Origin of the sequence: Duganella sp. OV510 (assembly GCF_900100205.1) — a bacterium.
Classification (GTDB): Bacteria; Pseudomonadota; Gammaproteobacteria; order Burkholderiales; family Burkholderiaceae_D; genus Rugamonas.
The window spans coordinates 166227-279347 of sequence record NZ_FNEQ01000001.1 but is presented as its reverse complement, the minus strand read 5'-3'; the positions used below and the strand labels follow the sequence as shown (position 1 = coordinate 279347).

Sequence of the window (113121 nt, the reverse complement as noted above, 5' to 3'; positions counted from 1 at the left end):
GTCACACAGGCGGCGGGGCGCAGCGGTTACGCCTCGGAGGCCGCGTTCAGCCGCGCCTTCAAAAGCCATTTTGGCTATTCCCCCAGCACGGTGCGGACGCAAGGTTCTTGACCGTCATGTGCAATTGCACATATGATGAAACCGGGCCATGCGAATACCTGTGATGACAGCCACATTCGCCATCCAGGCTTCGTCGCCGCATCGCAGGCCAATGCCCGCACTGCGGCTTTTTCAAGCAGTATCTGTAAGGAGTAAACATGCAAGCTTTTCCAGCCATCGCACGCGTCAGCCAGGTGGATGCGGCAGACCGCGCCAGCGCCGTTGATTTCGTCAACCGGGTCAACTGGCTGTTTGAAACCTGGGATGTGGAGGGCATGATCGATGCGTTCACGCCAAACGCCGTGGCCTATCACTTCCACGGCACCATTAGCGGCCACGCCGAGATCCGCCACTTCTTCGAACACGATTATCCCTACCTGATACCTGGCGTGAGCCGGCATGCCACCAATCACATCGTCGATGTGGATGGCGATGGCGTGCAGGTGCGCTATCACAACCTGCTGGTGCGCCACGCGCTGCCGCAGGATGCGCCAGCGCTGGGAGCAGGGCAGGTGATGACCAGCTACGACGGCCTGCCGGCGATCTGGCTGTATTCGCCGATGCGCGACCGTCTGGTGCGCACGCCGGACGGATGGAAGATTGCCGAGCGCTACATCGGCGGCTCCACCACCAACGATGCATTGACCCCGGCCGATACCTCGGCCGCCACTTTTGAAGGACTGATGCCAGTCCTGCCTGTATGACCAACCAGGGAGAAGCGCATGAACCTCATCAAAATGACGTCCAATTTTGCGCCGCCGTTCGCCATGCAGTTCCAGGCGACGATGGCGCAACCTGATCCGGCGAATCCGCCAAGCTTGCGCGCGCTGTCGTTCAGAGAAATGATCAACGGCACGGTGGCCGATGTCGTGGATGCCAACCATGACATGCTGATTTCGAAGGAGGAATACGGCGCACAGATCGTCGCTGCCGGCGGTACGCAGGCACAATCGGATGCCTTGTACCAAACACTCGACCTCAATCGCGATGGTCAGGTGTCTTCATTCGAGCTGCGCGACAGCCTGAAGGACCCGACGGCGGGCACCAGCCACGCCGCGCTGGTGCAAGGCTTGCTGGACCAGATCCACGCGGGTCTATCGACCGCGCGGCCTGCGGGCACGGTGCTGGACGCGCAGGGGCAGGTGGCTGACGTGGCGGCGGTGATGCGCTACGTGTATGCCCACTCCTCCGGCAACGTCGACATCGCCTGAAAGGAAAGGAGTCCCTCGGGACTCCTTTTTTTGCTTACTGGCCGCTGCGGTGCTTCACGCTTGGACGTTCGGCCAGCTTGGCCTGCCAGGCTTTCAGCGCCGGGTATTCGTCGGTGACCGTGATGTTGAGGAAAGCGGCGTGCAACAGCGCGGCGTAGACGGTGATGTCGGCCATCGAGAACTGCTCGCCGGCCAGGTAGGGCGTCTTGGCCAGGATGCCGTCGAAATAACGCAGGCCATTCTTGAATTTCTCCAGTTGGCGTTCGCCCCATTCCTTGCGGCCCGCCCATTCCGGCGCTTTGTAGGGCTGCAGCGCGGCGCCCAGGCCCGGCGTGGCGTAGTGGAAGTAAATACCAATGCCATCGATCATCCAGTCATCGGCGCGTTTCTGCATCATGTGGATCATGGCTTTTTCGCGCGGCGTCTTGCCGGTCAGGACCGGGTTGCCATCCAGATTGTCCAGGTACTCGGTAATCGCCACGCATTCGGCGATATAAGCGCCGTCATCCAGTTCCAGCACCGGCACCACGCCGTTGGGATTCTTGGCCAGGAAAGCTGGTTGCTTGTGTTCAGCGGCCATCAGGTCTACCGGAACGAATTCAAACAGCTGGTCGATGCCTTTCTCGGCAAGGACAATGCGGATACGGGCTGGATTGGGGAAGCCTGGGGTGTCATAGATTTTCATGGTTTTCTTTCAGAATGTCTACCTCTCGGTAGATAGATTAGAATAGCCGTTAGAAAGACGATTCTGGAAATGTCTATCTATCGGTAGATAGATAATAATTCCGGAGCTTTTGTCGCGTCAAGTAGAATTTTTCAAGGATCAGGTATGGCAAGCGATAAAAAACAGGAAGTGATGATGGCGGCAAGACTGATGGTGCAAGCGCAAGGCTACAACGCGCTCAGCTTTCGCGATCTGGCCGAGGCGGTCGGCGTCAAGAGTTCCAGCATCCATTACTATTTTCCCACCAAGGGCGACCTGGGGGCGGCGCTGGCGCGTCAATACACCGAAGAGTTCCTGGAGTACCTGAATGGCCTGCTGGAACAGGGGCTGGACTGGCGCACCTGCGTGGACAGGTACGCCGACGTGTTCCGCGACACGCTGTTGCGTGAAAATCGCATGTGCATGGCTGGTGTGCTGGCAGCGGAACGGCCCAGCCTGGCGCCGGAAGTAAGGGTGGAAGTCGAGCGCTTCACGGAACAGATCGTTGGCTGGCTAGGCCGTGTCCTGGCGCTCGGCCACCCGAAAATGGATGCCGAAGCGCTGAAAGGGCGGGCGTTCGCGGTCTTCTCGGCGATTGAAGGCGCGCAGCTGGTAGCACGCGGCTGTGACGATGTGACAGTGTTCGACAAGACGCTGGCCGCGTATCGGACCGCCGGTCTGCTGCCGTAACGTATCGCGCTATCTGAGCTATGATAGGGGAGAGTTAACTTACGGAAAGTCCTCATGCTGAAAGTTTTTGCCTCCCTCTCGCTGCTGCTGGCCTTGGCCAGCGCCCAGGCCGCCGATTATCCTGCCCCGGTCGAGGGCGATTTCACGCTGAAGAATTTCCAGTTCGGCTCTGGCGAAAAGCTGGCCGAGCTGCGCATTCATTACCGCACGCTGGGCAAACCTGAGCGCGATGCGCAGGGTGTGGTGAAGAACGCCGTGCTGATCACGCACGGCACCGGCGGCACGGGCGCCCAGTTCCTGCGGCCGGAGTTTGCCGGCGAGCTGTTCGCAGCGGGCGGCGTACTTGACGCCAAGCGCTACTACATCATCCTGACCGATGGCATAGGCCACGGCCAGTCGAGCAAGCCTAGCGATGGCTTGCATGCGCGCTTCCCGCATTACGGCTACAACGATATGGTCGACGCTCAGTACCGTTTACTGACGGAGGGGCTGGGTGTGCGTCACCTGCGGCTGGTCATGGGCACGTCGATGGGCGGCATGCAGTCATGGGTCTGGGGTGAACGCTATCCGCGCTTCATGGATGCGCTGATGCCGCTGGCCAGCGTGCCGACGCAAATATCGGGCCGAAACCGCGTCTGGCGGCGGGTGGTCATCGACGCCATCCGTAACGATCCGGAGTGGAAGGGCGGCGAGTACAAGACTCAGCCGCAAAGCCTGCGCACCGGCGTGCAGATGCTATATCTGATGGGGAGCAACACCGTTCAGCGCCAGGTGCAGCTGCCGACCTTGGCCGCCGCCGACACCGCGCTGGACAGCTATGTGGATAGCGCCTTGAAGACCACCGACGCGACCGACCTGATGTACCAGCTGCAAGCCTCGCTGGACTACGATCCGGCGCCAGGGCTGGAAAAAATCGAGGCGCCGCTGTTGGCCGTCAACAGCGCCGATGATCTGATCAATCCTCCCGAGTTGAACCTGCTCGAAACCGGCATCAAGCGCGTCAAGCGCGGCAGCGCGGTGGTCCTGCCTTATACCGATGCGACCAAGGGGCACGGCAGCCATACGATCGCGGCGCTGTGGAAGCAATATCTTGAGCAGTTGTTGGCGCAAAGCGCCAAGTAAATCCATCGGCATCCGTGCGTTAGCGCACATAGCTAGCACGTTTCAATCTGGAAAGCCACTGGACTTTGTTGCTTTTTTGCGCTATACTTGACGTTAATTTACAACAGATATCGCAGTAATCTCTGCACCGGGCCTTGCGCCCAACCCTCTGCGCGTGGCTAAAAGTCCTGTGACCCAGCCTCTTTTAGCGCGCACATGACACCTCGGCATACCGGCACATGCTTGCCGGTTCCCCGTGTCTCCCCTGTTCCGTTGCTTGCGCGCGCTTCGCGTGCGCCGTGGTATCGCCGACGGTACAGGGTTCGCTGATTCCCATTGCCAGCCTCAGGCTCGCCGGGCGTCATTCCATTCGTCAAATCGAAGGAGAACCACAACGTGGCTAAACAAATCATCATCGACCATGTCTTTAAAGTATTCGGCGACCAGCCCGAAGAGGCGCTCGCGCTCGTCCGCCAGGGCGCCAGCAAGCAAGACATCCTGGCCAAGACCGAATGCACGATCGGTGTGTTCGACGCCACTTTTACCATTGAAGCAGGCGAGGTATTTGTCATCATGGGCCTGTCCGGTTCCGGCAAGTCGACCCTGGTGCGCATGCTGAACCGCCTGATCGAGCCGACTGACGGTCGCATCCTGATCGACGGCAACGATATCAACACGCTGCCCGACGCGCAGCTGCGCGCCTTGCGCCGCAAGGACATCAGCATGGTGTTCCAGTCGTTCGCGCTGCTGCCGCAAATTACCGTGCTCGACAACACGGCGTTCGGCATGGAACTGGCCGGCATGCCCAAGGCCGAGCGCCATGCGCTGGCGCTGCAAGCGCTGGAGCAGGTGGGCCTGGCGGGCTACGCCGGCAGCTATCCGGATGAACTGTCCGGCGGCATGCAGCAGCGGGTCGGCCTGGCCCGTGCGCTGGCGTGCGATCCATCGATCCTGCTGATGGATGAGGCGTTCTCGGCGCTGGACCCGATCATGCGCACCGAAATGCAATCGGAGATCCTGCGCCTGCAGCAGATCAAGCGCCGTACCATCGTCTTCATTTCGCACGATCTCGATGAAGCCATGCGCATCGGCGACCGCGTCGCCATCATGAAAGATGGCCACGTGGTGCAAGTCGGCACGCCGGAAGAGATCCTGCGCAAGCCCGCCAACGATTATGTGCGCAGCTTCGTGCGCGGCGTCGATGCGGCGGCGGTCTTCAAGGCCAGCGACATCGCCCGAAAGAGCCAGATCGTGGTATCGGAGTCGCCAAGTCGCGGTGCCCGCGCGGCGCTGTCGATGCTGGAAGATCAGGATCGCAGCTATGCCTACGTGGTCGATCCGAAACGCAAGTTCCTCGGCGTGGTCTCGGCCGATTCGCTGCGCTGCGCGCTCGACGGCCACACCGGCCCGTTGGGCCTGCCGCATGCCTTCCTGCCGGACGTGCAGTCGATCAGTGCCGATGAGCCGGTTGCCGGCCTGTTCGGCCAGGTGGCGCAACTGCCTTACGCCGTGCCGGTGGTGGCCAACGATGGCAGCTTCCACGGCGCCATCAGCCGTACCACGCTGCTGAAGTTCCTCGATCCGACGACGCCGCCGATTGCCGAACAACAAAAACAGAAAGGACACGCATGAATCCGAATTCCGTTACCGCAGTAGCACCGGTGGTTGAACAAGCGGCCCAGATCAATCCATGGCTGCCAACGCCGCCAACCGACACCGCCTGGCTGGACGCCGCCAAGCCGGCTGTCACGGCCGAGCACGCCAGCGGCTTGCAGCAGCTCTTTGATGGCGGCTTGCCGCTGGAGTCCTGGATCAACCAGGGCCTCGGCTGGGTGGTCGAGCATTGCCGCCCATTCTTTCAGGCGGTGCGCGCGCCGATCGACGCCACGCTGAATGGCGTCACCGATGTGCTGATGGCGGCGCCATCGCTGACGGTGATCGCCATCATCGGCCTGCTGGCATGGCAGTTCACCAGCCGCGCGCTGGCGATTGGTACAGTGCTGGCGCTGCTGGTCGTCTCGATGCTGGGCGTGTGGCCGGAAGCGATGACCACCTTGTCGCTGGTGCTGACTTCGCTGGCGTTCTGTCTGCTGATCGGTTTGCCGCTGGGGATTTTCCTGGCCAGCAGCGACCGTGCGCAAAACATCCTGCGCCCATTGCTGGACGCCATGCAGACCACGCCGGCCTTCGTGTACCTGGTGCCGGTGGTGATGCTGTTCGGTATCGGCAATGCGCCGGGCGTAATCGTTACCATCATCTTCGCGCTGCCGCCGCTGGTGCGCCTGACCAACCTCGGCATCCGCCAGGTGCGTCCCGACCTGATCGAGGCGGCGCGCGCTTACGGCGCTTCGCCGTGGCAGTTGCTGACCCGCGTGCAGTTCCCGCTGGCCATGCCATCGATTATGGCCGGTATCAACCAGTCGCTGATGCTGTCGCTGTCGATGGTGGTGATCGCCTCGATGATCGCGGTGGGCGGCCTGGGCCAGATGGTGTTGCGCGGCATTGGCCGCCTGGACATGGGCCTGGCCACCGTTGGCGGCCTCGGCATCGTGCTGCTGGCGATCACGCTAGACCGCCTGACGCAAGCGATGGGCCAGCCCCGTCGCGGCGTGCGCCACTGGTATCAGACCGGGCCGGTGGGCTTTGTGCTGCGCCTGGTGCGCGGCATGAGGGCGCGCGGCGACGCCGCTGCGTCAGCCAAGACCATCACCGCACAATAAGAAGAAAGGAACCGTATGGATCGCATCGAACAATTTAAAGCTACCTACAAGTCGCAACGCAAGTTGCATTGGATGTCAGCACTGGCGCTTGCCGTGCTTGCGCTGACCACCAGCGTGGCGATGGCGCAAACGCCTGACGCCGCGCTGCCCGGCAAGGGCATCAAGGTGCAAGCGCTGCAAAGCTCGCTGGCGGAGGAAACCTTCCAGACCATGCTGGTCGACCGCGCGCTGGAAAAGCTGGGCTACGAGCCGCAGCCGATCAAGGAAGTGGAGTATCCTACTGCCCACATCGCCATCGCTAATGGCGATGCGACTTTCCTGGCGGTCCACTGGGACCCGCTGCACAAGGATTACTATAACAACGCCGGCGGCGACGCCAAGCTGCTGCGCGTGGGCGAATACGCCGGCCCGGCCGCGCAAGGCTACCTGATCGACAAGGCGACGGCCGAGCGCTACAACATCACCAATATCGAGCAGTTGCGCGATCCCGGCCTGGCCAAGCTGTTCGACCACGATGGCGATGGCAAGGCCGACCTGACCGGCTGCACGCCGGGCTGGGGCTGCGAGGCGATGATCGAAAACCATATGGACGCCTACAAGCTGCGCGCGACGGTCAGGCACGTGCAGGGCAGCTATGCGGCGCTGATGGCCGATACCATCGGCCGCTACAAACGCGGGGAATCGGTTTTGTACTACACGTGGACGCCGTATTGGGTCAGCGGGGTGATGGTGCCGGGCAAAGATGTGGTGTGGCTGCAAGTGCCGTTCTCGTCCAATCCGGACCAGGCCAATACCCGCCTCAACGACGGCAGCGACTATGGCTTCGCCGTCAATACTACCCGTATCGTCGTCAACCGCGCCTGGGCTGAGAAAAATCCGGCAGCCGTGAAGCTGTTTGAAGTCATGCGCTTGCCGATTGCCGATATCAATGCGCAAAACGAGCGCATGCGCGACGGCGAAAACACCCAGGCGGATATCGTGCGCCATACGGACGGCTGGATCAAGTTCCACCAGCAGCTGTTTGACAGCTGGATCGCGCAGGCGCAGGCGGCCGCCAAGCTGCCTTAGTCTGGTGGCGCCCGGCAATCAATTTGTTGAGTAAATTCGTCGGCGCAAGCCATGGCAAGCGTTTAGCTAATATATTAGTGCGCAACCTGGATTAAATGGACGGCGCGATGAACCACAATTTACGATGCATAGTTGCCTTGCTGCTGGCCGTCGTTGGCGTGCAGGCGCAGGCTGGCGAGGTGTACAACTTCAATCCCGGCTGGCGTCTGGCGGTGGGTGATCCCGCCGGCGCCGCGCAGCCGGATTACAGCGATCAAAGCTGGCAAGCCGTTACGCTGCCGCGCGCATGGAATGAGGACGACGCCTTCGGCAAGGATATCGTCGACCATACAACCGGCATCGCCTGGTATCGCAAGCATTTCAAACTGCCGGCCAGCGCGCGCGGCAAGAAGGTATTTTTGGAATTCGAAGGCGCGCGGCAGGCGGCCGAGGTATTCGTCAATGGCAAGCGTTTGGGCTTGCACGAAGATGGCGTTACCGCCTTCGGCTATGACATCAGCGCAGCGCTGGCGGAAGGCGACAACGTGGTGGCGGTGCGGACCGACAATCGCTGGGAATACCGCGAGGCGGCCACCGGTCAGCGCTATCAGTGGTCCGACAAGAACTTCAACGCCAACTATGGCGGCCTGCCGAAGAACGTGCGCCTGCATGTGACGGACCGGCTGTATCAGACCCTGCCGCTGTTTTCCTCGCTGGGCACTACGGGCGTCTACGTGTACGCCCGCGATTTCGACATTGCCGGCCGTAGCGCCACGATCAGCGCTGAATCGCAGGTGCGCAACGAGCACGATGCCGCACGCACCTTCGGTTACGAGGTTACGCTGCGCGACGCCAGCAACAAGGAGGTGGCGCGTTTCGCCTCCGCGCCTCGCACCGTGCAGCCCGGCGAAACGGCGGTGGCAAGCGCCAGCGCCACGGTCAAGGGATTGAATTTCTGGAGCTGGGGATACGGTTATTTGTACCAGGTCGAGACCACGCTGAAGGTGGACGGCAAGGTGGTGGATCGCGTACAGACGCGCACCGGCTTCCGCAAGACCGCGTTTGGCGAGGGCATGGTCAAACTGAATGACCGCGTGCTCCAGATGAAAGGCTACGCGCAGCGCACCTCCAACGAGTGGCCTGCGGTGGGCATGTCGGTGCCTGCCTGGTTGAGCGACTACAGCAATGGCCTGGCGCTGGAAAGCAACGCCAACCTGATACGCTGGATGCATATCACGCCTTGGAAGCAGGACGTGGAGTCGCTGGACCGGCTGGGACTGATGCAAGCCATGCCGGCCGGCGATTCGGAAGCGGACGTCACCGGCCGGCGCTGGGAGCAGCGGCTGCAAGTGATGCGCGACGCCATCATCTACAACCGCAACAATCCCAGCGTCATATTTTACGAGAGCGGTAATCGCGGCATCAGCGAAGCGCATATGCGCGAGATGAAAGCGCTGCGCGACCAGTACGATCCGCATGGCGGGCGCGCATCCGGCAGCCGTGAAATGCTCAGCGCCGCCTTGCAGAAAGTCTCCGAATACGGCGGCGAGATGTTATATATTAACAAGAGCGCCAATATGCCGATGTGGGCGATGGAATATTCGCGCGATGAGGGCGCGCGCAAGTTCTGGGACGAATTCACGCCGCCTTACCACAAGGACGGCGACGGCCCGCTTTACAAAGGCCAGAAAGCCGCATCCTACAACCGCAACCAGGACAGCCACGCGATCGAGAACGTGCAGCGCTGGTATGACTACTGGCGGGAACGGCCAGGCACCGGCATGCGGGGGTCCTCCGGCGGCGTGAATATCATTTTCTCGGATAGCAATACCCATCATCGTGGCGCCGAAAACTACCGCCGCAGCGGCGAAGTGGATGCGATGCGCATTCCCAAGGATGGCTTCTACGCCCATCAGGTGATGTGGGATGGCTGGGTAGACATTGAGCGGCCGCGCCTGCACATCATCGGCCATTGGAATTACGCGCCCGGCGTGGTCAAGCCAGTGATGGTGGTTTCCAGCGCAGAACGGGTCGAGCTGTACCTGAACGGCAAGCTGCTTGGCAGCGGTAAGCAAAGTGCACGCTTCCTGTTCAGCTTCGAGCCGGTCGCCTGGCAGCCGGGCGAACTGAAGGCCATCGGCTATGATGCCGCCGGCAAGCAGGTATGCGAGCAGGTCCTCGTCAGCGCAGGCGCTCCGTCTGCGCTGAAACTGACTGCGACAACCGCGCCGCAGGGCCTGAAGGCGGATGGCGCCGACCTGGCGCTGGTGCAGGTGGAAGTGGTGGACGCACACGGCCGCCGCAATCCGGTGGCGCTGGACACGGTGACGTTCACGCTGGACGGACAGGCGGAGTGGCGTGGCGGCATCGCAGAGGGCCCGGGTAACTACGTGCTGGCGAAGGCGCTGCCGGTCGAGGGTGGCGTCAATCGCGTGCTGTTACGCAGTACCACGCAGGCCGGCAAGATCGTTTTGCGCGCCAGTGCACCTGGCTTGGCGCCGGCGGTGCTGACGCTCGACAGCAAGCCAGTCAAGGTGCAGCATGGCCTGGCACGTCAGCTACCTTCGGATGGCCTGCCGCTAAACCTGAAACGCGGCCCGACGCCATCGACGCCACCATTTACCGTATCGCGCGTGGCGGTTCCTGTTATTGGCGCCATGGCGGACAGCAATACGGAGGCCGCCGCCAATTCCTATGACGATGATGAAACCACGGTATGGAGCAGCAAGCCGGGGCAGGGCACGCCCGCTATCACCTACAAGCTTGCCGAGCCATCCACGCTGAACGAGGTCACGCTCAAGCTGTCCGGCTGGAAGGAGCGCCGCTATCCGTTGCGCATCAGCGTCGATGGTGAGCTGGTGTACAGCGGCTTCACGCCGGAGAGCCTGGGCTATGTCACGCTGCCGCTCAAATCGCATCGCGGCAGCAACGTCAAAGTGGAGCTGAATGGCGAGGCGGATGAAAGCAATGCCATCAAGCTGACCGAAGTGGCCAATCAGGCTATTACCGACACCGGCGCGAATCGCACACCGAAGGGCGTGCTGTCCATCGTCGAAATTGAGTTCTACCGGAAGCCATGATGCGGACCTTTGGCTTCGTCAATGCCGTCAAGATCATTCGCGAACCGGGTAGCGAGACGGTGCTGGACGCCTGGCGCGGCGCTGGCCAGCCGTTGGGCAACCATAGCTGCAGCCACTTAAGCCTGACGCGCGCGCCATCGTTTGAAGCGTGGCAGGAAGACGTCATTGCCGGCGAGCCTGTCGACCAGGGCATTGTCGCAATGAAGGCCAATTCGATGCAGGTATTTGCCGCGTCATTCCGCAAGTGCTGCTGACGCACCTGGGCGGCTGGAGTGCGGTGACGCTGCCGGATGTGATGGCCCGACTGGACGCTGCGGGCGCCCGCTACGTTACGCTGCAGCAGGCCCAGGCCGACCCAGCCTATGCCGAAACTGGCAGCAGCAGCCTGGTCGCACGCGCCCCAAAACAGCGCGGTATGACATTGGCGGTGCCAGAGCAGTCGTCCGAGCCGGCGCTGGACGTCAAGTCACTCTGCCGCTGAAGCTAGCGTTGCTGCGCTGTTGCCGGCGGCGGCGTCATGCCTTCGCCCAGGAAGAAGCCCGGATGCGGCGGCTGGTTATAGCCGGCATTCTGCGCCGCCACCTGCACCCGGTACTGCGTGTCGTGCATCAGCGTCGGCAGGCGATGGGTGGTCGGCGTGGTGGTACTGAATATCAGCAGCGCGTCGTTGCTGGCGCTGCGCCAGACCACTTCCTCGCGCCAGTCGCCAAACAGGTCGGCGGTCAGCACAGGCGTCGCTTTGGTGCCGTTGTTGGAGGCCGCGCCGTAGTCTGCGCCATCCAGCAGCAGCTTCAGTTGCTGCGTCTGCGGTTGCCATTTGGCGATGCGCGTGCCGTCCAGCGTTTCGCGCAGCAGGTCGCCATCCCACCACAAACCGAAATTGACGGCGCGCGGATGGACTGTCGAGATTTGCGTGCCATCCGACGCCATCAGGCCGCCAACGCTGGCCCAGCACTCATTGCCGGGATGCGCGGCGTCGATATCCATGCAGACGCCCCGGCCGACATCGCTGCCATTGCCGTCGACGCTCCACAATATACGGCCGGTGGCAGCGTCGTGCATTTCGATGCCATGACCTTTGTAGCAGGATGGGGTTTCGTGCACCATGAAGACCTGTAATCCCCGCTGGCCGGGTTGATGCTGGCCGACATGCAGCGCGTCGCCGTGGCACAAGCCGGTGCTGTACAGAAGGCGGCCATCGCTGCCGATGGTGGCTGCGCCGTAGATCAGGTCATCGCGGCCATCGCCATCGGCGTCGGCCACGGCCATCCAGTGCGCGCCCTGGCCGGCGGCGGCGCTGTTGCCAGGAGCGTCGCTGTCGAACAGCCAGCGCTGTGTCAGCTTGCCGCCGCGCCAGTCCCAGGCGCTCAGCACCGCGCGCGTGTAGTAGCCGCGCGTGAAGACGGCGCTGGGACGCGCGCCATCCAGATAGGCGACGCCGCCAAGAAAGCGGTCGACCCGGTTGCCGTACTTGTCGCCCCAGGCTGCCACCTCGCCGCGCGGCGGCGTGTAGCTGGTGGTGGCGAGGGCGGCGCCGGTTTTGCCGTCGAATACGCTGAGGAATTCCGGGCCGTCCAGCACGTAGCCATCCTTGTTGCGATAGTCGGCCGAGGCTTCGCCGATGATGCGGCCGGTGCCGTCGCGGGTGCCGTCGGCGGTTTTCATCATCACCTCGGCGGGGCCGTCGCCATCGAAATCGTAGGCCAGGTAGGTGGTGTAGTGCGCGCCGGCGCGGATATTGCGGCCCAGATCGATGCGCCATAACAGCGTGCCATCCAGCCGGTAGGCATCCAGCAGCGTCGGGCCGGTGTAGCCTTTGTGGGAATTGTCGTGGGCATTGCTGGGCTGCCATTTGACCAGCAGCTCGTAGCGGCCGTCGCCATCGAGGTCGGCGGCCGAGCCATCGTTGACGATGTAGTTGTAGCTTTCGCCATCGGGCGTGACGCCATCCGCCGGCTTTTGCAGCGGCACGCGCAAATAGGGCTGGGGCCAGGCTGGTACAGGCTGCCCGGCTTTGCCGCCTGCCGGCACCACCGTGTAGCTGGCATCGGCGCCGCCCTTGGCGTCCAGGTAGTTGGTCGCGTCCAGTGCTTGCGCGTTCAGCTTGACGCCGTCGCGGTACAGGTTGAAAGCCAGTGTGGCCGGTTCGTCGGCCAGAGCCCGCCAGCTGATGAAGTTGCCGCCATCGGTATGGATCGCCACCACACCGCGATCCAGCTTTTCAATTTGGCGGGGAGGGGCGGCGACGGCGACGGCGGTGGACAGGATCAGCAGGCCCAGCGCAAACGTGTGCGCTTGCCGCAACAGGGGAAAAATCTCGACGGAAGATGCCATGAATATGCGATACCTATGCGATACGGCGTGGTGTGAACTGTCGACGAGTATCGGGAATGCCAGGTATCGATGTCAACCGCCCGGCGCATTTAATCACGGATGTGATTTTGATGGCGGTTTAGCCATAATCAGCTATATTGGTGTATCTGTGTGGCAAAAAACCTGCGGCGTCTCCTATTATATGTCTTATATAAGAGTTGCTGGTGTATAATGGCGCTCAGTACAGGCGGTCGATCATTGCCTGCCCTGCAATCAACCCTGACGAGAACTCTCATGCTAGCTGCTTATCGCGCCCACGTTGCCGAACGTGCATCCCTTGGTATCCCTCCGCTGCCGCTGTCGGCCGCCCAGACTACCGATCTGGTGGAACTCCTGAAGAACCCGCCAGCCGGTGAAGAGCAATTCCTGGTCGACCTGATTACCAACCGCGTTCCTGCGGGCGTGGACGATGCCGCCAAGGTGAAAGCCGCTTTCCTGACCGCCGTGGCCAAGGGCGTTGAAGCCTCGCCGCTGGTGTCGCGCGAACTGGCAACCAAGCTGCTGGGCACGATGCTGGGCGGTTTCAACATCAAGCCGATGATCGATCTGCTGGCAGACGACGTGGTGGGCGATGTGGCCGCCGAAGGCCTGAAGAAAACCCTGCTGATGTTCGACTACTTCCACGACGTCAAGGAATTGGCCGACAAGGGCAATGCCCGCGCCAAGGGCGTACTGCAATCGTGGGCGGACGCCGAGTGGTTCACCTCGCGTCCTGAAGTGCCGCAAAGCCTGACCCTGACCGTATTCAAGGTCTCCGGCGAAACCAATACCGACGACCTGTCGCCGGCGCCTGACGCCACCACCCGCCCGGACATTCCGATGCACGCGCTGGCGATGCTGAAAAACCCGCGCCCAGGCATCAACCCTGAAGAGCCGGGCAAAGTCGGCCCGCTGAAGCAGCTGGAAGCACTGAAAGCCAAGGGCAACCTGGTCGCCTACGTTGGCGACGTGGTGGGCACCGGCTCGTCGCGTAAATCGGCCACCAACTCGGTGCTGTGGTTCACCGGCGAAGACATCCCATTCATCCCGAACAAGCGTTTCGGTGGCGTATGCCTGGGCACCAAGATTGCGCCGATCTTCTACAACACCATGGAAGATGCCGGCGCATTGCCGATCGAGCTGGATGTGACGCAAATGGAAATGGGCGACGTCATCGAACTGCGTCCATATGATGGCAAGGCACTGAAAAACGGCCAGGTCATCGCTGAATTCAAGGTCAAGTCCGACGTGTTGTTCGACGAAGTGCGCGCCGGTGGCCGTATTCCGCTGATCATCGGCCGAGGCCTGACCACCAAGGCGCGTGAGTCGCTGGGCCTGCCGGCATCGGACCTGTTCCGCCTGCCGCAGAATCCGGTCGATACCGGCAAAGGCTACTCGCTGGCGCAGAAGATGGTTGGCCGCGCATGCGGTCTGCCGGACGGCAAGGGCATCCGCCCAGGCACCTACTGCGAACCGAAGATGACCACCGTCGGCTCGCAAGACACCACCGGTCCGATGACCCGCGACGAGCTGAAAGACCTGGCTTGCCTGGGCTTCTCGGCTGACCTGGTGATGCAATCGTTCTGCCACACCGCTGCTTATCCAAAAGTGGTGGACGTGAAGATGCACCGCGAACTGCCAACCTTCATCGAAAACCGTGGCGGCGTGGCGCTGCGTCCTGGCGACGGCGTGATCCACTCGTGGCTGAACCGTCTGCTGATGCCGGACACCGTCGGCACCGGGGGCGACTCGCACACCCGTTTCCCGATCGGTATCTCGTTCCCGGCAGGTTCCGGCCTGGTGGCGTTTGCCGCCGCCACCGGCGTGATGCCGCTGGATATGCCTGAATCGGTGCTGGTGCGCTTCAAGGGCACGATGCAGCCAGGCGTGACCCTGCGTGATCTGGTCAACGCGATTCCCCTGTACGCGATCCAGCAAGGCATGTTGACCGTGGATAAAAAAGGCAAGAAGAACATCTTCTCCGGCCGCATCCTGGAAATCGAAGGCCTGCCAGACCTGAAGGTTGAGCAAGCATTCGAATTGTCCGACGCGTCGGCAGAGCGCTCGGCAGCCGGTTGCACCGTGCACCTGGATAAAGCGCCGATCATTGAGTACATGACCTCGAACATCACGCTGATGAAGTGGATGATCGCCAATGGCTACCTGGACAAGCGCACGCTGGAGCGCCGTATCAAGTCGATGGAAGCATGGCTGGCCGATCCACAATTGCTGTCGCCGGATGCCGATGCCGAATACGCTGCCGTCATTGAAATCGATCTGGCCGACATCCATGAGCCTATCGTCGCCTGCCCGAACGATCCGGACGATGTGAAGACCCTGGCCGACGTGGCTGGCGCGAAGATCGACGACGTGTTCGTCGGTTCGTGCATGACCAATATCGGTCACTTCCGCGCCGCGTCGAAAGTCCTGGAAGGCAAATCGGATATCCCGGTTCGCCTGTGGATCGCGCCGCCAACCAAGATGGATGCGCAACAGCTGACAGCCGAAGGCCACTACGGCACGCTGGGCCGCACCGGTGCCCGCATGGAAATGCCGGGCTGCTCGCTGTGCATGGGTAACCAGGCGCAGATCCGCAAGGGCGCGACCGTGATGTCGACCTCGACCCGTAACTTCCCGAACCGTCTGGGCCTGGAAACCAATGTGTACCTGGGTTCCGCAGAACTGGCGGCGGTGTGCTCGGCCCTGGGCCGCATCCCGACCAAGGAAGAGTACATGTCGCACATCGGCGTGATCGACAAAAACGCCGACGACATCTACCGCTACATGAACTTCGACCAGATCGAAGAGTTCCGTAGCGTAGCGGATACGGTGCAAGTGTAATCCTGTCCGGCAGAAGATGCCGGCCTTGGCCCCACCAGGTTGATCGCAGCCTGGTGGGGCTTTTTCTTGGCGCGGAGGTTCGCGCCCGCACAATCCGCGCCGGGCGAATGTGAGATAGTAGGGGATGGATACCAAAATAACTCCCCGTTCCGATGTGCGCCAGGCCTCGATCGTGCGACAGGGCCTTGAGTGGGCACGCACCTATGGCCAGCGTAGCGCCGCCGCTTATCTGCTCGTGCGTAACGTGCCACGCGCGGTGGTCGAGCGCATTTTCTCCACCGCCTGCCGCCGGGACGACCGCGCTTGATGAATCTGGCGCCGGATGACGACGCGCTGGTGGAAGCACGTCGCTTCAACCGCAAGCTGGCCTGGCTGCCGCGCTTCAAGATCAGCAACCGCGTTACACCTGCCCTGATTCAGGGACTGCTGCGCGTGTCACAGCTTGGTGCGCGCCTGAAGTCATCGATCCGCGTCGAGCAAGGCTTGGCGCACGCCGACGGCCTGCACGTTCCTGTGCGTATCTTGCGTGGCGCCCGCCCGCCGCGTGGCGTCGTTCTGGACTTTCACGGCGGCGGCTGGGTCATCGGCAACGCCCAAATGAACGATGAACTCAACACCGAACTGGTAACGGCGTGCGATGTAGTAGTCGTTTCGGTCGACTACCGGCTGGCCACCACCGCGCCGCTGGCCGACATCATGGACGATTGCCTGGCGGCCGCACGCTGGCTGCTGTCCGATGGCCTTCCCGAATATGCCGGTCTGCCGGTCTACGTGCTGGGCGAATCCGCCGGTGGCCACCTGGCAGCGGCAACGCTGCTGCGCCTGAAAGCCTGGCCGGAATTATTGCGACGCGTCGATGGCACGATTCTGTATTACGGTGTTTATGACCTGGCTGGCACACCCAGCGTGCGCGACGCCGGTCCCGATACGCTGGTGCTGCACGGTGCCAGCATGCTGGCTTCGCTGCGTCTGCTGACGCCTGACCTCAGCGATGAACAACGCCGCCAGCCACCGCTATCACCGCTATACGGCGACCTCGCCCGCATGCCCGCCGCCATCATGTTCGCCGGCGAGCGCGACCCGCTGCGAGATGACACCATGCTGCTTGCCGAACGCTGGCGCGGCGTCGCCGAAGTCGAATGCCATCTGCTGCCGGAAGCGGCGCATGGCTACATCCGCTTCCCGATCCGCATGGCGGCCGAAACGCGCAGCCGGGTGCACGCCTGGCTGCGGGAAAGATACGAAAGCGGAAGGTGACTTACATGGTCAGCACGATCTTGCCGACATTCAGGCCATCCTCCATACGCTGCTGGGCGACACCGGCTTCCGCCAACGGATAGACGCTGTCGATAACCGGCGTGAGGCCATCCTTGACGAAGTGCGTCAGCCAGCGTTCTTTGAAGCGGCGCGACATGGCGTGCTTGACTTCCTGTGGACGCGACTTCATCACCGTGCCGATGATCTGCAAGTGGCGGTACAGCAGCCGGTCCAGCGGGATCTTTGTGTCATCGATGCCGCCCATGATGCCAATCTGTACCAGGCGGCCGCCAAAGGTCAGTGAATTGACATTACGCTCGAAGTAGGGCGCGCCAATGAAGTCTAGGATCACATCAACGCCGCGATTGTCGGTCAGCCGCGCTACCACTTCGGCAAAGTCCTCGTCGACATAGTCGATGGCGTGGTTGGCGCCCAGACGATGTACCAGCGCGTGGGCCTCCTCCTGCGCGGTGGTGATGACGTTGGCGCCGACCGCGTGCGCCAGCTGCACCGCAGCACCGCCAACGCCACCGGCGCCGGCATGGATCAGCACCGTCTCGCCAGCTTGCAGCTTGCCAAGGTGGATCAACGCCTCGTGCGCCGTGACGAAGACTTCGGTAATGGCGGCCGCCTGAATGTAGTCCAGACCTGCCGGAATCGGCATCGCCATGCGATAGTCGATGCGCGACACCTCGGCGTAAGCACCGCCGCCAACGATGCCCATCACGCGGTCGCCGACCGCGAAGCCTTGCACGTTCTCGCCGACGGCGATGACGTCGCCAGCGATCTCCAGGCCCATGATGGTCGAGTCGCCGAAGTCCGGCCAGCCGTAGCCGCCTTTGCGGTGCGTCAGGTCGGCGCGGTTGACCCCGGCCGCGCGGGTGCGCACCAGCAGGTCGTCGGGGCGCAGCACCGGCTCCGCCACTTCGCCGATCTTGAGGACGCCGGCAGCGCCAAACTGGTCAAAAATGATTGCTTTCATGATGAAATTCCTTTAAGCGTCGTTGAGTGCCGCGTTGGCATAGGCGGAGGCGGTGATGGCGGCAGGGAAACCGGCATAGAACGCCAGGTGCGTGATGGCCGCACTGAGTTCGGTCTTGGTCAGCCCGTTCTCCAGGCCGCGGCGCAAATGTGCCGGCAGTTCGTTCGGATGGTTCATCGCTACCAGGCAGGCGATGGTAATCAGGCTGCGGTCGCGCGGCGACAGGTCGGGATCGGTCCATACCTGCGAGTACAGTGGATGCTCGACGAATTCGGTCAGTTTCGGCGTGAATGGGCGGGCGGCAGCGCGTGGGCTGGTGAAGTCGATGGCTTTCATGGAACTCTCCTTTAGATCTGGCTGATGAATTTGTTGGTCAGGTAGTGGGCGATGCCCTCGACGCCGCCTTCGGAGCCGTGGCCGCTTTCCTTCATGCCGCCGAATGGCAGTTCGGTGGCGATGATGCGGTACTGGTTGATGCCGATCATGCCGGCTTCCAGGCCATCGCCGACGTCCAGCGCGGTGCGGGCGTCGCGGGTGAACGCATACGCAGAAAGGGCGTAAGGCAGGCGGTTGGCCTCGGCCAGTCCATCTTCCAGCGTATGGAACGGGCGCAGCACGGCGATCGGGCCGAACGGTTCCTCGTGCATGATGCGGGCGCTCATCGGCACATCGGCCAGCACCGTGGGCTGGAAGAAGTAGCCGGGACCGGCCATGCGCTTGCCGCCCGCCAGCACGGTCGCGCCTTGCTCGACCGCGTCCGCCACCAGCGATTCCATTTTGGCCAGCTGGCGCGGATTGGCCAGCGGGCCGACTTGCGTACCGGGTTCCAGGCCATTGCCGATCACCAGTTGGTTGGTGGCGTCGACAAAGCGGGTGACGAAGCGCTGGTAGGCGTTGCGCTGGATCAGGAAGCGCGTCGACGAGATGCAGATCTGGCCGGTGCCGCGAAAGCGGTTGGCGGCGCCACCCACGGCTGCCGCCTCGATATCGGCATCCTCAAACACCAGCACCGGGCCATGGCCGCCCAGTTCCAGCGTGATCGGCTTGACACCGGCTGCGGCACGCTCCGACAGCAGCCGGCCGACCGGTATGGAGCCAGTAAAAGCCACTTTGCGTATCACCGGCGAGGCAATCAACTGCGCCGATACCATGTCCGGCACGCCAAAGACGATTTGCAGCACGCCTTTCGGCAGGCCCGCGTCATCCAGGCAGCGCGCCAGCGCCAGTGCTGTGGCCGGGCTTTCTTCACCGGGCTTGAGGATGACGCTGCAGCCGGCCGCCAACGCGGCGGACAGTTTGCGCGCCGGCGTAATGGCAGGGAAGTTCCAGGGCGTGAACGCGGCCACCGGGCCAATCGGCTGTTTCTTCACCAGTTGCTGCACACCCGGCCGATTGGCAGGGACTACGCGGCCGTCGATACGGCGCGCTTCCTCGGCAAACCATTCAAAGTATTCGGCGGCGCGCAGCACCTCGTCGCGGCTTTCGGCCAGTGGTTTGCCTTCTTCCAGCGTCATCAGCGTGGCGATATGTTCGGCGCGTTCGCGCATCAGTGTGGCGCCGTTGCGCAGGATGCGCGCCCGTTCGGCAGGCGCGGTGCGGCGCCAGATCGCGAAGCTGTCGCGCGCCGTGGCGAGGGCCAGGTCAAGGTCGGCGGCGGTGGCCAGCGGCAGGCGGCCCAGCGTGGCGCCGTCGGCTGGATTGACGACGGCTGCGGTGTCGCGTTCGCCCGCATCCAGCCAGTCGCCATTGATGAACAGGTACAGCGGGTCGTAGATATACTTAGGCATGATATTTCTCCTTGTCGGGGTTTGTTAGCATGTGAAACAGAATAAAACTGGAAGGCGTCGGTGATAAGACGGTCTTTCCCAACAACCGCTATGCAAGGAATGCACAGATGCAGTCAGAAAAATTTGCCGAGTTCCTGGGCGTGTTTGTCGATGTCGCGCGCGAGGGCAGCTTCTCCGGCGCCGGCCGGCGGCGCGGCCGCACACCGTCATCCATCGGACGCCAGATCGACACGCTGGAGACGCATCTGGAAACGCCGCTGTTCCTCCGCTCGACGCGTCTGCTGACGCTGACCGACGCTGGCGAGGCCTTGCTGGTGCGCGCCCGGCAGATCCTCGACTCGCTGGCTGACGCGCAGCAGGAGCTGGCATCCATGAAAGGCGCGGTGACCGGCATCCTGCGGGTGGCGTGCTTTCCCACTTTCGGCAAGCGCTACGTGCTGCCCGCGATGGGCGAGCTGGCGCGCCAGTATCCGGGTCTGCGGCTGGAACTGGACCTCACTGAACGGCTGGCCGATCCGGTGGTGGAACGGCTGGACCTGGTGATACGCATCGGCGACATGGCCGACAGCACCCTGATCGCCAGCCGCATTGCCACGCAAACCCGGGTGCTGTGCGCCAGCCCGGCGTATCTGTCGCAGGCTGGCAAGCCGGGCACCTTTGCCGATCTCGCCGCGCACCGGCTGATTGACAAGCTGCACGGCGCCGACCTGCTGTGCTGGAGCGACGTGCTGGGACACCCGGCGCGCGCCAGCAATTGCCAGCCCATCTTCGCCTGCGATGATTTCGAGGCCATGCGCCTGGCCGCGCAGGAGGGCATGGGCATTGCCTATCTGCCGGATTGGGTGGCGGGTCCCGACATCAAAGCCGGCCACCTGGTGCAGCTATTCCCGGACTGGTCGGCGCAGCCGCGCGCGCGCACCGGCATCCATGCCTTGCGCGCGCTACGCCAGCCGCCGGCGCGGGTGACGGTATTCCTGGATGCGTTGCGCGCCTTCATCGGCCATCCGGCAAGCTGGGCGCTGGACACTCCGGCGGATGCGCCGAACCGCGCACATATTTGATTGAATTGGCGGATTTCCAAATATCGGCCAGCGCGGTGATAGACTAGCCATCTATCTGTTTTCGATGTTATTCGATAATGATCATTTCTTCCGCCACCGACTTCCGCGAGGCCGCGCGCCGCAAGCTGCCGCCGTTCCTGTTTCACTACCTTGATGGCGGCGCCGGCGCGGAGCAAACCTTGCGCGCGAATGTAGACGACTTGCAGCAAGTCAGGCTGCGCCAGCGCGTGCTGCAAGGCTCGGAGCAGCTGGACCTGTCGGCGGAATGGTTTGGCCAGCGTCAGGAATTGCCGATAGCGCTGGCGCCGGTCGGACTGGCCGGCATGTATGCGCGCCGTGGCGAAGTGCAGGCGGCGCGGGCGGCCAGCAAGCGCGGGATTCCCTTCATCCAGTCGACCGTCTCGGTTTGTCCGCTGGCGGAGGTGGCGCAGGCGATCGAACAGCCAATCTGGTTTCAGCTGTATGTGCTGAAGGATCGCGGCTTCATGCGCGACGTATTGCAGCGCGCCGATGCGCTGGGCGCCACCACGCTGGTGTTCACCGTCGACATGCCGGTGCCGGGCGCGCGCTATCGCGATGCGCACAGTGGCATGAGCGGCCCATATGGCGCGCAGCGGCGCATCATGCAGGCGCTGACGCATCCACGCTGGGCCTGGGATGTCGGCTTGCTGGGCAGGCCGCACGATCTCGGCAACATCTCCGCCTATCGCGGCAGCCCGACCGAGCTGGAGGATTACATCGGCTGGCTGGGCGCCAACTTCGATCCGGCCATCGGCTGGAAGGATCTGCAGTGGATACGCGATGAGTGGAAGGGACCGATGATCATCAAGGGCATTCTTGAAGCAGATGATGCGCGCGATGCGCTGGCCTTCGGCGCTGACGGCATTGTCGTCTCGAATCACGGCGGCCGCCAGCTGGACGGCGCCTTGTCGACTGCCCGCGCGTTGCCGGCGATCGCCGAAGCGGTCAAGGACAAGATGACCATCTTCGCCGATGGTGGTGCACGCACCGGCACGGATATCTTCCGCTTGCTGGCCTTGGGTGCGGACGGCGTGCTGCTGGGCCGTGCCTTTATCTACGCGCTGGCGGTAGGCGGCCAGGCCGGCGTGGAAAAGCTGCTGGCCATCCTGGAAAAAGATATCCGGACCAATATGGTGCTGACCGGCGTGAAGTCGGTCAAGGAAATCGGTCCGCATCTGCTGGCCTAGCATCTGCTTGCCTTGGCACCAAATTTGCCACTATACTAAAAAGCTCATCGTCCATGAGCTTGCACATGCTTCTCGCAATCCAACAATCTGGCGCACTTGCCGTCACGCTGTCGCGTGTGCGCAAGGCCGTCGTTTGCGTGTGCATTGCGCTGTTCCTGTTTCAGCTTGGCGTCACTGCCGGCCACCGTCACGAGGCGACTGAATCCAAGGCGCATTGCGTGCTTTGCCATGCTGCCACGCCTGCGCTGGGTGATCTGCCTGCCGCCGGCGCCACGCTGCTGGCGATCTTCCTGGCGATTGCCTACGTTCTTGCGCGCCTGCCCGAGGGTGTACGCCGCGCCGCCCCGGCCTATCTGCGTCCGGCCAGCCAGGGGCCTCCTGCCTCCGTCCTGATCCTCCACTAAGCAACCTGTCTGTTCGGGCGCTGTGCGCCTGCGCGGCCGTGTATCCGTATATTCCGCCTGCCCGCTGAAGGGTGGCGGCTTTGCTTTCGTCCATATCATGTTAAAAAATTCACTCCCTTTCCGGCGTGATGCGCTGCCGCGCGCGCTCGCCCTGGCTTTCCTCGCCGCCAGCCCATTGACCCATGCTGAAACAACCACGCTGCCGCAGGTGCAGGTAACCGGCACCGCCGAACAGCCGTATGCGCCGGATAGCGCCGCTGTGGGCGGCAAGACGCCGGTACGGCTGCTGGACTTGCCGCAATCCGTTACGGTCTTTTCACAGGAACGCATCCAGGATCAGAACCTGATGACGCTTGGCGACTTGATGCAGCAGGCTCCTGGCATCACCGTCATGCCTTTCGATGGCGTGAATCCGGACTTCCGCTCGCGCGGCTATAGCCTGGAGATCGCCTACGATGGCGTCCCCACGAATAACCTGGGCAGCGGCACGCAGGAATATGACCTGGCCATCTTCGAGCGGGTCGAAATCCTGCGCGGGCCGTCGGGCGTGACGCAGGGTTCCGGCCAGCCGGGCGGCGTCATCAACTTCGTACGCAAGCGCGGCACACGCCAGTTCCAGCTGGCCGGCGCCGCCAATATCGGTAGCTGGGATAATCGCCGCGCCGAGATCGACATCGGCGGCCCGCTGAACAGCGCCGGTACGCTGCGTGCCCGCGCAGTGGCGACCTTGCAGGATCGCGGCTTCTTCTACGACGTCGGGCATGACCGAAAATGGCTGGGCTACCTGGCGCTGGACGCCGATATCGGACCTGATACCGTGGTGTCGCTGACCTTCTCCCGCCAGCAGGACCAGCTGCGTTCACCGTCGATGGGCCTGCCGGCCTATACCAACGACCGTTTCTGGGACACGGACCGCGAGACCCATGTCTATCCTGCCTGGAACCGCTTTTTCTGGCGCACCGACGAGGTGAGCGCCGAGTTGCGGCAGCAGCTCGCCGGTGGCTGGGAACTGCAGGCGCGTGCCTTGCAGCGCGAGGTCGACAAGTTCTATCGTGACGCCTATCCCAGCACCGGCGTGAATCCCGCCACCATGACGGCCACCTATGCGCGCCGCATGAGCGAACTGGATTTCAGCCGCCAGTCGGCCGACCTGTTTGCCAGCGGCCCTTTTACGCTATGGGGGCGCCGCCACTCCGCCACCATCGGCTACAACTATGACACGCGCCTGGCGGACACGCTGAACGTGACGTACACCGCAGTGCCCAATGTCCCGATCAACAATCCGGCGCTGGTGCCGGAGCCGGTGGGCGGTTTCAATCGCGGCAGCGGCACGCAGGTGACGCAAGGCGGCCTGTATGCACAGGCGCGGCTGTCGCTCAGCGATCCTTTGGCGCTGGTGCTGGGCGCGCGCAGTTCGAACTATCGCAGCGAAAGCCGCAGCATCGCACCATCGGCGCCGACGCCATTTAACACCAGCTCGCGCGAGCGCGGCGAGGTCACGCCATCAGCTTCGCTGATCTGGACCTATGCGCCGGAGCGCACGGCATACCTCAGCTATAGCGATATCTTCCTTCCACAGGGCCTGTTTGACGCGTCTGGCAAGATCATCGAGCCACGGGTCGGCTCGCAATTCGAGTTAGGCAGCAAGCTGCGCCTGGCCGGCGGCAAAATGAGCGCCTCGGCGGCGCTGTTCAGCATGCGCGACCGCAACCGCGCGCTGGCTACAGCGGTGCCCGAGGTCTATGCACCCGCCGGCGAGGTAAAGGTCTATGGCGCCGAGTTTGAACTGGGCGGCAATCCAGTGCCATCGCTGAACCTGACCGCAGGCTATACGTGGCTGAAGACCGAGTACGGGGCACATCCAAGCTTATCGGGCGAAATCTTCTCGACTTTCGAACCGCGCCACACATTGAAGCTGTACGCGCGTTATCAGCCGGCCTGGCTATCGAAAGCGTTTGTGGCCGCCGGCCTGAATGGCAGCAGCCGGGTCACAGGCAGCGGCACGCCCGGCGGACGCGAGCAGGGCGGCTATGCGGTCGCCAGTGCGCAAGCCGGTTACGCCTTGAATAACAAGCTAAGCCTGACGCTGTCGGTCAACAACCTGTTCGACCGCGTCTACCGTTCGCGCGTGGGCGGGTTGAATACCTACAATATCTATGGCGAGCCGCGCAATGTGCTGTTGACGCTGCGCGGAGCCTACTAGACGATGGCCACGCATACCTCGACCATGTTGCATATCGTGGTGCGCCAGCAATGGCGCATCATGGCGCGCGATGGACGGCTGCGCTGGCTGCTGCTGGCGCTGTTGCTGGTGTTTGCGGCATCGCTGACCGCAGCCGCCGGACGCGCCAATCTGACGCTCGCCCAGCAACAGCGTGACGCTGTCAGCGAGGCGGAAGTGTGGGCCGCCCAGGGCGAAGCCAATCCGCACGGCGCGGCGCATTTCGGCCGCTATGTCTACAAGCCCTGGCCGCCGCTGGCGGTGCTCGATCCGGGCCTGCTGAACCATCTGGGCAGTACGCTGCGGCTCGAAGGCCATGTGCAGAACACCGGCCGCTACAAGCCCACCGACCGTGGTTTTGCATTGAGCCGTTTCGATGGATTGAATCCGGCTGCCGTGTTGCAGACGCTGGTGCCGCTGTTGATCGTGTTTGCCGCCTTCACCACGTTTTCCGGTACACGCTCGCGCGCGCTGCTGGCGCAGGAGTTGGGCGCAGGCGCGTCGTCGCGGCTGCTTGCAGCCGGGCGGTTCGCCGCGTTCGCGATTGGTCTGGGTGGCCTGGCCCTGGCCACTGGCGTGCTGTGTGCCGTTTGGCTGGGAGCGCGCGGCGATTGGCCGCTGTTCGGTTCACTGCTGTTGATGCTGGGTGCCTGTTATGTGCACTGGCTGGTGTTTCTTGCGCTGGTGATGGCGATTTCGGCGCATGCCGAAAACGCGGGTGCTTCCTTGCTGCGTTCACTGGGCCTGTGGGCGGTGGTCGTGGTGCTGTTGCCGATGCTGGCGCCGCAACTGGCCGAGCAGCGCTATCCGACACCTGGCGCCACGGCTTTTCACAAGGCGGTCGAGCGTGAAATCATGGAGGGGCCGGATGGTCACGATACCCGTGATGTGCGCCTTGGCCGGCTGGAAGCGGAGACGCTCAAAGCCTATGGCGTACAGAAGATCGCCGATCTGCCGATCAATTTTGACGGATTGGTGTTCGAGCATGGCGAACAGCGTACCACCGGCATCTATACACGGCATTTCGCACAACTGTACGACGATCACGCCGCACAAGCGCGGTTCAGCCTCGCGGCCAGCGTGCTGTCGCCGATGCTGGCGCTGCGTCCGCTGTCGGCAGCGCTGGCGCAATCCGACCTGCCGGCGCACCGGCATTTCCTTGAGCAGGCGGAGCGCTACCGGTATGCCATGGTGCAGGCGCTCAACCGCGACATGAAACTGCACCGCAAAGGCAACGGCCTCTATACCGCCGATGTGAACGCAATCACTGCCGGCATCCAGTTTGCGCCGCAGTCCCTGGCCATGCGGGATGTCGCGCCGCGCATCGTGCAGCCGCTGTTGATATTGCTGGCGTGGCTGATCGCAGCATTGCTGCTGTTGTGGCGCAGCGCCAGCCAATTGGGAGGCAAGGCATGAAGTCCATATTCCTCATTACGCGCTTTGAACTGACACGATTGTTGCGGGCGCGCTGGCTGGCACCGCTGTGGCTGGGCTTTGCGCTGGTATGCGCGTATGCCGGATGGAACGGCACGCAATGGAGCGCACAACGTCTGGAAGCAGTTGAGGCCTTGCGGCTCAACGAGCAGAAGATCCATGCGGACCGCCGCCAGCAGATCGCCGAGAAGATCACGCCGGAAACCAAGGGCCGCTTTGGTGGCGCGCTCTACGCCACGGCGATGTTTTTCCAGGCCGCGCTGCCGCCAACCTCCATGTCAGCCCTGACCAATGGCGCTGCGGACGGCTATCCGCTGGCCGCGTCGATTGCGCCCTACATGGCCAGCCACACCATCTTTGACGAGCATCTGGCCGGCCTGGCAAATCCTGCGGTGCAGGCGGCCGGTCGGCTCGACCTGGCCTTTGTGCTGGTCTATCTGTTCCCGTTGCTGGTGCTATCCGTCAGCTATGGCATGTGGTCCAACGAAAGGGAAGCTGGAATGGCGGGTTGGCTACTGTCGCAACCGCAAGCGCCGTGGCACTACCTGGCGGCGAAAGCGGCGGCTTGCTGGCTGGCCACCGCATTGCCAATGATCTTGCTGGTGACCGCCACCTTGCTGCTGTGCGGCGCGCGCGACATGAGCGGCTTGTTGGCCTGCGCGCTATTGGCTGGCATGTACGGGCTGTTCTGGATAGGCGCCGCCATCTTTGTCACGCAACGTCTGCGTACCACAGCCCAGGCAGCGTTCGCGTGCCTGATGTGCTGGCTGGCACTGGTGGTGGTGGCGCCAGCGCTGGCCCTGACGCTGGTGGACCGCATCGCGCCGCCATCGGCATCGTCTGAACGTGTCAACGCGCTGCGTGCCGAGGCGATGCGGGCGAGGGCGGAGAATCGCGCCGAAGCGCAACGCATGCCGAAGATGGCGCGCAGCGTCGCGCCGAATATTCCGGATAGCCTGCGTCTTCGTGGCGTCGAGGTAGACCGGGCGGAGCGTGGCATCCAGGCGGTGTCGGCGCGCTATCGCAGCGAAGACCGGCGGCGCGAAACGTGGATGGAGCGCGCGCGTTTCCTGTCGCCGGCCATTGCCTTGCAAGATGGGCTGGAGCGGCTGTCCGGTAATGACGCCAGCCGCGCCTTGCAGTTCCAGCAACAGGCGCAGCGTTTTCAACTGACGCAGCGCGACCTGGTGCGCGTTTATCTCGCCGAGGACCGGCTGCTGACAGTCGCCGATTATGACCGGGGGCTGCCGCGCTTTGTCTTCCACGAGCAGCCTTGGGGGCAGCGCACCTGTGCACTGCTGACGGATGTATTGGCCATCTGCCTCGGACTGTTCGTCCTGGGTGCACTACTGTATTGGCGCTCGCGCGGGCGCCCATTGCTGACTGATTGAGGATTCCATGTTACAGACCATTTCACTTTCCAAGCAATATGGCAGCCATCAGGCGTTGGCGGGCCTTTCCGTGCAGATCGCACCCGGCGAGGTGTTCTGCATGCTGGGCGCGAATGGCGCCGGCAAGACCACCAGCATCAAGCTGATGCTCGGCCTGCTCACGCCCAGCGCCGGCCAGGTGCTGGTTCATGGTGTTGACGTGCATCGTGATCCGCTCGCGGCGCGGCGGCAGATGCTGTATCTGCCGGAGCAAATCGCGCTGTACGGCGAGATGAGCGGGCTGGAGAACCTCGACTACTTTGCCGGCCTGGCGGGTGTCGGGGATCGTCGTCCATCATTGCTGCTTGAATGGCTGCACGAGGCCGGCATTCCGGAAGATGCGGCGCACCGGCGCGCTGCCACGTACTCGAAAGGCATGCGGCAAAAGGTGGCGATTGCGTTGGCGATTGCACGCTCGGCCCGGGTGTTGCTGCTGGACGAGCCCACCTCCGGCCTGGACCCGCAAGCCAGCGCCGAATTCCATGCCTTGCTGCTGCGTCAGCGTGATGCCGGCGCCGCGATCTACATGGCGACGCATGACCTGTTCCGGGCGCGCGAGGTCGCCACCACGATCGGCCTGATGCGCGGCGGCCATCTGGTGCGCACACTGAAGGCCACCGACGTCAGCGCACTGGAGCTGGAGCGGCTGTATCTGGACGAGATGCGGGCGCCGCTGATGTAGAATCGCCGTTGGTAAAACAATAAACGGAGACAGCGTGGTCATTTCTATCCGGCAGAAATGCCGATTTGCCTTGTTCCTGGCCTTGGCGGTTGGCGGCCTGGCGCAGGCGCAGACGGTCGATCTTGCAGCACTGGCGCGCCAGGAGCAGGTGCTACAGTTCGACAGCTTCAACTCCGATACGGCGCTAGCGCTCGGCAACAAGGTGGTTGAACTGGCGCGCGCGGCGAACAAGAAGGTTGCGGTCAATGTCACGCGTGACGGGTTGTTGCTGTTTTACTTCGGCATGGAGGGTATGACCGCAGACCACGCCAACTGGATACGCCGCAAGAGCAACCTGGTCAACCGCACCGGCCACAGTTCGTTCTATACGCACAACGAGGTGAAGAACAGCGGCGGCAATTTTGAAGCGCTGCCGGGCCTGGACATGCGCGACTATGCCGCCCACGGAGGCTCGTTCCCGCTGATCCTGAAAGGCACTGGCCGTATCGGCACGATCACCGTGACCGGCTTGCCCGGCCCGGAAGATCATGCCATGGTCATCGCCGCGCTTAAAAGCTATTTGAAAATTGATGGCGAGCTGTAGGCGCTTATTCGAACACATGCTTCAGCGACTCTGCCTCCTGCAGCTTGTCGCTCCAAATCCATAGCCTATCCAGACTGGCTTTCTTCAGCTTGTTCTGGATGGTTTTCGGCAGCGGTCCAAAGCGTTTGGTTAACTGCCGTTCCAACATCTCCATTGCACCTTCTTTGCGGCCTTGTGTCCATCCTTTGTCCATAAATGACTGCTCTAGCGGGCTGATCCATTCCATTTTTCGCTCCTGCTCCAGCTTGAGGACGGCATGCCAATATCGCTGCTGATGAGCAGCTGGCAGAGCCATCATCCAGTTGATTACCTTGAAGATTTCAATTATGCGCTTCTTACGCCAGCGATGTTGGTACAGTCGTTTGGTAAGCTGCCACTTAGCAGCGTACAGTTGATCTGCATCATGTCCGGCTTGTTGCGTGCGTAAATGAGCGAGGGTAATCAGGGCGAAAGGATTGTGCGAGATCATCAACTCGTCAGTCCGGTTGGCGTAATCCAGCAGCTTTGCGGCGGAGAAGTAGAACATCGTCATCGTTCCCTTTATTTTGCGATGATAGGCGGTCGGGCGCCATCGTGGATCGTTATCCGCCAGCACGACCAGACTGGCGACCGGTCGTGCGTGCTGCCTGTCTATCCGGTAGTTGTAGTCGAAAACGCGCCGTGCGAAGGCGGCGTCGCGTCGGGTCTGGACTTCTATGTGAATGAGCATCCGCGCGTGGTCGCCGAGCACGCAGACCTCGGCCAAGAGGTCAGCAACCAGCCCGTCGGGTGGGCCGCCGACATTGAGGCCTGCCAGTTCCTTGTCGCGGAAGAGTGGGCGGTGAGACCAGTCGATCCCTGCGCCGAGTTCGGCAAAGAAGAAGGACATGAATTCCCGGAAGGCATATGTGAGCGCTGCTTTCCACGGGGAGTCATAACGGGCAGGAGGGGCGGGATCAGTCATCCGCCCAGTTTAGGAAGCCGCTTGCCTGTCTGCGTTGATTTAGTACAAATTACCAGTCGCGCCGTAGTCGCAGCGTGGCGTACGGCTGGGTACGGGTGATGTTGTGCTCGAAGAAGTCGACATTGCTGGCGAAGCGGTCGCCGCCGGCGTAGTGCAGGCGGTCGTAGGTGATGCTGCGGCTGGCCAGGTTGTTCAGTTCCAGCGTCAGCATCATGTTTGATGCGGGACGGTAGTTGACGTAGGCGCGTGCCCAGCCGCTGCCGCTGCTGGTATCGCGTTCTGCCGGCTGCCAGCTGTCATTGCTCCAGCCGTTATCCACCGAGAAGCCCCAGGCGGTGCGCTGCTGCGGCAAGTCCTGCGAAAATTCCACGCGCCACGACAGCGGTTGCTCGCCCGACAGGCGGCGCGTCGTCTGCGTGGTGGGATCGGTGACGCTCGACGAGCGCCAGGTGGTCGACAGCTTCAGCAAGCCTTGCGGCAGCGCCCAGTTATCGGTCGGCAGGTTCAGCATGCCGGTGACGGTGTCGGCGCTGGCATCGCCGATATTGCCGGCAGCATCGTAGGTGGCTGACGCGGTGCGGATCGGCATGCGGTCGATGGCGTCGCTGATATGCGCCTGGGTGTAGCTGAGGATGGCGGCGCCACGGTCCCAGAAACGGTATTCAAGCGCGCCTTCGCACAGCCAGGTCTTGGCCGGCACCAGGTCGGGATAGTCTGCGCGCAAGCTTTTGTCGTTCATGCCGAAATAGGCGGCGGCGTCACCAAAGTTCACTTGGCTGACTTCGCGCTCCAGGCGCAGGCGCAGTTGCAGCGCCGAGGTCGGCGACAGCGCCAGGCGCAAGCGCGGCTTGGGATAGACATAGGCTTTCGCGTCGTCCTGGCTGGCACTGGTGCTGAGGCTGGAATGGGAAATCCGGACGCCGGCTTCGGCGCTCAACGCGCTGTCGACCTGCCATGCCGACGACAGTTGACCTTCAAGCCGCGATTCCTGCACCCAGGCATTCAGGCCAGGCTGCACGGCGGCTTGTGCATTGGCCTGCCAGGTGTTGAAGCTGTCGTTGGCGTTGATGGCGCGCTCAAGACCGCCACGGAATACCACGCCGTCCAGCGCCTGCCAGGTCAGCTGGCCGGCAAAGACCTGCTCGCTGGCGGAGTTGACGGTGACGGAGTGCGAGGTGGCGCCGTTGGCGGCGTAGGCCGCATCACCGGTGAAGTCGGAGGTGCGATACAGGGCTTTCAGGTCCATGCTGGCGCCGGGCCACAGGTCGCGCGTGTAGGCCACGCCTTGTTCCAGCGTGCGACCGCTATTGTCGTTGCTGGCGAGCGCCAAAGTGTCGGCCTCTTGCCGCGATTGCGACTGGTAGGTCCACGGATTGTAGACGCCGTTCCAGCTGATTTCGCCGTCCAGCAGCTCCTGCGCGTAGTTGAACTTGACGGTCTTGTTTTCCGTCATGCCGGAACCCGCCATCAACAGTTCGGCCGGCTGGTCGCGGTCGGCATATTGTGTGTTGCGTTGTCCCAGGCCCTGGCCGGTGTCCGGCGAGCGGCGCCAGCCCAGCGTCAGGTTGATGCTTTTGTCGCCGCGCTTCAGGTTGTAGTTGCCGTCCAGCGCGGGTTGCAGTTCGCCGTCGTCCATCAGCACGCTGGAGGCAGTCAGCGAGGCGGATACCAGATCCATCGGCTTGAGCACGAAGTTGGCTACGGTGGCGTGGCCTTGCATGTCGATGCCGCCGGCGCCGCCGTTGATAACGTCGATGCGTTCGACTGCCGCAGCCGGAATACGGCCCAGCACATCGTTCAGCGAATCGGTCTTGGAAGTTGGGCGCTTGCCGTTGATGAGCACATTGCCGGCCGCGCCGCGCGACGGGTTGCCGCCGTCAAAGACGAAGCCCGGCAGACGCGTCGCCATGTCCATCGCGCTGCTAGCCTGGAACTGGCGGAAAAAGTCCGGCGCATACGATTGCGGCGCCGTCGCCTCCGCAGCGCCGGCGGTTCCGGCGGCCAGCGTGCAGGCCAGCAGAACTGCGTGGCGGAGGAGGGCGGCGTGTGTCATATCAATATTGTGCAATGAACACGGTTTAACCGCAACAGTAACTGGTGTGTGTTAGATTGATCTTTCCGTTTCACAACACTTGAGCAGCATGTTTAGACGATTAATCAACTTTTTGGCCCGTGTGCCAGAACAAGAAGTGGTCATTGAAGAACACTACGTGCCAGAAAACACCGTCGACCTGGCCGCGCTGGAGGCGTTTGCGCGGCTGGTGACGCGGCATCTCGGCCCGGACGAGAGCGAGCGGCTGACCCGGCGCGCACTGACGCATGCTGACGACATTCTCGCCGCCTTCGAAGGCGATCAGGACGATGACGACGGCCAGCGCGAGGATAGCTGGCTTGTCATTCAGATCGACTGGAAAGCGTATGACGAGATCCAGTGGCAGGCGGACTTGATGCTGGCAACGCGCGCCGTCGAGCAGCGCTGGGTGTGGGACATGCCGGAAGAAATGCATCAGCGCAGCGCAATGCATGCGCTGAAATCGCTGGCACGCTGGCTTGATGCGCGCGGCCTCGCCCTGCTGCATATCGATTCCGGCGGCGACGATTATCATGCGCTGATTGTTGCACAAGACGATGCCGCCGAAGCATTGCGCCTCGGCGTGGCGGCCGACATCGCCATACAGTCGCACGCGGATTTTTTAATCGCGCAGCAGGACTAGAAGTCCAGCGTGGCTGATAGCGCAACGGTGCGCGGCTGGCCCTGGTTGAGCCAGGCGCCGGAGCCGCTGGCCCAGTAATCCTTGCCGAACACGTTGTTGACGCTGGCGCGCAGCACCAGTGGACGGCCCCAGGCGGTGCTGGTGTAGCGCGCGCTGGCATCCCAGCGCGACCAGCCGGGAATGCGCCGCGCATTGTCCGGGTCGACCACTTGTGCACTGGTGGCGATCATGCGCGCGGTCAGCGTCAGGCCCGCGATGGCGGTCACGTCATACTCGCCGCCGAGGTTCAACTGGCGCCGCGCAACATTGGGCGCGAAGTTGCCGTCGTACAGGCCGCCGTCGGTATGCGTCAACCGCGCATCGGTGTAGACCACGCCGCCCAAGGCGCGCACGCCCGGCGCCGGCTCGCCGAAGAAAGTCAATTCCATGCCGCGATTACGCTGCTCGCCATCGACCTTGTAAGTGGCCGAGCCATCCGGGTTCGGGACCACCAGACCGCTCGGGCGCGCGATCTGGAACAGCGCCAGCGCGGTACTGAAGCGGCCCAGGTCGTACTTGGCGCCCAGTTCGTACTGCTTCGACTCTTTGGGAGCGAACACCTGGCCGGCGTTGGTGGTGCCGAGCGGCGCGGTATCGCCCTGGCTCAAGCCCTCGATGTAGTTGGCGTAGATAGACAGCCTGGGCTGCGGCTTGAACAGCACTGCCAGCATCGGCGTGGTGGCGCTCTGGTCGTAGGTGGTCGTGCCTTTGCCGGTGGCGGTGTCGTAGGTGATGTACTTGACCGTCTGGTGGCGCGCGCCAACCGTGACAGCGATGCGTTCATCGCTTGACGAGATCGTGTCGGCGATGGCGTAGGATGGCAATTCCATTTTGTCGGTCTTCGGCGGCGTCGCGCTGAAGCCAGCCAGCGATGGCGCGGCGACAAACGCAGGTTGATAGATATTGGTATTGAAGCTGCCGATGCCGTAGTAGTCTGCCGTATAGCCGTGGGTCCGCGTCAGCGACGAGGCGTTCAGGTTCAGCTGATGCTTCACGCCGCCGGTGTGAAAACTGCCGCGCACGCCGCCTTGCACGCTGCGATGGCGATAGTAGTCCGGCCAGTAGTAGATGGTGGCCTGGGCATTGCCCGCCGCATCCGTGACGAAGATATCGGTGGACAGGTACTCAAAACGGTTGTTGCTGCCGCCGGCCGCGCCGTACACGGTCCAGTCGGGCGCGATGTCGTATTCCGCCTTGAGCAGGGCGTAATCGCTGTTGGTGTTGGCGAACTCCCAGTCTTGCGCCGTCTGCCGGCGTGCGTTGGGGGCGGCCGGGATGGCGAGGCCGTCGGCGATGCCCAAACCGCCGGCGCCCAGCGGCGCCTGGTTATCCATGGTCTGATGGCCGGCGTCAAGCGAGGCGCGCAGTTGCTCGCCACGGTAATCGATGGCTACCGTGGCGGCTTGCAGGTCGACCTCCTGCCCATCGGTGGCGGTCTTGCCATTGCGGTAGACACCGTTGAAGCGCACGCCCCATTGCTGCTGCTCGCCGAAGCGGCGGCCGAGATCCAGATGGCCGCCCAGCACGCCTTCCGACAGATAGGTGGCGGTGAAGCGCGTCAGCGGCCTGTCGCCGGCGCGCTTGGGCACCATGTTGATGGCGCCGCCCGAGGCGTCGTAAGGCGCCATGCCGTTCAGCAGCGCGTTCGGGCCTTTCAATACCTCGATGCGCTCGGCGGTTTCGACCGGCAGCGTGCGCGATGGCGCGATGCCGTACATGCCGTCGAACAGCACCGAGTTCTGCACGTAGAAGCCGCGTATCATGAACGAGTCGCCGGCGCCCGCCGCATTGGTCAGGCCGTAGGATACCGTGCGCACAGAAGGATCGTTGGCCATGACGTCGGCAACAGTGATTGCCTGCTGGTTGGCGATCAGTTCCGCCGTGTAGCTGGTGAGGCTGAACGGCGTATCCAGCAAGTCCCGGTTGCCCAGCAGTCCGAGCCGGCTGCCATTGGCCACCTGGCCGCCGGCATAGGCGGCCGGCAGTTCGTCCGCCAGCAGCGGACTGGCGGCTACGCTGACCGCCGGCAGGATGGTGTCGGCGCTGCGTGGCGCCGACTGGCGGATGATGATGGTGGCGCCTTCGTGCTGCGCTTCCAGCCCGCTGCCGGCCAGCAGTTGCGCCAGCGCCTGGCGCGCCGTCAGCACGCCTTTCACGGCCGGCGCCGCCTTGCCGGCGACCAGGGCGGGGGAATACGCCACCGGGACGCCGGTGGCGGTCGACAATTCATTCAGCGCTGCCGCCAGCGGTTGCGCGGCGATGGACAGGCTGACGGCGCTGTCGGCGTTCTGCGCATGGACGAAGGCCGGACTGGCCACTGCCAGGGCGATGGCAAGAGAGAGGTGTTGACGCATCGGTTGTGAGTCCTGAAGAGTAGTTAAAAAAAGTCTCGCTACTATCCAAGACGCACGGCCGGCAAAAATGTACACCTTCGGCGGATTATTTTTTTCGGATCACTTCGGTCGTGCCATCGGCGCGCTGGACCAACCGTACCGGTAAGATATGCGGCAGCACCTGCGCGAAGGCGGCCGGATTATTCGCCTGGTAGCTGCCGCCGATCCGCATGGCGGCGACTTCCGGATCGCGGATCAGCAATCTGACCGGCGCATAACGCTCAAATTCGCGGATGGCTTCGGCCAGCGGTGTGCTGGTGAAGCGTATCAGGCCCTTGCGCCATGGCGCGACGCTGCCCGGCTGAATGGCAGCGACCGTGCCCAGTCCGCCCGCTGCATAGACCTGAATCGCTTCACCGCCGTGCAGTTCGGTGCTGCGGCGCTGCGCTTCGACGCGGACATGGCCTTCCTCGACTTCCACATCGGCTTGCGCGCGGTCTTCCCCGCAGGCCTGGCAACGGACCGCGAAGCGCGTACCCAGCACCGTCACCCGCGCTGGCCCGGCCTGCACGGTGAACGGCCGCGCCGGATCGCGCGCGACGTTGAACATGGCCTGGCCCTGTGCCAGGCGCACCTCGCGGTGATCGCGATACAAGGCGACTTCCACGCGGGTGCTGGTGTCGAGCGTCAACTGGCTGCCGTCGGGCAGGGTGATGTCGCGCCGCTGGCCGCGCTCGACGCTATAGCTTGCGCTGTAGGTTGGCAGCGTCTGCCACAGTTTCCAGCCGGCGCCGACCGCCAATAGCGTCACGCAGCAGAACGCCACTGCGGCGGGGCGCAGTGCCAGCGTGGTGCTGATACGTTGACGCAAGGTCGCGCGCGTACGCTGGCGAGACGGGCCGGCGCGCCGCAGATGGGCGGTGCGCTCGGGCGGCAGGGCGCGGACGGCGCGCAGGCCGTCTTGCAGCCGTCCAAACGCGGCGGCGTGCGCCGGATCGGCGTCCAGCCATTGCTGGAGCTGCGTTTGCTCGGCGGCGGACAGGCCCTGCTCTGCGCGGGTATGCCACGCCACGGCGGCGATAGCGGCCGGCTGCTGCCCACGCAGAAAGGCTTCGGCTTCGCGCTGGGCGATCTGGTCGGCGCGTTGTGTCATGTGCTTTCTTCGATGGCGGCGCGGCAGGCGGCGCAAGCCAGCTTGCCCCGGGCGATGTACTGGTTGACCATGCTCAACGATATACCCATGTGCTGCGCGATTTCCTTGTTTGACAGGTCGTCAAATGCATACAGGCTGAACGCCTGGCGGCAGCGATCCGGCAATTGCTCGATGGCGTGCAGGTAGGCTTCGGCCGCCTGTGACGAAGCATACACCTCCTCCGGTTGCATGTGCGTTGGCAGCGCCGGCGCATCGGCTTCCGGCAATTCATCGAGCACGTCATGGCGGCGGATGCCTGCGCGCCGGTCCATGTCGATCTTCAGGTGGAGCGCGACTTTCTTCAGCAGCGCCCGTGGTTCAAGGATCGCTTGCCCGGCACGCTCCATGGTCAACACGCGCGCATAGCTTTCCTGCGCCAGGTCGGCAGCGGCATGCGGGTCGCGGACCTTGCGCAGGCAAAAGTTCAACAGTTCTCGATAATAATGCGTGATCACAGCCATGCCAGCCACAGAAGGAACAAGGGAAGCTGCTTCCCAGGTACATGGCTATCTGGCTGGACGGGAAAAGCGGACGGCTATCTTATCACGGAAGCTGCCAGCAGCGCGGCTACCGGCAGAAGGTATCAATGGTCCGTGTGCAGGTAAGAAGGCGTTTTCGGTAACCGCATGCTGAACAGGAAGGCCACGACCATCATGATGGTCACGTAGATGAAGAACCAGTTTTCGTGTCCGAGATTTTTGAAGGCCAGGCCGACGAATTCCGCCGAACCGCCAAAGATGGCGTTGGCAATCGCGTACGACAGGCCGACGCCCAGCGCGCGGACTTCCGCCGGGAACATCTCTGCCTTGACCAGGCCGCCGATCGAGGTGTACAGGCTGACGATGGCCATGGCAACGGTGATCAGCACGAAGGCGAACACCGGGTTGCTATTCCCGCGCAACATGGCCAGGATAGGATAGGTGGCAATCGTACCCAGTGCGCCAAACAGCATCATCGAATGGCGGCGGCCGATGCGGTCGGCCAGCATGCCGAACAAGGGCTGCATGCACATGTACAGGAACAGTGCGCCGGTCATCACCACGCTGGCGGTCTTGGCCGGCATGCCGGCGCTGTTGACCAAGTACTTTTGCATATACGTGGTGAAGGTGTAGAAGATCAGCGAACCGCCGGCGGTGTAGCCCAGCACGGTGATGAAGGCGGCGCGGTGGTTCTTGAAGATGCCGGCCAGCGTGCCGGCGTCCTTGTTCTGCATGTCCTCGGCCTTGCTGGTTTCGTGCAGCGTGCGGCGCAGCATCAGCGACACCAGCGCGGCAATCGCACCGATGACAAACGGAATGCGCCAGCCCCAGGCTTTCAGCTCCGGTTCGGTGAGGAACTGCTCCAGGATCACCACTGTCAGCACCGCCAGCAACTGGCCGCCGATCAGCGTCACGTACTGGAAGGAGGAGAAGAAGCCGCGCTGTCCGCGCAGCGCCACTTCGCTCATGTAGGTGGCGGTGGTGCCGTATTCGCCGCCGACCGACAGGCCCTGGAACATGCGGATAATCAGCAGCAGGATGGGCGCGGCGACACCGATGCTGGCGTAGGTCGGCAGCACGGCGATCGCCAGCGAACCGGCGCACATCATCAGCACCGAAATCACCATCGATTTCTTGCGGCCGACGCGGTCGGCGATGCGGCCGAACATCCAGCCGCCGATAGGCCGCATGAAGAAGCCCACCGCGAACACTGCGGCCGACTTGAGGAATTCCGCAGTAGCGTTCCCGCTAGGGAAGAATTGGCTGGCAAAGTAAATCGAGGCGAAGGAGTAGACGTAGAAGTCGAACCATTCCACCAGATTGCCGGAGGATGCGCTGATAATCGCAAACACGCGTTTGCGTTTTTCCTCAGCGCTGTATTGAGGATGCTCGGTCATTTTTATTCTCGCTGCTTGTAACTTTGAACCGATTGTAAAGCATCCTCGAAAATGCTGCAGGAGGGCAAAGGATTTGCAATGTGCACTGCCAAACGGAAGTGGACAAATAGTTTAGGCTACTATCAAACCTGCTAACTTCTTCCGGGATCAATATGTTCAACTCTGCTCCAGTTCAGGCGCTTGGCGCCCAGCATTGGCTGTTCGCGTATGGCGGCGTGCTGCTATCGTTGCTGGTGCTGGATGCCTTGTGGATAGGCTTGTACATGGCGTCAGCCTACAAGGCGGCGCTGGGCGAGTTGATGCTGGCGCAGCCACGCTTCGCTGCGGCGGCGGTGTTCTATCTGCTGTACGCGGCGGGCGTGGTGTTTCTTGCGGTTGCCCCTGGCCTGCGCGCCGACAGCTGGCAGACGGCCGCGCTGCATGGCGCGGTGCTCGGCCTGATCGCTTATGCCACGTATGATGCGACCAATTACGCCATCCTCAAGGCCTGGCCGCTTGGCCTGTCCGTAGTGGACGTGGCTTGGGGCAGTCTAATGACGGCGCTGGCTGCGGGCGGCGGCTGGTTCGTTGCGCAGCGCTGGGGCTGATACAGCGCGCGCATACTGGCTGGGTGATCGTCCCGTGTGCCTGCTGAATGCGGCGCTGAATGCGCTGGTTGATCCGTAGCCGATACGTTCCGCAATCTCGGATACGGCCAGTTGGCTGGCGCGCAGCAGGTCTTTGGCGATTTGCATGCGCCATGCGAGCAGGTAGTCCATCGGTGCCTTGCCGACCAGGCGCGTGAAGCGCTCGAAGAATCCGGAGCGGGACAGGGCGGCGATCTTCGCCAGTTGTTCCACCGTCCAGGCGTGGCCGATGTTGGCATGCATATGCGTCAGCGCCGGTGCCAGTCGCGCATCGCCGAGACCGCGCAGTAAGCCCGCCGGTGCATCTGCCACTGTGGCGGAGCGCATGGCTTCCACCAGCAGCATCTCCGCCAATCGCGACAGCATGAAGGCGTTGCCCGGTTGCTGGTCGGCAGATTCCTCGCCCACCATCGCTACCAGCCGTGAAAGGCGCGCGGAACCGCGAACGTGCACCACACTCGGCAGCAAGGACACCAGCAGCGCCGGCTCGGCGCAGTCGAAGATGAATGCACCGCCCAGTGAGCGCATATCCGGGGCCCCATCCTGCTCGCCATAGCGTAGCTCCGCATGCCCAACCTTGTTGGGATCGAGATGAACCGGTGGCGCGGGCGTGAAGCTCGACAGGCTGAACGCGGGCGTGGCGGGCAGCAGGATGAAATCTCCGGCGCTGATGGTGATCGGATCTTCGCCATCCACCGATAGCAGGCAGCTACCTTCCAGCATGATGCAGAAGCTGGGCAGGCCGTATTCGGTATAGCGCACCGCCCAATCACCTTTGCCGCTGATGATGTTGGCAAATGCAGCATCAGGGCGCAGCAGCCGTACAAGCTCGGACAGCGGATCGGATGGATCTGGATGTTGGCTAAACATATTTGGACTTTTCAGTATCGATCATCCGCAAATAATCAATTATCGTTCTCTCCCAGTCAACTTATTCAAGGAGAAGGAAATGAAAACGGTATTGATCACGGGTTGTTCGTCTGGCTATGGCCTGGAGATTGCGCGCCATTTTTTGTCGCAAGGCTGGCAGGTGATCGCCACGATGCGTACACCGGATGAAGACTTGTTCGCCGACGCCGCCAATGTGCGGGTGATGGCCTTGGACGTCACGCGGCAGGACAGTATCGACCGCGTGGTTGCGGAAGCCGGCCCGATTGATGTGCTGGTGAATAACGCCGGCATCGGCCTGTTTGGGGCGTTTGAGGCGACGCCGATGTCCACGGTGCGGGAGGTGTTTGACACCAATACCTTCGGCGTGATGGCGATGTGCCAGGCGTTGATTCCGCAATTCCGCGAGCGCCGCGCAGGCGTGATTGTGAACGTGACGTCCAGCGCGACGCTGGCCCCGTTTCCGCTGGTCGCCGCCTACACGGCCAGCAAGACGGCAATTGCCGGCTACACAGCGTCGCTGGCGCTGGAATTAAGGGAGTTCGATGTATCGGTCAAGCTGGTTGCGCCTGGCTACGGCCCCTCGACCGGCTTCACCGCCAATGGCCAGCAGCGCATGCAGGGTTTGATCCCGGCAGCGTATGAGCCATATGCCCAGCGGGTGTTTGCGGGTTTTTCCGGTATCAGTGCGGTGACCACGCCAGCCGATGTGGCGGAGGTGGTATGGCAGGCCGCCAACGATACCTCCGCCCGGTTGTCATTTGCGGCGGGCGCGGATGCGCTGGCCCTGGTGGCTTAACCCATCTGCACGGCGAAACGGCGGCGCAGCCAGCGTATCGGCGCGCCCACCAGCGGCAGCTTTTGCAGCAGCTCTTCGGCAGCGTCCCAATAGTCGCGATGCAGCGTGACCATCCCTTGCTGGTTGAAGCGGAAGTGTGTGCCACCGGCGACTTCATACAACTTGCCACGCAGTGTGCAGGCAAAAGTCCAGGTGACGAAGGCCTGCTGTCCCTGCACGATGCGTTCGCCAATGATGAAGTGCGGATGACCGCTATGTGTGAACATGTGATGCAGCACGGCTTGTATCGCCGGCACACCGCATACGTCGTTGAACGGGTCGCGGAATTGCGCATCAGCGGCATAAAACCGTGCGGCCTGACTGACGGTTTGCGGCGTCAATGCGGCATACCAGGCCAGCAGCGGCTCCAGTGTGGTGCTCATGTGCGTACCAGTCGGGATATCAAAGGGAAGCGCAGCCGGTATGGCAGCCAGCGCAGCAGCTTGAGCGCCAGCGTGAAACGGCGTGGGAAGTGGATTTCGAAACGGCCGCTGGCAATGCCGTCGCGGATCGCGCGTGCGGCTGCCTGCGGCGTTTGCAAGGCTGGCATGGTGAATTCGTTCTTTGCCGTCAGCGGCGTTTGCACGAAGCCGGGATTGATCAGGTAGACGCTGATGCCGCGTGGCCGCAGGTCGACGTACAGCAGTTCGGCCAGGTTGATCAGCGCAGCTTTGCTCGGGCCATAGACGCTGGCGTTGGGCAGGCCGAAATAGCCGGCCACGCTGGCGACAATGGCGATGCCGCCGCTGCCGCGTGCCAGCATGTCCGGCAGCACGGTGGTCAGGCCGGTGTAGACACTGCCGAGATTGGTCGCCAGCGTGTGGGCGGCGCTTTCAGCGTCGATTTCCCAGCTGCGTTCCGGACGGTAGTCGGCGGCGCAGAAGATGGTCAGGTCGATGCCGCCGAATTGCGTGCAGATCTCGTCATGGCGCTGGCGCCAGGCTGGCTTGTCGAGGATGTCGAAGGCGGCCACCAGTGCTTGCGGATGGCCTGCGGCGACTGTTTGCAGCCGCTCGGCCCGGCGTGCCGACAGCGCGACGCGGGCGCCGGCCTGCAGGGCTTCCTGCGCCAGTGCAGCGCCGATGCCGCTGGAGGCACCGATCACCCAGACGCGCAGTCCGGCCCAGTCGCGGATAGGGGTGTTCAAGGGTTGCATGCGCGTCTCCGGAATGTTAGCGTGACCTGGCCGAATTCGATGCCGAACTTGCGCATGCTGGCGCGGTTGATCATGGTGCAGCGGTCGATCAGGAACATCCAGTCGTCGAACTGCATTGCGTAGCTCGTGCCGTCGACTGGCAGCAGCAGCGTGTATTGCCAGCGCAGGGCGTTGCCGGCGGCCGTGCCTTGCGCTTCGCCCTGGACGTCGGCGGCGGTGCCGCGCCAGCGGCCTTCGCCATCGCGGACCAGGCGCCAGACGCGTTGCTGCGTGGTGCCGTCGTCGTAGCGGAAGCGTTCATCCAGCGTCAGCACGCCATCCTGTTGGCTGCCGGTGATTTCGACGTGGAAGCGCTTGGTCACTTCGCCGTTACGCTTCTGGAACATGCCCCAGGCATCGGTGACGCCGCTGAAGTATTCGGCCGGGTCGAGTTGTGGTGTGACGGCCTGATATTGCTGGATATCCGGACCGGCGCAGCCGGTGAGCAGCGTTGCCAGCATGGCGGTGAAGAGGTATTTCATGGTGTGCTCCCGTTTTCCGTGCAGCGGCCAAGCGCTGCCATGGCCAGTAATTTGAACAGGCAGGGCAGGACGGCGTAGGCCAGCACCAGGCTGATGCCGCCACCCTGGCCAGGGTGATAGCCGAGCCACGACAGCAGCGGCAGCGATAGTCCGGCCAGCGCCAGCGCCAGTTTGCCGAGCAGCGTGAACAAGCCGTAGCCGGCGCCAAGGCGGTCATCTAGCGCTTGTCCGAGTAGCACCGGTGGCAGCGCCAGGTCGGCGCCGAGCGCCGCGCCCGCCGCGAGGCAGACCACGGCATATGCCACCAGATCGCCTTGCCCGAGCAGCGCTGCACCGCAGAAGCCAGCCACGGACAGCAACATGCCAAAGCGCCAGCAGCGCAACGGCCCGTACTTCCGCGCCAGCGCAGTCCACGCGGGTAGACCGCAAGCGGCGGCGCCGAAATAGCAGGCCAGGAAGATGCCCGACAGCTGCGGCGCACCCAGTTGATCGGCGATGTAGAACAGCGCCAGCGTTGCGGGTATCGCTACCGAGAGCGCGTTCAGGAAGTAGGGCAGCAACAGCGCCCGCACTGCCCGGTCACGCGCCAACTCGCCAATCGTCGCGCGCCAGCCCGTCCCCGCAGCGCCCGCTTGCGGCATGCGCCGGATACCGTCTGCAGCCTTCGTCCTCATGTCCGCGACCGGCACGTCCGCGACCGTCATGTCCGCAACCGGCACGTCCGCAGCCGGCGCCTTCGCGGCCGTGAGGCCATGGAACGCTTCTGCTGACGGTGTTGCTGGTGCGAGCGTGGTGGTGGGTGGCGCATGGCGGAACAGGGCGCGGATGGCTAGTAGCATCAGCAGCGCGTAAGCCAGGCTGTAGGCGGCGAGGCGGCTTCGAACTTGCGCGGGATCGCCAGCCAGGATGGCGGCTGGCACCAGGCTGGCGACGATCATGCCTGCCAGACCGAGTCCTTCACGCCATGCGGCTGCACCGAGCGAGCCTTGCAGCCTGGCGCCCCAGGCCAGGTAGGCGATGTTGACCAGGCTGTGCGCGCCGTACGCCAGTACCAGCATCAGCGCCAGCCAGACGCCCAGCACCGCGCCAGAGCCAATCGATGGCGGCAGCCACAGCGCGGCAAACGCCGGCACCAGCACCATCGCGCCAAGCGTCATCCAGCGACGACGCTGCGCCGGCGTGCGATCCAGCAAATGGCCCAGCAACGGATCTTGGAGCATATCGATTGCCCGTGCGACGAACAGCACGACGCCCAACGGCCCCAGCGCCATGCCGAGATGCGCCGCATAGTAAGCCGGCAGCTGCACGAACAAGGGCAAGGCAGCCATCGCCAACGGCGCGCCCAGCAAGCCATATGCAGCATTACTCACGGCTGCTCCCCCAGCAGGTGCTGACGAAGTTTCTTGTCGCGGCTTTGCGGATTCAGCCAGATGTCAAAGAAGGCGCGCGCCAGCGCCTCGTCGTCCAGTTCGGCCAACAGGCGCTGCCGGTCATACAGTTGCATGCCGCGTCCCGGCAGATAAACACCCGTCAGCTCATCGCCCTCGCTGACATCGACAAATGCCGACATCAGCAGCGCTTCCCATTGCTTCAATGTGGCCTCCGCAATTGGCGTCCGGCTCAGGCGGCGTATTTCATCCATGCTCGTGCCGACAAGCCGCTGCCGGCTAATGGTGCGGTAGTAGTGCAGCTGTAGCGCAAACGCTTGCGCAGGATTGAACGGCTTGCTGGCCGACCACAAGGTGGCGCGGTAGATACGCAGGCCGAACCAGGTCATGTCGCCACCGCCCACCGGTTGCGCCTGTGGCAGCATGGCGCGCCAATCCGCCGCCGTAGCGTGCGTTGCCCAGGCGCCGCAAGCCAGTAACGCCGCTACGCGCAGCAGTTGCCGGCGCTTAGGATTTATGTAAATGGAATTGAACAACATCGGTCCGGCCCTCATCAAATGCTGCTTCGCAATAGGCAAAATACATGTCCCAGATGCGCATGAAATGCGTATCCATGCCAAGTGCGCTGACCTGCGCGCCGGTAGCGCGGTAGGCACTACGCCAGCGGCGCAAGGTTTCAGCGTAATCGGGTCCAAAGGCATAGTGTTCAGTCGAACGCAGGCCGGCCCGCGCGGCGCCTTGCTCGAAGCGCTCCACGCTGGGCAGCATGCCGCCGGGGAAGATGTACTCTTGAATAAAGTCTGCCGTACTGCGATAGCGCTCGAAGTGGCGCTCATCAATGGTGATGGACTGCACCAGCGCCTGTCCGCCAGGCTTCAGGCGCGCCGCCACGGTGTTGAAGTATTCGGTCCAATAACGCTCGCCCACCGCCTCGAACATTTCGATCGACACCACGGCATCGTAGCTGCCGCCGATATCACGGTAATCGCGCAATTCCAGCTGTGCCAGCTCGCCCAGGCCGGCAGCATCGATACGCTGGCGGGCAATCTCCAGTTGTGACGGCGAGATCGTCAGTCCATGGACATGGATGCCCTGGCGTGCCGCCTGTTCCGCAAAACCGCCCCAGCCGCAACCGATCTCCAGCACGCGATCACCCGCACGCAGGCCCAGCGTGTCGATGATGCGCTGGTACTTGCGGTACTGCGCCTGTTCCAGCGACTGCTGGTAGTCGCCGGCAAAGATGGCGGCCGAATAGGTCCAGCCGGAGTCCAGCCACAGGCGGTAAAAATCGTTGCCGATGTCGTAGTGGCTATGGATGTTGCGACGGCTGCCGCTGCGCGTATTCGGCCGTAGCCAATGACGCAGGCGATACCAGCAACGCGCCAGCGCGCCCCCAAACAGGGCCGGCTCCAGCGCCGCCTCATTGCGGATCGCCAGCCGCAGCAAAGCAACCAGATCAGGGCTGCTGACCCATCCCGCTGCCCAGGCTTCACCCAGGCCGATATCGCCGGCGCGCAGGATGCGGCCGCACGCGCGCCAGTCATGCACCTCCAGCGTAGCGCCTGGCCCGAGATGCGCATTGCCGAACACCATGCGCGTCTGATCGGGCGTGATCAGTTCCAGATGGCCGATGCTGATGCGGCCGAGCAGATTCAGGAACACGCGCGCGGTGGCAGGGACGGCCTGTAGGGTGGTCGACAGCGTTTTGCTCATTGGAGCGGCTCCTCGTGAACAGTAATGTGGGTAAGGGAGCGCGGCGGCTTGCGGAAGAAGGGCACGCCCTTCAGCCACAGGCGCAGCGCCTGGCTATGAATACGGAAGACAATTCCCAGGCCCAGCAGCGGATAGCGCAGCAGCGCCGCTGCGGCCGCAGCGTTGCTCATGGGCTGGGCCTGGCCGGAAAGTGCGGTATGGATCAGCGGCCCATGCTCATCGTGGTAGTCGATGGCGGTATGCTGGCGCGTGCCATGCAAGCGGAAACGGAAACGGTAGCTGCCGTTCTGCGCGCAAAACGGCGATACATGCATCTGCTTGAGGCTGGCGCCGTGACCATCTTCGCTTAACTGCAGCAGGTAGCGATGGGTTTCGCCGAAGGTGTTGTTGACCTCGGCCAGCACCGCGCGCAATCGGCCGTCGCGGTCATGGCAATGCCAGAAACTGACGGGATTGAAGACGTAGCCGAATACGCGCGGAAAGGTCTGCAACCACAGTTCGCCATCGACCTGGATGCCATGCGTGGCGAGCAGGGCGCGCATCCATTGTTCCAGGCTGGAGCCATCGCGCGGGCCGTAGTCGCGCGTGCGAATCGACAGCGGACGGTGGCGGTCGATGCCAAACCAGGCCGACTGGCAAGCGTCGAGCCGCGCCAGGTTCACGCGCACGTAGAAGACCGGATAAACGAAGCGATGCAGGACCGGCCGCAAGCGCGCATGCATCACGCGGGCGTGGACCAGCTGGGCGGGCGCCTGGTGGTTCATGGCAGCGAGGTCCAGGCAGGCGCAACATCGAAGGCAGCGGCGATGCGCAAGGCGGATTTGAGGCCGTCCTCATGGAAGCCGTAGCCAGTCCAGGCGCCGGCGTACCACACGCCGCCTCGGCCTTGAATGCCAGCCAGGGCCTGCTGTGCGTCGATGGCTGGCTGGTCCATGATTGGGTGATCATATTCGAAGCGTGCCAGTATCTTGTCCGCCGCCGGCAGGGTGGCAGGATTGAGCGTCACCACCACCGGTGTTTCGAAAGGAAGACTTTGCAACTGGTTCAGCCAGTAGCTGACACACACTGGCCGGCTGCCATCCGCCTGTTTGCTGGACAGATAGTTCCATGCCGACCAGACCTTGCGCCGTTGCGGCAGCAGGCGTGCATCGGTGTGCAGCCAGGCGATGTTTGGCTGATAGCGCACGGCGCCCAGGATGGCGCGTTCGTCGGCGCTTGCATCGGACAATATGGCCAGGGTTGCTGGTGCGTGCGTGGCCAGGACCACGTCGTCAAACGCCTCAGTGTGCGTGCCGAGATCAACCAGCACCTTGCCGTTCTCACGGCGCAGCGAATGCACTGGCGTATTCAGGCGATAATCGGCCAGCGTGGCAGCGATAGCCTGCACGTAGTTGCGCGAACCGCCGCGCACCGTGCGCCATTGCGGCCGGTCGTTGACCTGCAATAGCGCGTGGTTCAGGCAAAAGCGCAGGAAGGTCGCAGCCGGGAAGCCAAGAATGTCGCGCGGCGAGCTGGACCAGATGGCAGCGGCCATCGGCAACAGATAGGCATCGCGGAACATGTTGCCGTAGCCGTGACGGGCCAGCAGTTCACCCAGCGTGGCGCCATCTGTCTGGCTTTGTGCGAGAAACTCTTCTGCGCGGCCATTGAAATGCAGGATGTCGCGCAACATGCGCAGGAAAGATGGTGAGACGATGCGGCGGCGCTGGGCGAACACCGTGTCGAGGCTGGTGCCGGCCCATTCCAGCGCGCCGTCATCCATGGAGACGGCGAACGACATATCGCTGGCGATGCTTTCCACGCCCAGTTCATCCAGTAGTGCAATCAGGTTCGGATAGGTTTTCTCGTTGTAGACGAGGAAACCCGTGTCGACCGCGCAATGACTGCCTTCGACCTGGATGTCGACCGTGTTGGCATGGCCGCCCAGATAGCTGCCGGCTTCGAGCAACACCACGTCGTGGCGACGTTGCAGGAAATAGGCGGCTGCCAGGCCGGAAATGCCAGCGCCGATTACGGCAATACGTTTGCGTGTCTGCATGGATTTAGGACTGTTGAGCTACCGATATGCTAATATTACTACCAACAAATCAAAAACGCTACTGATTAGTAGCTAAAATTTACCGATGAGTATTCTTTCCAAATTCAGCTTCAAAGATCAGGCGTTCAAGCTGCGCGAAAGCGCGATCCTCGATGCCACCACCTCCGTGCTAAGCAGCAAGGGTTATGACTTGATGACGATGGACGATGTGGCCGGCGCGGTCGGCATTTCCAAGCCCAGCCTGTACAAGCACTTCAAGTCTAAGGAGGAACTGGTGGGCGAGGCGATGATCCGCCTGCTGGACGGGGCGATCGAACAGGTCGGCGCGATGGATGCGTCGCTTGGGCCGGTGCAGAAATTGTCAGACTTGCTGGAATGGGCGCTGCGGGTGCGCCTGGGTGGGGGGCTGCCATTCCTGCCATCGACCAGCCCGCACGTGCGGGATATGTTGATGCGCAACGTCAAATATATGCTGCGCGTGGTCAAGCTGAACCGCCAGCTGGAAGCGCTGGTCAAGCAGGGACAGAAGGAAGGCTTGCTGAACGCCAGCCTGCCAAGTGATGTGATCCTGTTCAGCTACTACGCCCGCACCTGCGATCCGGCGGTCGAGTTCCTGAGCAAGTACAGCAAGATGAGTAATGACGCCATCGTGCAGCACATGCTGACGGTGGCGTTCAAGGGACTATAGCAAGGCTTACTGCGCGGCGCGTAGCAATTGGCCTTTCAGCTTGCCGTTTTCCACCGAGGCGACGATGGCGTTGACGATGGAGCCGCCATTGGCGTCCAGTCCTTCAACGCTGGCCGGATTGTACTGGCCCGGCAGCGTGCGGAAAGCCTTGTCCATCTGTGCGCGCACGGCGCTGGCGTCGCTGACCGTACCGGCCAGCTTCATGGCGGCGACGGTGGCGTGGACGGCTGAGTAGTTCAGTGCCACTTCACTGCTTGGGTCCTTGCCGTCATTGCCCTTGCGGTAGCGCGCGGTGAAAGCAGCCGCGTCGGGACGATCGTCGCCGCTCATCGGCATCACGCCGACCGCGCCTTCCAGCGCGCCGTAGCCGCCGGTGATCTTGGCCATCTCATCCAGCTTGGCCTGATCCAGCACGATGAATGCCCCCTTGAAGCCCAGTTCGCGCGCCTGCTTGGCAACAAGGGCGGTTGGCTCCGACGCGCCGCCGATGAACAGTACATCTGGCTTGGCCTGGATCACGCGGCTGACACCACTGTAGAAATCAGCCGCCTTGTTATAGGACATCGGATTATCGGCCACCACCTTGCCGCCCGCCGCTTCCCATGCTGGCTTGAAGGCCGCCGACCAGGCTTTCGCATAGTCATGATCTGCCTGCGCCAGCGCGACGTTCTTGCCGTACTTGGCCATCGCGGTTTTGACGAAAGGCGAGATGTAGGTGGTGAAGTCGGGTGGAATGCGCACCGTCAGCTTGTTGCCGCGCTCGGTGGCTTGCGGCAGGCTGGTGTAAGCCAGCAGTAAAACCTTGAGCTTCTCGTTGGCGGCCTGTGCGGCAAACACGCCGCCCGAGTGCGGCACCAGCACCACGGCGGTTTTGTGCTGCTGCACCAGCCGCTGCAGGTTGATGCCGGTTTCGCTTGGATTGTATTTATCGTCCAGCGCGACGATTTCCACCTTGTAGCGCTTGCCGGCGATCTCGACCGGCTTGGCGTTGATTTCGTCGGCCGCCATCTGCATGCCGCTTAACATGTTCTTGCCGTACAGTGCGGCACCGCCGCTCAGCGGGCCGGAATAGCCGATCTTGATGGTGTCCTGCGCGTAGGCGCCGCTGACGGCGAGGGTCAGCGCGAGCGCGGCGGCAGTGAAGCGGTTTTGCATGGTGGTCTCCTTGTTTATAGGTATAACAACTAAGCGGGTATAACAACTAAGCGCCGATATAGGCTTTGCGCACTTGCTCGTTGCCGAGCAGTTCTTCACGACTTCCTTCCAGTACGATTTTTCCTTGCTCGATGACATAGGCGCGGCTGGCGATGTTCAACGCCGCGTAGGCGTTTTGTTCAGCCAGCAGCACCGTGGTGCCGGCCTGGTTGATGCGCGCGATGATCTCGAACATCTGCCGGACCACCAAAGGCGCCAGGCCGAGCGATGGTTCGTCCAGCAGCAGCGCTTTCGGCCGGCCCATCAGCGCACGGCCGATCGCCACCATCTGCTGCTGGCCGCCGGACAGCGAACCGGCCGGGCAATCCTTCTTCTCGTGCAGGATGGGGAACAGGCCGAACACCTCGTCGAGTATCCGTTGGCTGCCACGGCTGTCGCGGCGATGGACGTAGCCGCCCAGCATCAGATTCTTCAGCACCGACATGCCGGGGAACAGTTGCCGGCCCTCAGGGCAATGCACCAGGCCATCGGCGACGATGTGCGCCGGCTTGCGGCCGACCAGTTCGCGGCCGTCGAAGCGGATGCTGCCTGCCTTGGCGCGGCGCAGGCCGCTGATGGTGTGGAAGATCGAACTCTTGCCGGCGCCGTTGGCGCCCAGCAGCACCACCAGCTCGCCCTCGGCGGCATGGATGTCGATGCTGTGCAGCGCCTGGAAACCGCCATAGGCCAGCGATACTTTTTCAAGCGTCAGCATATTCGCTCCCGAGATAGGCTTCGATGACGACCGGATTGGCGCGCACTTCAGCCGGCGTGCCTTCGGCGATCTTCTCGCCATGGTTCAGCACCAGGATGTGATCGGCGAGGTTCATGATCATGTCCATCTTGTGTTCGATCAGGCAGATGGTCAGGCCCATGGCCTTCATTTTGCGCACCAGAGCGGCCAGGCCATCGGTTTCCTCGGGATTGACGCCGCCGGCCGGCTCGTCCAGCAACAGCAGCGTGGGATCGGTGGCCAGCGCCAGCGCGAACGCCACGCGCTTGCGCTGCTCCTGCGAGATATCGCCCGCCAGCCGGTTTTCCAGATGCGCCAGCCCGACGAAATCGAGCGCCTCGCGCGCCTTGGCGCGGCTGGCGGCTTCCTCCTCCCGCAGCCGGCGCGTGCCCAGCAGCACGTCAAGCAGGTTGGAACGGGTGCGCAGGCGATGGCCGACGATCAGGTTGTCGAGCACGGTGGCGTTGTCGAACAGCGTGGTGCTCTGGAAAGTGCGGGCGATGCCGAGACGCGCCACCTGGTCGGCGCGCAGGCCCGTCACGTCGCGGCCATCCAGCACGATGCGCCCGGAGCTGGGCGGCAGCGCGCCGCTGGCCAGGTTGAAGAAGGTGGTCTTGCCGGCGCCATTCGGGCCGATGATGGCGTTGATGGTGCCGCGCTGAAACCGCACGCTGACATCGTTGACGGCAAGCAGGCCGCCAAAACGCTTGGTGATCGAGGTCATTTCAAGCACGTCGTACCTCCTTGCGCGCGACCACACGCATTGGTGGCGCGGCGTGTTGCGCGGCCTTGCGCTTGCGCCGCGCGATCCAGGTGCCGACGATGCCATGCGGCAGGAAGATCACCAGCAGCACCAGCAATGGCCCAAACACGACAAAGCGGTAATCCTGCAGGAACTGTAGCTGTTGCGTTAGCCATGGCACGGTGATGGCGCCCAGTAGCGGTCCGGCCAGCGTGCCGATGCCGCCGACCAGCATGTACATCGTCATGTCGAAAGTGTGTTCGACGCGGCCGAGATCGGGGCCGAGAAAACGCACGTAGCCTGCATACAAACCGCCCGCCAGCCCGGCAAAGAATACCGACAGCATGAAGGCCAGCAGCTTGTTGCGCATCAGGTTGATGCCAAGCGCTTGTGCCAGTTCGTCGCTGTTGCGGATCGCCATGAAGGTGTGGCCGAGCAGCGAATGCACGATGCGGTGCATGACCCACATGCTGAGCACCAGGAACAGCAGCACCAGGTAGTATTGCGTGCGAGGCTCGGAGAAGTCCAGCCCGGCAATCGACTCCGGCGCCGGAATGCCGACGATGCCGACCGTGCCATGCGTCAGGCTTTCCCATTTCTCGATCAGCAGATACATGATGTAGCCGACACATAGCGTGAAGATCGAGAAGAAGTGCGTCTTCAGCCGCAGCGACACCAGCCCGACGAAGAAGCCGATGCCGGCCGCCACCAGCCCGGACAACGCGAACGCGACCCAGAACGGCATCTGATAGTCGACGGTCAGGATGCCCACCGTGTAGGCGCCCACGGCCATGAAGCCGCTGTGGGCAAGGTTGAACTGGCCAGTGTAGCCGGTAATCAGGTTCAGACCGACGGTGGCGATGGCGTAGATATAGGCGGTCGACATCACGGTCAGGTGATAGTCATTGCCGGCGATGAAGGGGAAGGCCAGGCCGAACAGCAGCAGGGCGCTCCAGCCCAGGCGTGCGGTGTTGCTCATGCTAATGCGCCCCTTTCTGGAACAGTCCCTGCGGACGCAGCGAGAGTATCAGCACCAGCAATGCAAAGGCGATGATGTCCTTGTAATCGGTGGAGATATAAAACGCGCCGAAGGATTCAGCGAAGCCGATAATCAGCCCGCCGGCAATCGCGCCCGGCACGCTGCCCATGCCGCCCAGTACGATGATCACGAAAGCCTTGGTAATCACCAGGTGGCCCATGCCGCTGTAGACCAGGTTGATCGGCGCGTACAGCACTGCCGCCATGCCGGCCAGCGCGCCGGCGATGGCAAAGGTCAGCATCGCCACGCGGTTGGCGTCAATGCCGACCAGCGCAGCGCCGTCCCGGTTCTGCGCCATGGCGACGATGGTGGCGCCGGTCAGGGTCTTCTTCAGGAACAGTTGCAGCAGCAGCAGCAGCAGGAAGGCAGCCACGATAATCATCAGCCGCTGCGCCGGCAGCGTGACGTCGCCTAAGCTGAGGATTTGCGGATACGGGCTGCTCATGCGGTGAAAGTCCGCGCCCCAGATGGCCTGCACGCCCGCTTCGAGAAACAACAGGATGCCGATTGATGCGATCATATGATGCAGATAGGGCGCCTTGCGCAGCGGATGAAACACCAGCCGCTCCGATAGCACCGAAATCATTGCAACCGCCGCAGCCGCACCGGCCATCGCCAGCCAGTAGTTATAGCCCATGCGGTCCATCAGGAAAAAGCCGGCATAGGCGCCTGCCATGTAAAAGGCGCCATGGGCAAAGTTGGGCACTTGCAGAATGCCGTAGACCAGCGTGAGTCCCAGTGCCACCAGGCAATACACGCCGCCCAGCGTCAGCCCGTTCAGGACTTGTTGCAGAAATAACTCCATCGTGTCTCCATCGTTATGATAGTTTTGCTGTGCAAAACCGAGTTGTGTAGAATGGAATAGCACGAGCGTACGGCATTTTTAAATGCGCGGCAAATGGTTTTTTTGCAACAGGAGAGGTGATGCAGTCGAGTCTGGAAGAACGGTATTTCATTACGGCGTTGGCGCGCGGGCTGGATGTGCTGGCCTGCTTTCGTGTGGCCGATAAGGGCTTGAGTAATCAGCAGATCGCCGAGCGCTGCAAGCTGCCGAAATCGACCGTCACGCGCTTCACTTACACGCTGACCACGCTGGGCTACCTGACACAGGACGGCAACGGCAAGTATGCGCTTGGCAGCGCCACGCTGCGCCTGGGCAGTACCATGCTGCAAGGGCTGGACATCCGCGACATGGCGCGGCCGATGATGCAGGAGCTGGCCGATTTCTCCGCCACCACGGTGGCGCTGGCGGTGCGCGACCGGCTATCGATGATTTATGTGGATGTGTGTCGCAGCGCGGCGGCGTTGTCCTTGTCCTTGCAAGTGGGCTCGCGCTTGCAGCTGGCGGCGTCGGCGCTTGGTCGAGCCTATCTGGCGAAAGCGTCGGAAGCAGAGCGCAATGATATCCTCACCCGCAGCCGCGACCTGGACGAGATGATCCACCAGAGCATGCAGAACGGGCTGGCGCGGGCGCTACGCGACCAGCAAGAGTACGGCTGCGCCACCTCGTTTGGCGAGTGGCAGCCGGACATCAACGGTATCGCTGTCAGTTTCATGCCGATAGGCGGCGGACAACGCATGTCGATCAATTGCGGCGGGCCGGCCACCAGCGTCACGAAAGAATATCTGCTGGAGGAAGTGCGGCCACGGCTTATCGAGATGGCGCGGCGGCTGGAATCGTGAGGATGCGTCGCGCCGCCTCGACGATGTGCGTCGACAGTTCTTCCATGCGCGGCGATTGCACCGTCCACGTATGCCAGTACAGCGCAATGTCGGTCGGATGGGCCGGCGCCAGATCGATCAATGGATCACCGGCGTGATCTTCGCTGGATAGCAGCCATTCCGGCACCATGGCATAGCCAGCGCCGTAACGGACGGCGTTGAAGTGGGCCACCGCGCCCGGCACGTAATGGCAAGGGTAGGCGCCTTCCGGCAATCCGAAGTGCGTCAGCAGGAAGCTGGATTGCAGCGTGTCCTTGCGCGTGTAGGCGACCACCGGCGCGCGGCGCGCAGTGTCGCGCGTCAGGCCATCGGGTAGCCAGCGCTGGCAGAAGGAGGTGCTGGCCATCAGGCGATAGCGCATGGTGCCCAGCGCTTCGGCGCTGCAACCGCGCATCGGTTCGGCATCGGTGCTGATGCAGCCGATGACCATGCCGGTCTTCAGCAGCGCGAAGGTGTGGTCCTGGTCTTCCACCACCAGGTCGAAGATGAAGCGGTCTTTCGCCAGCAGGCTGGCCATGGCCGGGAAGAACCAGGTGCCCAGGCTGTCCGAATTCAGCGCCAGCGAGACGGTGGTGGGGCCGGCGTCAAGATTCAGCAGGTCGGCTTGCAGGTCGTTCTTCAGCAGCTCGGCGCGGCGCAGGTATTGCAGCAGGCGCTGCCCCAGCGGCGTGGCGCGGGCAGGGCGGGTGCGCAGGATCAGCGCCGCGCCCAGCGACGATTCCATCGCCCGGATGCGCTGCGACACCGCCGATGGCGTGATGCTCAGCCGCACGGCGGCGCGTTCGAAGCTGCCGGTGTCGGCGACCGCCAGGAAGGCTTCGGTTTGCCTCGGTTCAAGGTCCATAAACTGTATCTGAAGAAAAATTCATCGTAGACGAAAACGCCTTAACTTGCTTCATGTATGCCGGTTTGGCAGGCAGAATGCGGGACTTTACCTGAAGGCGTAGCAATTGCTTCATATTATTTACCTGATCGCCATCTCGGCGGAAGCCGCTTCCGGCGCATTGATGGCCTTGCGCCGCAAGATGGATTTGTTTGGCGTGGCGGTGGTCGGCACCGCGACGGCGCTCGGCGGCGGCTCGATCCGCGACGTGCTGCTGGGCCATTATCCGCTGGGCTGGGTCCAGCATCCTGAATACCTGCTGTACACCATTGTTGCGGCGATTGCTGCGGCATTGGCCGCGCGCCTGCTGCATCGGCTGAAATCGGCGTTCCTGGTGCTGGATGCGCTGGGACTGGTGGCATTCAGCATCATCGGCTGCGACATCGCAGCCAGCGCCGGCGTGCATGTGTCAGTGGTAGTGTTGATGGGCATGATTACCGGCATCGCCGGCGGCCTGCTGCGCGACATCCTGTGCAACCAGGTGCCGCTGGTGCTGCGGCGCGACCTGTACGCCACCGTGTCGCTGCTGACCGGCGCGCTGTACATGGGGCTGCTGCATTTCAATGTTGAACAGCATATCGCCACGCTGGTGGCGCTGGCCGTCGGTTTCTGCTTCCGTCTGGCCGCCATTTACTTCGTGCTGGCCTTGCCGGTGCTGGAGACCGACGAGGCTTAAAGATAGCGCCGGTAGTTGGCCGGCGTTTCACCGAAAGTGCGCTTGAACAGGTTGATGAAGGCGCTGGCGGTGGAGTAGCCCAGGTCCAGCGCCACCGTCTGCACCGGCACCTCGTCGGCCAGCATTTCCAGCGAGCGCATCAGCCGCGCACGCTGGCGCCAGGCGGTGAAATTGAAGCCGGTTTCACTGACGAAGCGGCGGCTCAGCGTGCGCGAGCTGACAGCAGCCCAGTTGGCCCATTGTTCCAGATCGCGTTCATCGGTGGGATCACTGATGATGGCGTGGGCGATGCGCATCAGGCGTGCGTCCTTTGGTAGCGGCAGGCCGAGCGGCTCGACCGGCAGGCTGCGGATTTCATCGAGAATCACAGCGGCCACATTACGATGGCGCTGATCCCATTCGCCGGCGGGCCAGGTACTGGCGCGCAGCACGGCTTCTTTCAGCAGGGCCGAGGTGCGTATCATGCACGGCCGCTCGGGCAGGTCGTGGCAGGCGTCCGGCGTGACGTAGGCGCTCCAGCCGTGGAAGGGGCCATGCGAGCGGCCGCCATGCGGGTGGTTGGGAGGCAGCCAGACCGCGTGAATGGCTGGCACGATCCACACGCCGTCTTCAATATCCAGCGACAGCAGGCCGCGCAGCGAACCACACAACTGTCCGCGCGGATGGCTGTGTGGCGCTGACACCAGTTCGGTTTCCTGGCTGCCGATGGCGACGATGACCGTCGGGCCGTCCGGCGCGGAGTGCGGATCAAAATCAAATGCCATGGCGGATAAGTGATATTTAATGGCTTGGATGGATTATAGACGCCAATAAAATAGCATTAATCTGGTGCCTACATCAATACAGGGGCACAGCATGGCAGATCTCGACACACTTTATTCGCCGCCGTCGGAAATGATCCAGCGGGCGGTCATGGACCGTTTGCTGGATTTTCATCAGGAATACCTGAAGGTGGCCACGTTCTTCTGCCTGGCGACCGGCAGCGACAAGGGGCTGGATGCGTCACCGCGTGGCGGCCCGCCGGGCTTTGTCCACGTGCTCGACGAGCGCACGGTGGCGTATGCCGACAGTCCAGGCAATAACCGCATCGAGTCGATGCGCAACCTGGAGCGCGATGCGCGCATGGGCATGCTGTTCATCTTCCCCGGCCTTGAACTGTTCATGCGCATCAATGGGCGTGGCCGCGTATCGACCGATGCGGATCTGTTGGCGCGGCTCAGCGAAGGCGGCAAGGCGCCGAAGACGGCTACCGTGGTCGATATCGACGAAGTGCTGCTCCATTGTGGCAAGGCCGTCAACCGCGCCAAGCTATGGAAGGCTGAATCGCAGCTGGACCGCGCCAGCCTGCCCACTGTCGGGCAGATGATCGCCCGGTTCAGCAAAATGGCTGATCCTAAGGCGGACATGGACGCCACCCAGGTTGCGCAGGTCAACGAGCATTACACCCACGCCGTCCGCAACGACCTGTACTAGCGCGGTAAAATACGGCTTTTGCGGGGACGAAGACGATGCGATTCAAACACTACAAAGGCGGCGAATATGAACTGGTGTGCGAGGCGACCATGGAGGCGGACCTGACACCGCTGATCGTGTATCGCGCCGCGAATGGCAGTATCTGGTGCCGTCCGCGCACCGTGTTCTTCGAGTTGATCGAAGTGGATGGCAAGCAGGTTCAACGCTTCACGCCGATTGAGGAGTGACGCAGTCGTTGCAAGTCACGCTTAACGCCAGGCCGTGCAGGCCAGCATCGAATCCGGCGCCTTGCGCCACGCGGTGCAGATTATCGGCGAAGGTGCTGTCCTTGATCGGCATTTGCCGCTGGCAGACGGGGCAAATGGCCAGGTAGACATCCGGCGGCAGCACGGCCGGCGCCAGCACGAAGCTGGATTTGCCCGCCTGGTCGGTCTTCGACCAATGGCGCAGCAGCAGTCCGGCGAGCGACAATTCCTGTAGCACGCGGTAGATGCTGGCCATGCTGAAGCGCATGCCGCTGTCGTACAGCGCCAGATACACCTGTTCGGCGTTGCGATAACCGCCGTCGGCTTCATGCATTGCCTGCAGCACGGCTGCGCGGGCGGCGGTGGGACGTAGGCGGCGGTCGCGCAGTTGTTCATATACGCGGGTTTGCATCAACTTGCTCATGTAACCGAGCGTAGGTAACGCTTGTGCACTTTTGATGATGAATTGATGGAGATTTGATGGAGGAAGGCGCGCGATAGATTAAAAGCAATCGAAATAGCCGACCGGCACGGTAAAATGGGCGTCCACTTCCCTGATTGTTTTTATGCCCTCCGAGCCGCAGCCGAGTATTATCCCTGACATCAACTGGCTGGCAGGCGGCGGCGAGATGGCTGCCCTGATCGCCACCATCGACTGGTCTCGCACGCCGCTGGGGCCGATCGAAGCGTGGCCGCAGAGCCTGCGCACCACGGTCAGCCTGTGCCTGTCCTCGACTTTTCCGATTCTCGTGGCGTGGGGGCCGGAATACATCCAGATCTATAACGACGCTTACCGTCCTATCTGCGGTGGCAAGCATCCGGCGTCGATGGGCGAGCCGTTCAAGATCTGCTGGGCCACCGCACTGCCGGTGGTTGGCGATAAATTCGATCGCGCCCAGCAAGGCGAGGGTACCTACATCAAGGACCAGCGCATGTTCCTCGATCGCGACGGCTATCTGGAAGAGGCGTTCATGACCTTTTCCTTCTCGCCGATCCGCGCCGAGTCGGGAGAAGTGGGCGGCATCTTCCACCCGATTACCGAAACCACCGCGATGGTGCTGAACGCGCGCCGCACGCAGAGCCTGCGCGACCTGAGCGCCAGCATCGCCGATGCGCGCACCGTGGATGATATCTGCCGCGACCTGGCGGCACAGTATGAACAGTTATCGCTGGACGTGCCGTTCCTGCTGTTCTACCAGCGTGACGAGAGCGACGGTAAATTGCACTTGCGCGGCCATGCCGGCATCGACGCTGGCAGCACGCTGGCGCCGCAGATGGTGGCGATGGACGATGCCAGTTGGCCGTTCGCGCAGGTGGCCGCCAGCGGCAAACCGCAACAAGTTGTCGGCCTGGCGCCGCGTTTCGGCGGCGTCGCGTGCGGACCGTATGAAGAAGCTCCGGACTCCGCGCTGGTGCTGCCTATCAGTTTGCCGGGCCAGCACGAAGTGTTTGGCTTCGTGGTAGCTGGCGTCAGCGCGCGGCGCGCGGTGGATGACGATTACCGCAACTTCTACGGCTTGCTGACCGCCGCCTTCAACACTGCGGTTGGCAATGTCACCGCCTATGAGCAGGAGCAGCGGCGTGCCGAGGAACTGGCGCGCATCGACCGCGCCAAGACGGCGTTCTTCTCGAATGTATCGCACGAATTCCGCACGCCGTTGACGCTGATTCTTGGCCCGCTGGACGACGCGCTGGCCAACGACGGCCTGTCGCCGGAGCAGCGGCGCCGCATCGAAACCACGCACCGCAACGCGCTGCGCCTGCTCAAGCTTGTCAACTCCTTGCTGGATTTCTCGCGCATTGAGGCGGGCAGGGTGCAAGCCAGTTATCAGCCGGTCGACCTGGCGCGCCTGACGGTGGAGCTGGCGAGCGTGTTCGAGTCGGCCATGGCGAAGGGCGGCCTGGACTACACGTTGAACCTGCCGCCGCTGACGCAGCCGGTCTACGTTGATCGGGATATGTGGGAGAAGATCGTTTTCAATCTGCTGTCCAACGCCTTCAAGTTCACGCTGGAAGGCGGCGTGACGCTGACGCTGCGCGAACATGAGGGCATGGCGCGGCTGTCGGTGCAGGACACTGGTGGCGGCATCCCTGAGCACGAGCTGCCGCGCACTTTCGAACGATTCCATCGCATCGAAGGTGCGCCGGGACGCACTTACGAGGGCAGCGGCATCGGCCTGGCGCTGATACAGGAACTGGTGCGCCTGCATGGCGGCCAGATTGCCGTGCACAGTGTGGTCGGCGAGGGCACACGCTTTGATGTCGATATTCCATTCGGCCATGTGCACCTGCCTGCAGAGCGCGTGGTGGCGCTGGATGCCGATCCGGTGCTGGCCAGCAGCGGCACGGCGCGCACTGGCGCCGCCTTCGTCGAAGAGGCGCTGCGCTGGCTGCCAGAAGAGGATGAAAACCTGCCGCAACAACGTGCTGAATCCGGCGGCTTATTGTCGCCTGGACTGCGCCGCCCGCGCATCCTGATCGCCGACGATAACAACGACATGCGCGCCTATCTGAAGTCGCTGCTCGATCCGCATGCTGATGTGACCATGAGCGCCGATGGCGAAGCCGCCTTCGAGCGCTTGCAGCACGAGCCATGTGACCTGCTGCTGAGCGACGTGATGATGCCGCGGCTGGACGGCTTCGGCCTGATCGCCCGCATCCGCGCCGACGAAACGCTGCGCCACCTGCCGGTGATCCTGCTGTCCGCCCGCGCCGGAGAGGAAGCCAAGATCGAAGGCCTGCAAGCGGGCGCCGATGATTACCTGGTCAAGCCGTTCTCCACCAACGAACTGCTGGCGCGCGTGCTGCGGCAGGTGACGCTGGCCGGCGAACGCGAGCAGCAGCGTCAGGATGCCTTGCTGCGCGAGGCCTACTTCCATGCGCTGATCGATGCCTCGCCGGTGATGTTGTGGACTACCGATGCGAGCGGCCAGACCACCTACCTGAGCCAGCGCTGGTACGACTACACCGGCCGCACACCGCAGCAGGATCTGGGTGATGGCTGGCTGGACAATGTCCATCCGGACGATGCACCGCATGTGATGGCCAGCTTTACCGCCGCGCGTGCCGCCAGCGCGCCATATTCGGTGGACTTCCGCCTGCGCCGCGCCGACGGCAGCTATTGCTGGTGCATCGACGCTGGCATGCCGCGCATGGGCGACGACGGCAAGGCGGTCGGCTTTGTCGGTACCGTGATCGACATTCATGCGCGCAAGGTGCTGCAGGAACGCTTCGAACGCGTGGCAGGCGCTGGCGACATCGGCGTGTGGCATGCGGATGCACCGTTCGCGGAATTGCGCATCAATGCGCAGATGGCGGCGCACCTGGGCCTGGATGGACAACTTAGTGCGACTGTGGCGCAAGTGCTGGCGGTAACCGGCGAGGAAGACCGCACGCGGCTCGCCGCCGGCATCGCACGCTCGCTGCGCGAAGGCGCGCCGATGGATCTGGAGTGCTGTGTGATGCGCGTCGGCGCGGCGCCACGCTGGCTGCGCGCGGTTGGCTGGTGCGATGTCGACGACCATGGCCAGCCAACGCGTTTCGATGGCATCATCCTGGACATCAGCATCCACAAGAACGCCGAACTGGAGCTGCAACGCCTGGCTGGAGAGCTGACCGAGAAGAACCGACGCCAAAGCGAGTTCCTGTTCACGTTGGCGCATGAGTTGCGCAATCCGCTGGCGCCGATACGCGCCGGCCTGGAGTTGATGGCGGCCAGTCCGGGGCCGGTCTCCGGCGACCTGCAAGGCATGATGCGACGCCAGGTGGATCACATGGTGCACCTGGTCGATGACCTGCTGGACATCGCCCGCCTGACCGAGGGCAAGGTGACGTTGCGGCGAGAACGCGTGATGCTGGCCGATGTGGTCAGCGATGCGGTTGAAATCAGCGCCCCGCTGGTGCGCAAGGGCGGACATCAACTGGCGCTGCATTTGCCGGATGCGTCGCTGATGCTGGATGTGGATCGCCACCGCATCGCACAGGTATTGAGCAACCTGTTGAACAACGCCGCCAAGTACACGCCGGACAACGGAAAGATATCGCTGTCTGCGCGTGTGGCCAGCGACGAAGTGGTGCTGGAGGTGGAGGATAACGGCATCGGCATCGCGCCGGATCTGCTGGCGACGATTTTTGATATGTATGCACAGGTCGAGGCAGGACAGCAGATGGCGCAGGGCGGCCTTGGTGTTGGCTTGAACCTGGTGCGGCAGATCGTGCAGCTTCACGGCGGCGTGGTGAGTGCGCATAGCGAGGGAACGGGGCAGGGCAGCCGCTTTACGGTGCGTCTGCCTTTGCCTGTCGATGCGCAAGTAGCCCTGGCGGCGCCTGCGGCCCCGCTAATCCAGGCAGCAGAGGTGCATGCATCTGGCCTGCGCGTGCTGGTGGTCGACGATAACGTCGACGCGGCAGAAACCTTGTGTGCGCTGCTGGAGTTCAGCGGCCATCAGGTTCAGGTGGTTCACAGTGGTGAGGCGGCGCTTGCTAGCGCCGCTGCCCATTTACCGCAAGTGGTGCTGCTGGATATCGGACTGCCGGATATCAGCGGCTACGAGGCCGCGCTGGCGCTGCGCGATATCGAGGGCATGGCAGGCGCGAAGATTATTGCGCTGACCGGCTGGGGCACGCCGGCTGACAAGCAGCGCTCCAGCGACGCCGGCTTTGACCAGCACCTGACCAAGCCGGTCGATTTCACCGAACTGCTGGCGGCGCTGGTCGGCTAGGCGCCAGTGGTAGCGAAGCGCTCACGGTAAACTTTGGGCGTGATGCCCAGCTTCTTGATGAACACGCGGCGCATATGCGCTTCGTCGGTAAAGCAGGCGCGCGCGGCAACGCTCTTCAGCGGCAGCGCCAGGTCGGCCAGCAATTGTGTGGCGCGTTCGAAGCGGCACATTTCGATAAACTCCTGCACGCTCAGGCCCACTTCCTGCTGGAACACGCGGGCGAAGTGGCGTTCGCTCATCATGGCCTTTTGCGCCAGCTGCGATACCGACAGGCGTTCTTGCAGGTGGTCGAGTATCCAGTTTTGCAGTTCGCGGATATTCGGCCGCGTGGTGCGTTCGCTGCGCAGATGCGCGCTGAATTGCGACTGGCCGCCAGGCCGCTTCAGATAGACCACCATCTCGGTGGCGACTTCCAGCGCCAGGTCGCGGCCGTAGTCTTCCTCGACCAGCGCCAGCGCCAGGTCGATGCCGGCGGTGACGCCGGCCGAGGTCCACACGTTATCGGAGCGGATGAAGATGGCGTCGGCGTCGACTTCAATTGCCGGATACTCGGCTTGCAGGCGCTCGGCCACGCTCCAGTGGGTGGTGGCGCGCTTGCCGTCCAATACGCCGGCGGCGGCGAGGAAGAAGGCGCCCGAACACAGCGCCGTCAGCAGCTTGATGCGCGGCGCCACGGCGGCCACCCAGTCGGTAATGGCCGCGCTTTCCGCCATCGCTTGCTGGATGTGGCGCGCGCCGACGATGATGGCGTTGTCCGGCAAGGCCAGCGGGTTGAGCGCCTTGGTGGCGTCCAGCGACATCAGGGTGTCGGAACGGACCATGCCGGTTTTGTAGGAGGCGATGCGGACATCGTAGCCAGGCGCTTTGCCGCGCCGCTGCAAATGCAGGTTGGCGTATTCAAAGACCGACATCGGGCCGATGGCCTCCATCGCTTTAAAGCCAGGATACACGACGATATCAACCGTGATCGCCGGCTGGGATGAAGATAAGTTCATAGGGAAGTCAGGAAAATCCGGTCATCATTGTATCAATTCCTGCCATTCTGATGCGGACCCTCCCACATGCGTCGCGCAAGCCTTCACAATACCGCCATCTTTTTACGGGAGCACGCATGAAAACCAAAGCAGCAGTTGCATGGCGCGCCGGCGCGCCGCTGACCATTGAAGAAGTCGACCTGGCTGGCCCGCGCGCCGGCGAGGTGCTGGTCGAGCTGAAAGCCACCGGCATTTGCCATACCGATTACTACACCCTGTCCGGCGCCGATCCGGAAGGCCTGTTCCCGGCCATCCTGGGCCATGAAGGCGCGGGCGTGGTGGTGGACGTGGGTCCGGGCGTGACCACGCTGAAGAAGGACGATCACGTCATTCCGCTGTACACGCCGGAATGCCGCCAGTGCAAATTCTGCCTGTCGCAGAAGACCAATCTGTGCCAGGCGATCCGCTCGACCCAGGGCCGTGGCCTGATGCCGGATGCGACCAGCCGCTTCTCGCTGGACGGCAAGCCGCTGTTCCACTACATGGGCACGTCGACGTTCTCCAACTACATCGTGGTGCCGGAGATTGCGCTGGCCAAGATCCGCTCCGATGCGCCATTCGACAAGGTGTGCTACATCGGTTGCGGCGTCACCACCGGCGTCGGCGCGGTGCTGTTCTCGGCGAAGGTGGAGGCAGGCGCCAATGTGGTGGTGTTCGGCCTGGGCGGTATTGGCCTGAACGTCATCCAGGCTGCCAAGATGGTGGGCGCGGACAAGATCATCGGCATCGACATCAACCCGGCGCGCGAAGCGATGGGCCGCAAGTTCGGCATGACCCACTTCATCAACCCGAAAGATGTGGAAAACGTGGTGGACGCCATCGTCCAGCTGACTGACGGCGGCGCCGACTATAGCTTCGAATGCGTCGGCAACACCACGCTGATGCGCCAGGCCCTGGAGTGCACGCACAAAGGCTGGGGCCAGTCCTTCATCATCGGCGTGGCAGCAGCCGGCCAGGAAATCTCCACCCGTCCGTTCCAGCTGGTGACGGGCCGCGAATGGAAAGGCTCAGCCTTCGGCGGCGCCCGTGGCCGCACCGACGTGCCGAAGATCGTCGACTGGTATATGGAAGGCAAGCTGAATATCGACGACCTGATTACCCACCGCCTGAAACTCGAAGACATCAACCAGGGCTTCGACCTGATGAAGAGCGGCGAATCAATCCGCTCGGTGGTGCTGTACTAGGCACCCGGATGACGCGCCGACAAGGAGTACCTGAGCGGCCGCGCCTACGGCAGCTACTTCCGGGGCGCGGAGCGCAATGTCATCCTGACGGCGAAGTATCGCTGGTAAGCGGCTTACGCCTCACTCCACTGGCGCAGCAGGTTGTGATAGTGGCCGGTGAGGTTGACCAGTTCCTCGCAATCACCGAGGCGGGCGCGCAGCGACTGGATGTTGCGGTCCAGGTCAAGCAGCATGCAGCGCTTCATGTCGTCGCGGATCATGCTCTGGGTCCAGAAGAAGGAGCAGACGCGGGCGCCGCGTGTGACCGGTTCCACCCGGTGGATGCTGGTTGACGGATAGACGATCAGGTCACCGGCCGGCAGCTTGACTTCGTGCGTGCCGTAGGTGTCCTCCACCACCAGTTCACCGCCTTCGTATTCGTCGGGATCGGTCAGGAACAGCGTTGAAGAGACATCGGTGCGCAACCATTGGCCATTGGGCGACATGCGGCGCATCGAACCGTCGACGTGATTGCCGTAGGTGCCACCGCCGGAGTAGCTGTTGAACATCGGCGGGCAGGTCCGAAGAGGTAGCGCCGCAGAGAAGAACAGCGGATTGCGCGCCAGCGCTTCCAGCACGATCTGGCCCAGTTCCATGGCGAGCGGCGTGTTTTCGGCCAACTGGCGGTTGTTCTTGACCTTGACGCCCTGGTTGCCGACTGTGGCGCGACCGTCGATCCAGTCAGCATTGTCGAGGCGCTGGCGCATAAAGGTGACTTGTTCTGGCGTCAGCACGCCGGGAATGTGCAGCATCATTTGTTTGCTTCTCCGTCAATAAGAATCTGTTCCAGCGCCGCCGCAGGCATCGGCTCGCTGAAGTAAAAGCCCTGTGCCTGGTCGCATTTCAGCTGGCGCAGGAAGTCACGCTGCTGCGGCGTTTCCACGCCTTCCGCCACCACGGTCAGGCCCATGCTGTGCGCCAGCGCGATGACGGCGCCGGCAATCGCTCCATCGTCGGCGTCGGATGAAATATCGCTGACGAAGGAACGGTCGATCTTCAGCGCGTTGATCGGGAAGCGCTTCAGGTAGGACAGGCTGGAATAGCCGGTGCCGAAGTCGTCGATCGCCAGCTGCACGCCCATGTCGCTAAGGCGCTGTAGGGTGATGGCGGCGCTGTCGGCGCGGTCCATCAGCACCGATTCGGTGATCTCCAGTTCCAGACCATCGGCGCGGCAGCCGGTTTCCTCCAGCACGCGCGCTACCATCGCATCCAGCCCGGCCTGGCGGAACTGGCGTGCCGACAGGTTGACCGCCATGCGCAAGGCAGGCAGGCCGGCGCGGCGCCACGCCACCTGCTGCGCGCAGGCGGTGCGCAGCACCCATTCGCCGATCGGGACAATCAGCCCGGTTTCCTCGGCGATGGTGATGAAGGCGTCCGGCATCACCAGGTTTTGCCCGGCCGGATGCCAGCGCAGCAGCGCCTCGGCGCCGACGATGGCGCCGCTGGCCAGATCGATCTGTGGCTGGTATTTGAGTTGCAGCTCGCCGCGCTCGACGGCATGGCGCAAGCCGCTTTCCAGCGTCAGGCGGTCCAGCGTGCGGGCGTTCATTTCCTCGGAATAGAACTGGTAGTTGCCGCGCCCCATGGCCTTGGCCTGGTAGAGGGCGGCGTCAGCGTTTTTCAGCAGCGTCTTGCCATCGGCGCCGTCGCGCGGATACAGGCTGATGCCGACACTGCAGGCCGGCGCCAGCTCGTGGCCCTGGATCAGCATCGGCTCGAACAGGGCGTTGAGGATTTTCTGCGCCAGGGCGGCGGCGATGTTCTCGTTCGGCAGTTCCGGCAGCAGCACGACGAATTCGTCGCCGCCGAAGCGGGCCACGGTGTCGGCGTCGCGCACCGCGTGCTTGAGGCGGCGGCCGACCTCCACCACCACACGGTCGCCGGCATCATGACCGAGGCTATCGTTGATGGTCTTGAAGCGGTCCAGGTCGAGGAACAGCATGGCCACCTGGTTGCCGCTGCGGCGCGCCTGGGCGATCGCTTGCGACACGCGGTCCAGCAGCAACGTGCGGTTAGCCAGGCCGGTGAGGGCGTCGTGACGAGCCAGGTGCATCAGTTCTTCCTCGAACTGCTTGCGCTGGGAGATGTCCTCGATCACAGCGACCAGCGTGGCGGCGCTGCCGTCGGGCTGCATGGCGGTCACGGTGGCCTTGACCCACACCTGCCGGCCGCCCTTGCACAGATAGCGCTTCTCGCGTGCCGAGGTTTCCAGTTCGCCGTGCGCCAGCGCGTGTAGCAGCGGCGCGTCCATCTGCCAGTCATCCTGTGACACCAGATCGGACAAGTGCATGCCGCGTAATTCCTCCTCGGTGTAGCCGACAATGTCTTGCAGCTTGCGGTTGACGCGCAGCCAGCGGCCCTCGGCCGACAACTGCGCCAGGCCGACCGCCGCCTGGCCAAACGCTGCGCGGAAGCGCGCCTCGCTGTCGCGCAACTGCTGGCGACTGGCCTGGATATAGGTGTCGAGCGCCAGGCCCATGTCGAAGCTGGCCACCTTCATCAGCGCGTTGTAGGTGGGCAGCAGCAGGGCGGGGCGGTCGCTGAGCAAGTCTTGCAGCACCGGACCGAGGTCACCGAGGTATTTGCGGTAGGCGCCGATATACCATTCCGGCGCCAGGCCGATGCGCTGGTGCGCCAGGCCGACGCGCAGGCGGTGGCGCACATAGTCGCGGCCATAGTCGCCGGCGGTTAGTGTCTCAAAATATTTGCCTTGCAGATGATGGAGACGGTCCAGTACCACCGGATCGCGCAGCATGGTGCGCAGGATCGGCATGGTTTGCAGATGGCGATAAAAGCCGGCGATGACCTCCGGCAGGCGTAGTTGCAGCAGCGGATGGATGTCGCGCAGCAGTTTCACGTCTTCCGATGTCACCTCCAGAAACAGCAGGCGCTGCTGGATGTCGGCATCGGACGGCATCATGGTACTGGCGAAACGGTCCAACTCCGTGGGGTCTGCAAGCATGCGGGGCTTCCTATGTGGGGCCGGCACGCAAGGGCGCGCCGCGCGCGGCAATCAGTCTAGCCCGCGCGGCGTCGCAAAAAAATGTTCTATATCAAGTAAGAATGCGTTTTGTTATCGAAAATTTAGCGGATTACTTGGGGCCATAGTGCTGATAGACCGAGGCTTTGCCGTCCTGCTTGATCAGATACACATCGTAGGGATCGCTGCGCGGGCCTTCCATGCCGGGCGAGCCCATCGGCATAGCCGGCACCGCCAGCCCTCTGGCCTTGGGCTTTTGCGCCAGCAGGCGGCGGACCTCGGCTGCCGGCACATGGCCTTCGAGCGCATAGCCTTGCACCACGCCAGTGTGGCATGAGCCGAACTGCTGTGGAATGCCGTATTTCTCACGATAATCGGAAGGATTGGCCACATCATGCGTGTGGACGGTAAAGCCGTTCTTTTCCAGGTGCTTCGCCCACTCCTTGCAACAGCCGCAGGTGGCGGTTTTGTACACGTCGATAACCGGCGCGGCAGCCCAGGCTGCGCTTTGGATCAACAAGCATGCCGCTGCGGTCAGGCGGGCCAGGTTTTTGCGTTTCATATTGCTTCCTTTAATGCTGAACGATACGACGAACGAGGAAGGCGCATCCTTGATGCAAGTCAAGTTCTCGCGATAACAAGTGTGACATTTTGTGCATTTTTTCAAATGGGCAACATGCTATGCTAATCGGTATCGGAAATTTTGATGAATTGAAATGACAAAAATTATCGTTCGACGAGCAAATGCATTATGGCAAGACAGGGTAAGAAAATACAGCATTCTTCTCGACGGGAAAGAGGTCGCAGCAGTTTCGAACGGCTCAGAGGTGGCGTTCGACGTCGAGACAGGCCAACACGAAGTACAGATGAAAATCGACTGGTGCACTTCGCGCAAGCTGGAGATTGACGTGCCCACCGCAGAACCACTGACACTTGAATGCGGACCGAACGCGTCTCCGTTCACGGCGCTGCTATACATCTCTCTGTGGAAGAACGACTATATCTGGTTGCGTTGAATAATTAAAAAGGACAACACCATGCCTGCAAACACCGATCCAAGTAACGGCTCTCGCTGCTGGGCAGTTCCCGAACTAGGAGTGGTCGAGCCGTGACGCGCGATCGCCGAAGTACAAGTGTTTTGGTGTGTATTCAGTGCACGAATGCACGTATCTTGGTCTAATACTCTTTGCGCTCAAGTGCGGACGTTGGTAAAAATAGTGAGATATCTTTGCGGAATTTAACCAAGATAGTGGCTGGATGCGTCGTTTCCATCCTAATGTCCTGTCCCGTGCAGGCGGCGACTGCTGACAGCTACTTTCCGAACATGGGCTTAGGCCGCTTATTGGCAGACAAGTTCGACTTAGCCACTATTCGCAGCTCATTGGGTCCTCGCCGAACGCCGGCCAAGCGAACCTTTACAGACTTCGGAATGAAGCCAACCCAGTCGACGGACGACGCTATCGTCTTTTTGAGTCCTGGAGATTGGCTGTATGAACTCCAAGTAGTCGCACGAGGAGATTTCAATGGTGATGGAATTGAGGATTTAAAAGTTTGCTTCGTTGACCGCGCCTTAAACGGTGGCACCTACGATGCTACTCATGGACTTCTCCTCACTCGCTATTCAAGCGATGGCTATGTGGTAGCGCTCAGTTTCGGCATCGAGGATGGCGTTTGTCGCAGCTATGCAAGGTAAACTTTTGTAATCGGCCAGAGGCCGCCGCACACGTTTGCAATATCAGGAGAGATTGAGCATGAAGTTCGATTGGCATGGTGGAGAAATTTCACGTACTACGGAAATCGATTCTGATTACAGGAACACGCAAAACGTTCGGCGTTTTTTATCTCATCAGTGTGGGCCAGATTTCAAATTCGACCGAGAGTTCATGGCGTGGTTGCGCAACAGCATGGCCAAGAACATGGGCGACGTGGCCGACGAATGGATACGCCGTACAAAGCGCGGCTGAGTACGGCCAGAAGGAGACAGTCAAGCTAAAAGGACTGATGGATATATCGGTTTAAGCTGCAATATCACGAAATGCTAAGAGGCATAATATTTCAATAATGAAAATACAATGGCTGTCTCCCAGAAGAAGAAAGGCGACAATGTTTCAAGCTGCGAGAAAAAATAAAATATCTTCTGTGGTGAAACTGTTTTTCACGACCTTTGCGGGGATGCTGACCGCGCAAGCTGCAATGGCAGCAGGTCCTGGAATGACGTTAAGCTATCGCAATGTCATTCCCGGAGTGACAGTTTCTATTAAAGAGGCGAAAACCTCCTCAGGAGAAGGATTGACCAGTCCCGGTGCGCTAGCGCCTAGCCCAGATCCTATGCGGCACGGGAAAACCCTGTCAGGGTCAGATAACCGCGACCTGCCCGAGTGGGTAGAATTTTCCTGGCGAGAGTGGGTGTATGGCGTCGACAACACCAAAGCTGAGTTGGCCGCAATGCCAATGTACCAGCGCCGCGTGTATATCCGTCAAAGGATTCCGCAGGACGTAGTTGATGAAGTCATCGCGGCGAACCGGGTCAGAAAACCTGGCACGTTGGCTGAAAAATGGTTGCAGGTGTATCTGGTATGGTATCCCGGTGAAACCAGAGTCTACTGGGAGTTAAACAACAAAGCCTCCGAAGTACTACGCTCCGGCGGCGATCAGTTGCCGGTAACAGTTTGGTAGTATTTGATGACAAAAAGGAGAGGGATTGTCTGCTATACGTACGTTGCTTTGTGCTTTGCTCGCGAGTATATGTTCCACGCAAACAGCTATAGCAGCTGGTCCGGGGATGACGTTAACCTTTAGGAATGTTACACCCGGGATTACGATTGCGTTTGATGAAGCTAAAACTTCGTCAGGAAAGGTGTTTCCCGATCCGGGCTCGCTGACGCCTAGCCGCGATCCTATGCGAAATGGGAAAACCATGGCGGGCGTGTCGGATAATGGTGCGTTGCCCGATTGGGTCGAATTTGCATGGCGAGAGTGGAAGTATGGCGTCTCCCATACCCGTGAGGAGCTGGCGGCAGCGCCGGCTTATCGGCGCCGTGTTTATATCCGCCAAATGATTCCGCAGGATGTAGTTGATGAAGTCGTCGCGGCGAACCTGGCCAGAAAACGTGGCACGTTAGCTAAAAAATGGTTGAGAGTGTATTTGGTGTGGTATCCCGGTGAAACCAAAGTATGCTGGGAAGTGTACGAGGATTCCCAGGTATTGCGCTCCTGTGGCGATGAGATGCCGGTAATCGATTAATGTTGCAAATACGTCGCAGGCGGATTGATTTGAACCGAAAGTTCATAATATCTAGCCGCACTCCCTTCGGTCAAGCCGAGGAATAAATTCACGGTATGAATCCGAGCTTTATCGACGAGTTCGCTCAAAGATAATATAGCGCGACCGGCAGCTTCGGGGCGCAAGCAGCCGGACGCCTATTGAGTGAAAGGCTGCGGTAGGCAAAACGTAAATAGAATTCGAGTGTTACCAGCAGAGATGTGCGCGATTTTGTAGTTGCTCCCCATACATAGCACTCTTTGCTTCCCATCGCCAAAACACGTGCAATGTCATCTTGGCATGTCATCGTGCTGGCCACAAGCTTTTGCCCCCTAACTTGCCTACATTTTGGCCAGCTTTTACTGTAGGATACCGTCTTCGTCCATGCTCAACAGTGGCCACAAGCTGCGGTTGACAAGGAATGACTTAATTCTTGGGCAAGGGAATCACCGTGTATGCTTCCATGTCCCGATTTCTGGAGACGGAATGGGAGTTTTACGCCCACTTATACAACGGCCAGGCAAGCTGGCCGTTTTTGCATGCATTGCCGTCGTGGCAACTGTGGCGCTCGCCGAAGGCGTGCGCTGGTCACGCTCGGCGCCACATCACGCCAAACCCGAAGCTGTTCAGACGGTCACGCCGCCGCCAGTCACGCTGACTGAAGTTTCACGCGCCATTATTCCAATGCCGAAGGGTGTGCCGTCGGCGCACGCCAGTGCGCTGGCGCAGCTGCCGCATGGTGACCTGATTTCTTTCTGGTGGGCCGGCAGCCGTGAGAGCGGGCCGGACGTGCAGGTCTATGCTTCGCGCTGGAGCAAGGGCCGCTGGAGCGATAACTGGGTAGTCGCCAGCCGCGATTCGCTGGGCGCCGCGCTCGGCCACGGCGTGCGCCGTATCGGCAATCCGGTCGCCTGGACCGGCGCCGACGGCACTGTTCACTTGTATGTGGTGGCCACCGGCCTGGGCGGCTGGGCTGCCTCGCGCGTGGTGCAGTTGCAGTCCACCGACGAAGGCGCGACCTTCAAGGTGCGCCGTGTGCTGCCGATGTCGCCGGTCTTTAATACCAGCGTGCTGGTGCGCTCGTCGCCGGTTGAACTGGCCGGTGGCGGCTGGTGGCTGCCGGTGTATTTTGAAATCGGCCACAAATATCCGATGCTGGTGTCGTTCGATGCCCATGGCGATCCGCAGCGCCTGACGCGCATCGGCGCGCGCACCCGCTCGCTACAGCCGACGCTGGTGCCGGTATCTAATACTGAAGTCCGCGCCTGGATGCGCGACGCCACCAAGGACAATTCGGTGGTGCAGCAGGCGGTCAGCCATGACGGCGGCTTTACATGGGAAGACATGGGCCCGACCGCCATCCGTAACCTCGGCACTTCGCTGGCGGTGCTGCGGCTGGACAGTGGCAATCTGCTGATGCTGCGCAACGACGGCACCAACCGCGAGACCGCGCGCAGCACGCTGACGCTGTCGCAGTCGACTGATGGTCAGACGTGGCAGGAGGTCACGGATATCGTCAGCGGCCAGCCCGGTGATGAGTTCTCGTATCCGGCCATGTACCAGTTGGGCGATGAGCTGCATATTACTTACACCTATCAGCGGCGCGCGATCGCGCACCACCGCATGAAAATTCACCTGGCGAAGGACCTGCCATGAGTTTGCCCGAACTCTCTTTGCAAATCATTTACGCGCGCCTGGCCTGGGGGCTGGTGGCCGCTTCGATGCTGCTGTCGGTGCTGCCGGCGCTGTTGCCCAAGCTGTTCCCGGCGCTGGCCCAGCGCACCAAACTGATTGTCGCCGTCACGGTGGCGCTGGTGATGGTGCTGCCGGGTGCGGCGTCGCCGGCGTATTGGCTGACGCTGGTGTTCCAGTATCCAAGCGGCTTGTTGACCGGCTATAGCCTGGTGGCGCTGTGCGCGCGCTGGAATGAAAAGCCGGTCGACTTCCTGCTGCATCCGGCCTTTGCGCTGCTGCTGACCGTGCTGGGCGTGGTGCTGTACCTGGATGCGTTCGGCGTGCTGGCGTTGGGACTGTATTATCACGGCTTTGATGCTGACGCCTCTGCGGTGCTGGCAGTGACGATGGCATTGGCGGGCGTTGCCGCGATCTGGCTGCGCTTTGGCGCCGGCGGCGCGGCGCTGCTGACCGGCGTGCTGCTGTTCTCGCTGCTGCGTCTTCCGACCGGCAACCTGTGGGATGCCTTGCTGGACCCGCTGCTGTGGGCCTGGGCGCTGGCTTCGTTGATTGCCGCAGCCTGCCGTTACTATATCGCTTCTAAAGCCGGTAGCCAGGTCCAGCACACCGTCGCGCCGGATGCCAAGCCGGAATTGGCGCAGACGCGTGCCGGTGGCATGGAATAACATCAACTAAATACATAGCACACAAACAAGGGAGTAATACATGGTAGCGAAGAAGTGGTACATACATCCGGTGATTGCTGTCGGCGTCGCCATCAACGTCTTCGTGCTTGGTCTGGCGATTGCGTTCTCGCATGATCAGCAGGCGCTGTGGCGTTTGCTGGTGGAAGATGGCATCGTCGAATGGATGCAGTTCCTCTGCTTCACCTTCCTGTCCGCCTTGCTGGGTTTCCTGGCGGTGGAGCAGTGGCAGCGTGAGCCCAAGATCAATCTGCAACTGCTGGCCTTCGTCGGTCTAAGCGCGCTGGTGGGCTTGGCGGCGCTGGAAGAAATCAGCTGGTTCCAGCGCGTGCTGCACATCATTCCGCCGGAATTCTTCGCGCAGAATAACCGTCAGGGCGAAACCAATCTGCATAACCTGGCCATGGGCAAGAGCAGCCTGCACAAGGCGGTGCTGCTGAAACTGATCGCTGTGGTCGGCATCACCCACAACATCATCCTGCCGCTGCTGGCGAAGAAGCGTCCGGCGATCCGCACCTTCGTCGAGAAATTTGGCCTGTACCTGCCGCCGCTGTCGGCATCGGTGATTTACATCGTGCTGGTGGCGCTGTCGCACCTGCTGGTTGACCACCCGCGCAAGGGTGAACTGGGCGAGACGTTTGGCGCCGTGCACTATCTGGTGACGGTGGTGGCTGCCTACTTCTTCGGCATTGGTTACGGCAAGAAGCCGGTGTTCGAGGATAACGCCGACGCCCGCCGCATTTCGACGCTGTTCTGCATGATGCTGGTGTTCCTGCTGCTGATCGGCTGGATGCTGAGCGCTGGCGCCGGTGCCGGCGCCTACATTGCCAGCCACCCTGGCTTTGGTGCTGAATGATGTTCCGCCGCCCTGAAAGCTGGTTGGACAGAATCGCCGGCCGCCTGGCTGGCCTGACCCTGTGGGCGGGCCCGTTTGCGGGCCTGCTGCAATTGCTGTTGCTTGGGGTGGTCATTTTCTCATTGTCGCGCGCCGGCCTGGTGCTGTGGCAGTGGGAACGCGTAGCGGCAACCGGTATCCCGCTGCGTATCATGGTGCAGGGCGTGCGCGCCGACCTGATCCTGCTGGGCTACATGATTGCCGTGCCGCTGGTGTTGGCGCCGTTCCTGGCGCATCGGAAAACGCTGGGCTTGTGGAAGGGCCTCATTGTCGTCTGGGGCACGTTTGCACTGATCTTCATCGTCTTTATGGAAGTATCGACGCCGCAGTTCATCATGCAGTATGACGTGCGTCCGAATCGGCTGTTCATTGAGTACCTGTCCTATCCGGAAGAGGTGATGTCGACGCTGTGGAACGGCTTCCGCATCGCGCTGGTGCTGGGCGTGGTTGCCACCGTGCTGCTGGGCACCGGCATTTACAAGCTGCTCAAGGCTTCGACGGCCGAGATGCGTGGCATTGGCCCGGTCAAGCTGCTGTTGCTGTGGCCGCTGCTGGTGTTGCTGGTGGTGTTGCAGATCCGGTCGACATTGGCGCATCGCCCGGCCAATCCGGCGCTGTTCGCGCTGACCGGCGACGCCATGGTGAATTCGCTGATTATCAATTCTCCGTGGTCGGTGTTGGAAGCGTGGGCGGCCATGAGCCATGAAGCGAATTCGTCCGAAATCTATGGCGAATATCCGCGCGACAAGGTATTCAAGGTGGTGAAGAGCGCCCCATGGCTGCGCGACCAGCAATTCACGTCAGCCGATTTGCCGACGCTGCACAAGCAGGTGCCTGTGATGCCGCGTGAGCGTCCGCTGAACCTGGTGATTGTGCTGGAGGAAAGTCTGGGCGCGACGTTCGTCAAGTCGCTCGGCGGCCTGCCGGTGACGCCGGAGCTGGAAAAGCTGAAGCCGGAAGGCTGGTGGTTCGATCAGCTGTACGCCACCGGCACGCGTTCGGTGCGCGGCATCGAGGCGGTGGTGGCTGGTTATCCGCCAACGCCGGCGCGCAGCGTGGTCAAGCTGTCGCTGTCGCAGCAGAACTTCTATACGCTGGCGGCGGGACTTGGCCGTCAAGGCTATCACACCGAGTTTGTCTACGGTGGCGAGGCGCACTTCGACAATATGCGCGGCTTCTTCACCGGCAATGGTTTCCAGAAAGTGGTGGACCGCCGCGACATGAAGAATCCGAAGTTTGTCGGTAGCTGGGGGGCATCGGATGAGGACTTGTTCGATAAATCGCTGGAGCGCCTGAAAACGCTGCACGACTCGGGAAAACCGTTCTTCAGCCTGATTTTCTCGTCGTCCAACCATGAACCGTTCCAGTTCCCGGACGGCCGCATTGAGTTGCATGATACCGAGAAACAGACCGTCAACAACGCCGTCAAGTACGCTGACTATGCGCTGGGCCGCTTCATCGCCGAAGCCAAGAAACAGGACTACTGGAAAGATACGGTATTCCTGATCGTGGCCGACCACGATAACCGCGTCTATGGCGACAGCCTGGTGCCGATCAAGAAATTCCATATCCCGGGCCTGATCCTGGGCGCGGATATCCAGCCGAAACGCATCCAGACCATCGCCAGCCAGGTCGACCTCGGCCCGACGCTGCTGTCGCTGATGGGCATCACCAGCGAGCATCCGATGATCGGTCGCGACCTGGCGAAAGACAGCGATACGCCGGGCCGCGCGCTGATCCAGTTCGACAACTACTTTGCCTGGCTGGAAGGCTCGTCGGCGACCATTCTGCGTCCAAACCAGGCGCCGCTACTCGGCCATTATGAGGCTGCCACCGGCGAACTGACGACGGGTGGCACGCCTGATGCCGCGTTGGTGGACAAGGCCATGTCGCACGTGGTGTTGCCGTCGATCCTGTACCGAGAGCAACGCTACAAGCTGCCACCGGCGTCACGCTGACGCAACAGATTCTGGCGCCGCCTCGCTTTGGTGAGGCGGCGTACAGAGCGGCTAGGGGGCTGCGCTGACACTGGGTTTTTTTGACTACTCAAGAAAGCCCGGATTATGCAATGTCAATTGCCCTTCGCGGCCTCAATGCTGGCCGCCGCCGCACTTTCCTTATGTCATTCCGTCCACGCCCAGCAGGGTGACGGCACACGTGTCGCGGTGGCTACCGCGATCGTCAAGCCGGCCAAGGTCGAGGCCACTGCCGAGCGCATCGCCGCCATCAAGGCGCCGCCTGGCTTTACAGTCACCGCGTTTGCCACCGGGCTGAAAAATATCCGCATCATCGCTGTCGCTGCCGACGGCACCATGTATGTCAGCCGCCGCGATCAGGGCGATGTGCTGATGTTCAAGGACGCCAACCAGGATGGCGTTGCCGATGGCCCCGGCGTGACGGTGGCCTCGCGTCCCGGTGCGCACGGCCTGGCGATCCGCGACGGCAAACTGTACCTGGCGACGGTCAAGGAAGTCTTTGTGGCCGACATCCAGCGCGACGGCGGACTGTCGCCGCTGAAGCTCATCATTGGCGACTTGCCGGACGCCGGCCAGCATCCCAACCGGACGCTGGCCTTCGGCCCGGACGGCATGCTGTATATCAGCGCCGGCTCGACCTGCAATGTCTGCAATGAGAACAATCCGGAAAACGCCACCATGCTGCGCGCCACGCCGGACGGCAAGCAGCGCACCATCTTTGCCACCGGACTGCGCAACACCATCGGCTACGACTGGCATCCGCGCACCGGCGAATTGTGGGGCATGGACCACGGCATCGATTTCCTCGGTGACGATGAGCAGAAAGAAGAGCTGAACAAGCTGGAACGCGGCAAGCAATATGGCTGGCCGCATGTGTATGGCGACGGCGCCATTTACCCGCAAAGCACGCCGCCGGGCGACATCAGCAAGCAGGAATGGAAGGCACACAGCGAGCCGATGGTGCTCGGCTACACCGCGCACGCGGCGCCGATGCAGATGCTGTTCTATCGCGCCACCGCTTTTCCGGCCGAGTATCAGGGCGATGCATTTGTCACCATGCGCGGCTCGTGGAACCGCAGCACGCCGTCGGGTTATGAAATTGTGCGCGTCCGCTTTGCCGATGGTCAGCCGAAATCCATCGAGCCCTTTGTTACGGGCTTCCTGACCGATGGCGGCAAAACACATATCGCCCGCCCGGTAGGGCTGGCGGTGGCTGCGGATGGCTCCTTGCTGATGGCGGATGACGCCAACGGCGTGTTATATCGTATCGCCTACACTGGCTCCGGCCAGGCCAAGGCTGCGTTGCCGGCCGCACCTGCCGGGCCGATGCAGCAGCAGGCGCAGCGCGGCAATAACGTGCCGCTGGCATTGACGCGGCCGGAGTCCAATGGCGGCGGCAAGCTGGCGGTGCAAAGCGCTGGCTTCCGTCCGGATGAACTGCTGGCGCCGAAATACAGCGAATATGCGGATGGCGTGTCGCCGCCGCTGTCATGGCAGGCGGTGCCGGGCGCGCAGTCCTACGCCATCATCATGGAAGACCCGGACGCGCCGCAAAAGCCGTTCGTGCATTGGCTGGCATGGAATATCCCTGCCTCTGTCACCAGCCTGCCGGAAGGCTTGCAGGAGCAGCCGCGCCTGACGCAGCCGGATGGCGTGCTGCAAGGCCGTACCACGCGTGGATCGATAGGCTACTACGGACCACGCCCACCAGTCGGCGACGCGCCGCATCACTATCACTTCCAGGTATTCGCGTTGGACACCGTGCTGCAACTGGGCTTCGGCGCCGACCGCGACCAACTGCTGAAAGCCATCCAGAGTCACGTGCTGGCCAAAGGTGAAATCGTCGGGCGGTATGCGCAGAAGCAGCCGCCGTTGAAATAACAGGAGAATACATATGACTATCCGATTGAAAAAACTCAGTTCACAAGTGCTTGTCATCACCGGCGCCACCAGCGGCATCGGCCTGACCACGGCGCGCATGGCGGCGGGCAAGGGCGCCAGGCTGGTGCTGGCGGCGCGGGACAGCGTCGCGCTGGATCAACTGGTGCAGGAATTGCGCGGCAGCGGCGGTGAAGCGCTGGCCGTGCCAACCGATGTGGGCAACCGTGACGAGGTGGCGGCACTGGGACGCGCGGCCGTGCAGCGCTTTGGCCGCATCGACAGCTGGATCAATAACGCCGGCATCTCCATCTTTGGCCGAAATGCCGACGTGCCATTGCAGGATCAGGAGAAGCTGTTCCAGACCAATTTCTGGGGCGTGGTGCATGGCTCACTGGTGGCGCTGGAACTGATGAAGGAGGGCGGTGGCGCCATCATCAACCTGGGTAGCGAGCTGTCCGACCGCGCGGTGCCGTTGCAGCGCATGTACTCGGCATCCAAGCATGCGGTGAAAGGCTTTACCGATTCGCTGCGCATGGAGATCGAGAAGGATAAGGTGCCGGTGTCGGTCACGCTGATCAAGCCGGCCGGCATTGATACGATGTTCATACTACACGCGCGCAACTACATGGCGAACGAGCCGGAACTGCCGGCGCCGTTGTATGCACCGGAGCTGGTGGCGGAAGCCATACTGTTTGCGGCGGAAAACCGGCAGCGCGATATCTTTGTTGGCGGCGCGTCGAAGATGGTATCGCTGGAAGGCCAGGCCATGCCGCGCGTGCTGGACAAGTTCATGAACATGATGATGTTCAAACAGCAGCAGAAGAAGGACCCGCCATCGGCGCCGGACCGCAGCGATGCGCTGTATGCGCCCAACGGCATGGAATTGCAACAGCGGCAGGGCGGCCATGACAGCAAGGTGCATGAGCGCTCGGCCTATACCTATCTGACCACGCGCGGCAAGCCTTTGGCGTTGTCGCTGCTGGTGGGCGGTGCGCTGTTGGCTGCCTGGAGCGCTACGCGTCCGCTGCGTTCAGGCCAGCGGCCAGTTTAATTCAAACAGCGTGCCGCCTAATCTGGATGGACGGCACACCGCCTGGCCGCCGTGCGCGATGGCGATGGCCTTGACCACCGCCAGTCCGAGGCCACTGCCGGCGACGCCTTGCTGCTGCGATGGCTCGCCGCGCTGGAAGGCGTCAAACACGTGCTGGGCCAGCGCGGCGTCGATGCCAGGGCCTTCATCCTCGACCCTCAGGCGGCAGACGCTGCCCGATACCAGGCTGCTGATGCGCACCACGCCGGGCGTCGCGTGCTTGCGCACGTTCTCCAGCAATGCCAGCAGCGCCTGGCGGATGCGCATCGGATCGCACAGTACCGCTTGCGGCGTCAGCTCCAGTTCCAGGTGGAAGCCAGCCGCTTGCAGTAATGGTTCGGCCAGTTGCACCACGGTCTCGATTTCGGCCGACAAGCTGGCGCGTATTTTTTGCAGGCCAAGGTGGCCGCTTTCCGCCAGCGCCACCATGCGCAGGTCTTCGATGATGCGGCCCAGTCCTTCAACGTGGGTCAGCAGATTCTGGAACTGTGCCTGGTCTGGCACGAACACGCCGTCATTGATGCCTTGCAGACGGCCACGCAAGATGGTCACTGGTGTGCGCAGCTCGTGGGCAATGGCGGCGTTCCAGAACACGCGCTCCTGTTCCATGTATTGCAGACGCTCAGCCATGCGGTTGAAGTCGGCCACCAGTTGCGCGGCTTCGCCCATGGCGTGATCGTAGTTGGTGGCGCGCGCTGTCAGGTCGCCCTGTGCCACCTGGCGCAGGCTTTCCGCCACCGAATTCAATGGCGCCAGGATGCGGCGCGACAGCTTGCCTGCCGCGACCACCGCGATCACCACCGAGATGAAGGTGGTGATGAGCAGCCAGATGACCTCTTCGCGGGTCGGCGTCAGGTCGAGCGGATCGCCGGACATGAATTCAGGCGAGTGGCGTATCAGGTAGGCGTACAGCGCGTAGGAGCTGATTTGCACCAGCAGGATGATGCCCAGCGCGACCAGTGACATCGACAGCGATATCTGGCGGCTGATGCCGGCATTTAGTTTCATGTGGCGCTCCCAAGCCGGTAGCCGACGCCGCGCACGCTTTCCAGCATGCCGGTCAGGCCGGCTGCTTCCACTTTCTTGCGTAGCTTGCTCAGGTGGCTGTCGACCGTGCGTTCCAGCGTTTCGCCTTCCGGCAGGCAGGCGGCCAGCAGTTCGGCGCGGCTGAATACGCGCTTGGGTGCGCGCAGCATGTGGGCCAGCAGACGGAACTCGGTCAGCGTCAGCGACAGCAACTGGCGCGCCTCGCCGTCGATGCAGACGTTGGCCTCGTAATGTTCTAGATCGACTTCCAGGCCTTCGGCGCGCAGCAGCCTGGCGGTCTGGCTGGCGCTCTGGCCAGCGGTGCGGCGCAGCACGGCCAGTACGCGTGCCACCACTTCTGCCGGATTGAAGGGCTTGACCACGTAGTCGTCGGCGCCGATGCGCAGGCCGGTCAACTTGTCGATGTCCTGGTCCATGGCGGTGAGCATGATGATGGCGGTGTTGCCGCGCTGGCGGATTTGCGACAGCACGGCCCAGCCGTCCATCTGCGGCATCTGCACGTCCAGCAGCACCAGGTCGGGCTTGAGCATGTGGTGCATTTCCAGCGCGCGTCGGCCATCCGGCGCGTGGGCGACACGCAGGCCGGCACGCGACAGGTAGGCCATCAGGATCTGGGCGATTTCCGACTCGTCTTCGGCCACCAGCACCAGGGCCTGATCTGTGGCGGGTAGTTCTGTATTCATATTGCCATGATACTGCATCAGCTGACGCCACCGCCCAGCGCTTTATAGAGAGCGATGGCGGATTTAAAGTGGTCGCGGCGCAGGTCCAGCAGACTGCTTTGCGCGGCGTAGGCCTGGCGCTGGGCGTCCAGCAGTTCCAGGCGGCTGTCCTGCCCGGCGCCGTAGCGCAGGTTGGACAGGCGTTCGCGCAGCGCTGCGGCATCCACCACGCGTTGCTGGGCGATGATCTGGCGCTGGTAGGTTTCGTTGCTGGCCAAGGCGTCATTGACTTCGCGGAAGGCCGTCTGGATGGTACGTTCGTACTGCACCACGGCGATGTTGTTGCGGACTTCGGCCAGTTTCAGTTCCGCGCGCAGTTGGCCGCCGTGGAAGATCGGCTGGGTGATTTGCGGTGCGAACGACCAGCTACGGTTGCTGCCTTTGAACAGGCTGCCCATCTCGGCGCTGCTGAATCCCAGTTGGGCGGTCAGCGAGAGGCGCGGGAAGAAGGCGGCACGGGCGACGCCAATTTCGGCGTTGGCGGCGACCAGGGCGTGTTCGGCTTGCATGATGTCCGGGCGGCGCGTCAACAGCTCGGAGGGCAGGCCGGCGGGCAGGGTGGTCATCACAGGTTGATGGGCCAGCGGGTGGCCGGTCGGCAGGTCTTGCGGGACCGGGGCGCCGAGCAGTAGTTCGAGGTTGTTGCGGGCCAGGCGCAGCGCGCGGTCGCGGGCGTGCATGTCGGCTTCGGCGGTGGCGACCTGGCCGGCGGCCTGGGCGACATCGAGGCCGCTGCGCTGTTGGGCGCCGTGCAGGCGTTCCGTCAGCGACAGGGCGAGGCGCCAGTCGGCCAGTGTGCGGTCGGTCAGCGCGGCTTGTTCTTCGGCCAGGCGCAGTTCCAGGTAGGCGTCGGCGACGCCGGCGATCAGCGACAGGCGTGCGGTGCGCTGGCCTTCAACGGAGGCCAGGTAACGGGCGAAGGCGGCCTCCGACTGCGAGCGCAGGCGGCCGAAGAAGTCCAGCTCGAAGGCGTTGATCGCCAGGCCTGCGTTGGTCTGCTGCGTAACCGCGCCATTGGCCGCATCGATGGACGACACGCGCTGACGTGTCGCGCCGCCAACGGCGTCCAGCGCTGGCAGGCGCACCGCATCCTGGATCTGATACTGCGCCTGCACGGCAGCGACATTCAGCGCCGCCTCGCGCAGATCACGATTATTCTCCAGCGCCAGCTCGACCAGCCGCTGCAACGCCGGATCAGCCAACATCCGCCGCCAATCCGGCATCACCTCGCCCACCACGCCGCCGGGGGCACCGCCGCCACCGCCCGACACCGCGCCGGCCGCACTGCCGCCACCGCCCGACACCGCGCCGGCCACACTGCCGCCACCGCCCGGTACCGCGCCGGCCGCACCAGCCGCACCGCCGCCACCATCCGGCACCGCGCCGGCCACACCGCCGCCAACGCCGCCAACGCCGCCATCCGGCACCGCGCCGGCCGCTGGGCCGGTCGCGCCATGGTAGGCTGACGGCACCGGCATGGCCGGCTTGGTCAGCGGCGGATTCATTGAGCATCCGGCCAGCAGTGCGGCCGATACTGCGATCATTGCTCGCATGTTTTTACTCCTTTACGTAACTTGCCAAGCCGCTCCGCACCGCCAACGACGACCACGAAGAACACCGGCACAAAGAAAATCGCCAACACCGTCGCTGCGACCATGCCGCCGAATACGCCGGTGCCAATCGCATGCTGCGTCTCCGCGCTCGCGCCCGAGGCCAACATCAGCGGCACCACGCCCAGCGTGAACGCCAGTGAGGTCATCAAGATTGGCCGCAAACGCAGACGCGCCGCCTCAATCGCCGATTCCACCAGCCCCTTGCCGTCGGCATGCAACTGCTTGGCATACTCCACGATCAGAATCGCATTCTTGGCTGACAAACCGATAATCGTAATCATGCCCACCTTGAAGAACACATCATTCGGCATGCCACGCACCATCACCGCCAGCAGCGCGCCGAGCAGGCCTAGCGGCACCACCAGCATCACCGACAGCGGAATCGACCAGCTTTCATACAAAGCCGCCAGCACCAGGAACACCACCAGCATCGACAATGCCATAAGCATCGGCGCCTGCGCTGCTGATTCCCGCTCCTGCAAGGACTGGCCGGTCCACGCCACGCCAAAGCCGGCCGGCAGCTGCGCCACCAGGCGTTCCATCTCCTGCATCGCCGCACCGCTAGACACACCTTCCGCCGCGCTGCCGCTGATACGCGCCGACAGATAACCGTCATAGCGCACCAGCTGCAACGGCGTCTGCTCCCACACCGGATGCACGATCTCGCCCAAGGCCACCATGCCGCCGGCGCTATTGCGAATGCGCAGCGCCAGCACGTCGTCCAGTTGCATGCGCGCCGACGCCTCGGCCTGCACGATCACCTGCTGCATGCGGCCATTGTTGGGGAAGTCGTTGACATAGCTCGAACCAGTAGCGCCAACCAGCATATCGCTGACAGCGGCAAACGATACGCCCAAGGCTTCTGCCTTGCGACGATCAATCTCCAACCGGATGCTGTTCCCCGGCGGCAGCGCGTCCGGGTAAACACCATCCAGCAGCTTGCTCTGGGCGGCCAGCGCCAACAGCTTGTCCTGCGCCGCCTGCAAAGCGGCGATGCCGAGGCCAGCGCGATCCTGCAAGCGCAGCGAGAAACCGGACGAATTGCCCAGTTCATCAATGGCCGGCGGCATCACGGTCATGATCATGCCTTCCCTGGCACTGGCCATGGCTTCCGTCGCCTTGGCGACTTCCTCCTGCGCGGTGGCGCCGTTACGCTGGTCCCAGTCCTTCAGCATGGTGAACGCCATGCCCGCATTCGGACCTGAGCCGGAGAAACTGAAGCCAATCAGCGACTGGTTGACATCGATGCCCGGACGGCTGGCCACATGCTTCTCATACTGCTTGATGACTTCCAACGTCCGATCCATCGTCGCATCCGACGGCAGCTGGAATGACGTCATGATGTAGCCCTGGTCTTCTTCCGGCAGGAAGGACGATGGCAGTTGCGAGAAGCCCCAGGCCACACCAGCGACGATGGCGGCATACAAGGCCAGCACCCGGCCGCCACGCTTCAGCAGGGCGGTGGTCCGTGCCGTGTAGCGCGCGGTCAGCGCATCAAACTTGCGGTCGAACCAGGCAAAGAAACCTTTCTTGTCATGGTCTTCAGGCCCGACAGGCTTGAGCAGCGTGGCGCACAAGGCTGGCGTTAGCGTCAATGCCAGGAAGGCCGAGAACAGGATGGACACCGCCATCGCCACGGTGAATTGGCGATAGATCACGCCCACCGAGCCGGAAGCCAATGCCATCGGAATGAACACCGCCGTCAGCACCACGGTAATGCCGATCACCGCGCCGCTGATCTCGCGCATGGCGCGCGACGTCGCTTCCTTCGGCGACAGCCCTTCGGTCGCCATCAAGCGCTCGACCGCTTCCACCACCACAATCGCATCGTCAACGATGATGCCGATTGCCAGCACCATGCCAAACATGGTCAGCACATTAACCGAATAGCCTGCCACCGCCATTACCGCGAAAGTCCCCAACAGCGCGATCGGCGCCACGATGGCGGGGATCACGGTGTAGCGTACCTTTTGCAGGAACAGGTACATCACCAGGAACACCAGCACCATCGCCTCCGCCAGCGTGCTGACCACTTTCTCGATCGAGATCTTCACGAACGGCGCGGTATCGAAAGGAATGGTGTACTCCATCCCTGTCGGCATGGACTTCGACAATTCATCCATGCGCTCGCGGATCAGCTTCGCGGTCTGCACCGCATTGGCGCCCGGCGACATCGAGATCGATGCGCCCGAGGTGGTCTTGCCATTCTCGCGCGCCTTGAAGGTGTAGTCGCGCGCGCCCAGCTCCACGCGGGCGACGTCGCCCAGCGTGACGTTGGAACCATTGCGCTCCGCGCGCAGCACGATGGCGGCGAATTCCTCCGGCGTGCGCAACTGGCCTTGCACCGTCAGCGGTGTGGTCACGCGCTGTCCGGCGATGGACGGCGTATCACCCACGCGCCCCGGCGCGATCTGCACGTTTTGCTGGGCGATGGCGTTGGTCACGTCGCCCATGGAGACGTTGTAGGCCACCAGCTTGGCCGGATCGACCCAGACGCGCATCGCCCGCTCGGCGCCAAACAGCTGCACGCGGCCGACACCAGGCACGCGGCGCAGTTCCTCCACCACGTTGCGGGCCAGGTAGTCGCCCAGTTCCTGCTCATCGTGGCCCTTGGTCGAGTTCACGCTGATAATCATCAGGAAGCTGGAGGAGGATGATTCCACCGTTACACCGCTCTGACGCACAGTTTGCGGCAGGCGCGGCTCGATCGCTTTCAGACGGTTTTGCACATCGACCTGCGCCATTTCCGGATTGGTGCCCGGCTTGAAGGTGACGCTGACCGAGGCCGAACCGGAGGTGTCGGTCGACGATTCAAAATACAGCAGGTTCTTCACGCCGGACAGCTCACGCTCGATCAGGCTGACCACCGCGTCGTTCATCGTCTGCGGCGAGGCGCCCGGATAGCTGGCGTAGATCGACACGCTAGGCGGCGCCACCGACGGGAAGCGCGCTATCGGCAAGTTGGGCAAGGCGATCAATCCAAACAGGATGATGAAGATCGCCACCACCCACGCAAACACGGGGCGGCGTATGAAAAATTGAGACATCTACACAGTCCTTATCATTTTGCGGCAGGGGTGGGAGCAGGGGCGGCCGACACCTGGGCCGGCGCTTTCCATGGCTGCGGCTTGGCGTGCACGCCTTCCCGCAGGTGCTCCTGGCCTTCCACCACCAGTGTGTCACCAGCCGCCAGGCCGGTGCGCACCAGATATTGGTGATTGATGACGTCACCGACGGTGACGGCGCGCTGGCTGGCCTTGCCGGTTTTATCCATTGTCCACACGCTGGCGTGACCGTCGGCGGTGCGTTGTACCGCCTGCTGCGGCACCATCAGCGCATCGGTCGGCGCGGCGCGCGCGATGCGGGCACGCACGAACATGCCGGGCAACAGCGCGCGGTCCGGATTCTCGACCAGAATGCGGATGGTGGCGTCGCCGGTGCCGGCGTCCACGTTCAGGTCGGCGAACAGCACTTTGGCGTCAACCTTGTACGGCTGGCCGTCGGCTGACAGGATGACCGCCGGCTGCTTGCCAGCTTCGCGCATCGCGTGCAGTGATGACAGCATGGACGCCGGCTGGCGCACGTCGACATACACCTTATCGATTTGCAGGATGCGCGCCATCGGGTTGGCATCCGACTGGCCGACCAGCGCACCCTCCGACACCAGCTCCTGGCCGATGCGGCCGCTGATCGGCGCCTGCACGGTGGTGAAGGCCAGATCGAGACGTTTGCGTTCCAGCGTGGCCTTGGCCTGGGCAACGTTGGCGGCGGCCAGGTCGCGGTCGGAGACGGCGTCGTCATAGGCCTGGCGGCTGATGGCATCGGCGTCGATCAGTGGTTGCAGGCGCTCGGCCTGACGGCCGGCGCGCGCCAGCGTGGCTTGCGCATGCTGCAAGGAGGCTGCTGCCGTATCGAATTCCGCCTTCAGCGGCGCGGGATTGAGCTGGAACAGCGGCTGGCCGGCCTGTACCTCGGTGCCTTGCTCGAACAGGCGGCGTAGCACGATGCCGCCCACCTGCGGGCGGATGTCTGCGGTGCGGAAAGCCGCCACGCGACCGGGCAGGTCATCGGTGAGCGTGACCGGCGCTGCCTTCAGCGCCAACACCGTCACCGCTGGCGGCGGCGCTTTTTCCCCGGCCTGCTGCGATCCTTTGGAGCAGGCTGCCAATGCCAGCACGGCCAGCAATAGCGGCCAGTTCTTGAGTTCCATAGTCTTTCCCACGTACGAACAAAACGACTAGCTTAACCAGCCGGTTTGCAGGTTATGTGTGGGAAGTGTGGAGATTGTGTGTAGCTGTTTTTATAACGCCTTGCTGCATAACTGGAAGTCGGGGTCTTCGTCGTAGGGCAGGATCTGGAAGCCGAGGCTGGCCATCAGCTTCAGCATCGGGCGGTTCTTGCGCAGCACCAGGCCGACGGTTTCGCTCAGGCCGCGGTCGCGGGCGACGTCCATGATCTCCAGCATCAGGCGCGTGCCCAGGCCCTGGCCGCTGAATTTGTCGTCCACCAGCAGCGAGAATTCGCAGCTGCTGCGGTCCGGATTGGCGATGTAGCGCGAGACGCCGATGATTTGCTCGGTCTCTGTGAAGCTGCCGTCATCGTCGGCGGTGCGCGTGGTCAGCACCGCCACCAGCGCCATTTCGCGGTCGTAATCGATCAGCGAATAGCGCGCCAGCATTTGCGCCGACAGCTCGCGCAGCGACGAGGCGAAGCGGTTGTAGCGCGACTGGTCGGACAGGCCGCGCACCAGCGCTTGCAGCATTTCGGCGTCGGTCGGTTGCACCGGGCGCAGCGTGTATTCGCCGCCGCCGCGCATCGGCCACACGCTGGCGTAGTTGGCCGGGTAGGGCATGATGGCCAGCTGGTCGTAGCGCTGCGCTGACGGCGGCGCCACGCCAACCACCACGCGCGCATCCACCGCCAGCACGCCGAACTGGTCGACGATCAGCGGATTGATGTCCAGTTCGCGCAGCTGCGGCAGTTCGCACACCATCTCCGACACGCGCAGCAGGATGTGTTCAATGGCTTGGCGGTCGACGCTAGGTGCGCCGCGCCATTCGCCCAGCGTGGCGGCAACGCGCGCGCGGTCGATCAGGCGCTGTGCCAGGAAGGGATTCAGCGGCGGCAGTTCGACTGCGCGGTCGTTGAGCAGCTCGACCATGGTGCCGCCGGCGCCGAAACCGATCACCGGGCCAAACAGCGGATCGCTGGCGACGCCGATATACAGCTCGCGGCCATCGCGCTTGCCGGCCATGCGCTGCACGGTAACGCCGTTGATGGCAGCATTTGGTTGCAGGCGGCGCACATTGGCCAGCATGTCGCCATAGGCGGCGCTCAGCGCGGCGGCGTCGGCGATGTTCAGCACCACGCCTTGCACTTCGGATTTGTGCGGGATGTCGGGCGAATCGATCTTCAGCGCCACCGGATAGCCCAGCTGCGCGGCGATCAGCTGCGCCTCGGCGGCGCTGCGCGCCGGCATGGTCGGCGTGATCGGGATGTGGAAAGCCGCCAGCAGCGCCTTGGATTCCATTTCGGTCAGCACGCTGCGGCGCTCGGCCAGCACGCTTTCCACCAGCCGGCGTGCGCCTTCCAGGTCAGGCTTGGACAGCTGCGACAGCGGCGGCGGCGTTTGCTGCAGCAGCTGCTGGTTCTGGTAGAAGGCGGCGATGTTGCCGAAGCCGTCGACCGCCGCTTCCGGTGTGCGGAAGTTGGCCAGGCCGGATTGCGCGATCAGGTGGCGCGCCGGCGCCACGCGCTCGTCGCCCATCCAGCAGGCCAGCAACGGCTTGCCCAGGCCCTTGGCGGCGTCAGTGACGCCTTGGGCGACGGCCAGCGGGTCGCCATCCAGTTTTGGCGAATAAATCGCCAGCAGGCCATCCACCTGCGGATCGGCGGCGCAGGCGCGGATGGCGGCGGCGTAATGCTGCGCGCCGGCTTCCTCGGACAGGTCAACCAGGTCGGTCAGCGTGGCGTGTTGCGGCAGTTCCGCCGTCAGCGTGGTGGCGGTGGCGTCGCCGGGCCGGGCCAGTTGCAGCCCCAGCTTGCTGAGCCAGTCGGCCGCCAGAACGCCGGGGCCGCCGCCATTGCTGATGACGGCCAGGCGCGGACCGACCGGGCGGTAGCGCGAGGCCAGGCATTTGGCGGCCGAGAACAGCTGCACGAAGGTCGATACGCGTACCGCGCCGGTGCGGCGCAGCGCCGCGTCGAACACTTCGTCACTGCCGATCAGCATGCCGGAGTGGGTGGCGGCGGCGCGCGAGGAAGCCGCCGCGTTGCCGGATTTGATGATGACCACCGGCTTGGTGTTGGCCGTGCCGCGCAGCGCCGACAGGAAGCGGCGGGCGTCGGTGATGCCTTCCATGTAGATGACGATGCTCTCGGTGGCCGGATCGGTGGCGAGGAAGTCCAGGGTCTGCGCCAGGTCGACCGCCGTGTTGGGGCCCAGCGAGACCACCGCCGACAGGCCGACCGAATTGCTGCCGGCCCAGTCCAGGATGGCCGACGTCAGCGCACCGGACTGCGAAATCAGCGCCAGGCTGCCGCTTTGCGCCAGCTTGCCGGCCACGCCGGCGTTCAGTTTGAGGCGCGGACGCTGGAAACCCAGGCTGTTCGGCCCGAGCAGGTTGAGGTCATGCTTGCGGGCGATCGCCTGCAATTCGGCCGCCAGCGCCGGCGATACGCCAGATGAAACGATCAGCGCCGACTTGCACTGGATGCGGCCGGCCACTTCCAGCGCGAACGCCAGTTCTTCGTGCGGCAGGGCGATCAGCGCGAGGTCGGCACGCGACTGCACCAGGTCGGCCAGCGTGCCGGTCATGCTGACATCGAGGAAGCTCAGGACACCGTCATAGCCACCATCGCGCAGCTGGGCGCAGACGCTGCGGCCATAGGCGGTCTGGCGTTCCGGCTGGTCCGGCGGACCGGCAAACACCACGATGGATTTGGGCGCGAACAGCGGGCTAAGGTAGTGCAGGTCCATGATACGTTCTCGGCAATGACAGGCAGACCACACTATACGCCATGCGCGCTGGTTTTTGCGGCATTGGCTTGACCTGGATCATGGATTTGCCAGGCCGGCTTGGGCATAGTAGCAGTAGCTAAAAGTAACTAAAGCCACCAGGAGAAAACCATGGACACCCAAGCGTTGAGCGCCGATATGGTGCTTGGCATCCCCTTGTTTGATGAGGCGCACGAAGCGCTGGCCGAGCAGATCAACGTACTGCTGAATGGCCCGGACCAGGACTTTGAAGACAATCTGGCCGCGCTGGTCGAGTGCCTGGAGGACGATTTCCGCGTCGAGGAACAGCTGATGGATGCGATCGACTATCCGGCCACCCGCAGCCATCGCGAACAGCACGCGCGCGTACTGGCCACGCTGCACGGCCTGACGCCGGGCGATATCGGCGCCGGCCGCAAGGTGGCGGCGCTGATTTTGCCGTGGTTCCAGGTGCACCTGGCAACCGCCGATACCGCGCTGGCAATCGCCTTGCAGATGGCCGGCCGCGCCCATGGTGCCCCGGCCGGCCAGGATGACGTGCCGGCGGCACGTCTGAACCCGCGCCGCCGTCCGGTTCCCACCTGAGCTAAAGCGCTTCAATCATCCAGCGCCAGCGGCGCGCCCGCCGCCACCAGCTCCACATCCTCCCGTCCCGGCAGCGTGAAGGCGCGCTGCCCCATGCTCAGCCAGCCGCGGCGACGCAACGCGCTCAGGCAACGGCTGACCGTCGACGAGGTCAAGCCCAGATAATCGGCGATGTCCTGACGCGACATCGGCAAGGTCGCCCGTGCCATGTCCTGCGCCGCTGCTTGCGCCTGCTCCAGCCGGTGCAGCAGGAACTGCGCCACCCGCTGCACCGCCGAGGTGCTGCGCAACATGGCGGCATGCTGCTGGTGACGGGCGATGGTGCCACTAAGTAGCTGGCCGAAAGCTTCGGCGCTGCGTGGCTGGCGGTCCAGCAAGGAGGTCAGCATCGCGTAAGGCACGCTGGCGATCTCGCAATTGGTCAGCGCCACGGCGCCGGCGTGGCGCTGGTCTTCGTTCAGCGATTCCAGCCCGATCCAGGCCCCGGGGCCGAGGAATTCGATAATGTGCTGGCCACCGTCCCGTCCATGCTGGTACAGCTTGATATCGCCCTTGCGGATGATGTGCAGGTGCTGGTCCACCTCGTCGGATACGCGGAACAGGTGTTCGCCACCGGTCAGGTGCATGCAGCGCTGCTCCAGGCAAGGCTGTTGCGGCGGCGCTGAGCCGGATGGCGCCTCGTCCAGGCACAGCGCGTTGAGCGGACAGGCCTGGCAGCGACGAATGCTGTCAGCCACACTGTCGGTCACCAGGCGGAGTCGGTTGCCCATCTTAGTTCTCCACGCCGGCGGCCGTGCGTTGCAGCGCGTCCGTGTCCAGCAGGGTAAGGTCGCGGCGGTGCAGTTGCAGCATGCCTTTGCGGCGGAACTGGTCGATCAGCCGGCTGACGCATTCGGCGCTGACACCGATGTAGCTGGCGATATCGCAGCGCGACATCGGCAGCCGGAAGCGGCGCGCCGAATAGCCGTTGCTGTGATACGCCTGCGACAGGTTGAGCACCAGATCGGCCATGCGCTGGCGCGAGTGCGTGTGGTGTAGCAGCAGCGTGGCTTGCTGGGCGCGGCGGATTTCGTCGGCCAGCAGCGCGTGCAGGCCGTTGCGCTGCATCGGCTGACGGCGGCCGCGGAAAGCCTGGCGATCCCAATCGATGACGCACACTTCGCTATCCTCCAATGCCACGGCGCTGGCCGTGTGGCCGGCTGCGCCGAGCGTGTTCAGTCCCAGAAAATCCGGCGCCATGGCGAAGGCGATCACCTGTTCGTCATCGCCAGGGCGGTTCATCACCAGCTTGAAGCTGCCGGAACGAATGCAGTAAATACGGTTGCCGGGCGACTCGCCGGTGCGGTACAGGGCGTCGTGACGACGCACCCGCATCCGGTGTCCGGCGATCTGGTCGTTGGCGGCGGTGCCTTCACACAGGTGCATGTGGATGCAGCGGTCGCAATTGCTGCGGTAAGAATCGATACCCATGCCACCCCGCTCAATGTGCCATCAGTACCGGCAGCGTCATCGACTGCAGGATGCGGCGCGTTACGCCGCCCAGCACGATTTCGCGCCAGCGCTGATGGCCATAGGCGCCCATCACCAGCAAGTCGGCGCCAATGTCGGCGGCCAGCGACAGCAGGGCATTGCCGATGTCCAGGCCGGACGGCGTGTGCTGTTGCGTCACTTCGACGTTGACGCCGTGACGGGCCAGGAACAGCGCGATGTCGGCGCCCGGATTCTCGCCGTGCGTGCCGTACTGGGTCTGGGCGTTGAACACCGCCAGCGTCACGCGTTTGCTGCGGCGGAGCAGCGGCAGCGCGTCGGTGACGGCGCGGGTGGCGGCGCGGCTGCCGTCCCAGGCCACCAGCGCGTGCTGGTCGATGTGGTCGTGGCGGCCGGCGTAGGGCACCAGCAGCACCGGACGGCTGCCATGTAGCGCCAGGTGTTCCGGCAGCTTGAGCAGGATATCGGGGCCGGTCAACTCGGGATCGCTCTGGCTCAACACTAGCAGGTCGGCATAGCGGGCTTGCAGCACCATGCCGGTTTCGGAATCGTCATCGCTGATGCGGCGTTCGTAGGCGACGCCGCTGATGTCAGCCTTGGCAATGAAATTGTCCAGTGCCTTCAGGCTGGCGGCGGTCACCGATTCGATATCGGCAGCCGCCAGCACCGCGCCATAGGCGAAGGCGGCGTTGCGGGCGGCGTCTTGCGCCAGACCGGTGAAGGCGGCGCCGACCAGATGAGCCTCGTGGGCAAGGGCGACCTGGCAAGCCACCGCATAACGCGACGCGGCGTGCGGTGAAAGGTCGGCATGAACCAGGATGGTTTTGTACGTCATGATGATCTCCTTGTGATGTCCGTTGTCAGGCTATCAAAGCTGATCGACAATTTTTATGATCTGGATCAAATTTCCCCATATAAATTATTGCGCTGGCCAGTTGACAGGCCGGCAAGGGGGATTTAGCCGGCCAGCGCGCGCGTGACCATGATGACGTTGAGGCTGACGATGGCCGCCATCATGGTCCAGGCTAGCCAGGTGATGGCTCGCGGCGTGGCGAAGCTGCCCATGATATTGCGGTCACTTGCGTAACGGATCAGCGGCCACATGGCAAACGGCAGTTGCATGCTGAGGATGACCTGGCTGAGCAGCAGCAGGCTGGTGACGCCCTTGTCGCCATACGCCAGCGTTACCACCAGCGCCGGGACGATGGCCACCGAGCGGGTGGTCAGCCGACGTGCCCAGGGCGGCATGCGGATCTGCACAAAACCTTCCATGACGATCTGCCCGGCCAGCGTAGCGGTGACCGAGGAGCTGAGGCCGGCCGCCAGCAGCGCCACGCCGAACAGGATGCTGGCCAGCGCGGTGCCGGTCAGCGGGCCAAGCAGTTGATAGGCTTCCTCCAGGTCGGCCACGTGCGCGTTACCGGTGGTGTGGAACACCGCCGCCGAGGTGATCAGGATGGCGGCGTTGACCAGGCAGGCCAGGCCCAGCGCGACAATGATGTCGGCGGTGGCGAAGGAGATGGCCTTGCGCTTGCCGGCATCGCTGGTCTCGAAGCGGCGCGTCTGGACGGTGGACGAGTGCAGGTACAGATTGTGCGGCATGACGGTGGCGCCGATGATGCCGATGGCCAGGTATAGCATGCCGGGATCGGTCACCGTTTGCGCCGACGGTATGAAGCCCTCGGCCACAGCGCGCCATTCCGGCTGCGCCAGCAGCAGGTTGATGCCGAAGCAGATGAAGATTACCGCCAGCAGCGCGATGACGAACGCTTCCAGATAACGGAAGCCGCGCTGTTGCAGCCACAGGATGGCGAAGACGTCGAGCGCGGTCAGGATCACACCGTAACTCAGCGGAATACCGAACAGCAGCTTGAGGGCGATGGCGGTGCCGATCACCTCGGCCAGGTCGCAGGCGCAGATGGCGATTTCGCACAGCAGCCATTGGCAGAATGCCGAGCGGCGCGAGGAATGGCGGCGGCATAACTGCGCCAGATCGGCCTGGGCGACGATGCCAAGGCGCGCCGTCAGCACTTGCAGCAGCATCGCCATGCAGCTGGACAGGCCGATAATCCACAGCAGCGAATAGCCGTAGGCGGCGCCGCCGGCAAGGTCGGTGGCCCAGTTGCCGGGGTCCATATAGCCGACCGCCACCAGGTAGCCGGGGCCGATGAAGCTGAGGAAGCGCCGCCACCATGGGCCGTGCTGGCGTATCGCCACGCTGCGCTGGCCGTTGACGCCTTCGCTGGATGGCTCCAGCTGCGCGGATATTACGGGTGGCGTCATGAACAAGGACTCCTTTGCGGCCGCCATCGGCCTGCTCGACTGCTATAAAAATGCGTGGCGGCGGTTGGCTGGCTACGTCCTAAGCAGCAATAGTACGATATTTTGCGGCGGCGGCGTCAAACCCGTGTTGCCAATGGTGCAACTGTTGCTGCTTTCAGCACGGCGCGGGCGCTTTCTGCATAGCGTAGCAGGGTGTCGCCGAAGCCGCCGCGCGCCTTGGCATCGCAACGGGCGCTGGTGGTGACGCGGGGCGCCGCGCTCCAGGCAAAGCGCGCGCCAGTGCGTTGCAATGCCTCGACCAGCGCTACGTCTTCGCTGCACGATAGTGGCGCGAAGCCACCAGCACGCAGGTAGGCATTGGCCGATACGCCCATGTTGGCGCCGTGTATGTGGCGGTGGCCGTCGGCGTCCGTGTAACTGTTATTGAAGTATTCACAGAGTGTGCTGGCATTGTACCGGTGCGGCGACCAGTCGCTGACCGCTACGGTGCCGCACACCACATCGACATTGAGCTGCAACTGTGCGGAAAGCCATGTTGGCGACACCACGGTGTCCGCATCGGTGAAGGCCAGCCAGCGGGCGCCGAGTTCCAGCACATGGCGTACCCCGGCGGCGCGGGTGACGCCGACATTGCGCGCATCGACACAAAGATAATCGATGCCGCAGGCGGAGCCGGCTTGCATCGCGTGGCGTTCGACGATTGCGCGCGAGTTGTCGGTGCAGCTGTCCAGTACCACTGTGATGTGGACTGTTTCGCCGTGCAGCGCCTGGTTGGCTGCAGCTGTACGGGCGGCGTGCAGGCTGGTGTCCAGGTACAGTTCTTCGTTGTGGGCCGGGATGACGACGCCGATCATGCGGTGACTCCTTCTCGTTGCGCTACGGAGCGCGGGCTGCAGGACCAGACGTCGAGCAGGAAGTCGGCTTCGTCGTGACGGGCGATGTTGTGCAATTCGGGGCAGGCATCGAAGGCGGCGTGGATGGTGTCGGTGTCCAGGCGGCGGTCGGAGAATGGACGGCGCCAGTGGCATAGCACCAGCGCGCCGTCGCTGGCCAGCGTGCGCACGGCGTGGCCTCGTACCTCGTGCAGCTCGGCTTCGGACAGGTAGTAGGCCATTTCGCTGATGACGATCAGGTCGAAACTCGCGCCGGCAGGCCACTCTTGCGGCATGCGCTGGCAGCGTACGGTGACCTGATTGAGCGCGGCGGAGCCCAGGCGCTTGCGGGTCAGCTGGACGGCGGCAGGCGACAGGTCGCTGGCGGTGACGCGGTCGGCGCGGCGGGCCAGCATGGCGGTCAGTTCGCCGTTGCCGCAGGCGGGTTCGAAGGCGTGGCGGAAGTGCGGTTCGGGCAGGCTGGCCAGCAGCAAGGCGCGCTTGCGTTGTTCATACCAGCGCTGGCGCACCTGCCAGGGATCTTCGTCGCGCTCGTACAGCTGTTGGAAATGGGCGCTCATATGAAATAAATCTCGTAGGGACGGAGCAGGCGTTGCAGCACGTGTGGCGGCAGAATGGCCGGCTGGCCGGTGCTGGGATCGTCGTTTAGCTGCGTCTGGAAGCACTCGACCGCTTGCTGCTTGCGTTGCAGGATGTCGTCGCTCAGTTGGAGGCGGCGTGCGCGCCGCCATGGCAGGCGGTGGTCGCCAGGCGTGGCCCAGTGCCAGCTCCAGACCGGCATTTCAACCAGTGTCGCGTGGCAGGCGCGGACTGCGAGTGCGGCTGCGAGGCCGCAGGCTTCGTGGTCCGGGTGCCCGTCTTGACGAAAGGTGGTGAAGACGACGTCCCCCGGTTGCAGTAGCTGCACCAACAGATTGTGTAGCTGATCAAGGTTGGCGAGGACCTGGCCGTCGCCGATGCGGGCGCGCAGAATATGCGGTGTGATGCCCAGCGCGTGCATGGCTGCGGCGGTTTCGCGTGGGCGATGGCGGCCGAGATCTGCGGGCGTCAGTAGCGTGGAGCCGGGGTGGCTGGCGTCGCCATCGGTGACGGCCAGCAGTACGGTGTGGGTGCCTTGTGCGTGCAGCAGTTGCAGCAGGCCGCCACAGGCCAGCACTTCGTCGTCGGGATGCGGTGCGACGATGATGGCGCGACGATGTGCGGGGACCAGCACCGCAGCGCTAATGGGCAGCAGGGCGGCCAGGCCGGGCCAGGCTTGCCAGGTGGCGTCCAGCGTGCCGCAGCCGTCGATATGGCGGTCGTGGGCGTGACCGGGCGTGCCGATGGCGCTGGCGACACCCGTGCCGCTGCCGATACCGATGCCCATGCCGCTGGCGACAGTCATGCCGTCGGCGACACCCATGCCGGCGGTCACACCCATGCCGCTGGCGCCCTTGGCGGCGTGGCCTGGTGCGTGCGTTTCGCTTACAAAGCCCATGGCGCTATCTCCTGTTGCGTGACAAGTGCACCCAGTGCGGCGAGATCGCGCTCGGCATGGCTTTGGCGCAGGAAAACCGGCAGGTCGGCAGCGAGCCGTGCAAAGCGTTCGTTGCGGCACAGCGGCCCGGCACCCAGCGCGCGGGTGACATGGCGCAGCACTTCGCTTGCCACCTCTTCGACAGCAAGTCGCAGGCGCATCGCCTTGCGGCCCGCATAAGCACCCGGTGCGCGGTCGATGTCAGCAGCCGTCGTGCGCATCAAGGCTGCTGCGCTACCCAGCGCGACGTCCACCGAACCTAAGTGGGCGAGGCGGTGCGGGTCCGGCTGACTAGACGTCGACTGGCCGCGCGCGGCGGCATGCAGGTATTCCGCCAATGCTTGTGCGGCGCCATACCAGCAGGCGGCAACGCCGGCGCCGCCGTACCAGAACCCCGGTCGGCTCAGATAGTCGCCAGGGCCGCCAACAGGTACGGCAGGGACGTCGTCAAACACCACATCAACGCTGGTGGTGGACGCCATGCCGACGGCTTGCCAGCCTTCATCGGTAATGGTGACGCCGGGCGCACGCAAGGCCACCGCCGCCAGTTGCCGTTCGCCGTTGGCGTCTTCGCAACTGACCAGCGCATGGCTTAGCGCGGCTGCACCTGAGCACCATTGTTTGCGGCCCGCCAGTACAGTGCTGCCATCGCTCGCGTGGCGCAGTACAACAGCGGTGTCGCGCGATTCCGCGCACCATACACCCCAGGATGCGCCCGGCAATGATGGACCATGCAGTTCGGCCAGTATTGCCAGCGCGTCGGTATGTCCCTCGTAAAGCTTGGCCAGTCCCAGGTCATGATGCGCGGTCAGCGCCAGGCATTGCCAGCGTTGCAAAGTTGCGCCACGCGCGGGCAGCGGCAACTGGTCCTGTCCAGCGGCGATCAACTCCGCCAGCTGTTCTCCCGGCGCTTGCCGAGGCGCCAGCCGCGCCAGCGACTCCGCAAGCGTGTGGGCCGATGCAAATGGTAGACGTTCGATTTTCATGCAAGCATGATCGATCTCATCCATACGAGTGTCTGTTAATCCGCGCACGCAATTACCTACAGTCGGTGCGCGTGCGTTGTCGCACATACCGGGCAAGCGTGATGGACCATGCTGGCAAATGTCGCAACACACCAATGAGCACCCATGAATGACTGGATCGATTTGTTGCAATGGCCGGCGATGGCGGTGACTGTATTGGCCGGCCTGCTGGTCGGATCCAAGTCGCAAGCACGTCGCAAGACAGGATTTTTTGCTTTCCTGCTTAGTAACGCGCTGTGGATCGCCTGGGGGTGGCACGACGATGCCTGGGCGCTGATCGCCTTGCAACTCTGCCTGATCGTCACCAATGTGCGCGGCATCCTGAAAAACGAGGAGTGAAATGGAATCACGCTATCCGATACAGCTGCACCTGAATGGCGAGTCTCGCCAGTTTGAAGTCGAGGCCTGGGTCACGCTGCTGGACCTGCTGCGCGAGCGGGCCGGCCTGACCGGCACCAAGAAAGGCTGCGATCACGGCCAGTGCGGCGCCTGCACTGTACTGGTCGGTGGCAAACGCATTAACTCGTGCCTGACGCTGGCCGTGATGCAGGATGGCCAGCAAGTCACGACGGTTGAGGGCCTTGCGGATGGGACGCTGCACCCGCTGCAACAGGCGTTCATCGAACATGATGCATTCCAGTGCGGTTACTGTACGCCGGGCCAGCTGTGTTCCGCCGTCGGCCTGATCAACGAAGGCCAGGCATGCAGCGTTGACCAGGTGCGTGAACTTATGAGCGGCAATATCTGCCGCTGCGGCGCTTATCCCGGCATCGTGGCAGCCGTCACTGAAGTGATGGGTCTACAGCGCGAAGACGGCCGGCCATATGAACCAGGTACGGTGCCCGCATGAATCCAGTCCAATATCTTCGCGCCGGCGATGCCGGCCAGGCCTTGGCTCAATTGAGCCAAGGCGCGCGCTTCATCGCCGGCGGTACGAACTTGCTGGATCTGATGAAGGAATACGTCATGCGGCCGGCAACGCTGGTCGACATCAATAATCTGCCGTTGGGCGACATCACGTCGACGGAGAATGACGGCTTGCTGCTTGGCGCCACCGCGCGTAACGCGGATACTGCCTATCACCCGCTGGTGCGGGAACGCTATCCCTTGCTGACTGCCGCTATCCTCGCCGGCGCCTCGCCGCAGATCCGTAATATGGCCAGCAATGGCGGCAACCTGCTGCAACGTACGCGTTGCTACTACTTCTACGATGTGACGACGCCATGCAACAAACGCCAACCGGGCAGCGGATGTTCGGCGATCGGCGGTTTGACGCGCCAGCATGCCATTTTGGGCGCCAGCGATCAATGCATCGCCGTTCATCCATCTGATATGTGTGTGGCGTTGGCTGCGCTGGAGGCGGTGGTGCATGTGCGCTCTGCCAGGGGTGAGCGCCAGATTCCCTTTGCCGATTTCCACCGCTTGCCGGATGACCGCCCAGAACTTGACGCTACGCTGGCGCCGGATGAACTGATAACGCATATCGTGTTGCCGCCAGCCTCGCAGTTTGCCGCGCATTCCTATTATCTGAAGCTGCGTGACCGCGCTTCCTATGCCTTCGCGCTAGTTTCGGTGGCGGCCATGCTGGACATCGGCGACGACGGTACGGTACGTGAAGCGCGCATCGCCCTGGGTGGCGTGGCGCACAAGCCGTGGCGTGTGCCGGCGGCGGAAGCGTTGCTGGTCGGGCTTCCTGCCGGTGACGAGAGTTTTGGCCGCGCCGCAGACAGCCTGCTGGCTGGCGCGCAAGGACAAGGACAGAACGATTTCAAGATCCCGCTGGCCCGGCGCGCCGTGGTGCGTGCCTTGAAACTGGCGGCAGCAGGTACTTACGATAATACGGGGAGTGAACGTGACGGATCTGATTGAAGCATTGCGCACGCCATCGGCGGACGAGGGTACTGGCACGGTCAGCATCGGCATGGCGGTGTCGCGCGTCGATGGCCGCGACAAGGTCACCGGTCAGGCACGCTACGCTGCGGAGCATCCAGCGGACGCGCTATTGTACGGCGTGGTGGTGAGCAGCGCCGTCCCACGCGGACGCATCAGCTTTATCCGCACAGATGCCGCGTTGGCAGCGCCCGGTGTGGTCGACGTCATCACGCATCTGAATCGGCCGCGTATCCGTTCGTTCGATATCTTTTACAAGGATATGACGGCGCCCGGCGGTTCGCCGTTCCGTCCCCTGTACGACGACAAGATTCTGTATAGCGGCCAGCCGATCGCCCTCGTGGTCGCCGAGTCCTTTGAAGCCGCGCGCCATGCCGCCCGCCTGGTGGAGGCGGATTATCAGGTGGATTTGCACGCCACCTCATTGCTGGAGAATCGGCAGCGTTCTTATAAACCCAGTCGCCTGAAAGCCGGTTTCACGCCACCGCCAGATCCCAAGGGGCACGCCGACGAAGTCTGGGAAAAAGCAGCGGTCAGGATCGAAGGCGAATACTACAGCGGCGTAGAGCATCACAATCCGCTGGAGATGTTCGCCAGTACCGTGATTCGCGATGCCGACGGCCACCTGACCATCTACGACAAGACGCAAAGCTCGCAGAACAGCCGCTGGTATGTGTCGCATGTGTTTGGCCTGTCGAAGGACAAGGTCACCGTGCGCAATCCCTATGTGGGCGGGGCGTTCGGTTCGGGCCTGCGCCCGCAATACCAGCTACCGCTGGCTGTCATGGCGGCGCTCAAGCTGGAGCGCTCGGTGCGCGTGGTGTTGACGCGGCAGCAGATGTTCACCTTCGGTCACCGGCCGGAAACGCTGCAACGTGTGAAGCTGGCGGCCGAGGCGGATGGCACGCTGACGTCGATTATCCATGAAGCCGTGGCTGAAACCTCGCGCATGGAGGACTACGTTGAAGTGGTGGTCAACTGGTCAGGCGAACTGTATGCATGCGAGCACGTACGGCTAGGCTACCATCTGGTGGACCTGGACCACGCCAGCCCGATCGATATGCGCGCGCCGGGCGCCGCCCACGGTGTGCATGCGCTGGAAGTGGCGATGGATGAATTGTCCTACGCCTTGAAGATGGACCCGCTGGCGCTGCGGCTGAAGAACTACGCTGATATCGATCCGGCGCGCGGCCTGCCGTATTCGACCAAGGAACTGCGGGCCTGTTATGAGCAGGGCGCGCGACGCTTCGGCTGGGACAAGCGGTCACTGGAGCCGCGCAGCATGCGCGAGGGCCGTGAACTGATCGGCTGGGGCATGGCCACCGGTGTATGGGATGCGATGCAGATGTTCGCGCGCGCCAGCGCAGTATTGCACGCCGACGGCTCACTGGTGGTGAGCAGCGCCGCGACAGATATCGGCACCGGGACCTATACCGCAATGAGCATCATCGCTGCCGATGCGATGGGACTACCGCTGGAGAAAGTGCGCTTCCAGCTGGGTGATTCCACGCTGCCGGTAGCGCCGATCGAAGGTGGTTCCTCGCACGTGGCGACGGTCGGTTCGGCGGTGCAGGGTGTGTGCGAGAAACTGCAAAAGACCTTGTTCAAGCTGGCGAAGCAGCTGCCATCATCGCCGCTGGCCAAGGCGCGCTTTGCCGACATCGAATTCGCCGAGGGCCAGCTGCGCCTGGTCGGACGGCCGGATACGGCGATTTCGCTGGTTGGCATCATGGCCGGCAGCGAAACGCAGCGTCTGGAGGAAAAGTACCTGATGCTGCCGAATATGCTGAGGCAGATGAAGTATCAGCGGTCGACCCATTCTGCGGTATTTGTCGAGGTGCGCGTCGACCCGGAATTCGGCACGGTGCGTGTGACGCGCGTGGTCAGCGCCATCGCCGCTGGCCGCATCATCAACGCCAAGACCGCGCGCAGCCAGATTATCGGTGGCGTGGTGTGGGGCATTGGGCAGGCACTGCACGAGGAGACGTATTGCGATCATCGCCTGGGACGCTTCATGAATCACAACCTGGCCGAGTACCACGTTTCCGTCAATGCCGACATCCACGAGATCGATGTCATCTTCGTACAGGAGGATGATCGCATCGTCAGCAAGATAGGCGCCAAGGGCGTTGGAGAGATTGGGCTGGTGGGTGTGTCCGCCGCAATCAGTAACGCGATTTATCACGCCACGGGCAAGCGTGTGCGCAGCACGCCGATGACGCCGGACAAAATAATGCAATAGACTTGCATTTGTGTATAATGCAGCCGACTTGCATTAAATAACGGAGTTTTCATGTCGGTTGTACGTTCTTCGCGCCTGGCGGTGTGCATTGCCGCCGCCTATCCATTTTTTGCCTTTGCTGATGACGTAGTGGAGATCGTCGGCGCGCGGCAGGCTTATCGCAGCCTGTCCGCCACTGGCGCAACCAAGACCGAAACCGACCTGAAAGACTTGCCGCAAAGCGCCCGCGTGCTGACCGCCGACATGCTGCAGGACGCTGGCGTGAGCCGTTTTGCAGATGCGCTGGATATGGGCAGCGGCATCTCCCGCCAAAGCAATTTTGGCGGTGTGTGGGACGCTTATGCTGTGCGTGGCTTCACCGGAGATCCCAGCTATGGCTCTGACTTCATGGTCAACGGTTTCAGCTCCAGCCGGGGGTATAACGGCCTGCGCGATAGCGTCAATGTCAGCAGCATCGAGATTCTGAAAGGCCCGGCGGCTGCGCTGTATGGCCGGGGCGAACCGGGCGGGATTATTAATATCGCCACCAAGAAGCCGCTGTTCCAGCCTTCGTATACGCTGAGCCAGTCGCTGTCGACCCATGATACGTGGCGCACGGCCGCAGACCTGACCGGGCCTGTGAGCGAAACCGTCGCGTATCGGCTGAACGCGGCCTATGAAAAGGGCAACAGCTTCCGCGATACCTTATCGTCCAAGCGTCACATGGTGTCGCCATCGGTGATCTGGCGTTTGTCGGACAACACCACGCTGTCGTACGAACTGGAGGCGTTCGAACAGCAGGCATATTTTGATCGCGGCGTGGTCGCGGTGAAGGGCGTGCTGGGATTGATACCGAACTCGCGCTTCCTCGGCGAGAATGCGGACGGCCCCATGACGGTGAAATCCACCGGTCATCAGCTGTTTGTGCAACACGACTTCGTCAATGGCTGGTCGCTGCAGAGCGGCCTGTCTTACCGCAGCAGCCAGATGGTCGGCTTCTCGACCGAGGCATCGGCCTTGCAGTCGGATGGCCGCACCCTGTGGCGCCAGCGCCGTTTCCGCGACTTCTCGGCACAGGACTGGTCGGGCCGCGTCGAGTTGCTGGGCAAGGTCGGTGCTCATCACCTGCTGGTGGGTGTGGACGGCTATCGCTTCATCGACGACCGCCTGCAACTGCGCAAGAGCCCCAACGCGGCGGCGCCGTATGCGATCGACATCTATGCACCGGTGTACGGCGGCGTGCGGCCGACCGTGCTTGGCCCGTCAATCGATACCCGTGAACAGCAGTGGCAGACTGCTATCTACGCGCAGGATCAGGTCGACCTTGGCTCGCAGTGGAAGGCGCTGCTGGGCGTGCGGCGCGATTCGTATCGCCAGACCATCACCAACTATAACCGCTCCGGCCTGCAAAATCGTCAGTCGCTGGAAACGACCAGCCCGCGCGCCGGCATCGTGTATCAACCCGACAAGCAGGTTTCGCTTTACGCATCGGCCGGCAAGTCCTTCCGTCCGAACAGCGGCATCGGCATCAATAACGAATCATTCCAGGCTGAGACCAGCCGTGCCTATGAGGCAGGTGTGAAATTCGACACGGCCGATGGGAAGATCAGCAGCACGCTTGCCGTGTACTCGATCAAGAAGGAAAACGTACTGACGGTGAATCCAGCCGACACCAACTTCTCGTTGGCCGCTGGGGAAGTCGGTAGCAAGGGCGTAGAACTGGATGTCGCAGGCGAGATAGCGCGCAAGCTGCAACTGTCGCTGTCGTATGCCTACACTGACGCCAAGGTCTTGCGCGATAACGTGCTGGCCGTCGGCGGCCGGTTGGCCAATGTGCCGAAACAGGCCGCGAATGTGCTGCTGGTACAGGAGTTTGGATTGGCTGGCGGTGCCCGCGCTTCGTTCGGCGGCGGCGCCAACTATGTCGGTGAGCGCAATGGCGATGTCGCAATCAGCAGCACCTTCAAGCTGCCAGCATACACCACGGCCAAACTTGTGTCCTCGTATTCGCCATCGAAGAAGCTGCGCATTTCGCTGGATGTCGATAATCTGTTCGACAAAGTGTACTATCCGAGCTCCTACCAGCAAACTTGGGTAGCTCCTGGCGAAGATCGCCGCGTCACCCTCAAAGTGGAATACAAGTTATGAGCAGTGTGAGTGTACGCGGCGCGCGCGTGGCGTCGATCGACGTCCTGCGCGGACTGGTGATGATGATTATGATGCTGGATCACGTGCGCGAAGCATTCTTCCTGCACCATCCGGTCAGCGATCCCATGAAATTGGCGGAGACTGATCCGGCGTTCTTCTTCGGCCGGGTGGCGGCCCATTTCTGCGCGCCGGTGTTTGTGTTCCTTACCGGGCTGTCTGCGTGGCTGTATGCGCATCCGTCGTCTGGCCCACGCTCGCCGACGGGATTTCTGTTCAAGCGCGGCCTGTTTCTCATCCTGCTGGAGATCACCGTTATCACCGCAGTCTGGGCAGTCCAGCTATCACCGCCGACTATTTATTTGCAGGTTATCTGGGCCATCGGCCTGTCGATGATTGCACTGTCGCTGTTGCACCGCTTGCCGCGCGGCGTGCTGATTGCATTGGGCCTGGTGATTGTGTTCGGCCACAATCTGCTGACGCCCATTGCGTTCCAGCCAGGCGACGCCGGCTATATTCCGTGGACCATCCTGCATGATCGCGGCTTCCTGGTGAGCGAAGGGCTGCTGAGGGTCAAGGTCAGTTATCCGCTGCTGCCTTGGATTGGTGTCATCGTGCTGGGCTATGCGATTGGCCCGTGGTACGCTTCGGCAACCGCGCCGGCGCAGCGCCGCAAGCTGTTGTTACGTGCCGGCGTGTGTGCCTTGGCCCTGCTGGCGGTGCTGCGCGGCTTGAATATCTATGGTGAGACTTTGCCTTGGGAGCCGGGCGTGGATGCGCTGCATTCCGTCATGTCGTTCTTGAATGTGACCAAGTACCCGCCATCGCTGGCATTCCTGCTGTTGACGCTGGGCGTGGGTCTGCTGGTGCTCGCCTGGCTGGAACAGCGTGACAACTGGTTCCTGCGCGTTAGCGCTGTATTTGGCGGTGCTCCAATGTTTTACTATCTGCTGCATCTTTACGTGTTGTTGGCCTTGCAGATGGCGGCGATAGTCCTGCTCGGTGCGAACTACGGCACGCGGTATGAGTTTGACAGTATTTGGCCGGTCTGGGTAATGAGCGCGGTGCTGATTCCGCTGCTGTACTGGCCGTGCCGCGCCTTCGGTCATTTCAAGCGCCGCACGAAGATGGCCTGGGTGCGCTATCTCTGAGCCAGTTGCTGTTCCATGAACTCGACGCAGACGCGTACCTTGGCGGAACCCGCAAGCCGTTGCGGGTAAACCGCCCAGACGTTGGCGCTCTGGGTGTACTGGGGCAGTACCTGCACAAGTTCGCCATTGTCCAGGTGCGGTTTGGCGTCCCAGTGCGAGCGCAGTACGATGCCTGCGCCGGCCATCGCCCATTGCAGAGCGATTTCACCATGATTGGAGGATAGCGATCCAGTCACCTTCACTGTTTCTTCCTCACCGCCGGCGCGCAGCGACCAGACGCCGAACGGCAGGTCGCGTTCCTTGATCGCCAGGCAGTTATGGCCTGCCAAATCTTGCAGTGTGCGCGGCGTGCCGTGCCGCTGCAGATAGGCCGGGGAGGCGCACAGGATGCGATGATTCGCCATCAGCTTGCGGGCGATGAGCTGCGGCGCGATTTCGTCGCCGATGCGCACGTCCAGGTCGAAGCCTTCGGAGACGATATCGACCAAACGGTCGAACACTTCAAAGCGCACTTGCAGCGTCGGGTGTGCAGCCACCAGCCGTGCCACCACTGGCGCCACCACATTCCGCCCGAAACCAAAGCTGCTGCTGATGCGCAGCAGGCCACGCGGCACGTCGCGCCGTTCGGCCACTTCGTGCAGCAGGCTATCAAGATTCTCCAGGATGGTCATGGCGTGGGCGTAGACTTTTTCACCATCTTCGCTGACGATCACGCGCCGTGTGGTGCGATGGAACAGGCGCACGCCCAGCATCTGTTCCAGTATGCCGATACGCTTGCTGACGTAGGCCGGCGACATGCCCAGTTCCTCGGCCGCCGCCGCGAAGCTGGCTTTGCGCGCTGCCGTGGCGAAAACGCGCAGGTCTTCGTTATCAATGCGTTTATCCACGATTCGTGTTCTATCCAATTACATTTGGACTTATTATAAACGACGCGGATCGGTTTATGCTGTGGCTTTCCATCAAGGGAGCAGTCATGAAAGTACATAAGATTGCGGTGCTGGCAGGTGACGGCATCGGCAAGGAAGTCATGCCGGAGGGGATGCGCGCGGTGGAAGCGGCGGCGCGCCGTTTCAATTTCAGCGTCGAGTGGACGACCTTTGAATGGCCGAGTTGCGAGTACTATCTCAGGCACGGCAAGATGATGCCGGAAGACTGGATGGAGCAACTGAAGGGCTTCGATGCACTGTTCTTCGGTGCTGTCGGCTGGCCGGAAACCGTGCCGGATCATGTATCGCTGTGGGGCTCGCTGCTGAAGTTCCGCCGCCAGTTCGACCAGTACATCAATCTGCGTCCGGTGCGTCTGCTGCCCGGCGTGCCTTGTCCGCTGGCGAACAAGAAGCCAGGCGATATCGATATGTACATCGTCCGCGAAAATACGGAGGGCGAGTATTCCAGCGTTGGCGGCCGCATGTTCGAAGGCACTGAGCGCGAGTTCGTGCTGCAGGAAGCCATCTTCACCCGCACTGGTGTGGATCGCGTGCTGAAGTTCGCGTTTGAACTCGCGCAAAAACGACCGAAGAGGCACCTGACATCGGCCACCAAGTCCAACGGCATTTCGATCAGCATGCCGTATTGGGACGAGCGGGTTGACGCCATGGGCCAGGGCTATCCAGAAATCAGGCATGACAAGTATCACATCGATATCCTGGCTGCGCGCTTTGTCTTGTCGCCGGAGCGCTTTGACGTGGTGGTCGCATCCAATCTGTTCGGTGACATCCTGTCGGACCTGGGGCCGGCTTGCGCTGGCACGATCGGTATCGCGCCTTCGGCCAACCTGAATCCGGAGCGGAGCTTCCCATCGCTGTTCGAGCCGGTGCACGGCTCTGCGCCGGATATCTATGGTCAGAACATCGCCAATCCGATTGCAATGATCTGGTGCGGGGCGATGATGCTGGATTTCCTTGGCCATACCGATGCGCACGACGCGATGGTGGCTGCGGTGGAACGCTGCCTGGTCGACGGCCCGCGCACGCCGGACATGGGCGGCACAGCCAGCACCAGCGATGTCGGCGCGGCGATTGCTGGGCTCATTTAGTATCGATCAGCGGCTTAACGCTGAAGCCGTGTACCAGTATCGAGAGCATGATGACGCCCAGCGCAATGCCGGTCAGTTGCTTGGCAAGGTTGGGCGGCAGGCCGGCTTCAATGGCATACACGAGGTAGAAGATCGAGCCAATGCCGCGCACGCCGAACCAGCCGATCAAGGCGCGCATGCGCTTATTGGTGCCGCTGCCGATCAGCCCCACGTATACCGCCAAGGGACGCGCCACCAAGAACAGGAAGGCCGCTACGCCGATGGTTTCGTAGGGCAGCTCGCGCAGCGAGATCATCCCGCCCAACAGCAGCACCAGCGTCAGTTCGGACAGCCTCTCCAGATGTTCCTTGAAGACCAGCGCTTCGTTGCTGACGACCAGCGGTGCTTCCTTGCTGTCGCTGGCTTGCGCAACTTCGGATTTGGCCAGTTCCGGCTCGCGCAGACCCTGGCCGTCCTTGGGCGCGCCGGCCAGTTTCAACTCCGTCTGGCGCAGCGCCACTGCGGCGAAGAACACAGCGAGGAAGCCTGATGCCTTCATCAGGCTGGTGATGCTGAAGACAATGGCGATCAGCCCCAGTCCCACCAGGTCATCCATAATTTCGTGGCGTGGCTCCAGCACCCGCAGGCGCCAGCCCAGCCGCGCCAGGCCTGCGCCGGCGACAATGCCGACCACCACTGCAGCGCCGGTCGCCCAGATGACGTCCACCAGCAGCCAGCGCCAGTGGTGCTCGCCAGCCTCGCCCATGTGCAGCATGCCCAGGCCCAGAAGCACGAAAGGGAAGGCGCTGCCGTCGTTCATGCCCGCTTCGCAGGTGAGGTTGAAGCGCAGTTCGTCCTTGTCGCCGGAATGACGCACTTGCACGTCCGTGGCCAGCACCGGATCGGTGGGTGCCAGTATGCCACCCAGCAGCACGGCGGCGCCGATGGGCAGGTGCAGCACGTACCAGCAGAACAGGGCGATCAAGCCTACCGTCAGTGCCATCGACAGCCACGCCAGGCGTAGCGGTGCATTCCAGCGCGACAGCGTGAATGGCACCGGCATCTTGATCCCGGCGGAGAACAGCGAAATCAGCAGCGCAATCTCGGCCAGCATCTCCAGCAAGCCTGATTCCTTCGCAGGATCGAAGTTGAAGAAGTTAAGGCCACTCGGGCCGAGCACCAGGCCGACAGCAAGATAGACAATCGCCGACGTGAATGGCGAGCGCGATATCGTCGTCGCCGCCAGACCGCGCGCCAGCATCAGCAGGCCGACCAGCAGGAACCATTGGTTAGTGTTCATCGCCTCTCCTGTACCGCTGGCGCGGCATCAGCGGCGCTGGTTGGGATAGCGTTCCAGCGTGGCGATCTCGCGGCCGGACACCATGAATTCGCCATCGCCCCGGTAGTGCAGCGTTTTCGGCAGCTTCGGCGTCGTCGCGACATGCGCCCGTACAATCTCCCACACAAACAGAGGATGATTGGGATTCGGGTGGGCGTCCGCCAGGCGGCATTCGAAGCTGGCATAGCATTCTGCGATCATCGGCACGGCCACGTCTTTGCCCGCCACGGCGGTCAGGCCGAAGTGGCTGAATTTATTCGTGTCAGCGCCGCTGCAATTGCCGATGCCGATCACTTGCTCCAGCAAATCTGCGGTTGGCAAGTTGATCACGCATTCTCCGCTGTTCACCACCATATCGTAACTGTGATTGCTCTTGTCAATGTAGCAGCCGAACAGCGCCGGCGTGAAACCGATCATCATGTGCCAGCCCATCGTCATGATATTGTTTTTGTCCTGCCATGCGGAGCTGACGAGCACCACCGGCCCAGGCTCCAGCAGGCGGCGGACGTTGGCCACGTCAAAATCCTGCTTGCGGTATTTTTTCATCATGGCCAGACATTATGAGGATTTCTTCAAAAAGTCTGTGGGATAAGGCACGGTGGAGCGGTTATACTGGTCGACACGATGAAAAAACTTCTGCTCTCCCTGTCTGGCGCGCTGCCAGTGCTGGCATCCGCTGCGCCTTGTTTGCCGGCCGAGGCGCTGGTCAAGCTCGATTCGCAGTATGAAGAGGGGCTGCGCGTTGGCGATGTGCCTTTCCTGCGCTCGCTGCTGGCCGATGAGTATGTGTGGGTACATACCTTGGGCACGCAGGTTGAGACGCGCGATATCCTGCTGGCGCGGCTGGCCAAACCTGTCGTGTACAAAGCCCGTAGTACCAGCGATGTGCATGTTCATCACCAGGGTGATACTTCGGTGGTGCGTGGCGTCAGCACGACCGAGCAGTGGAATCCGGATGGCGTCACCTTCCGTGCCAATCGCTATCAGTTCATGCGCACCTACGTGAACGTGGCGGGGCAATGCAAGCTGCTGTCTGTACAAACAATGAATCTGAAGTGATGAGTGATGTGAATACCAACGCCGTTTCCGGCGTGGCGCTGTCGCGCGCCGAACTGGAAGAGCATCTGGCGCAAGGCGTGCTTCGTTTCGATAGCTGCGCCTTTGACGATGAGGACCTGTCCCGCCTTGATCTGCAGGGCGTGGTGTTTGAGCGCTGCACCTTTGCCGGCGCCACGCTGTTTGCCTGCAAGCTGGCGCGCTCGCATTGGCTGCGTTGCCGTGCTGGCGGCGCCGACCTGGAATCGGTCGATGCGGTGGATGCGCGTTTCGATGGCTGTGACCTGAACAACGCCAAGTGGCGCCGTGCCAAACTGGCGTCGGCCGCTTTCCATGGCTGCAAGCTGACTGGCGCGTCGTTCGAGGAAGTGGCGCACCTGGGCATTCATTTCGAAGAGTGCCTGCTGGTCGGCGCTGACATGCGCGGCTTCTCATTCCGCAAGGCGGTGCTGAAGGAGCTGGATTTTTCCGAGGCCTATCTATCCGGCTGCGACTTCCGCGATGCGGTGTTTGAGGGCGGCAGCCTGCGTAACGCGGTGCTGAAGCTGGCCAAGTTGCAGGGCGCGGATCTGCGTTCGGCGAATATTGAAGGCGTGAAGCTGACAGAAGCGGGCCTGTTCAAGGGAGCCATCATTTCGCACGCGCAGGCGGCCAGCTTCCTGCGCGAGCTGGATCTGATCGTTATCTAGCTTCTTCCTCACGCAGTTGCGCGCTCATGCCGTCGCAGCTCTCCGACCAGGAAGTCAGCCACTGCGGCATCGCCGGCGACTGCTCCGGCATCCCGAGGTCACGCACGATATCGGCTGGCGGCACGGTGCCTTTGGGCGAACGGAACACGCCGCGCATTACCACCACACCGGCCACGCGGCCGTCCTTGACGAAGCGGTGTTCGAGGAAGCTCCATTTTTCATCCCAGCCCAGCATGCGGGTGTGGATTTCAAACGTTTCAAACAGTTTCAGCTCGCGGCGGAACTTGCCCCAGGCGTCGCCGACGATGGGCACGGCCTTGTGGCGCAAGGCGGTGCGGAAAGCGCCGGTCTTCAGCACGTAGTCCATGCGGCCAATGTCGGCCAGCGTGAAGTAGCGGCCGTTGGTGACGTGGCGGTTCAGGTCGAGGTCCAGCGGCCACACGCGCATGCGGACCACCGTGGTGGAAAATGGGTCGGCGGCCTTGCGCCATGGACGCTTGAGCAGCATCCAGATCAGTCGGAACCAGAGATTCATCGTGTCCAGGTAAAGGTGAGTAGAGGATAGAGGACCGCCACCACTATAGGTGATGGGTTTCTGTTAAGGTAGGTGCACAAATGACTTTTTCCATGCGAAATCCGCCATGCACATCACTTTACTGTTTGCCGACCAGTGCTCCGCTGCCAGCGCCACCACCGCGCTGGAGATACTCACGGCCGCCAACCTGTTTTCCACGCAGCCGGTGTTCGAGATTGTCACTGCCTCGCTGGACGGCAAGCCGGTGACGACGCTGCGCGGTCAGATGCTGCAACCGGAGGCCGCGCTGGATGATATCGTACGTACCGACCTGGTGCTGATACCTGGATTCCTGTTTACGCTGCGCGAAGCCTTGCCAGGCTTTGCCCGCTACGGTGATTGGCTGCGCAAGCAGCATGCGCAAGGCGCGGTGCTGGCAACAATGTGCACTGCTACCTTCCTGCTGGCGGAGAATGGCTTGTTGTCGGGAGGGCGCGCCACCACGCACTGGGCGTTTGCAGAACTGTTCCGCAAACGTTATCCCGATGTACGCATGGACGAGCGCCAGAACCTGTGCGAAGACAATCGCCTGATGAGCAGCGGCGGCGCCAGTGCGGCGATGGATCTGCTGCTGCATCTGATCCGCCGCTATGGCTCGCTGGAACTCGCGCAGAAATGCAGCCGCTATCTGCTGATCGATAACGCGCGCAGCGAACAATCCGTGTATGTGCTGTGGTCCATGCCCAAGAGTCACGGCGACGCCGACATTCTGCGCGTGCAGAACTGGCTGGAGGAAAATTACGACAAGCCGCTGTGCATGGACGAACTGGCGCCACGCTTTGGCTTCGGCGTGCGCAACTTCATCCGGCGTTTCAAGGACGCCACTGGCTATACGCCGCTGGCCTACCTGCAAACACTGCGGCTGGAGAAAGCCAAGCATCTGCTGGAATCGACGCGCATGAACCTTGACAGCATTACCTTCAAGGTCGGTTACGAAGACAGCAATTCATTCCGCCGGCTGTTTCAGCAGCGCGTCGGGCTGCTACCAGCGGCGTACCGCAAGAAGTTCCAGCCGCAGACCGCATGACGATCCAGTGGCCGGCGAGGGAACGTGACGCTTGCCGGCAGGCCGCAAGCGCCACGTTCGGCTCTTAGTTCAGCAATGAGCGCTTGCGGGCGTAGGTAAAGTAGATTACCAGGCCAATCAGCATCCAGATGCCGAAAGCCACCCAGGTGTGCCAGCTCAGGTAAGCCATCAGCGTGACGCAGAAGATGACTGCCAGCGCTGGAATCACCGGCACGCCTGGGCAACGGAAGGCACGCGGCAGATCCGGGCGTTTTTTGCGCAGGATGACCACGGCGATCGACACCAGCGTGAATGCCGCCAGCGTGCCGATGTTGACCAGCTCACTCAGGATGTTCAGCGGGACGAAGGCGGCCATCAGGCCAAACACGATGCCCACCAGCCAGGTGGCAAAGAACGGCGTCTGGAAGCGCGGATGCACTTTCGACAGGCGTTTTGGCAGCAGGCCGTCGCGCGACATGGCGTAGATGATGCGGGTCTGGCCATAGGCCATCACCAGGATCACGGTGGTCATGCCGAGGATCGCGCCGAGGTCGACGAAGCCGGCGAACCAGTTTTCACCGGCACGTTGCAGCGCCAGCGTCACCGGGTGGTCGATACCGAGAAATTCCTTGTACGGCACGATGCCGGTCATGATCGCCGAAACGATCACATACAGCACGGTGCAACCGGCCAGCGAACCGATGATGCCAATCGGCAGATCGCGCTCAGGGCGCTTGACTTCTTCCGCCGCCGAGGTCACGGCGTCGAAGCCGATGAAAGCGAAGAACACCAGCGCCGAGGCGCTCAGCATGCCATTCATCCCGTAAGGCATGAAGGGAGTCCAGTTTGACGGGGTGACGTGGCGCGCGCCGACTATGATAAACAGCAGCACCACGCCTATCTTGATGACCACCATGACGTTGTTGATGCGCGCCGATTCGCGCACGCCGAAGCTCAGCATCGCGGTCAGCAGCAGCATGATGCACAGCGCCGGCAGGTTGATCACGGTATCCACGCCAGGCAGGGCGCCGGGAGCGGCGCTCAGCGCAGCCGGCAGATGCCAGCCGAAGCCGGAGATCAGCGACTGGAAATAGCCGGACCAGCCCACGGATACGGCCGATGTGGCCAGACCATATTCCAGCAGCAGATCCCAGCCGATCATCCAGGCGGCCAGTTCGCCGAGCGTGGCGTAGGAGTAGGTGTAGATGGAGCCGGCCACCGGAACGGTGGAGGCAAATTCAGCGTAGCACAGCGCGGCGAAGCAGCAGGCGACGGCCGCCACCACAAACGACAGCGTCAGCGCCGGGCCGGCGGTGACAGCGCCGGTACCCGTCAGCACGAAGATGCCAGTGCCGACGATGGCGCCTATGCCCATCAAGACCAGGTCGAAAGGACCAAGTACCTTTGCCAGTCCGCCCGGCTTGCGGGCATTGGCAATCATGTCATCCAGATTCTTCGTTCTAAAAATGCTCAAAATAGCTCCCGTGCTTTTTTGTGTTTTATCGTTTGTCCCAAGGCGGGCCTTGTGGGCTGCTGTTTGGGCAAGCGGGAATAATACAGCATGTTTTCCGCATTTCCGAGCTTGTTGTTTTATCTGTATCAGATAGTTTCAGGGGCTGGACAAGAGCACGGAAATGTAGAGCATAAAGCGGTCTTCGAGCCGCGCCAGATCCAGGCCGGTGGCCTCGCCGATGCGGCGCAGCCGGTAGTCCAGCGTGTTGCGGTGGATGTGCAGCGCTTCAGCGGTGGCGGCGGGATGGCCATCGTGCGCGAACCAGACTTCCAGTGTGCGCCGCAACATATCCTTGTTCTTGCCGAGTTTTTCGATCGGTGCGCGCAGCTGCGCCGCCTGCCAGCCGGTGTCGAGGCCGGACAGCAGTACAGGCAGCGCATGGTCGTAGTAACTGTACAGGCGTTGGCCAGCATGGGTGTTATCGCGCGAGCGGCCCACGCGGGCGGCTGTCTTGGCACTTTGGTAGGACGTGGCCACGCCGGCGATGCCTTGCAGCGCGATGCCCATCGTCAGCGTGTGTGGCTGCACGCAGATCTCGCGCAGCAGGGCGGCGAGGTTGCTGTGCTGCCTGTCGTGAAAATCCAGCAGTACCAGTTCCTGCGGGCCGGCGGCCGCCGTCAGTGCGGAAGGTAGGCGCGCTTGCAGGCGTAGTTGTAGCCCTTGCAGGTCGGCCGGTGTGTCGCCGCTGTCGTCCAGTTCAAGCAGATAGACTGCGTGCGGCTGTTCGAAGCTGACGCCCAGCCGGTGTGCCCAGGCGTTCAGGTCCGCCTGGTCTGCGCCGGCGCGGTCGGTGTTGATGAGGTTGAGGACAAAGGCTTCACGATAGCGCGAATCGCGTTGCAGTTCGCCGGCCAACTGCGCCTGTTCCAGGATCATCTCGGCGGTCAGGCGTACCAGTTCACCGAACTGGCGCACATCGTCCGGTGCGCCGCTCAGGCCCACCGCACCGCACAATTGACCGTGTACCGTCAGCGGCAGATTGATGCCTGGCTGCGCGCCATGCAGATTGCGCGCGCTGGCTTCATCAATTTCCACCGTCAGTTTTTTCGCCAATGCGAGCAGCGCGCCCGCGTGCAGCTCGCCCAGACGGGCCGGATTGCCGCTGGCGATAATGCTGCCATGGACGTCCATGACGTTGACGTTATAGGGGATGATGCGCATGGTGCGGGTAACGATATCCTGCGCCAGTGCCGTGCTTAAAATGTCCATGGCTGCTATTTTAGGGCATTTGCCCAATAATTGATGGCGTGGATCCCCTAGATTCTGGCATCCGGCCAATGCTTTTTTGTGATGGTTTCCAGATAATCCCGGATATCATTAAAAAACACTGGAGACTCGCATGTCCACACTCGACGGCGCCT

The 113121-nt window shown here is 62.7% G+C and carries 107 protein-coding genes (2 of these 107 running past the window's edge); 55 read left to right on the top strand and 52 right to left on the bottom strand.

Annotation, left to right across the window (positions count from 1 at the left end):
• The 3 genes from BLS51_RS01365 to BLS51_RS01355 form a co-directional block, all read left to right on the top strand.
• Nucleotides 1-111: the 3' portion of an AraC family transcriptional regulator gene (locus BLS51_RS01365; protein WP_175472487.1), read on the top strand. 867 nt of this gene lie to the left of the window's left edge; 111 of the gene's 978 nt are visible here — the last part of the coding sequence; its start codon lies beyond the left edge, outside the window; it ends in the stop codon at nt 109-111.
• A 146-nt stretch (nt 112-257) separates the two neighbouring features.
• Nucleotides 258-803, top strand: a complete 546-nt coding sequence (locus BLS51_RS01360; protein ID WP_090179560.1) for a nuclear transport factor 2 family protein — start codon at nt 258-260, stop codon at nt 801-803.
• Nucleotides 804-821: 18 nt separating this feature from the next.
• Nucleotides 822-1310, top strand: a complete 489-nt coding sequence (locus BLS51_RS01355) for an EF-hand domain-containing protein (protein WP_090179563.1) — start codon at nt 822-824, stop codon at nt 1308-1310.
• Nucleotides 1311-1344: 34 nt separating this feature from the next.
• Here the strand turns inward: BLS51_RS01355 and BLS51_RS01350 are convergent, their stop codons facing one another.
• Nucleotides 1345-1995: a glutathione S-transferase family protein gene (locus BLS51_RS01350; RefSeq protein WP_090179567.1), complete on the bottom strand. Its 651-nt coding sequence runs from the start codon at nt 1993-1995 to the stop codon at nt 1345-1347.
• Nucleotides 1996-2139: 144 nt separating this feature from the next.
• Between BLS51_RS01350 and BLS51_RS01345 the strand changes: the two genes are divergently transcribed.
• The 8 genes from BLS51_RS01345 to BLS51_RS01310 all read left to right on the top strand — a co-directional run bounded on the left by BLS51_RS01345 (nt 2140) and on the right by BLS51_RS01310 (nt 11132).
• Complete coding sequence (locus BLS51_RS01345; RefSeq protein WP_090179570.1) at nt 2140-2703, top strand: TetR/AcrR family transcriptional regulator; 564 nt, start codon at nt 2140-2142, stop codon at nt 2701-2703.
• Nucleotides 2704-2757: 54 nt separating this feature from the next.
• Nucleotides 2758-3825, top strand: a complete 1068-nt coding sequence (locus BLS51_RS01340) for an alpha/beta fold hydrolase (RefSeq protein ID WP_090179574.1) — start codon at nt 2758-2760, stop codon at nt 3823-3825.
• A gap of 375 nt (nt 3826-4200) precedes the next feature.
• On the top strand, nt 4201-5436 hold the full coding sequence (gene proV / locus BLS51_RS01335; protein ID WP_090180807.1) for a glycine betaine/L-proline ABC transporter ATP-binding protein ProV: 1236 nt from the start codon (nt 4201-4203) through the stop codon (nt 5434-5436).
• Nucleotides 5433-6524: a glycine betaine/L-proline ABC transporter permease ProW gene (gene proW, locus BLS51_RS01330; protein ID WP_090179577.1), complete on the top strand. Its 1092-nt coding sequence runs from the start codon at nt 5433-5435 to the stop codon at nt 6522-6524. Before proV ends, proW begins: the two co-directional genes overlap by 4 nt.
• 15 nt (nt 6525-6539) lie before the next feature.
• Complete coding sequence (gene proX, locus BLS51_RS01325; protein ID WP_090179580.1) at nt 6540-7592, top strand: glycine betaine/L-proline ABC transporter substrate-binding protein ProX; 1053 nt, start codon at nt 6540-6542, stop codon at nt 7590-7592.
• Between the two features lie 107 nt (nt 7593-7699).
• The gene (locus BLS51_RS01320; RefSeq protein ID WP_090180811.1) at nt 7700-10651 is read left to right on the top strand and encodes a glycoside hydrolase family 2 protein; all 2952 of its coding nucleotides are present in this window, start codon (nt 7700-7702) and stop codon (nt 10649-10651) included.
• Complete coding sequence (locus BLS51_RS01315) at nt 10648-10905, top strand: polysaccharide deacetylase family protein (RefSeq protein WP_090179583.1); 258 nt, start codon at nt 10648-10650, stop codon at nt 10903-10905. Before BLS51_RS01320 ends, BLS51_RS01315 begins: the two co-directional genes overlap by 4 nt.
• A complete protein-coding gene (locus tag BLS51_RS01310) occupies nt 10896-11132 on the top strand; it encodes a hypothetical protein (RefSeq protein WP_090179586.1) in 237 nt (78 codons plus the stop codon). Before BLS51_RS01315 ends, BLS51_RS01310 begins: the two co-directional genes overlap by 10 nt.
• A 2-nt stretch (nt 11133-11134) precedes the next feature.
• Here BLS51_RS01310 and BLS51_RS01305 read toward each other — a convergent pair whose 3' ends face one another.
• A complete protein-coding gene (locus BLS51_RS01305) occupies nt 11135-12985 on the bottom strand; it encodes a rhamnogalacturonan lyase (protein ID WP_090179589.1) in 1851 nt (616 codons plus the stop codon).
• 273 nt (nt 12986-13258) lie between these two features.
• Between BLS51_RS01305 and BLS51_RS01300 the strand changes: the two genes are divergently transcribed.
• From BLS51_RS01300 to BLS51_RS01295, 3 genes are all read left to right on the top strand, one after another.
• Complete coding sequence (locus tag BLS51_RS01300; protein WP_090179592.1) at nt 13259-15844, top strand: bifunctional aconitate hydratase 2/2-methylisocitrate dehydratase; 2586 nt, start codon at nt 13259-13261, stop codon at nt 15842-15844.
• Between the two features lie 124 nt (nt 15845-15968).
• Nucleotides 15969-16151 carry a hypothetical protein gene (locus tag BLS51_RS29155; protein ID WP_139168630.1) on the top strand — a complete coding sequence of 61 codons (183 nt, stop codon included), beginning with the start codon at nt 15969-15971 and terminating at the stop codon, nt 16149-16151.
• Entirely contained in the window at nt 16151-17101 is a 951-nt protein-coding gene (locus BLS51_RS01295) for an alpha/beta hydrolase (RefSeq protein ID WP_090179595.1), read from the top strand. Before BLS51_RS29155 ends, BLS51_RS01295 begins: the two co-directional genes overlap by 1 nt.
• Before the next feature lies 1 nt (nt 17102).
• On the opposite strand, the gene BLS51_RS01290 is transcribed toward BLS51_RS01295, so the two are convergent.
• Genes BLS51_RS01290 through BLS51_RS01280 form a run of 3 tightly spaced genes read right to left on the bottom strand, consistent with a single transcriptional unit; the run spans nt 17103 to nt 19870 of the window.
• Nucleotides 17103-18083, bottom strand: a complete 981-nt coding sequence (locus tag BLS51_RS01290) for an NAD(P)H-quinone oxidoreductase (protein ID WP_090179599.1) — start codon at nt 18081-18083, stop codon at nt 17103-17105.
• A 12-nt stretch (nt 18084-18095) separates the two neighbouring features.
• Nucleotides 18096-18419, bottom strand: coding sequence for a carboxymuconolactone decarboxylase family protein (locus BLS51_RS01285; protein ID WP_090179603.1), 324 nt, complete (start codon nt 18417-18419; stop codon nt 18096-18098).
• A gap of 11 nt (nt 18420-18430) precedes the next feature.
• A complete protein-coding gene (locus BLS51_RS01280) occupies nt 18431-19870 on the bottom strand; it encodes an NAD-dependent succinate-semialdehyde dehydrogenase (protein ID WP_090179606.1) in 1440 nt (479 codons plus the stop codon).
• Between the two features lie 107 nt (nt 19871-19977).
• On the opposite strand from BLS51_RS01280, the gene BLS51_RS01275 reads away from it, so the two are divergent.
• The 8 genes from BLS51_RS01275 (at nt 19978) to BLS51_RS01240 (ending at nt 28893) form a co-directional block, all read left to right on the top strand.
• A complete protein-coding gene (locus BLS51_RS01275) occupies nt 19978-20931 on the top strand; it encodes a LysR family transcriptional regulator (RefSeq protein WP_090179612.1) in 954 nt (317 codons plus the stop codon).
• Nucleotides 20932-21008: 77 nt separating this feature from the next.
• The gene (gene lldD, locus BLS51_RS01270) at nt 21009-22139 is read left to right on the top strand and encodes an FMN-dependent L-lactate dehydrogenase LldD (protein ID WP_090179615.1); all 1131 of its coding nucleotides are present in this window, start codon (nt 21009-21011) and stop codon (nt 22137-22139) included.
• Between the two features lie 65 nt (nt 22140-22204).
• Complete coding sequence (locus BLS51_RS01265) at nt 22205-22543, top strand: hypothetical protein (RefSeq protein ID WP_090179618.1); 339 nt, start codon at nt 22205-22207, stop codon at nt 22541-22543.
• 97 nt (nt 22544-22640) lie between these two features.
• Nucleotides 22641-24746, top strand: a complete 2106-nt coding sequence (locus BLS51_RS01260) for a TonB-dependent siderophore receptor (RefSeq protein WP_139168629.1) — start codon at nt 22641-22643, stop codon at nt 24744-24746.
• 3 nt (nt 24747-24749) lie between these two features.
• The gene (locus tag BLS51_RS01255) at nt 24750-26180 is read left to right on the top strand and encodes a DUF3526 domain-containing protein (RefSeq protein WP_090179627.1); all 1431 of its coding nucleotides are present in this window, start codon (nt 24750-24752) and stop codon (nt 26178-26180) included.
• Entirely contained in the window at nt 26177-27589 is a 1413-nt protein-coding gene (locus BLS51_RS01250) for a DUF3526 domain-containing protein (RefSeq protein ID WP_090179631.1), read from the top strand. The genes BLS51_RS01255 and BLS51_RS01250 overlap by 4 nt, the downstream gene beginning before the upstream one ends.
• 7 nt (nt 27590-27596) lie before the next feature.
• The gene (locus tag BLS51_RS01245; protein ID WP_090179634.1) at nt 27597-28310 is read left to right on the top strand and encodes an ABC transporter ATP-binding protein; all 714 of its coding nucleotides are present in this window, start codon (nt 27597-27599) and stop codon (nt 28308-28310) included.
• A gap of 34 nt (nt 28311-28344) precedes the next feature.
• Complete coding sequence (locus BLS51_RS01240) at nt 28345-28893, top strand: heme-degrading domain-containing protein (RefSeq protein WP_229207433.1); 549 nt, start codon at nt 28345-28347, stop codon at nt 28891-28893.
• Between the two features lie 4 nt (nt 28894-28897).
• On the opposite strand, the gene BLS51_RS01235 is transcribed toward BLS51_RS01240, so the two are convergent.
• Together BLS51_RS01235 and BLS51_RS01230 are read right to left on the bottom strand one after the other, a co-directional pair.
• The gene (locus BLS51_RS01235; RefSeq protein ID WP_090179637.1) at nt 28898-29761 is read right to left on the bottom strand and encodes an RpnC/YadD family protein; all 864 of its coding nucleotides are present in this window, start codon (nt 29759-29761) and stop codon (nt 28898-28900) included.
• Nucleotides 29762-29885: 124 nt separating this feature from the next.
• Entirely contained in the window at nt 29886-31889 is a 2004-nt protein-coding gene (locus BLS51_RS01230; protein ID WP_090179643.1) for a TonB-dependent receptor plug domain-containing protein, read from the bottom strand.
• Between the two features lie 121 nt (nt 31890-32010).
• On the opposite strand from BLS51_RS01230, the gene BLS51_RS01225 reads away from it, so the two are divergent.
• Nucleotides 32011-32550, top strand: a complete 540-nt coding sequence (locus BLS51_RS01225) for a DUF6630 family protein (protein ID WP_139168628.1) — start codon at nt 32011-32013, stop codon at nt 32548-32550.
• Here the strand turns inward: BLS51_RS01225 and BLS51_RS01220 are convergent.
• From BLS51_RS01220 to BLS51_RS01205, 4 genes are all read right to left on the bottom strand, one after another.
• Nucleotides 32547-34943, bottom strand: a complete 2397-nt coding sequence (locus tag BLS51_RS01220; RefSeq protein ID WP_090179652.1) for a TonB-dependent receptor — start codon at nt 34941-34943, stop codon at nt 32547-32549. The genes BLS51_RS01225 and BLS51_RS01220 overlap by 4 nt on opposite strands.
• Nucleotides 34944-35028: 85 nt before the next feature.
• On the bottom strand, nt 35029-36075 hold the full coding sequence (locus tag BLS51_RS01215; protein WP_090179657.1) for a FecR family protein: 1047 nt from the start codon (nt 36073-36075) through the stop codon (nt 35029-35031).
• A complete protein-coding gene (locus BLS51_RS01210) occupies nt 36072-36575 on the bottom strand; it encodes an RNA polymerase sigma factor (protein ID WP_175472486.1) in 504 nt (167 codons plus the stop codon). Before BLS51_RS01210 ends, BLS51_RS01215 begins: the two co-directional genes overlap by 4 nt.
• Nucleotides 36576-36697: 122 nt before the next feature.
• Entirely contained in the window at nt 36698-37990 is a 1293-nt protein-coding gene (locus BLS51_RS01205) for an MFS family transporter (protein WP_090179662.1), read from the bottom strand.
• Between the two features lie 152 nt (nt 37991-38142).
• On the opposite strand from BLS51_RS01205, the gene BLS51_RS01200 reads away from it, so the two are divergent.
• Nucleotides 38143-38577 carry a DUF2177 family protein gene (locus BLS51_RS01200; protein WP_090179665.1) on the top strand — a complete coding sequence of 145 codons (435 nt, stop codon included), beginning with the start codon at nt 38143-38145 and terminating at the stop codon, nt 38575-38577.
• Here the strand turns inward: BLS51_RS01200 and BLS51_RS01195 are convergent.
• Nucleotides 38521-39486, bottom strand: a complete 966-nt coding sequence (locus BLS51_RS01195; protein WP_090179669.1) for an AraC family transcriptional regulator — start codon at nt 39484-39486, stop codon at nt 38521-38523. The two genes, BLS51_RS01200 and BLS51_RS01195, sit on opposite strands and share 57 nt — an antisense overlap.
• A gap of 79 nt (nt 39487-39565) precedes the next feature.
• On the opposite strand from BLS51_RS01195, the gene BLS51_RS01190 reads away from it, so the two are divergent.
• Entirely contained in the window at nt 39566-40303 is a 738-nt protein-coding gene (locus BLS51_RS01190) for an SDR family oxidoreductase (RefSeq protein WP_090179672.1), read from the top strand.
• Here BLS51_RS01190 and BLS51_RS01185 read toward each other — a convergent pair.
• The 8 genes from BLS51_RS01185 to BLS51_RS01150 are packed head-to-tail and all read right to left on the bottom strand — an operon-like array spanning nt 40300 to nt 47158.
• On the bottom strand, nt 40300-40725 hold the full coding sequence (locus BLS51_RS01185) for a nuclear transport factor 2 family protein (protein WP_090179677.1): 426 nt from the start codon (nt 40723-40725) through the stop codon (nt 40300-40302). The genes BLS51_RS01190 and BLS51_RS01185 overlap by 4 nt on opposite strands.
• Nucleotides 40722-41498 carry an SDR family NAD(P)-dependent oxidoreductase gene (locus BLS51_RS01180; RefSeq protein ID WP_090179680.1) on the bottom strand — a complete coding sequence of 259 codons (777 nt, stop codon included), beginning with the start codon at nt 41496-41498 and terminating at the stop codon, nt 40722-40724. The genes BLS51_RS01185 and BLS51_RS01180 overlap by 4 nt, the downstream gene beginning before the upstream one ends.
• Nucleotides 41486-42019, bottom strand: a complete 534-nt coding sequence (locus tag BLS51_RS01175) for a DUF3833 domain-containing protein (protein ID WP_090179684.1) — start codon at nt 42017-42019, stop codon at nt 41486-41488. The genes BLS51_RS01180 and BLS51_RS01175 overlap by 13 nt, the downstream gene beginning before the upstream one ends.
• Complete coding sequence (locus tag BLS51_RS01170) at nt 42016-43389, bottom strand: MFS transporter (RefSeq protein ID WP_229207434.1); 1374 nt, start codon at nt 43387-43389, stop codon at nt 42016-42018. The genes BLS51_RS01175 and BLS51_RS01170 overlap by 4 nt, the downstream gene beginning before the upstream one ends.
• Nucleotides 43386-43946 (bottom strand): chalcone isomerase family protein, encoded by a 561-nt coding sequence (locus BLS51_RS01165; protein WP_090179687.1) that lies wholly within the window; start codon nt 43944-43946, stop codon nt 43386-43388. The genes BLS51_RS01170 and BLS51_RS01165 overlap by 4 nt, the downstream gene beginning before the upstream one ends.
• Nucleotides 43915-45120, bottom strand: a complete 1206-nt coding sequence (locus BLS51_RS01160; RefSeq protein WP_090179691.1) for an SAM-dependent methyltransferase — start codon at nt 45118-45120, stop codon at nt 43915-43917. Before BLS51_RS01160 ends, BLS51_RS01165 begins: the two co-directional genes overlap by 32 nt.
• Nucleotides 45117-45884: a DUF1365 domain-containing protein gene (locus tag BLS51_RS01155; RefSeq protein ID WP_090179694.1), complete on the bottom strand. Its 768-nt coding sequence runs from the start codon at nt 45882-45884 to the stop codon at nt 45117-45119. Before BLS51_RS01155 ends, BLS51_RS01160 begins: the two co-directional genes overlap by 4 nt.
• Nucleotides 45881-47158, bottom strand: a complete 1278-nt coding sequence (locus BLS51_RS01150) for an NAD(P)/FAD-dependent oxidoreductase (protein ID WP_090179697.1) — start codon at nt 47156-47158, stop codon at nt 45881-45883. The genes BLS51_RS01155 and BLS51_RS01150 overlap by 4 nt, the downstream gene beginning before the upstream one ends.
• Nucleotides 47159-47243: 85 nt before the next feature.
• Here BLS51_RS01150 and BLS51_RS01145 point away from each other — a divergent pair, with 85 nt between their 5' ends.
• On the top strand, nt 47244-47846 hold the full coding sequence (locus tag BLS51_RS01145) for a TetR/AcrR family transcriptional regulator (protein ID WP_090179700.1): 603 nt from the start codon (nt 47244-47246) through the stop codon (nt 47844-47846).
• A gap of 6 nt (nt 47847-47852) precedes the next feature.
• On the opposite strand, the gene BLS51_RS01140 is transcribed toward BLS51_RS01145, so the two are convergent.
• Genes BLS51_RS01140 through BLS51_RS01120 form a run of 5 tightly spaced genes read right to left on the bottom strand, consistent with a single transcriptional unit; the run spans nt 47853 to nt 52359 of the window.
• Nucleotides 47853-49001 carry an ABC transporter substrate-binding protein gene (locus BLS51_RS01140; RefSeq protein WP_090179703.1) on the bottom strand — a complete coding sequence of 383 codons (1149 nt, stop codon included), beginning with the start codon at nt 48999-49001 and terminating at the stop codon, nt 47853-47855.
• A gap of 46 nt (nt 49002-49047) precedes the next feature.
• Nucleotides 49048-49755, bottom strand: a complete 708-nt coding sequence (locus BLS51_RS01135; protein ID WP_090179708.1) for an ABC transporter ATP-binding protein — start codon at nt 49753-49755, stop codon at nt 49048-49050.
• The gene (locus tag BLS51_RS01130; RefSeq protein WP_090179711.1) at nt 49742-50506 is read right to left on the bottom strand and encodes an ABC transporter ATP-binding protein; all 765 of its coding nucleotides are present in this window, start codon (nt 50504-50506) and stop codon (nt 49742-49744) included. Before BLS51_RS01130 ends, BLS51_RS01135 begins: the two co-directional genes overlap by 14 nt.
• Nucleotides 50499-51494: a branched-chain amino acid ABC transporter permease gene (locus BLS51_RS01125; RefSeq protein ID WP_090179714.1), complete on the bottom strand. Its 996-nt coding sequence runs from the start codon at nt 51492-51494 to the stop codon at nt 50499-50501. The genes BLS51_RS01130 and BLS51_RS01125 overlap by 8 nt, the downstream gene beginning before the upstream one ends.
• A gap of 1 nt (nt 51495) precedes the next feature.
• Nucleotides 51496-52359, bottom strand: coding sequence for a branched-chain amino acid ABC transporter permease (locus tag BLS51_RS01120; protein WP_090179721.1), 864 nt, complete (start codon nt 52357-52359; stop codon nt 51496-51498).
• Between the two features lie 119 nt (nt 52360-52478).
• Here BLS51_RS01120 and BLS51_RS01115 point away from each other — a divergent pair, with 119 nt between their 5' ends.
• Complete coding sequence (locus tag BLS51_RS01115; RefSeq protein WP_090179726.1) at nt 52479-53237, top strand: IclR family transcriptional regulator; 759 nt, start codon at nt 52479-52481, stop codon at nt 53235-53237.
• On the opposite strand, the gene BLS51_RS01110 is transcribed toward BLS51_RS01115, so the two are convergent.
• Nucleotides 53206-54120: an HTH-type transcriptional regulator ArgP gene (locus tag BLS51_RS01110; RefSeq protein ID WP_090179730.1), complete on the bottom strand. Its 915-nt coding sequence runs from the start codon at nt 54118-54120 to the stop codon at nt 53206-53208. The two genes, BLS51_RS01115 and BLS51_RS01110, sit on opposite strands and share 32 nt — an antisense overlap.
• Before the next feature lie 106 nt (nt 54121-54226).
• Here BLS51_RS01110 and BLS51_RS01105 point away from each other — a divergent pair, with 106 nt between their 5' ends.
• Nucleotides 54227-54835, top strand: coding sequence for a trimeric intracellular cation channel family protein (locus BLS51_RS01105; protein WP_090179733.1), 609 nt, complete (start codon nt 54227-54229; stop codon nt 54833-54835).
• Here the strand turns inward: BLS51_RS01105 and BLS51_RS01100 are convergent.
• A complete protein-coding gene (locus tag BLS51_RS01100) occupies nt 54832-55599 on the bottom strand; it encodes an AraC family transcriptional regulator (protein ID WP_090179736.1) in 768 nt (255 codons plus the stop codon). The two genes, BLS51_RS01105 and BLS51_RS01100, sit on opposite strands and share 4 nt — an antisense overlap.
• Before the next feature lie 91 nt (nt 55600-55690).
• On the opposite strand from BLS51_RS01100, the gene BLS51_RS01095 reads away from it, so the two are divergent.
• Both BLS51_RS01095 and BLS51_RS01090 read left to right on the top strand, forming a co-directional pair.
• Entirely contained in the window at nt 55691-56308 is a 618-nt protein-coding gene (locus tag BLS51_RS01095) for an MSMEG_1061 family FMN-dependent PPOX-type flavoprotein (protein ID WP_090179740.1), read from the top strand.
• 35 nt (nt 56309-56343) lie between these two features.
• A complete protein-coding gene (locus BLS51_RS01090) occupies nt 56344-56535 on the top strand; it encodes a DUF1653 domain-containing protein (RefSeq protein ID WP_090179746.1) in 192 nt (63 codons plus the stop codon).
• On the opposite strand, the gene BLS51_RS01085 is transcribed toward BLS51_RS01090, so the two are convergent.
• On the bottom strand, nt 56516-56965 hold the full coding sequence (locus BLS51_RS01085; RefSeq protein ID WP_175472485.1) for a Fur family transcriptional regulator: 450 nt from the start codon (nt 56963-56965) through the stop codon (nt 56516-56518). The two genes, BLS51_RS01090 and BLS51_RS01085, sit on opposite strands and share 20 nt — an antisense overlap.
• Nucleotides 56966-57119: 154 nt before the next feature.
• On the opposite strand from BLS51_RS01085, the gene BLS51_RS01080 reads away from it, so the two are divergent.
• On the top strand, nt 57120-61274 hold the full coding sequence (locus BLS51_RS01080; protein WP_175472484.1) for an ATP-binding protein: 4155 nt from the start codon (nt 57120-57122) through the stop codon (nt 61272-61274).
• Here the strand turns inward: BLS51_RS01080 and BLS51_RS01075 are convergent.
• Nucleotides 61271-62269 (bottom strand): GlxA family transcriptional regulator, encoded by a 999-nt coding sequence (locus BLS51_RS01075; protein WP_090179752.1) that lies wholly within the window; start codon nt 62267-62269, stop codon nt 61271-61273. The genes BLS51_RS01080 and BLS51_RS01075 overlap by 4 nt on opposite strands.
• Before the next feature lie 116 nt (nt 62270-62385).
• Here BLS51_RS01075 and BLS51_RS01070 point away from each other — a divergent pair, with 116 nt between their 5' ends.
• The gene (locus tag BLS51_RS01070) at nt 62386-63492 is read left to right on the top strand and encodes an S-(hydroxymethyl)glutathione dehydrogenase/class III alcohol dehydrogenase (protein WP_090179756.1); all 1107 of its coding nucleotides are present in this window, start codon (nt 62386-62388) and stop codon (nt 63490-63492) included.
• A gap of 113 nt (nt 63493-63605) precedes the next feature.
• Here BLS51_RS01070 and BLS51_RS01065 read toward each other — a convergent pair whose 3' ends face one another.
• The 3 genes from BLS51_RS01065 to BLS51_RS01055 form a co-directional block, all read right to left on the bottom strand.
• Nucleotides 63606-64286, bottom strand: a complete 681-nt coding sequence (locus tag BLS51_RS01065; RefSeq protein WP_090179760.1) for a Fe2+-dependent dioxygenase — start codon at nt 64284-64286, stop codon at nt 63606-63608.
• Entirely contained in the window at nt 64283-66493 is a 2211-nt protein-coding gene (locus BLS51_RS01060) for a putative bifunctional diguanylate cyclase/phosphodiesterase (protein WP_090179763.1), read from the bottom strand. The genes BLS51_RS01065 and BLS51_RS01060 overlap by 4 nt, the downstream gene beginning before the upstream one ends.
• A gap of 130 nt (nt 66494-66623) precedes the next feature.
• Nucleotides 66624-67073, bottom strand: a complete 450-nt coding sequence (locus BLS51_RS01055) for a DUF411 domain-containing protein (protein ID WP_090179766.1) — start codon at nt 67071-67073, stop codon at nt 66624-66626.
• 154 nt (nt 67074-67227) lie between these two features.
• On the opposite strand from BLS51_RS01055, the gene BLS51_RS01050 reads away from it, so the two are divergent.
• From BLS51_RS01050 to BLS51_RS01005, 11 genes are all read left to right on the top strand, one after another.
• On the top strand, nt 67228-67527 hold the full coding sequence (locus BLS51_RS01050; RefSeq protein WP_090179769.1) for a hypothetical protein: 300 nt from the start codon (nt 67228-67230) through the stop codon (nt 67525-67527).
• 413 nt (nt 67528-67940) lie between these two features.
• The gene (locus tag BLS51_RS29150; protein ID WP_175472483.1) at nt 67941-68204 is read left to right on the top strand and encodes a hypothetical protein; all 264 of its coding nucleotides are present in this window, start codon (nt 67941-67943) and stop codon (nt 68202-68204) included.
• 58 nt (nt 68205-68262) lie between these two features.
• Nucleotides 68263-68475, top strand: a complete 213-nt coding sequence (locus tag BLS51_RS01045) for a DUF6434 domain-containing protein (protein ID WP_090179777.1) — start codon at nt 68263-68265, stop codon at nt 68473-68475.
• Nucleotides 68476-68614: 139 nt separating this feature from the next.
• The gene (locus BLS51_RS29145; protein ID WP_139168626.1) at nt 68615-69187 is read left to right on the top strand and encodes a hypothetical protein; all 573 of its coding nucleotides are present in this window, start codon (nt 68615-68617) and stop codon (nt 69185-69187) included.
• A gap of 106 nt (nt 69188-69293) precedes the next feature.
• Nucleotides 69294-69755 carry a hypothetical protein gene (locus tag BLS51_RS01035; protein ID WP_139168625.1) on the top strand — a complete coding sequence of 154 codons (462 nt, stop codon included), beginning with the start codon at nt 69294-69296 and terminating at the stop codon, nt 69753-69755.
• Nucleotides 69756-70325: 570 nt separating this feature from the next.
• Nucleotides 70326-71429: a sialidase family protein gene (locus BLS51_RS01030; RefSeq protein WP_229207435.1), complete on the top strand. Its 1104-nt coding sequence runs from the start codon at nt 70326-70328 to the stop codon at nt 71427-71429.
• Entirely contained in the window at nt 71426-72133 is a 708-nt protein-coding gene (locus tag BLS51_RS01025; protein ID WP_139168624.1) for a hypothetical protein, read from the top strand. The genes BLS51_RS01030 and BLS51_RS01025 overlap by 4 nt, the downstream gene beginning before the upstream one ends.
• A gap of 40 nt (nt 72134-72173) precedes the next feature.
• The gene (locus tag BLS51_RS01020; RefSeq protein WP_090179796.1) at nt 72174-73007 is read left to right on the top strand and encodes a hypothetical protein; all 834 of its coding nucleotides are present in this window, start codon (nt 72174-72176) and stop codon (nt 73005-73007) included.
• A 23-nt stretch (nt 73008-73030) separates the two neighbouring features.
• Nucleotides 73031-75004 (top strand): LTA synthase family protein, encoded by a 1974-nt coding sequence (locus BLS51_RS01015; RefSeq protein ID WP_229207436.1) that lies wholly within the window; start codon nt 73031-73033, stop codon nt 75002-75004.
• 105 nt (nt 75005-75109) lie between these two features.
• Nucleotides 75110-76903 carry a YbhB/YbcL family Raf kinase inhibitor-like protein gene (locus BLS51_RS01010; RefSeq protein WP_229207437.1) on the top strand — a complete coding sequence of 598 codons (1794 nt, stop codon included), beginning with the start codon at nt 75110-75112 and terminating at the stop codon, nt 76901-76903.
• A 13-nt stretch (nt 76904-76916) separates the two neighbouring features.
• Nucleotides 76917-77954 carry an SDR family oxidoreductase gene (locus tag BLS51_RS01005; RefSeq protein WP_090179805.1) on the top strand — a complete coding sequence of 346 codons (1038 nt, stop codon included), beginning with the start codon at nt 76917-76919 and terminating at the stop codon, nt 77952-77954.
• Here the strand turns inward: BLS51_RS01005 and BLS51_RS01000 are convergent.
• From BLS51_RS01000 to BLS51_RS00975, 6 genes are all read right to left on the bottom strand, one after another.
• Nucleotides 77934-79001, bottom strand: a complete 1068-nt coding sequence (locus BLS51_RS01000; protein WP_090179809.1) for an ATP-binding protein — start codon at nt 78999-79001, stop codon at nt 77934-77936. The two genes, BLS51_RS01005 and BLS51_RS01000, sit on opposite strands and share 21 nt — an antisense overlap.
• Complete coding sequence (locus BLS51_RS00995; protein ID WP_090180832.1) at nt 78998-79723, bottom strand: response regulator; 726 nt, start codon at nt 79721-79723, stop codon at nt 78998-79000. Before BLS51_RS00995 ends, BLS51_RS01000 begins: the two co-directional genes overlap by 4 nt.
• A 17-nt stretch (nt 79724-79740) precedes the next feature.
• Nucleotides 79741-81315, bottom strand: a complete 1575-nt coding sequence (locus BLS51_RS00990) for an efflux transporter outer membrane subunit (protein ID WP_229207438.1) — start codon at nt 81313-81315, stop codon at nt 79741-79743.
• Nucleotides 81303-84422 (bottom strand): efflux RND transporter permease subunit, encoded by a 3120-nt coding sequence (locus BLS51_RS00985; RefSeq protein WP_090179813.1) that lies wholly within the window; start codon nt 84420-84422, stop codon nt 81303-81305. The genes BLS51_RS00990 and BLS51_RS00985 overlap by 13 nt, the downstream gene beginning before the upstream one ends.
• A gap of 14 nt (nt 84423-84436) precedes the next feature.
• Nucleotides 84437-85585, bottom strand: coding sequence for an efflux RND transporter periplasmic adaptor subunit (locus BLS51_RS00980; RefSeq protein ID WP_090179816.1), 1149 nt, complete (start codon nt 85583-85585; stop codon nt 84437-84439).
• A 90-nt stretch (nt 85586-85675) separates the two neighbouring features.
• A complete protein-coding gene (locus tag BLS51_RS00975; protein WP_090179820.1) occupies nt 85676-88354 on the bottom strand; it encodes a bifunctional acetate--CoA ligase family protein/GNAT family N-acetyltransferase in 2679 nt (892 codons plus the stop codon).
• Nucleotides 88355-88504: 150 nt separating this feature from the next.
• Between BLS51_RS00975 and BLS51_RS00970 the strand changes: the two genes are divergently transcribed.
• Nucleotides 88505-88957 carry a bacteriohemerythrin gene (locus BLS51_RS00970; protein ID WP_175472482.1) on the top strand — a complete coding sequence of 151 codons (453 nt, stop codon included), beginning with the start codon at nt 88505-88507 and terminating at the stop codon, nt 88955-88957.
• An 11-nt stretch (nt 88958-88968) separates the two neighbouring features.
• Here BLS51_RS00970 and BLS51_RS00965 read toward each other — a convergent pair whose 3' ends face one another.
• The 8 genes from BLS51_RS00965 to BLS51_RS00930 all read right to left on the bottom strand — a co-directional run bounded on the left by BLS51_RS00965 (nt 88969) and on the right by BLS51_RS00930 (nt 96123).
• Nucleotides 88969-89727 (bottom strand): Crp/Fnr family transcriptional regulator, encoded by a 759-nt coding sequence (locus BLS51_RS00965; protein WP_229207439.1) that lies wholly within the window; start codon nt 89725-89727, stop codon nt 88969-88971.
• Between the two features lies 1 nt (nt 89728).
• Nucleotides 89729-90427, bottom strand: coding sequence for a Crp/Fnr family transcriptional regulator (locus tag BLS51_RS00960; protein WP_090179824.1), 699 nt, complete (start codon nt 90425-90427; stop codon nt 89729-89731).
• Nucleotides 90428-90437: 10 nt separating this feature from the next.
• Complete coding sequence (locus BLS51_RS00955; protein WP_090179827.1) at nt 90438-91280, bottom strand: universal stress protein; 843 nt, start codon at nt 91278-91280, stop codon at nt 90438-90440.
• 122 nt (nt 91281-91402) lie between these two features.
• Nucleotides 91403-92728: an Nramp family divalent metal transporter gene (locus BLS51_RS00950; protein WP_090180843.1), complete on the bottom strand. Its 1326-nt coding sequence runs from the start codon at nt 92726-92728 to the stop codon at nt 91403-91405.
• A gap of 116 nt (nt 92729-92844) precedes the next feature.
• Nucleotides 92845-93582, bottom strand: a complete 738-nt coding sequence (locus tag BLS51_RS00945; protein ID WP_090179831.1) for a glycosyltransferase family 2 protein — start codon at nt 93580-93582, stop codon at nt 92845-92847.
• Nucleotides 93579-94181, bottom strand: a complete 603-nt coding sequence (locus tag BLS51_RS00940) for a class I SAM-dependent methyltransferase (RefSeq protein ID WP_090179836.1) — start codon at nt 94179-94181, stop codon at nt 93579-93581. The genes BLS51_RS00945 and BLS51_RS00940 overlap by 4 nt, the downstream gene beginning before the upstream one ends.
• Nucleotides 94178-95098: a PIG-L deacetylase family protein gene (locus tag BLS51_RS00935; protein ID WP_304529047.1), complete on the bottom strand. Its 921-nt coding sequence runs from the start codon at nt 95096-95098 to the stop codon at nt 94178-94180. The genes BLS51_RS00940 and BLS51_RS00935 overlap by 4 nt, the downstream gene beginning before the upstream one ends.
• Nucleotides 95086-96123: an acyl-CoA dehydrogenase family protein gene (locus BLS51_RS00930; RefSeq protein ID WP_217636414.1), complete on the bottom strand. Its 1038-nt coding sequence runs from the start codon at nt 96121-96123 to the stop codon at nt 95086-95088. The genes BLS51_RS00935 and BLS51_RS00930 overlap by 13 nt, the downstream gene beginning before the upstream one ends.
• A 144-nt stretch (nt 96124-96267) precedes the next feature.
• Between BLS51_RS00930 and BLS51_RS00925 the strand changes: the two genes are divergently transcribed.
• From BLS51_RS00925 to BLS51_RS00900, 6 genes are read left to right on the top strand one after another with little or no spacing between them, the layout of a single operon-like run.
• The gene (locus tag BLS51_RS00925; protein ID WP_090179840.1) at nt 96268-96501 is read left to right on the top strand and encodes a hypothetical protein; all 234 of its coding nucleotides are present in this window, start codon (nt 96268-96270) and stop codon (nt 96499-96501) included.
• Nucleotide 96502: 1 nt separating this feature from the next.
• The gene (locus tag BLS51_RS00920) at nt 96503-97012 is read left to right on the top strand and encodes a (2Fe-2S)-binding protein (protein WP_090179843.1); all 510 of its coding nucleotides are present in this window, start codon (nt 96503-96505) and stop codon (nt 97010-97012) included.
• Nucleotides 97009-98031 carry an FAD binding domain-containing protein gene (locus BLS51_RS00915; protein ID WP_090179847.1) on the top strand — a complete coding sequence of 341 codons (1023 nt, stop codon included), beginning with the start codon at nt 97009-97011 and terminating at the stop codon, nt 98029-98031. The genes BLS51_RS00920 and BLS51_RS00915 overlap by 4 nt, the downstream gene beginning before the upstream one ends.
• Nucleotides 98015-100294 (top strand): xanthine dehydrogenase family protein molybdopterin-binding subunit, encoded by a 2280-nt coding sequence (locus BLS51_RS00910; protein WP_090180853.1) that lies wholly within the window; start codon nt 98015-98017, stop codon nt 100292-100294. The genes BLS51_RS00915 and BLS51_RS00910 overlap by 17 nt, the downstream gene beginning before the upstream one ends.
• A 51-nt stretch (nt 100295-100345) precedes the next feature.
• Nucleotides 100346-102421: a TonB-dependent siderophore receptor gene (locus BLS51_RS00905; protein WP_090179851.1), complete on the top strand. Its 2076-nt coding sequence runs from the start codon at nt 100346-100348 to the stop codon at nt 102419-102421.
• The gene (locus tag BLS51_RS00900; RefSeq protein ID WP_090179854.1) at nt 102418-103569 is read left to right on the top strand and encodes an acetyltransferase domain-containing protein; all 1152 of its coding nucleotides are present in this window, start codon (nt 102418-102420) and stop codon (nt 103567-103569) included. The genes BLS51_RS00905 and BLS51_RS00900 overlap by 4 nt, the downstream gene beginning before the upstream one ends.
• Here the strand turns inward: BLS51_RS00900 and BLS51_RS00895 are convergent.
• The gene (locus tag BLS51_RS00895; protein WP_090179858.1) at nt 103560-104456 is read right to left on the bottom strand and encodes a LysR substrate-binding domain-containing protein; all 897 of its coding nucleotides are present in this window, start codon (nt 104454-104456) and stop codon (nt 103560-103562) included. The genes BLS51_RS00900 and BLS51_RS00895 overlap by 10 nt on opposite strands.
• Before the next feature lie 86 nt (nt 104457-104542).
• On the opposite strand from BLS51_RS00895, the gene BLS51_RS00890 reads away from it, so the two are divergent.
• Complete coding sequence (locus tag BLS51_RS00890; RefSeq protein WP_090179861.1) at nt 104543-105604, top strand: tartrate dehydrogenase; 1062 nt, start codon at nt 104543-104545, stop codon at nt 105602-105604.
• Here the strand turns inward: BLS51_RS00890 and BLS51_RS00885 are convergent.
• Both BLS51_RS00885 and BLS51_RS00880 read right to left on the bottom strand, forming a co-directional pair.
• Nucleotides 105597-106883, bottom strand: coding sequence for a cation:proton antiporter (locus BLS51_RS00885; RefSeq protein WP_090179866.1), 1287 nt, complete (start codon nt 106881-106883; stop codon nt 105597-105599). The two genes, BLS51_RS00890 and BLS51_RS00885, sit on opposite strands and share 8 nt — an antisense overlap.
• A 27-nt stretch (nt 106884-106910) precedes the next feature.
• Nucleotides 106911-107471: a flavin reductase family protein gene (locus BLS51_RS00880; protein WP_307188134.1), complete on the bottom strand. Its 561-nt coding sequence runs from the start codon at nt 107469-107471 to the stop codon at nt 106911-106913.
• Nucleotides 107472-107546: 75 nt separating this feature from the next.
• On the opposite strand from BLS51_RS00880, the gene BLS51_RS00875 reads away from it, so the two are divergent.
• Both BLS51_RS00875 and BLS51_RS00870 read left to right on the top strand, forming a co-directional pair.
• Nucleotides 107547-107981: a nuclear transport factor 2 family protein gene (locus tag BLS51_RS00875; protein ID WP_090179870.1), complete on the top strand. Its 435-nt coding sequence runs from the start codon at nt 107547-107549 to the stop codon at nt 107979-107981.
• Nucleotides 107981-108667 carry a pentapeptide repeat-containing protein gene (locus BLS51_RS00870; protein ID WP_229207440.1) on the top strand — a complete coding sequence of 229 codons (687 nt, stop codon included), beginning with the start codon at nt 107981-107983 and terminating at the stop codon, nt 108665-108667. The genes BLS51_RS00875 and BLS51_RS00870 overlap by 1 nt, the downstream gene beginning before the upstream one ends.
• On the opposite strand, the gene BLS51_RS00865 is transcribed toward BLS51_RS00870, so the two are convergent.
• Complete coding sequence (locus BLS51_RS00865) at nt 108660-109202, bottom strand: thioesterase family protein (protein ID WP_090179879.1); 543 nt, start codon at nt 109200-109202, stop codon at nt 108660-108662. The genes BLS51_RS00870 and BLS51_RS00865 overlap by 8 nt on opposite strands.
• 106 nt (nt 109203-109308) lie before the next feature.
• On the opposite strand from BLS51_RS00865, the gene BLS51_RS00860 reads away from it, so the two are divergent.
• Nucleotides 109309-110268, top strand: coding sequence for a GlxA family transcriptional regulator (locus BLS51_RS00860; RefSeq protein WP_090179882.1), 960 nt, complete (start codon nt 109309-109311; stop codon nt 110266-110268).
• Between the two features lie 64 nt (nt 110269-110332).
• On the opposite strand, the gene BLS51_RS00855 is transcribed toward BLS51_RS00860, so the two are convergent.
• Nucleotides 110333-111721, bottom strand: coding sequence for a branched-chain amino acid transporter BcaP (locus BLS51_RS00855; protein ID WP_304529046.1), 1389 nt, complete (start codon nt 111719-111721; stop codon nt 110333-110335).
• A 135-nt stretch (nt 111722-111856) separates the two neighbouring features.
• Complete coding sequence (locus tag BLS51_RS00850) at nt 111857-112969, bottom strand: sugar diacid recognition domain-containing protein (RefSeq protein ID WP_090179891.1); 1113 nt, start codon at nt 112967-112969, stop codon at nt 111857-111859.
• 130 nt (nt 112970-113099) lie between these two features.
• Between BLS51_RS00850 and BLS51_RS00845 the strand changes: the two genes are divergently transcribed.
• Nucleotides 113100-113121 carry the 5' portion of an MFS transporter gene (locus BLS51_RS00845; RefSeq protein WP_090179894.1) on the top strand. Its footprint extends 1265 nt past the window's final position, so only the first 22 of its 1287 coding nucleotides appear in the window; the start codon lies at nt 113100-113102; its stop codon lies beyond the right edge, outside the window.

Coding starts and splice junctions, on each gene's coding strand:
- BLS51_RS00985 (WP_090179813.1), bottom strand. CDS start 84,422: ATGTCTCAATTTTTCATACGCCGCCCCGTGTTTGCGTGGGTGGTGGCG.
- BLS51_RS00880 (WP_307188134.1), bottom strand. CDS start 107,471: ATGATGAAAAAATACCGCAAGCAGGATTTTGACGTGGCCAACGTCCGC.
- BLS51_RS01195 (WP_090179669.1), bottom strand. CDS start 39,486: ATGTTTAGCCAACATCCAGATCCATCCGATCCGCTGTCCGAGCTTGTA.
- BLS51_RS01125 (WP_090179714.1), bottom strand. CDS start 51,494: ATGAGCAACACCGCACGCCTGGGCTGGAGCGCCCTGCTGCTGTTCGGC.
- BLS51_RS00935 (WP_304529047.1), bottom strand. CDS start 95,098: ATGGGCTTTGTAAGCGAAACGCACGCACCAGGCCACGCCGCCAAGGGC.
- BLS51_RS29145 (WP_139168626.1), top strand. CDS start 68,615: ATGTTTCAAGCTGCGAGAAAAAATAAAATATCTTCTGTGGTGAAACTG.
- BLS51_RS01320 (WP_090180811.1), top strand. CDS start 7,700: ATGAACCACAATTTACGATGCATAGTTGCCTTGCTGCTGGCCGTCGTT.
- BLS51_RS01275 (WP_090179612.1), top strand. CDS start 19,978: ATGCAGTCAGAAAAATTTGCCGAGTTCCTGGGCGTGTTTGTCGATGTC.
- BLS51_RS01265 (WP_090179618.1), top strand. CDS start 22,205: ATGCTTCTCGCAATCCAACAATCTGGCGCACTTGCCGTCACGCTGTCG.
- BLS51_RS00995 (WP_090180832.1), bottom strand. CDS start 79,723: ATGAATACAGAACTACCCGCCACAGATCAGGCCCTGGTGCTGGTGGCC.
- BLS51_RS01065 (WP_090179760.1), bottom strand. CDS start 64,286: ATGATGCTGCACATTCCCGGCGTGCTGACGCCAGAACAAGTCACCTTT.
- BLS51_RS01315 (WP_090179583.1), top strand. CDS start 10,648: ATGATGCGGACCTTTGGCTTCGTCAATGCCGTCAAGATCATTCGCGAA.
- proW (WP_090179577.1), top strand. CDS start 5,433: ATGAATCCGAATTCCGTTACCGCAGTAGCACCGGTGGTTGAACAAGCG.
- BLS51_RS01355 (WP_090179563.1), top strand. CDS start 822: ATGAACCTCATCAAAATGACGTCCAATTTTGCGCCGCCGTTCGCCATG.
- BLS51_RS01060 (WP_090179763.1), bottom strand. CDS start 66,493: ATGCTTGCAGACCCCACGGAGTTGGACCGTTTCGCCAGTACCATGATG.
- BLS51_RS00865 (WP_090179879.1), bottom strand. CDS start 109,202: ATGAATCTCTGGTTCCGACTGATCTGGATGCTGCTCAAGCGTCCATGG.
- BLS51_RS00990 (WP_229207438.1), bottom strand. CDS start 81,315: ATGCGAGCAATGATCGCAGTATCGGCCGCACTGCTGGCCGGATGCTCA.
- BLS51_RS01025 (WP_139168624.1), top strand. CDS start 71,426: ATGAGTTTGCCCGAACTCTCTTTGCAAATCATTTACGCGCGCCTGGCC.
- BLS51_RS01100 (WP_090179736.1), bottom strand. CDS start 55,599: ATGGCATTTGATTTTGATCCGCACTCCGCGCCGGACGGCCCGACGGTC.
- BLS51_RS00960 (WP_090179824.1), bottom strand. CDS start 90,427: ATGGGTATCGATTCTTACCGCAGCAATTGCGACCGCTGCATCCACATG.
- BLS51_RS01090 (WP_090179746.1), top strand. CDS start 56,344: ATGCGATTCAAACACTACAAAGGCGGCGAATATGAACTGGTGTGCGAG.
- BLS51_RS01035 (WP_139168625.1), top strand. CDS start 69,294: ATGACGTTAACCTTTAGGAATGTTACACCCGGGATTACGATTGCGTTT.
- BLS51_RS00860 (WP_090179882.1), top strand. CDS start 109,309: ATGCACATCACTTTACTGTTTGCCGACCAGTGCTCCGCTGCCAGCGCC.
- BLS51_RS01185 (WP_090179677.1), bottom strand. CDS start 40,725: ATGAGCACCACACTGGAGCCGCTGCTGGCCTGGTATGCCGCATTGACG.
- BLS51_RS01075 (WP_090179752.1), bottom strand. CDS start 62,269: ATGAACTTATCTTCATCCCAGCCGGCGATCACGGTTGATATCGTCGTG.
- BLS51_RS01110 (WP_090179730.1), bottom strand. CDS start 54,120: ATGGACCTTGAACCGAGGCAAACCGAAGCCTTCCTGGCGGTCGCCGAC.
- BLS51_RS01050 (WP_090179769.1), top strand. CDS start 67,228: ATGACAAAAATTATCGTTCGACGAGCAAATGCATTATGGCAAGACAGG.
- BLS51_RS01145 (WP_090179700.1), top strand. CDS start 47,244: ATGAGTATTCTTTCCAAATTCAGCTTCAAAGATCAGGCGTTCAAGCTG.
- BLS51_RS01230 (WP_090179643.1), bottom strand. CDS start 31,889: ATGACACACGCCGCCCTCCTCCGCCACGCAGTTCTGCTGGCCTGCACG.
- BLS51_RS00875 (WP_090179870.1), top strand. CDS start 107,547: ATGAAAAAACTTCTGCTCTCCCTGTCTGGCGCGCTGCCAGTGCTGGCA.
- BLS51_RS01095 (WP_090179740.1), top strand. CDS start 55,691: ATGGCAGATCTCGACACACTTTATTCGCCGCCGTCGGAAATGATCCAG.
- BLS51_RS01070 (WP_090179756.1), top strand. CDS start 62,386: ATGAAAACCAAAGCAGCAGTTGCATGGCGCGCCGGCGCGCCGCTGACC.
- BLS51_RS01300 (WP_090179592.1), top strand. CDS start 13,259: ATGCTAGCTGCTTATCGCGCCCACGTTGCCGAACGTGCATCCCTTGGT.
- BLS51_RS29150 (WP_175472483.1), top strand. CDS start 67,941: ATGAAGCCAACCCAGTCGACGGACGACGCTATCGTCTTTTTGAGTCCT.
- BLS51_RS01010 (WP_229207437.1), top strand. CDS start 75,110: ATGCAATGTCAATTGCCCTTCGCGGCCTCAATGCTGGCCGCCGCCGCA.
- BLS51_RS01150 (WP_090179697.1), bottom strand. CDS start 47,158: ATGCAGACACGCAAACGTATTGCCGTAATCGGCGCTGGCATTTCCGGC.
- BLS51_RS01140 (WP_090179703.1), bottom strand. CDS start 49,001: ATGCAAAACCGCTTCACTGCCGCCGCGCTCGCGCTGACCCTCGCCGTC.
- BLS51_RS01280 (WP_090179606.1), bottom strand. CDS start 19,870: ATGCCTAAGTATATCTACGACCCGCTGTACCTGTTCATCAATGGCGAC.
- BLS51_RS01135 (WP_090179708.1), bottom strand. CDS start 49,755: ATGCTGACGCTTGAAAAAGTATCGCTGGCCTATGGCGGTTTCCAGGCG.
- BLS51_RS00905 (WP_090179851.1), top strand. CDS start 100,346: ATGTCGGTTGTACGTTCTTCGCGCCTGGCGGTGTGCATTGCCGCCGCC.
- BLS51_RS01115 (WP_090179726.1), top strand. CDS start 52,479: ATGCAGTCGAGTCTGGAAGAACGGTATTTCATTACGGCGTTGGCGCGC.
- BLS51_RS01165 (WP_090179687.1), bottom strand. CDS start 43,946: ATGTTGTTCAATTCCATTTACATAAATCCTAAGCGCCGGCAACTGCTG.
- BLS51_RS01290 (WP_090179599.1), bottom strand. CDS start 18,083: ATGAAAGCAATCATTTTTGACCAGTTTGGCGCTGCCGGCGTCCTCAAG.
- lldD (WP_090179615.1), top strand. CDS start 21,009: ATGATCATTTCTTCCGCCACCGACTTCCGCGAGGCCGCGCGCCGCAAG.
- BLS51_RS01155 (WP_090179694.1), bottom strand. CDS start 45,884: ATGAACCACCAGGCGCCCGCCCAGCTGGTCCACGCCCGCGTGATGCAT.
- BLS51_RS00945 (WP_090179831.1), bottom strand. CDS start 93,582: ATGATCGGCGTCGTCATCCCGGCCCACAACGAAGAACTGTACCTGGAC.
- BLS51_RS01045 (WP_090179777.1), top strand. CDS start 68,263: ATGAAGTTCGATTGGCATGGTGGAGAAATTTCACGTACTACGGAAATC.
- BLS51_RS00890 (WP_090179861.1), top strand. CDS start 104,543: ATGAAAGTACATAAGATTGCGGTGCTGGCAGGTGACGGCATCGGCAAG.
- BLS51_RS01160 (WP_090179691.1), bottom strand. CDS start 45,120: ATGAGCAAAACGCTGTCGACCACCCTACAGGCCGTCCCTGCCACCGCG.
- BLS51_RS01305 (WP_090179589.1), bottom strand. CDS start 12,985: ATGGCATCTTCCGTCGAGATTTTTCCCCTGTTGCGGCAAGCGCACACG.
- BLS51_RS01235 (WP_090179637.1), bottom strand. CDS start 29,761: ATGTCCTTCTTCTTTGCCGAACTCGGCGCAGGGATCGACTGGTCTCAC.
- BLS51_RS00915 (WP_090179847.1), top strand. CDS start 97,009: ATGAATCCAGTCCAATATCTTCGCGCCGGCGATGCCGGCCAGGCCTTG.
- BLS51_RS00885 (WP_090179866.1), bottom strand. CDS start 106,883: ATGAACACTAACCAATGGTTCCTGCTGGTCGGCCTGCTGATGCTGGCG.
- BLS51_RS01000 (WP_090179809.1), bottom strand. CDS start 79,001: ATGAAACTAAATGCCGGCATCAGCCGCCAGATATCGCTGTCGATGTCA.
- BLS51_RS01350 (WP_090179567.1), bottom strand. CDS start 1,995: ATGAAAATCTATGACACCCCAGGCTTCCCCAATCCAGCCCGTATCCGC.
- BLS51_RS00850 (WP_090179891.1), bottom strand. CDS start 112,969: ATGGACATTTTAAGCACGGCACTGGCGCAGGATATCGTTACCCGCACC.
- BLS51_RS01255 (WP_090179627.1), top strand. CDS start 24,750: ATGGCCACGCATACCTCGACCATGTTGCATATCGTGGTGCGCCAGCAA.
- BLS51_RS01220 (WP_090179652.1), bottom strand. CDS start 34,943: ATGCGTCAACACCTCTCTCTTGCCATCGCCCTGGCAGTGGCCAGTCCG.
- BLS51_RS00900 (WP_090179854.1), top strand. CDS start 102,418: ATGAGCAGTGTGAGTGTACGCGGCGCGCGCGTGGCGTCGATCGACGTC.
- BLS51_RS00920 (WP_090179843.1), top strand. CDS start 96,503: ATGGAATCACGCTATCCGATACAGCTGCACCTGAATGGCGAGTCTCGC.
- BLS51_RS01285 (WP_090179603.1), bottom strand. CDS start 18,419: ATGAAAGCCATCGACTTCACCAGCCCACGCGCTGCCGCCCGCCCATTC.
- BLS51_RS01005 (WP_090179805.1), top strand. CDS start 76,917: ATGACTATCCGATTGAAAAAACTCAGTTCACAAGTGCTTGTCATCACC.
- BLS51_RS01295 (WP_090179595.1), top strand. CDS start 16,151: ATGAATCTGGCGCCGGATGACGACGCGCTGGTGGAAGCACGTCGCTTC.
- BLS51_RS01205 (WP_090179662.1), bottom strand. CDS start 37,990: ATGACCGAGCATCCTCAATACAGCGCTGAGGAAAAACGCAAACGCGTG.
- BLS51_RS01215 (WP_090179657.1), bottom strand. CDS start 36,075: ATGACACAACGCGCCGACCAGATCGCCCAGCGCGAAGCCGAAGCCTTT.
- BLS51_RS01180 (WP_090179680.1), bottom strand. CDS start 41,498: ATGCAACCCTTGAACACCCCTATCCGCGACTGGGCCGGACTGCGCGTC.
- BLS51_RS00925 (WP_090179840.1), top strand. CDS start 96,268: ATGAATGACTGGATCGATTTGTTGCAATGGCCGGCGATGGCGGTGACT.
- BLS51_RS01260 (WP_139168629.1), top strand. CDS start 22,641: ATGTTAAAAAATTCACTCCCTTTCCGGCGTGATGCGCTGCCGCGCGCG.
- BLS51_RS01080 (WP_175472484.1), top strand. CDS start 57,120: ATGCCCTCCGAGCCGCAGCCGAGTATTATCCCTGACATCAACTGGCTG.
- BLS51_RS00930 (WP_217636414.1), bottom strand. CDS start 96,123: ATGAAAATCGAACGTCTACCATTTGCATCGGCCCACACGCTTGCGGAG.
- BLS51_RS00870 (WP_229207440.1), top strand. CDS start 107,981: ATGAGTGATGTGAATACCAACGCCGTTTCCGGCGTGGCGCTGTCGCGC.
- BLS51_RS01175 (WP_090179684.1), bottom strand. CDS start 42,019: ATGAAATACCTCTTCACCGCCATGCTGGCAACGCTGCTCACCGGCTGC.
- BLS51_RS01055 (WP_090179766.1), bottom strand. CDS start 67,073: ATGAAACGCAAAAACCTGGCCCGCCTGACCGCAGCGGCATGCTTGTTG.
- BLS51_RS01360 (WP_090179560.1), top strand. CDS start 258: ATGCAAGCTTTTCCAGCCATCGCACGCGTCAGCCAGGTGGATGCGGCA.
- BLS51_RS01345 (WP_090179570.1), top strand. CDS start 2,140: ATGGCAAGCGATAAAAAACAGGAAGTGATGATGGCGGCAAGACTGATG.
- proX (WP_090179580.1), top strand. CDS start 6,540: ATGGATCGCATCGAACAATTTAAAGCTACCTACAAGTCGCAACGCAAG.
- BLS51_RS01200 (WP_090179665.1), top strand. CDS start 38,143: ATGTTCAACTCTGCTCCAGTTCAGGCGCTTGGCGCCCAGCATTGGCTG.
- BLS51_RS00975 (WP_090179820.1), bottom strand. CDS start 88,354: ATGGACCTGCACTACCTTAGCCCGCTGTTCGCGCCCAAATCCATCGTG.
- BLS51_RS00940 (WP_090179836.1), bottom strand. CDS start 94,181: ATGAGCGCCCATTTCCAACAGCTGTACGAGCGCGACGAAGATCCCTGG.
- BLS51_RS01210 (WP_175472486.1), bottom strand. CDS start 36,575: ATGGCTGTGATCACGCATTATTATCGAGAACTGTTGAACTTTTGCCTG.
- BLS51_RS00970 (WP_175472482.1), top strand. CDS start 88,505: ATGGACACCCAAGCGTTGAGCGCCGATATGGTGCTTGGCATCCCCTTG.
- BLS51_RS01250 (WP_090179631.1), top strand. CDS start 26,177: ATGAAGTCCATATTCCTCATTACGCGCTTTGAACTGACACGATTGTTG.
- BLS51_RS00965 (WP_229207439.1), bottom strand. CDS start 89,727: ATGGGCAACCGACTCCGCCTGGTGACCGACAGTGTGGCTGACAGCATT.
- BLS51_RS01340 (WP_090179574.1), top strand. CDS start 2,758: ATGCTGAAAGTTTTTGCCTCCCTCTCGCTGCTGCTGGCCTTGGCCAGC.
- BLS51_RS00955 (WP_090179827.1), bottom strand. CDS start 91,280: ATGACGTACAAAACCATCCTGGTTCATGCCGACCTTTCACCGCACGCC.
- BLS51_RS29155 (WP_139168630.1), top strand. CDS start 15,969: ATGGATACCAAAATAACTCCCCGTTCCGATGTGCGCCAGGCCTCGATC.
- BLS51_RS01020 (WP_090179796.1), top strand. CDS start 72,174: ATGGTAGCGAAGAAGTGGTACATACATCCGGTGATTGCTGTCGGCGTC.
- BLS51_RS01120 (WP_090179721.1), bottom strand. CDS start 52,359: ATGGAGTTATTTCTGCAACAAGTCCTGAACGGGCTGACGCTGGGCGGC.
- BLS51_RS01245 (WP_090179634.1), top strand. CDS start 27,597: ATGTTACAGACCATTTCACTTTCCAAGCAATATGGCAGCCATCAGGCG.
- BLS51_RS01085 (WP_175472485.1), bottom strand. CDS start 56,965: ATGCAAACCCGCGTATATGAACAACTGCGCGACCGCCGCCTACGTCCC.
- BLS51_RS00980 (WP_090179816.1), bottom strand. CDS start 85,585: ATGGAACTCAAGAACTGGCCGCTATTGCTGGCCGTGCTGGCATTGGCA.
- BLS51_RS01190 (WP_090179672.1), top strand. CDS start 39,566: ATGAAAACGGTATTGATCACGGGTTGTTCGTCTGGCTATGGCCTGGAG.
- BLS51_RS00950 (WP_090180843.1), bottom strand. CDS start 92,728: ATGACGCCACCCGTAATATCCGCGCAGCTGGAGCCATCCAGCGAAGGC.